Source organism: Paraburkholderia heleia NBRC 101817, from assembly GCF_000739775.1.
In the GTDB taxonomy this organism is placed as follows: domain Bacteria; phylum Pseudomonadota; class Gammaproteobacteria; order Burkholderiales; family Burkholderiaceae; genus Paraburkholderia; species Paraburkholderia heleia.
Genome location: NZ_BBJH01000015.1, coordinates 1 through 113,011, shown reverse-complemented (window position 1 = coordinate 113,011; position 113,011 = coordinate 1). Strand labels below are relative to the sequence as shown.

Below are 113,011 nucleotides of genomic sequence, written 5' to 3'. Positions count from 1 at the left end.
CGTCATGGACGGCGGCAGGCTCGTGGGGATGGTGTCGATCGGCGACCTGGTGAAGGAAATCATCGCCGAGCAGAAGTTCACGATCGAGCAACTCGAGCACTACATCACCGGCGGGCCCGGCGCCTGACGTAACGCTGCGGCCCCTCCAGAGCGCCAGACGTGAAAAAACGCCCAATCCCTACGGGTTGGGCGAAGCCACCTTTCGGCAGCGGAGGTTCCACGCATGAAAAATCGCGCGATAGTTTGCGCGGGCGGCGTGCGACAAAGGCGGCACGGTGTCCGCCTTCGCCAGTATCGGTTGGAAGCTTCGCTGGGCGGGGCGCTGTGGGGTGCGTATCAGGCGTGCTCGAAGCGCCCGGGCACCGGCTTGCTGCCCGCTTAGTTGCCGAAGTAGATCGACTGCGACGGGTGCACTGTGGCCGGCTGGCCCGACTGCGCCGAACCCGAAGTCGACGGGCCATAACCACTCGTGTCAGCAACCGGCGCTTGCTGCGCCAGGCCTTCCTGCTGGCTCACGCGGGCTTCGGCGGCCTGGATGTCGCTCGGGTACGTCGCATCGTTGGCGGTAGCCGGGTTGTAGCCGGCCTTCTCGAGCTGGACCAATTCGGCCTTCACTTCGGCGCGCGTGACCGGACCGTTGCCTTGCACCTGGGCAAACGAAAGGGCCGGAGCAGCCACGAGGGCGGCGACAAATGCAGCTTGAATCAGGGTACGGGACTTCATGTTCATTACCTCCATCACTTGTTTTATGCCGGCGGCGGTGCCTGCCTGCATCGCCGAACCAGTGATTTCAGTTTATTGAGACAAGAGACCAGGGGAAACCCTTATTTTGGGAAAATACACTTTCAACCGCGGCAACAATGCCGCGCGGGCGACGTCCCCGAGCGCCTTGCGGGGCGGGGCTTCCCTCGGACTCCGCCGGGGCTCCCGAGCCGGTTACAGCGGGGCGGCGCTGCCGTCCAGCAGCTTGCGCGGACCGCTCACGAACCGGCTGCCCAGTTCGTAGAAGCGCAGCGGCCGGTCCATCTCCCGCGAGAGCCCGATGCGCGTCGTCACGCCCACAGGCCGCTCGGGCTCGTCCACGCGGCCGATCCAGAGTCCATGCCCGCGGCACAGGTCGACGCCATCGAAGGCCGCCGCAATGCCGAACGCCTGTGAAAGCCGCCCTGGGCCGCGCGCGAGATCGCGCAGCGGGACGCCGGGGCGCAGCGCCTCCATCGCGGCGATGCCTTCGAGCGGCTCCAGCGCGCGAAACAGGATGCCCGCGCCCACGTCCACGGCTTCGCTCGACATGTTGAACATCCAGGCACTGCCGTAGGTCAGCCGCACGTGGGCATGGCCGCGCTCGAGGAACATCGCGGCGTTATAGGGCCGGCGGCCGATGTAGGCGTAGCTCGTGGAGTCGCCCACGGGATACGCTTCGACTTCTACGAGCCGTCCTGCCATGCGCCCGCGCGCGAGGTCGCGCACGAGATATTTGCCGACCATGAAGCGCGCCAGCTCGGCGGTGTCGAGCGGCAGGTCGTCGCGATGCAGTGGCAGGATCGTTGTCGTCATCGAAGCGTTCTCGGAGTAGTCGGCTCGGGCAGCGCGGTTTCGCGGACCGGCAGAGTGTAGCGCCGGCCGCACCCGGCGACTGCCGATCTGCTGCTTGACCACGTGCGGTCGGCCATTGCGCTACCATCGTCCGCATAGCCGCGCGAACGGTTCGCGCTACCTCATGATCCGCCGCCTGTCGTTCGACGATTCGTCGCGACCCGACGAGCGCCACCGAAGGAGCCGCACGATGAACGAACAAAGCGCGATCCAATTCCTCTCGACCGTGCGCAAGCCCCTGCTCACGCTGCACAAGGCGATTCTCGACCACGAGCGCAAGGAGTACGAACGCGAATTCGGACCGGTCACGCCGGCAGCCTTCCTGCAGGTGCTCATCAACGGTTCGGGCTTTCGCTGGCTCATGCCGCTCTCGACGGTGATCGCGAACGTCGACGAAACGCTCGACGCCAGGGACGCGAGCCCGGACGATCGCATCGGCGCGGCGCAAGGCGTGGCCGCGCTCTTCTCCGGCGAGGAATCGGCGGAGTTCTACGAGCGTTATCAGGCGTTGCTGCAGGCGAGCCCCGAGATCCTGCATTTGCACGGGACGGTGGCGCCGCTGCTGAACGCCCTGAAGAACTGAGTGCGTTTCAGGCGCGCGGCGCCTTGCGGGGCGCCGTGGCCACCGTTGCCTCGGCTGCGGCGCTGCCGCGCTTGCCCCTGGCGGCGGAAAGGCGCCGCCAAAGCGTCGTCTTGCTGATGCCGAGCATCTCGCACGCGCGGTCGCGATCGCCGTTGCAGGCGTCGAGCGCGGCGCGGATTTCATCGGCTTCGGTATGGAGGCTGCGCTCGCGCAAGGTGAGCGCGCCCTCTCCTGCTGTGCCCGCGGCGCCACTCGCCGCGGGGCGCGACTCGAACACTTCCGGCGCGATCGAACGCAGTACGTCGGGCGTCAGCACGTCCTCTTCCGAATCGGCCAGCTCCACCACCATCCGCTCGACCACGTTCTGCAGCTCGCGCACGTTGCCGGGCCATGCGTGCCGCGCGAGCGCGGCGCTCACCAGCCCAAGCGTGCGCGCGGCGTCTTCGGGCGTGCGCAGGCGCACGGCTACGCGCGGCTCGCGGCGCGAGGCCTGGAACAGCAGCTCCGCCGCCAGCAACGCGATATCGGCCACGCGCTCGCGCAACGGAGGAATGGCGAGATTGAGAATGTTCAGGCGGTAGAAGAGGTCCGCGCGAAACTCGCCCGCTTCGATCTGCTCGGTGAGCGCGCGGTGCGTGGCGGCGACCACGCGCACGTCCACGCGCGTGGGCTCCGTGGCGCCGAGGCGCACCACCTCGCGCTCCTGCAGCACGCGCAGCAGGCGGCTCTGCAAGGGCAACGGCATCTCGCCGATTTCATCGAGAAAGAGCGTGCCGCGGTGCGCCGCCTCGATGAGCCCCACCTTGCCGCCGCGCCGCGCGCCCGTGAACGCGCCCTCCTCGTAGCCGAACAGCTCGCTCTCCAGCAGCGCCTCGGGAAACGCGCCGCAATTCATCGCGACGAACGGAAAGTCGCGCCGCGGGCTCTCGCGATGAATGCCCTGCGCGATCATCTCCTTGCCGGTGCCGCTTTCACCGCGGATCAGCACCGTGGCGTCCGACTTCGCATAGCGCCGCGCGAGCTGGCGCACGCGCTCGATGCCAGGCGTCGCGCCGCTCAGATCGTCCAGCCGGTAGCGCGCGACGAACTGCGGCGTGCGCTGACGCGAGCGCAGCGTGCGGTCGAGCCGCTCCACCGCGCGCGACTCCTGGAACGTGAGCACGGCGCCCGTCGTCACGCCGTTGTCGACGAGCGGCCCGCGATGCACGACATAACTCACGCCGCGCACCGTCTCGAGCGATTCGCCATCGGCGTCGGGCAGCGCGAAGGCGATGTCGGGCGCGAGCGCAGCGAGCGGCTGGCCCGCGGCCGCCGCCGGATCGATGCCGAGCACGGCCGCGAGGCGCTGGTTGATCGCCTCCACGCGGCCGCGCGCGTCGAGCGCGACCACCCCATCGCGCAGATGCTGCAGCACGCTGTCGAGGCGCTGGCGGCGCTGCGTTTCGCGCCAGGTGGCTTGCACGAGATCGAGCGCGTTGTCGAACGCCGCGCGCACCGAGGGCCGCGAGTAGACGAAAAACGGCACGAGCCCGAGCCGGGCCGCAAGGTCGTTGACGAGGCCCGGCCCCACGACCGCCCCCACGCCGCGGTCGCGCAGGTCGAGCACGCAGGCCTCGGCGTCCTGGACCGTGCGGTACTGGCCGAACACCACGTCGATGCCATAGGCACTGACAAAGCGCCGCACCTCGACGGGCGTCTCGCCGTAGGTGACGAGCGCGACGAGATCGGCCTCGCGCCGCGCGCGGGCGAGCGCCTGCATCACGTCGAAGCCGGTGGGCTGCACGAGCACCACGGGCACGTCGATACGCGCCTTCAGGTAGGTGCCGTTCGAGCCCGCCGCCACTACCACATCGGGCCGCTGGTTCGGCCCCGCCGCGGCGATTTCGGCCACCGCTTCCTCGAAGCCGCGCGGCACCACGCGCAGGTCCGCGAGCTCGTCGTATTCGCGGGCGATGTCGCGAAACAGGTCGCGCAGGCGGCTGATGCCCATGGCCCACACGCGCGGGCGGATGGCGGAAGAAGCGGGAGCGGGAAAGCGGTTCATGATGTCCAACGATACGGTCCGGGCGTCTGGCGCCCGGCCGAAGCGGCCGAAACCCGGCCGTCGGCCAGTTTTCGCATTATCGCGCGCCGATTTCATTTTTGAAATGACGATTTCATCGTGGAAATCAGGGTCGGCTGCCGGCGCACGCGATTGCGGCGCAAAATCAACGAGTTAGCCTCGCTGCTCGGAGCTGGCACGCTACCTGCAGTATGGGATCGCGATTCAACTGGAGACATCCCGCATGAACAACCCATCCCCCGCAAGCGCCGGCGCGAAATTCCGCGCAGCCGTGGCCGCCGAACAACCGCTGCAAGTCGTCGGCGCCATCACCGCGTATGCGGCCAAGCTCGCGCAGGCGACCGGCTTCAAGGCCGTTTATCTCTCGGGCGGCGGCGTGGCCGCCAACTCGCTCGGCGTGCCGGACCTCGGCATCAGCACCATGGACGACGTGCTGATCGACGCCCGCCGCATCACCGACGCCGTGGACATTCCGCTGATGGTCGACATCGACACCGGCTGGGGCGGCGCCTTCAACATCGCGCGCACGATCAAGTCGTTCATCAAGGCGGGCGTGGCAGCCGTGCACCTGGAAGACCAGGTGGGTCAGAAGCGCTGCGGCCATCGCCCGAACAAGGAAGTCGTGGCGACCGGCGAGATGGTGGACCGCGTGAAGGCCGCCGTGGACGCGCGCACCGACGAGGGCTTCGTCATCATGGCCCGCACCGATGCGGCCGCCGTGGAAGGCATCGACGCCGCGATCGAGCGCGCCGTGGCCTACGTGGAAGCGGGCGCGGACATGATCTTCCCCGAAGCGATGAAGACGCTCGACGACTACCGCCGCTTCCGCGCCGCCGTGAAGGTGCCGATTCTCGCCAACCTCACGGAATTCGGTTCGACGCCGTTCTTCACGACCGAAGAACTCAAGAGCGCGAACGTGGATATCGCGCTCTACTGCTGCGGCGCGTATCGTGCGATGAACGCCGCCGCGCTGAACTTCTACGAGACCGTCAAGCGCGACGGCACGCAGAAGGCCGCCGTCCCGACGATGCAGTCGCGCGAAGACCTCTATCGCTACCTCGGCTATCACGCGTACGAAGACAAGCTCGACGCACTCTTTGCCGCGAAGAAGTAAATCCGGCCATACCGTTCACCGATATATATAGAGAGAGGAAGACACCATGAGCGAAGCAGAAAACACCACGCAAGCCGCAGGCGGTTTCAAGCCGAAGAAGTCCGTTGCGCTCTCGGGCGTGGCGGCGGGCAACACGGCGCTGTGCACCGTGGGCCGCACCGGCAACGACCTGCACTATCGCGGCTACGACATTCTCGACCTCGCCACCGCGTGCGAATTCGAAGAAGTCGCGTACCTGCTCGTGCACGGCAAGCTGCCGAACACGGCCGAACTGGCCGGTTACAAGGCCAGGCTCAAGGCGCTGCGCGGCCTGCCCGCCAACGTGAAGACGGCGCTCGAAGCCGTGCCCGCCTCGGCGCACCCGATGGACGTGATGCGCACCGGCGTCTCGATGCTCGGCACCGTGCTGCCCGAGAAAGACGACCACAACCTGCCGGGCGCACGCGATATCGCCGACCGCCTGATGGCCTCGCTCGGCTCGATGCTGCTGTACTGGTATCACTTTTCGCACAACGGCAAGCGCATCGAAGTCGAAACCGACGACGACTCGATCGGCGGCCACTTCCTGCATCTGCTGCACGGCCGCGCGCCGTCGAAGTCGTGGGTGGACGCGATGCACGTGTCGCTCAACCTGTATGCCGAGCACGAGTTCAATGCCTCGACGTTCACGGGCCGCGTGATCGCGGGCACGGGCTCGGACATCTACTCGGCCATCACGGGCGCGATCGGCGCGCTGCGCGGCCCGAAGCACGGCGGCGCGAACGAAGTCGCGTTCGAGATCCAGTCGCGCTACGAAAACGCCGACGACGCGGAAGCCGATATCCGTGCGCGCGTGGAAAAGAAGGAAGTGGTGATCGGCTTCGGCCACCCGGTGTACACGATCTCGGACCCGCGCAACAAGGTCATCAAGGAAATCGCGAAGAAGCTCTCGAAGGAGCAGTCGAACATGAAGCTGTTCGATATCGCCGAGCGCCTCGAATCGACGATGTGGGAAGTCAAGAAGATGTTCCCGAACCTCGACTGGTTCAGCGCGGTGTCGTATCACATGATGGGCGTGCCGACCGCCATGTTCACGCCGATCTTCGTGATCGCGCGCACGGCCGGCTGGAGCGCGCACATCATCGAGCAGCGCATCGACAACAAGATCATCCGCCCGAGCGCGAATTACACGGGTCCGGAGAATCTGAAGTTCACGCCGATCAGCAAGCGCTGACGCGCGCCGGATCAGGCACACCCGCCGCCCGGACGGACTATGACGTTCGGACGACTGGGAGACGGCGGCGCGCGCGTATAGAGTGAGGACATTCGCTCACGGCGCTCGCGGCCGCCGCCAACCCCGCCGCCAACCCACTACCTCTTTGGTCCCCAAGCCGTGAATACCGCCTACCGCAAGTCCCTCCCCGGCACCCGGCTCGATTACTTCGACGCGCGCGAAGCCGTCGAGGCCATCCAGCCCGGCGCCTACGACACGCTGCCGTACACCTCGCGCGTGCTCGCCGAAAACCTCGTGCGCCGCTGCGACCCGGCCGCGCTCACCGCATCGCTCGAGCAGCTCATCGAACGCAAGCGCGACCTCGACTTTCCGTGGTTCCCCGCGCGCGTGGTCTGCCACGACATCCTCGGGCAAACCGCGCTCGTCGACCTCGCGGGCCTGCGCGACGCCATTGCCGACCAGGGCGGCGACCCCGCCAAGGTGAATCCGGTCGTACCCGTGCAGCTGATCGTCGACCACTCGCTCGCCGTGGAATGCGGCGGCTTCGACCCGGACGCGTTCAGGAAGAACCGCGCGATCGAAGACCGGCGCAATGAAGACCGCTTCGACTTCATCAACTGGACGAAGAAGGCGTTCAAGAACGTCGACGTGATTCCGCCGGGCAACGGCATCATGCACCAGATCAATCTGGAGAAAATGTCGCCCGTGATCCAGGCGCGTGAAGGCGTGGCGTTCCCCGATACCTGCGTGGGCACCGACAGCCACACGCCGCACGTCGATGCGCTCGGCGTGATTGCCATTGGCGTGGGCGGCCTCGAAGCCGAAAACGTCATGCTCGGCCGCGCCTCGTGGATGCGCCTGCCCGATATCGTCGGCGTGGAGCTGACTGGCAAGCGCCAGCCCGGCATCACTGCCACCGACATCGTGCTCGCCCTCACCGAATTCCTGCGCAAGGAAAAGGTCGTGGGCGCGTATCTGGAGTTCCGCGGCGAGGGCGCGTCGAGCCTCACGCTCGGCGACCGCGCCACGATCTCCAACATGGCCCCGGAATATGGCGCCACGGCTGCGATGTTCTTCATCGACAACCAGACGCTCGACTATCTGCGCCTGACGGGACGCGAAGAAGAGCAGATCAGGCTCGTCGAAACCTATGCGAAGACCGCGGGCCTCTGGGCCGACACGCTCGCTCACGCGCAATACGAGCGCACGCTCACGTTCGATCTTTCGAGCGTGGTGCGCAACATGGCGGGCCCGTCGAACCCGCACAAGCGTCTGCCGACTTCGGCACTCGCCGAGCGCGGCATTGCGGGCAAGTGGGAAGAAACGCCGGGCCAGATGCCGGATGGCGCGGTCATCATCGCCGCCATCACGAGCTGCACGAACACGAGCAACCCGCGCAACGTGATCGCAGCCGCCCTGCTCGCGCGCAACGCGAACGCGCGCGGCCTCACGCGCAAGCCGTGGGTGAAGAGCTCGCTCGCACCGGGGTCGAAGGCCGTCGAGCTTTACCTGGAAGACGCGAAGCTGCTGCCCGAGCTGGAAAAGCTGGGCTTCGGCATTGTCGGGTTCGCCTGCACCACATGTAACGGCATGTCGGGCGCGCTCGACCCGAAGATCCAGCAGGAGATCATCGACCGCGACCTGTACGCAACCGCCGTGCTCTCGGGCAACCGCAACTTCGACGGCCGCATTCACCCGTATGCGAAGCAGGCGTTCCTCGCCTCGCCGCCGCTCGTCGTCGCGTATGCGATTGCGGGCACGATCCGGTTCGACATCGAGCGCGATTCGCTCGGCACGGACAAGGACGGCAAGCCTGTGTACCTCAAGGACCTCTGGCCGACCGACGAAGAGATCGACGCCATCGTCGCGAAGAGCGTGAAGCCCGAACAGTTCCGCAAGGTGTACGGCCCGATGTTCGCGGTTACTGCTGCGAGCGGCGAAACGACCGACCCGCTCTACGACTGGCGCGCCCAAAGCACGTATATTCGCCGTCCGCCGTACTGGGAAGGCGCGCTGGCCGGTGAGCGCACGCTCAAGGGCCTGCGCCCGCTCGCCGTGCTCGGCGACAACATCACGACGGACCACCTCTCGCCTTCCAATGCAATCCTGCCGAACAGCGCGGCGGGCGAGTACCTCGCGAAAATGGGCCTGCCCGAAGAGGACTTCAACTCGTACGCGACGCACCGCGGCGACCACCTCACGGCACAGCGCGCAACCTTCGCAAACCCGACGCTCATCAACGAGATGGCCGTGGTGGACGGCGCGGTGAAGAAGGGCTCGCTCGCGCGCATCGAGCCCGAAGGCAAGGTCACGCGCATGTGGGAAGCCATCGAAACCTACATGGAACGCAAGCAGCCGCTCATCATCATTGCGGGCGCGGACTACGGCCAGGGCTCGTCGCGCGACTGGGCGGCCAAGGGCGTGCGTCTCGCTGGCGTGGAAGTGATCGTGGCCGAAGGCTTCGAGCGCATTCACCGCACGAACCTGATCGGCATGGGCGTGCTGCCGCTGGAGTTCAAGCCGGGCACGAACCGCACGACGCTCGGCATCGACGGCACGGAAACCTATGACGTGATCGGCGAGCGCACGCCTCGCGCCGACCTCACGCTCGTGATTCGCCGCAGGAACGGCGAGCGCGTGGAAGTGCCGGTCACCTGCCGGCTCGATACGGCCGAAGAAGTCTCGATCTACGAAGCAGGCGGCGTGCTGCAGCGTTTCGCGCAGGACTTCCTGGAATCGTCACAGGCAGCGGCATAAACGGGAAACGGGCGGCGCAGCGGTCACGCGCGCGCCGCCCTTCGTTTCAGGACAACACATGGCACACGTACCCCAGATCAAGATTCCCGCCACCTACATCCGCGGCGGCACCAGCAAAGGCGTGTTCTTCCGCCTCCAGGATCTGCCCGCTTCGGCGCAGCAGCCTGGCGTTGCGCGCGACAGGCTGCTCATGCGCGTGATCGGCAGCCCCGACCCGTACGGCAAGCAGATCGACGGCATGGGCGGCGCGACGTCGAGCACGAGCAAGACCGTGATTCTGGCCAAAAGCAGCAAGCCGGACCACGACGTCGACTACCTGTTCGGCCAGGTCGCCATCGACAAGGCCTTTGTGGACTGGAGCGGCAACTGCGGCAATCTCTCCGCCGCGGTAGGCCCGTTCGCGATCAGCGGCAGCCTCGTCGACCCGAGCCGCGTGCCCGACAACGGCGTGGCGACCGTGCGCATCTGGCAGGCCAACATCGGCAAGACCATCATCGCGCACGTGCCGATGACGAACGGCCACGTGCAGGAGACGGGCGACTTCGAACTGGACGGCGTGACTTTCCCCGCCGCCGAAGTGCAGCTCGAATTCCTCGACCCGGCCGCCGAGGAGGAAGGCGCCGGGGGCGCGATGTTCCCCACCGGCAATCTCGTGGACGACCTCGAAGTGCCGGGCGTGGGCACGCTCAAGGCCACGATGATCAACGCGGGCATTCCGACGATCTTCGTGAACGCCGAGGCCATCGGCTACACGGGCACGGAATTGCAGGACGCGATCAACAGCGACGCGCAGGCACTCGAGAAGTTCGAGACGATCCGCGCGCACGGCGCGCTGCGCATGGGCCTCATCAAGCATCTCGACGAGATCGCCACGCGCCAGCACACGCCGAAAATCGCTTTCGTGGCGAAGCCCGCGGGCTATACGGCGTCGAGCGGCAAGCGAGTGGAGGCCGGCGATGTGGACCTGCTCGTGCGCGCCATGTCGATGGGCAAGCTCCACCACGCCATGATGGGCACGGCGGCCGTGGCGATCGGCACCGCGGCGGCCATTCCCGGCACGCTCGTGAATCTCGCGGCGGGCGGCGGCGAACGCAGTGCGGTGCGCTTCGGGCATCCGTCGGGCACGCTGCGCGTGGGCGCCGAGGCGCGTCAGGAAAACGGCGAATGGACGGTCACGAAGGCCATCATGAGCCGCAGCGCGCGCGTGCTGATGGAAGGATGGGTGCGGGTGCCGGGAGACGCGTTTTAAGGCGCGCTTTCAAGAAGTGCGCGGTTTGCGGTGGTGAAAGAAAACCGCCCTGACGTTGCGATACGTCAGGGCGGTTTTGCTGTTTTCGCCGCGTCGTCCGGACGCCGGAAAGGCGACTCCCGGCGCCGCCTTCAGCCCTGCGGCGACGACGGCAAATACGGCATCGGGTCCACCGGCTTGCCATCGCGGCGCACCTCGAACAGCACCGCCACGCGATCATTGTTCTCGCTGCCCATCTCGGCGATCTGCTGGCCCTGATGCACCATGTCGCCGGTCTTCACGAGCAGGCGGCGGTTGTGCGAGTAAGCCGTGAGGAAGTCTTTATTGTGCTGGACGATGATCAGGCTGCCGTATTCGTTCAGGCCCGTGCCCGCATACATGACCTTGCCGTCTGCTGCGGCGATCACGGGGTCGCCGGCCTTGCCCGCGATCTCAATGCCGCGCGTCGCGCCCGGCGCGAACGGTTCGACCACGCGGCCGTGCGCCGGCCATACGAGCGCCACGCTGTTGGCGTGGCGTGCCATTTCGGCGGCAACCTGGCGGTTTCCGGCTGCGCTCGCGGTGGAGTTCGCCGTTGCGCCGCCAGCTTGTGGCGCGGCCACCTGAACGGTAATCGTCTGCTTCGATACCAGCTTGATCGATTGGCCTGCGCGTAGATGACCGTTCGGCTTCAGGTGGTTCCAGGCGGCCAGATCCTTGACCGACACGCTGTGCTTTTGCGCGATGCGCTGCAGCGTGTCGCCGCGGCGCACGCGCACATACGTCGTTTTCGTGACGACGCGCGTGACGGGCGCACTCGCCGCCTGTTGTTGTGCGCTGCTGGCATCGGCGCTCGCTGCGTCGGGGGCCGGGGTCGCCGTTGCCGCCGTGTCGGGCTGCGGTTGTTGCTGCGGTTGCTGCGGGTTCATGTTGGCGCAGCCGCCCAGCAGGGCCGCCAGCCCCAACGCAGCCCACAACCCTTTGAGACCACGCTGGCCGATACGATCGTCTTCGAACATTGTTCTCTCCTGCGGTGCTTGCGGCCGTGCGATGCAGCGAGGTGGATGCCCGGGAAGGTCTGCTGCGGATGCCGCGCTCCCACCCCTCATGACACTCCGGCTCGCCTGCGCCGGCCGTTTCGATCTGTGTCTAAATCGACTACATCTCGAACCATAAACATTCAACGCACGCGATCGTCAACTTAACGAACGAGCGTGCGATCTCAAATTCGATCCGGCATTGTAAAGCGCAACGCCACGAAATCAGCCCAGGGAGAACACTTTGAAACAAATGTTAATTAGCCGAATTCTTGCTCCGTCAAGGCATCGGCAAAGGGCCAGAAGTAACTGCCCAAATCCGCGTCACGTTCGCCGCGGCGGCATGATCGTGCCCCTTCCCTGCCATATCGGCACATGTCCCAGAAACTTGAACGGCACACCGGGCGGCGCTCACTGAAAGGTATTTGAAATTACGCTAACATCGGCGGCGTCAACGTAAACCCGCATCTGGCTGGAACCCTTGCGTATTCTTCAGGTCTTTTCCTGCGTTTGTCGTGCGGCCGCCCTAGTAGCCACGTCACGGTTTCCGGCGCGAGGCGCTCCGCGAACCTTGCCCGAACTCCTGATTTCCTGACTTTTCAGGCAGGTACTTCCAGCATCTGCCCGCCCGGCCCGTTTTGCATCGTCGGCTGCTTCATGCGCCCCATGCCGGCCCGGCCTGCTGCCCCAACATGTCAAAGTCATCCAACCGTCTAGTCGAACTCGATTTCTTCCGTGGCCTCGTCCTGCTGATCATCGTCGTCGATCACATCGGCGGCAGCATCGTCTCGCGCGTCACGCTGCACGCCTACGCGCTGTGCGACGCGGCCGAGGTCTTCGTCTTCCTCGGCGGCTTCGCCACGGCCACCGCGTGGGCCGCGCTGTGCACGCGCCGCACCGAGGCCGCGGCGCGGCAGCGCTTCATCAGGCGCGCGTTCGAGATATACCGCGCGTTCGTCGTGACGGCGCTGTTGATGCTGCTCGTGACCGCGATTCTCGTGGCGTGCAACGTCGATGCGCCCAACCTCGCCACCACCGATCTCGACGATCTCACGCTCGCGCCCGCAGCCGCGTTGCGCGACATCGTGCTGTTGCGCCGCCAGCCGTATCTGGCCGGCGTGCTGCCGATGTACGCTTGCTTCGCCCTCGCCGCCCCGCTCGCGTTGCCGCTCGCGCGCACGCGGCCATGGCTGCTGCTGGCCATGAGCCTCGCACTCTGGGGCGTTGCGCCGGCCCTTGCGCCATGGCTGCCGCACGTCGAAGACGTGCAATGGGACTTCAATCCGTTCGGCTGGCAGTTGATGTTCGTGCTCGGCGTGATCGCGCAGGCGCAGCCCGTGTTCCAGCGGGTAAGCACGCACCGTTTCGGCACGCTCGTGACCCTCGCTGCACTCGCCGTCGTGGCGGGCGCCGCGATCTATCGCCTGCAGCTCGGCAACGTCGCGCTCGACGGCGAGTTCAAGCGCAACCTCGCATGGTTTCGCGTGCTCAACTTCCTTGGCATCGCATGGCTCACGGCGCATGTCATTCGCCTCGGCTGGGCGAAGCGCGTAGCGCATGCGCTGCCCTGGGTGGGCCTCGTCGGCCGCAAGGGGATGCTCTCGTTCGTGGCCGGCGCCGTGATTTCGCTCACGGTCGACTCGGTGCTCTACTGGTACACCGACGGCTATCTGAACGTGCCGCTCGGCCTCTGCGCCGACGCCGTCGCGATCACCGCGCTGCTGCTCGTCGCGCGCGCGTCCGACCCGCTCAAGCGGCTCCTGCCTTCGCGCGCCAAAGCTTCCACCTGAAGCGACGGCGCGGCTTCCCGGGCCATGCCGCGCGCCGGGACGCCGACCACGGCTTCCGGCGCGCACGAGCGGCTGCTAGCATGATGACCCCGCGCCGCCGGCGCGCCACCGCCCACGATGTCCCTGCCATGCGCAGACTCCTTCGCACCGCGCTGCTCCCGCTCGCTCTTTCTTGCGCGGCGTTCGTCACGCCGGCGGCGCCTGCCGCCGCGGCGAGCACGGTCGTCGTCCGCACGTTCCACGCCGCGGCGCTCAACCGCGACTGGCCCTACGTGGTGTACCTGCCGAACGGCTATCGCGCCGATCAGGGCCGCTACCCGGTGCTCTATCTCCTGCACGGCAACAACGGCGAGCCCATGGACTGGGTCACGCAAGGCCAGCTCCAGGCCGCCGCCGACACGCTGATCGCCCGTCACGAGATTGCGCCCGTGGTGATCGTGATGCCGCAGGGCGGCACCGACTGGTATGTCGACCGCAAGGAGAAAATGGAGACGGCGTTTTTCCAGGATCTGCTGCCCGAGATCGAGTCGCACTTCGCAGTGGACGACGCGCGCGACGGCCGCGCGATCGGCGGTGTCTCGATGGGCGGGTTCGGCGCGCTGCGCTACACGCTGGAGCACCCCGACATGTTCTGCGGCGCGCTGCTGCTCTCCCCCGCGGTCTATGCGGGCGACCCGCCGCCGAGTTCGGCGGCGCGTCACGTGGGGGTGTTCGGCGACCACCAGTTCGATGTGCAGATCTGGCGCACACTCAACTATCCGGCGCTATGGAAGCCGTATTTTGCGCGGCCCTGGCGCGTGCCGTTCTTCATCGCCGCCGGCGACGACGACCTCGTGATCCAGGCCGAGTCGTCGCTGCTCTACACGCGGCTGCGCGAGGCGGGCAACCCGGCGGCGCTGCGCATCGTGGACGGCGGCCACGTGTGGCCTGTGTGGCGCGAGCTGCTGCCCGCCGCGCTCAAGTACACGCTCGCCTGCTTCCGTTGAGCGAGGCGCGCAGCGCGCCTCGCCGCGACCCGGGCGTCACTCCGCCCAGTTCACCCAAAGCACCATCAGCACGGTCATGAGCGCCGGGCCGATGAAGATGCCGATCAGCCCAAAGGTCGTGGCCCCGCCCAGAATACCGAACAGCACGAGCAGAAACGGCAGGCGCGTGGAATTGCCGATCAGCACGGGCCGCACGAAATGCTCGGCGACGAATACCACCACGAATCCCCATACGGCAAGCGCAGCCGCCGCGATCAGCGAACCCTGAATGACGAGCCACAGCGCCGCGCCGCAGAACACGATGGGCGCGCAAAACGGCAGCATGGCCGCGATGGCGGTGACGGTGCCGAGCAGCGCCGCATGCGGTACGCCGGTCGCGATATAGGCGGCGGCCAGCAGCACGCCCTCGCCCAGCCCCACGACCACGAGCCCCGTGACCGTCGCGCGCACGGCGGCGGCCATGCGCTGCAGAAGCTGCCCGCCGTCGCCGCCGAAGGCGCGGCGCGCACCGCGCATCACCGTCGCCGAAAGACGCGGACCGGCCCGGAAGATCACGAACAGCGTGACGAGCATGAAGCCGAACGTCATCGTGGCGTGGGCGGCGCGCGCGCCGAAGTGGCGGCCGAACGAGGCGATGGTGTCGCCGTGCAGGCTCTTCATCGCCGGGGACGCCTTGAGCGGCTGGGCCAGATTGGCCTGCCACCAGTCGCTCACCTGGCGGCTGCCGACCGGCAGATGCGAAACGAAGTCGGGCACCGGCACGCCGTTCTCCTGGGCGTCGCGCAGCCAGAGGTAAAGCTCGTGAGCCTCGCCGCCGGCCTGAATGGCCGTGACGGCGATCGGCAGGAGCACGAGCAGGCCGATTGCGGCAGTGAGCAGCGTGGCGATCAGCGTCTTGCGGCCCTTGAACCATGCGCGGCGCTCGATCGCCTGATAGGTGGGCCACAGGACGATGGCAAAGACGCTCGCCCAGGCCACGGCGGGCAGGAACTCGCGCACGATCCACAGCGCCAGCAAGACGAGCGTGGCGTACAGCCCCGCAGAGGCGACGCGCTGGATTTTCTGCTCGTTTGCGGAGTTCGGAGCAGGCGGACGATGAATCATGTAACCTCGTGAAAATTCAAAAACAGGTGCTCGGGTTTTGTGGCTGCGCCGAACGCGGTAAAGCACGTCAACGCGGTGCAGCAAGTCGATCCAGCCGGGCCGGTCTTTCCTCAGATTCACATCGGTCCCAGCCGTTCCGTCCCCACCCTGGAATGCCCTCCAGACGCCCGTTCTCGGGCCGCTCGACGTCGCGCCAAGTACAACAGTGCGTTGCACAAATCGCAGATGTCGACCCAAATCCGCCGCAAACCCCCACTCCTTCGTTGATCGCAACGTGTCGCAGGGCGATTGTTGCTGATAATGGAATGGTGTTTCAACGGCGACAGAATGGCACTTGTCAGCGCGCAGGACTACATTCGCGGCACCACACTTACGGAGCCGACAATGAAGAAACAAGCGTGCCTCTCGCTTGACGGAGCCAACGGTGAGCGCATCGAAATACTCGAGCAGACGGATACGGCGCTGGTGATCCGCTGGGTCGAACCCGGTCGCTGCCATTATGGCGAACAGCGCTGGCGCCGCCGCTCGGCGCATTCTTCGGGCACCTGCGCCGTGTCGCGCCGCAAGATCCGCCGCGGCGACGCCGTGTTCAAGCCGGCCGAACGTCCCGCGCCGCTGAACGCCTCCGTCATGATCGCCGCCGAGGTGTTCGGCGCCCTCATCGGCGCCGAGCTGCCGAAATAAGCCCACCAACGCCGCCCAGGCGGCCTCAGCGAGGCGCGAGCGAGATCGCCCGCGCGGCATGACGCGGCGCGAAGCCCGCCGAGGCGGCGCACAACGCCGCCACGCGCGCGAGCACATCGGCGTCGAAGGCCGCCGCACGCGGGCCCGAGCGGTCCACATGCAGGAGCAACTGCTCGCTCGCCGAGACGGGCGAGGCGAGTGCATCGTCGAGATCGCCCGCGAACATCTCCAGATACAGGCGCACGCGTTTCGCGTCGTGCTCGATCACCCGGACGTCGACGCGCACCTGCACGCCCTCCTTGATCTCGTGGAGATAGTTCAGGTGCGCTTCCAGCGTGTACATCGACCGCCCGCGCGCCTCGCGCGCAGCCGCGTCCAGCCCGATGGCATCGAGCAGCGCGTCGGTCGCATAGCTGTAGATCAACATGTAGAACGCGTCGCGCAGATGGCCGTTGTAATCGACCCACTCTGCCCGCACCGTGTCGCGGTAGACCACGGGCGCCGTTTCGTTCGTCATCCAGTCTCCTCTCCCGTCTCCACATTCGGTGCCCGCATGCAGGCGGGAGCAGTGTAACCGCAGACCCGCCTCGTGCGCCTCGACGCCGGCAGGCTCCGGCGCCGCCGCATGCGTGCTCGCGCCGCCGTGCACGCGGCGCGCCGCTGGGGTATGGTTGAACGGTCGCGGCACGGCCGCGGCGCCGCAAACCCCGTTCCAACGCCCTTCAACCGCCGCCTCCCGCGCGGCGCTTCGCGAGGCCCGGCCATGGCAGAAAACACGCCCCCGCTCCCGTTTCCCCCGCAGCAGTTCTCGCTCGACGTGATGCTCGAGAAGTACGCCAAAGGCGACGAGCAGACCGCCGACGACATCTACCGCCGCGTCGCGCGCGGCGTTGCGCAGGTCGAGCCGCCCGCGCTGCGCGCCGAGGTCGAGGCGCGCTTCGTCGACAATTTGCGCCACGGCGCGCTGGGCGCCGGGCGGATCATGAGCGCGGCGGGCGCCGGCATCGAAGCCACGCTGATCAACTGCTTCGTGCAGCCGGTTGGCGACAGCATCCAGGGCGTGGACAGCGAAGGGCGCCCCGGCATCTACGTCGCGCTGCTGCAGGCAGCCGAAACCATGCGGCGCGGCGGCGGCGTGGGCTACAACTTCTCGGCGATCCGCCCGCGCGGCGCGCACGTGAAGTCAACAGGATCGAGCGCATCGGGGCCGTGCAGCTACATCGACGTGTTCGACGCCTCGTGCCGCACGGTGGAAAGCGCGGGCGCACGGCGCGGCGCGCAGATGGCCGTGCTCGACTGCGATCACCCCGACCTGCCCGAATTCATCGAGGCCAAGCATTCGAAGGGGCGCTGGAACAACTTCAACGTCTCGGTCGCGGTAACCGACGAATTCATGCGCGCCGTGGAAAACAATGCGCCCTGGCAGCTCGTGCACCGCGCCGAGCCCTCGCCCGCGCTGCGCGCCTCGGGCGACCTGCGGCGCCGCGACGACGGCCTGTGGGTCTACGCCGAAACGCGCGCCCGCGCGCTGTGGGATGCCATCATGCGCTCGACCTACGACGTGGCCGAGCCGGGCGTGGTGTTCATCTCGCGCATGAACGAGGACAACAACCTGCGCGCGCTCGAATCCATCCGCGCGACCAACCCATGCGGCGAGCAGCCGCTGCCCGCCTACGGTTGCTGCAACCTCGGACCGCTCGACCTCACCCGCTTCGTGATCGACCCGTTCGCGCAAATGCGCGGCGGCAAGGCAGATTTCGACTGGAATCAACTCGCCGAACGCACGGGCACCCAGGTACGCTTTCTCGACGACGTGCTCGACGCCACGCTCTGGCCGCTGCCCGAGCAGCAGGCGGAGGCGGCGGCCAAGCGGCGTATCGGCGTGGGCTTCACGGGACTCGGCGACACGCTCGTGATGCTCGGCATCCGCTACAACTCGCCCGAAGGCTGCGAATTCGGCGCGCGCGTGGGGCGCACGATGCGCGACGCCGCCTATCGCGCCTCCGTCGAACTCGCGCGCGAGCGCGGCGCGTTCGCGCTCTTCGACGCGAGGACATACCTCGAAGAAGGCACCTTCGCCTCGCGCCTGCCCGACGACCTCAAGGCCGAAATCCGCGCGCACGGCATCCGCAACAGCCATCTGCTTTCCATCGCGCCCACGGGCACGGTGAGCCTCGCGTTCGCCGACAACGTCTCGAACGGCATCGAGCCCGCGTTCTCGTGGACCTACCAGCGCACGCGCCGCATGGCCGACGGCAGCCGCGAAACGTTCAACGTCGAAGACCACGCGTGGCGTGTGTTCCGCGAACTGGGCGGCGACGTGAGCGCGCTGCCCGCCTATTTCGTGAGCGCGCTGGAAATGAGCGCGCAGGAACACGTGGCGATGATGGCGGCCGTGCAGCCGTACGTCGACACGTCGATCTCGAAGACCGTCAACGTGCCCGCCGACTATCCGTTCGAAGACTTCGAAAACCTCTATCTCGACGCATGGCGGCGCGGCCTCAAGGGACTCGCGACCTACCGCCCCAACGAGACGCTCGGCGCGGTGCTGCAAACGCTGCCTCCCGTTGCGGCGGCAACGGCCGACGACGCGCTCGGCGACGCCCTGCTCGACCCGCTGCGCGTGGCGATCGACCATCGGCCCAAGGGCGAGTTGCCCGCCGTGATCGAGAAGATCGAGTACATCACGCAGACGGGCAAGGTGTCGCTCTACGTGGCGGTGTCGTTTCTCGAAGTGACGGGCCAGGTGGGCGGCGAAGCCGTGACGATCGAGCGGCCCATCGAATTCTTCATTCCCGTGGGCCAGCGCGACGAGCAGCAGCAATGGATCACGGCAACCATGCGTTCGCTCTCGCTCGCGGCGCGAGGCGGTTTCGTCGCGCGCAACCTGCAGGATTTGCGCAAGGTGTCGTGGGATCGCGGCCAGGTGCGCTATGGCGAGACGCAGCGTCTGGACGGCCGGCGCATTCCGCTGTGGCACGACTCCGAGGTCGCGGCCATCGCCTATGCGATCCAGCAGATCCTGCATCGGCGCGGCTTTCTCGATGCCGAGGGACGGCAGGTGCCGTCACGGCTGCTCGCGCAGCGGCGTGACGGTGCGTTGGCCGCGCAATTCACCGGCAACGCGCGGGCCGGCGCGGAACAACCCGGCGACCCGGTGCTGGACGGCGACAACGCGTTGCCCGCCGATACCCAGCACGCGTTTGCCCACGCGATGCTCGGCCGCAAGTGCGGGTCGTGCGGGGCGAATGCGGTGATCCGCAAAGACGGGTGCGACTTCTGCACGGCGTGCGGAGAGATCGGGACTTGCGGTTGAGATCGGGCGCGCAAGCCCGGGGCGGCAGATTGACGCTTCAACGCGTCACTCAGAAGCGTCTCCGTCGCCCTGCTCGGCCAGCATGCGCAACGCGGCCTTTTCCGCGTTCAACACGTGCTGGCGGGCCAGTTCCTGCGCCTCGTCCGCGTCGCGGGCCTTCAGCGCCTTGTGAAGCTTGTCGATTTCGCGCAGGCTGCTCGGCAGCCGGTCGGGATGCATCAGCGACGTCGCGCGCAGCAGATTCACGCGCGAGTAGAGGCTGTTGAGAATTTCCTTCACGAGATGGTTGCCGCAGTTGTCGAGCAGCACGTCGTAAAGCGCCGCCTTGGCCTTGAGCACGCCGTCCTGGTCCTGCGCCGTCGCCTGGGCGCGCAGCCTCTTCGCAGCCTCGCCGAACTGTGCGATGGCGTCGTCGCTGGCAAGCCGCGCGAATTCGTGCGCGGCAAATCCCTCCAGCAAGGCGCGCAGCGCATAGAGTTCGACGGCCTCCGCACGCGACATCACCGCGACCACGGGCCCCTTGTGCGGCACGTTGCGCACGAGCTTTTCGGCCTCCAGCTTGCGCAACGCCTCGCGCACGGAAGTCCGGCTCACGCCCAGCGTCTCGCAAAGCTCGCGCTCGATCAGACGCGCGCCCGGCGCGAAGCGCCCGCTCATGATCGCCTGCCGCAGCACGTTTTCGACCTGGTGACGCAGCGTCTCAGGCCGGATCAACCCCATATCAGTCGACATTATTGTCTTCCCGTCCGACAAAAATCCAACCTATATGATACTTCACCGCCGCCGGTTTCAAGCGTTTGGCGCGCATCCGGCTCGTGCTGTTGCCTGGGCCCGGCAGGTCAGGACGTCGCCGCCGCGCGATGTTTCGCCAGCGCCGCCTCGAGCAGCGGTGCGCCGAGTTCCGCGCCATGGATGCCCGTGGCGCTGACGACCTCGAGCAGTTCCATCAATTCTTCCGCGCTCGCGCCGTAGCGCAGCGCGTTGCGCATATGCAGCTTGAGTCCCGGCACGTACAGATGCGTCGACGACGCGTCGAACGCGCAATACATGAATTCCTTGACCTTCGGACTCAACACGCCCGTACGCCACGGTACCGACGAAAACGCGACATACGCCTCGAAGAAGTCGGGATCGAATTCGAGCAGCCCTTCCCATGTCGGATGCCAGTAGCCGCGATTCTTTTCGAACGCTTCCTTGAGCGCGCGGCGGCGTTCGTCGAGCGGCGCGGGTCCCGCGCGCAGCCCTTCTTCTTCGAGCACTTCGAGCAGCACGGGCACGCCGACATTGCTCGTATGGATGCCGATCGTGCTGATCAGCTCCAGCACTTCCATCAGTTCTTCGCGCGTCGCGCCGAATGCGAGCGCGCGCTCCAGATGATGCGCGACACCGGGCCCGTATAGCTGCGTGGCGCACGCATCGGCGGCAAGCGCGATGAAGGCGCGTACTTTGTCGTCGAGATGATTGCGGCGCTGCGGCACCGCGCAGAGCTGAACATAGGCGTCGACGAAGCCCGCGTCGAGACGAAGCATGCTGTCCCATGCGGCGTTCCAGCCGCCGTGCACGCGCATGAAATCGTCCTTGATCTGCTGCGGCTTGCGTGGCTCGCGCGCCGGCTGGTCTCCCTGCTTCATTGCGTCGTCCCTCGTGATGGCGATGGTCAAACCTCTGCGCGCGGAACGCGGCCTGCGCCGCGTCCCGCAATTTGCATCAGCGTGCGTCGAGCCCCTTCGGGTAGTCGGCCTCCGACACTTCTTCCTGCCACATCGACTTGCCGATCGACGTGGCGATATGGACCATGTAGCTGCCGTCGCTCGCGCCGTGCCAGTGGCGCTCGTTGGGTCCGATGAACACGATATCGCCCTGGCGGATTTCCTGCGGCGCCTCGCCGTCCTTGCAGATCCAGCCCTTGCCCGCCGTCACCTGCAGCACCTGGCCGTGTTCGTGCGTGTGCCAGTAGGTGCGGCCGCGCGGCGCGAAGAACACCGTGTTGATCGTCACGCCGTCGGTCGCCGGCATCACGGGGTCGGCCCACACCGTCCCCGAGAACGTTTCGCCGCGCTGCTCCGACATCTTGCCTTCCGCCCTGCCGTGAAAAACCTTCATGATTGCCTCTCCTCTTCTCGTCAAACTTTGCGCTTTCCGTCGAACAGCCGCACGCCGCCCGAAACGTCGCCGATCGCATCGACGACGCGGTTGCTGATCACGTCGCCATAGCCGAGCGCCGTGCCAAGGCCGAAGCTCGCGAGCGGCCCCGACGCGTTGAGCGACACCACGCCCAGCTCGCGCACGCGATCGACATAGAGCACGACATCCTTCGTCATGAGCTTGCCCGTCAGGCCGCCTTCCAGATAATCGCCGTCGACGATCTTCGGAAAGCGATTGAGCGTCGCGAAGTTCACGCCGCTGCTGCTGTTGAGCACGTCCAGCAGCAGATGCAGGTCGAGCCCCGCCTTCTTGCCCGCCACCATCACCTCCGCGCTCGCCGCGAGGCTCACCGCATTGAGGAAGTTGTTCAGCAGCTTGGTCGTGTGGCCCGCCCCGCTTGCGCCCATGTGCGCGACCTTGGTGGCGATCGGCGCGAACGCCCATTGGAGCGCTTCGACGGCGCTCGCCTCGCCGCCCACCATCAGCGTGAGCGTGCCCTTCTCCGCCGCGGCCGCGCCGCCCGAAATGCCCGCGTCGACATACTGCACGCCGCTTTGCGCGAAGCGCTGCGCGAGCCGGATGGTCGAGCTCGCGGCCGCCGTGCTCAGGTCGACCACGATCTGCCCGGCGCGGCAGTGCGCCAGCACGCCGCCCCCGCCTTCGACCACGGCCTCGACCACCTTGCTGTCCGGCAGTGACAGCATTACGACGTCGGCGAACTTCATGACGTCCGCGATCGTGGCCGCGGCCTGCGCGCCCGCCGCCTCCACGCGTGCGGGCACGGTGTCGTAGCCGAGCACCGCGATGCCCGCATCGACGAGGCGCCGCGTCATGCGGCCGCCCATGTTGCCGAGACCGATGAATCCGATCCGTTCCTTGTTCATTTCCGCTCTTCCCTTACAGTCAGGTCATTCGTCAAAAATCGACATCCTTCGTTTCCGGTCCCATCAGCGCGCCGGCGGCGCCGATCAGGCCGCCGAGGCACAGCAGCACCACCGAGGTCAGCCGCAACGGCATGAACGCGCTGAGCCAGTCCATGTAGAACGCGTAGAACGACGGGATGATCACCGAGAGGCTGAAGCCCACGCCGAAGCCCGTTGCGCGCACATCGGTGACGAAGCGTTCGTTGATGTACGTGACGATCACGCCCCACGGCGACGTGACGAGCACGGCGAGCACGCAGACCAGCCCGATGATGGCCGCGAGCGACAGCCCGTCGACGTTCGCGAGCACATACAGCAAGGCCGCGCCGACCGTCGCGATCAGCGGACCGACGATCGCGAAAAAACGCCGCCGGCCGATCACCTGCGCGAGCATGCCCGAGCCGATATAGCTGAAGAACAGCACGAAATAGGTGATCATCAGCGTGAACGTCATCTGGAAGCCGCTCAGATGCAGCGTCTTCACGAGCAGGCCCGTGGGCAGGAAGATCGTGATGATGTTCTGCGTGAGCCAGAAACCCGTCATCATGACCAGCACCTGAAGCAGATTGCGTCCGCTCTTGCCGCGCAACAGATCCGTCAACGGCAGCTTTTCGGGCTGATCGGCCTTCTCGGCGGCTTCGCTTTTCCAGATCTCCGATTCGGCCACCTTGTGCACGTAGTACATCGCCAGCGCGCCCGCGAGCACGGCGCCCAGCACGAACGGAATGCGCCAGCCCCATTGCGCGTACGGCGAGTGCATGCCGCTGAGCGGAAAGAGCCAGAACATCAGCATCGCAACCAGATTGATCGACACATACGCGGCCGGAAAGCCCGCGATGATGAAGCCGCCCACGAAGCCGCGCTGCGCCTTCTTCGAATACTCGATGGCAAGCGGCATCGCCCCCGTATAGCCGCCGCCGAGAAAAATGCCGTCGACGAAGCGCAGCAGCACGAGCGCCCAGTACGACGCGATGCCGATGCTTTCGTAGCCCGGCAGCAGCGCGATCAGCAGCGTGACGACACCGAAGCCCGACACCGACCAGATCGACGCCTTGCGGCGGCCGATGCGGTCCGCCACCATGCCGAACAGCAGCGCGCCGATCGGACGCCCCAGCAGCGTCGTGATGAACACCAGCGACGCGAGAATCGTCTCCATCCCGCCCGACAGATGCGGCGGCTGGAAAAACGCCAGCACCGGTGACAGTACGACGACAGGCAGGTAAATATCGAACATGTCGATGTACTCGGAGAAGAACGCGCCTTTGATGGCGTTGCGTCTTTTCGTTTCGATCGTCTGCTCGCCCTCGGACGGTACGACGTCATTCGCGGTCAGTGTCTTCATCGTTGTCTCCTGTGGTCGACCGGAGTCGCTCCGGCCGCATGCAAGTTCGTTGCATTGATTGCCCGCATCGCGCGGTGCGTGGTCTGCGTATGTCGATGTTGCGCCTGTGCGTCTTCTGCCGGCGCACGCCGGCGCGGCGTACGCCGCTACGTCAAACCGTCTCAAACCGTCTCAAACCGTCGAAGTCTCCGCTTCGTACGCTTTGATCGCATCCGTCGCCACGCGGAACGCGGCCAGCGCCAGCGGCACGCCGCAGTAGATGGCCGCCTGCATCAGCACCGCGCGGATTTCTTCCTTCGTCACTCCGTTGCGCAGCGCGCCCTTCACGTGCACGGACAGTTCGTGATGCTGGCTCATCGCCGTGAGCATGCCGAGGTTCAGCAGGCTGCGCGTCTTGAAGGGCAGCGTCTTGTCGCCCCAGATGTCGCCCCAGCAGCACTCCGTGACGTACTTCTGCATCGGCCGGTTGAAGTCGTCGGCGTTGGCCCACGACTTCTCCACGTGCGCCGCGCCAAGCACTTCCTTGCGGTTTTCAAAGCCTTTGTCGAAACGTTCGTTGCTGTCCATCTTCAAGGTCCTCCCAGTTGCCCGACTCGTTCACTTGCTCCACGCATGCCGATTGCCAGACGCGATGATTGTCCGACAATCGAAACGCGCAAAATTTTTTTGGCGCGCTTGCGGCTCAGGTCCGCCCGCGCGCCGTTCAATCCGCGCCGTAACCGACCAATGCCTTCGTTTCCAGGTATTCGCGCAAGCCCGCTTCACCCCACTCGCGGCCGTTGCCCGAGCGCTTGTAGCCGCCGAACGGCGCGTTGAAATCGGCGGGCGGATAGTTCAGATGCACGCCGCCGGCACGCAGCGCACGGCCCACCTTGCGGGCGCGCGCGATGTCGCCCGATTGCACGTACGCGGCAAGACCGTACTCGGTGCCATTGGCAATCGCGATGGCTTCCTCTTCGCTGTCGTAAGGCATCATCGAGAGCACCGGTCCGAAGATTTCCTCGCGCGCGATCGTCATGTCGGGCGTGACGTCGGCGAAGATGGTCGGCTTCGCGTAGTAGCCTTTCTCGATGCCGGCGGGCAACCCCGTGCCGCCCGTCACGAGCCGCGCGCCTTCGTCGATGCCCTTCTGGATCAACGCCTGCACGCGCTCGAACTGGTTGCGGTTGACGAGCGGCCCGAGCTGCGTGGACGGCTCTTCGGTCGGCCCTGTCCGGTATGATTGTGCCGCGCGCTTCGCGATCTGCACGGCATCGCTCATCAGTTGGCGCGGCACCAGCATGCGCGTGGGGATCGAGCACGACTGGCCGGAGTTCGTGAAGCACGCGGCAACGCCGCGCTTCACGGCCTCTTCGAGGTCGACGTCATCGAGCAGGATGTTCGCGGACTTGCCGCCCAGCTCCTGCGCCACGCGCTTGACCGTCGGCGCCGCCGATTGCGCGACCAGCACGCCCGCGCGCGTCGAACCCGTGAACGACACCATATCGATATCCGGGTGCGCAGCAAGCGCCTCGCCAACACCGGGTCCATCCCCGTTCACGAGATTGAACACGCCTGCGGGCAGTTGCGCTTCGTCGAGTACTTCGGCGAACAGCAGCGCGCTAAGCGGCGAATATTCGCTGGGCTTGAGCACCATCGTGCAACCGGCCGCGAGCGCCGGCGCGATCTTCACGACGATCTGGTTCACGGGCCAATTCCACGGCGTGATCAGTCCGCACACGCCGATCGCTTCGAGCACGACACGCGTGTTGCCGCGCTGCTCTTCGAACTCGAAGCGCTCGAGCACGTCGATCAGCGCATTCAGGTGCGCCGGGCCGCGCGCCGCCTGGCCGCTGCGCGCGAACGCGATAGGCGCGCCCATCTCGCGGCGCATCGCCTGCGCGAATTCTTCGTAGTGGCGCTCGTAGATGCCGAGCACGCGCCGCAGCATCGCGACGCGCTCGGCCACGCTCGTCGCGGACCACGCGGGAAACGCGCGGCGCGCAGCGGCCACGGCGCGATCGACGTCTTGCGCATTGCCGAGTGCGAGGCGCTCGAACGGCGCTTCCGTGGACGGATCGACGACGTCGAACCATCGGGGGGACGCGGGCTCGACCCAGCGTCCGTCGATATAAAACTGCGCTGCATGTGACATGGCAGGCTCCAAGGCAGAAAGATCAGGACGCGTCGCCATCGAGCAGGCGGTACATTTCGGTGTGGTCGGTCGCGGGCGTCGAACGTTGCGCGGCTTCGTCCCACATTGCCGTGCAGGTCATGCCGAGCGTCATGGGATAGCCGACCGACTGCGCGAGCGCGCGGGCGATCTTCAGATCCTTGTTCATCAACTGCAACGCGAAGCCGGAGGCGAACGTGCCGCTCAGCATGAACGGCTTCACCTTGTTTTCCGAGGTGTTGCTGCGTCCCGACGATGCGTTCAGCACGTCCGTCATCACGTCCGGCTCGATGCCGAAGCGTTGCGCGACGTGCAGCGCCTCGACCGTGGCGGCCAGACCCGCCGCCGACACATAGTTGTTCAGCGCCTTGGCCGCATGTCCCGCGCCCGCGCCGCCGATATGCAGAATGCTCTTGCCCATCGCCTCGAGCACGGGCTTGCATCGGGCGAGCTCGTCCGCGTTGCCGCCGACCAGAATCGCCAGCGTGCCCTCCTTCGCTTTCTTCACCCCGCCCGACACGGGCGCATCGAGATACGCGAGACCGCGCTCTTCGAGCACCGAACCGAGCTTGCGCGAGCGTTCGGGCTCCGACGAGCTCATGTCGATCACGGCGGCACCCTTCGTGAGCAGGCTCGCCCAGCCATCCGCGCCGTCGCCGAGCAGCACGCTTTCGACGATGGCCGAATTCGGCAGCATCGTGATCAACGCGTCGAGCGACGCAGCATTGTCCTTGCCCAGACGCTGTGCGCCCGTTTGCGCAGCGAGCGCGTCGGCGCGCGCGGCGTCGGCGTCGTCGATGAAGAGGCCGAAGCCGGCGTTGACGAGGCACTGCACCATCGGCGCGCCCATCATGCCGAGCCCGATGAAACCGATTCGCTGAGGTTGCGTCATGACATTCCTCTCCTAGCGCAGCGCGGAAAACGCGGTCGGTGTCAGGAAGTGATTCTCGATGCGCTCGACGATCGGCCTCTCTGCTTCCGTCGCGGCGCGCTTCGCGATCCACTCGGCGTCGGCCTGAAACGCGTTCCACTTCTGCTCGCGCTCAGCGAGGCTTTCCCATTTCAGCATGTAAGTCAGCGCATGGTTGCTGGGCCCGATCAGCGTGGTCCAGAAGCCGATCTGCTCGATGCCGTACTTTTCGAAAAAGCCCAGCGTGGTGGACGTGAAACGGTCGAGCAAAGCCGGCAGGCGGGTCGGCGCGCAGTGATAAATGCGCATTTCAACGATCATGTGATTCTCCGTAGTTGTGTTTCTGGCTCGCAGTGTCGCAACAAAGGCGGCTCAGTCCGCAAGCCCTTCGACGGACGACCAGCGCTCGACGTACTTGACGAGTTCCGTCATGTCGCGCGCGCTGCCGTCCTGCATCGCGGCGTAATTCCAGACCTGGCGCGCGACGCTGCCCACCCACATCGGCACGCCGAGCGCCTGGCATTCGTCGACGGCAAGACCGATGTCCTTGCAGACGCTGCCGACGGGAAAGCCGAAATCGAACGTACGCGGCAGCACGTGCTTCGGAAACTTGTCGAGCGTCGCGCCGTTCTTGCCGCTGCCCGCATTGATCACCGACATCATGACGTCCGGATCCAGCCCGCCGCGCATGCCCGCGACGAACGCTTCGGACGTGATCGCGAACGCCGTAGACGACAGCATGTTGTTCAGCAGCTTGAGCAACTGCCCTTGCCCGGCCTTGTCGCCCACGACGAAGACTTTGCCCAGCACGTCGAACAGGCCGCGCACAGCGTCGAGCGCGGCGGGATTGCCCGCCGCCATGATCGCGAGCGTGCCCTTCGCTGCGCCCGCCGCGCCGCCGCTCACCGGAGCGTCGACGGTTTCGATGCCGTTTGCCAGCAGCCCTTCGGCAACTTCCTTTTCGATGCGCGAGCCGACCGTGGACAGATCCACAAGGATCTTGATCGCGCTGCCTTCGATGAGTCCGCCGTCGCCTAGCGCGACCTGCTTGAAGATCGCGGGCGTGGGCAAGCTCGTGAACACGGTGTGCGCGCTGTCGGCCACTTCCCGCACCGATGCCGCCGCCTGCGCGCCCATCGCCTTCAGTTCCGCGACGGCCGCCTGATCGCGGTCGTACACGATGAGGCTGTAGCCCGCTTCGATGAGCCGCCGCGCCATCGGCCGCCCCATCGTGCCGACGCCGATGAAACCGAGCCGGCGACCGCTCTGTTGACTGGATGCTTGACTACTCGACATGACAATCCTCGTAAATGAAAGCGTCTCTGCGTTATTCCGAGCCACGGGCGCGCGTGAGACGCACCACGGCGGCCGCATCGGGCTCGGCGTCGAATTTCCATAGCGCGTCGGCGAGCGGCTGCGCATCGATGCCCGAGCCACCATAAGCCGCGAGCCGATGCAGCTTGTCCGCCAGCTCGACGTTGGCGAGCGGCGCGGCGAGACTGCCGCGCGCCGCCTGCACGCGATGCGACAGGCGCTCGCCCGAGCGCAGCACGATCGTCACTTGCGCCGATTCCACGGGCCACGCAGCGTTATCGACGAAGCGCAGCCGTCTCGCCAATGCGCACAGCGACGCATCGGCGACGGCGGCATCGGTGAACTCTTCGAGTCCCGCCTTGGCGCGCGACAGCGCCACGGCCACGGCATGCTGCGCGCTGACCTGCGATTCGCGGCCCGTGCGTACGCCCGGCCGGTCGGTGCGCTCGCGCAGCAGCGGATGCCCCGTGAGCTCGATCTCTTCGATATCGTCGATGGACCAGCGCGCGCCGCGACGCAGTTCGAGGCACGCGTCGATCACCGGATTGAGCACCACGCCGCACGGATACGGCTTGTAGGTGTTCTTCAGCAGCGCCCACTCGCGTCCAAGGCCTTGCGTGAGCGCATGCCAGTGCGGCTTCGAGGCCGTCACGCGCAGAAAGCCGCGTTCGCCTTCTAGCGGCGCGACGGGGCCGGAAAAGCCGTCTTCGGCGAGCAGCGCCGACAGCAGCCCGTTGCGCGCCGCGTTGCCGACGCCGATGCTCTTCGACATCGTGCCGAGCGTTTCGACGAGACCGCCCGTCTGGGCGGACGCATTGCCGAGCGCCCACACGATGGCGTCTTCGTCGAGTCCGCGCGCCTTCGCGGCGGCGGCCGCGGCGCCGAACACGCCGCACGTCGAGGTGATGTGCCAGCCGCGCTGATAGTGCTCGGGCGACACCGCGTCAGCAATGCGGCATTCCACTTCCACGCCGGTCACGAATGCGAGCAGCAACGCCTCGCCGCTCATCGCATGCGACTCGGCGAGCGCGAACAGCGCGGCGGCAACGGGCGCCGTGGGATGGAGAATGGTCGGGATATGCGTGTCGTCGAAGTCGTAGACGTTCGCGCTCATCGCGTTGAGCGCGGCCGCGTTCAGCATATCGGTGCGTTCGCTGCGGCCGACGAGCGTCGCGTCGTTGCCGGCGCGAAAGCGGCCATAGACGGACACGGCCTTGTCGAGCGTCGGATCGTGCGAGCCTGCCAGCGCGACGGCGAAGTAATTGACGAGCGAGCGTTTCGCTTCGCGGCTCACGGCGGCGGGCACGTCGCGCCACTGCGTGCCGGCCACGAAGCGCGCGAGCGCGCGGGTCAGTGCGCCGTTTTGCAGCGCGCGTGCATCGATGGGATCAGCCTGCAAGCCAGCCTCCTTCGATCGGCATCATCGCGCCCGTGATCTGGCTGGCCGCCGGCCCGCACAGAAACACGACCATCTCGCCCACGTGCGCCGCCTCGACGAGTTCGCCGGTCGGCTGCTTGCCTTTGAGGAATTCGCGCAGCGCATCGCTGCGGTTCAGGCCGCGCTCGTCCATCAATGCGTGGATACGGCCGTCGATGTTCGGCGTGAGCACCGAGCCCGGACAGATCGCGTTGCACGTGATGCCCTGGCTCAGGGTTTCGATCGCCACCGAGCGCGTGAGTCCGAGCAGCGCCGTCTTGGTCGTCACGTAATCGACGCGATTGGCGACGGCGCGCGCGCCGTACACCGACGTCATGTTGAAGATGCGGCCCCAACCGCGTTCGCGCATGCCGGGCAGCACCCGCTGGATCGCGCGAAACGCGGCCGTGAGGTTGACGGCGAGCGCATGGTTCCAGTGATCGAGCGGAAATGCGTCTACGGCCGCGAAATGCCGGACGACGGCATTGTTGACCAGCACGTCGAGCGAGCGCACCCGTTCCTGCGCCGCGCCGATCAGCGCATCGACGCCGGCTGGCGTCGCGAGATCGGCTTGCACATAGGCGACGTTCACGTCGAACGCGTCTTCCAGCTCGTCGGTCGTGCGCATCATCTGCCCCGGCGTTTCCAGCCCATGCAATACGATGTCGCATCCCGCGCCCGCCAGCGCCCGCGCCATCGCGAGACCGAGGCCGTTCGACGAACCCGTGACGAGCGCGCTCTTGCCTTTCAGGATCATCTCGCCGCCCCGCTCAGCGCGCTTCTGCATCGAGCCGCACGATCCAGCCCTCCGTCGCGCGGTCATGCGACGGATAGCGCGTCAGCACGGCGGGATCGTGGCCGGGAATCACATGGTTCGGCGAGCTCGCCAGCCGGTGGGCGGCTTCGTAGCCTTCGATCATGTCGCCGACGTTGTAGACGATGGGGAACGGCCGATGCTCCTGCATGTTCGCATAGAAGTGCGAAGCGTCCGACGCCAGCACGACCCAGCCGCGCTGCGTATGCACGCGCACGATCTGCAGGCCGTTCGTATGTCCGCCGACCCAGTGCACGCTCAATCCCGGCGCGATCTCCGAGGCGCCGTCATGGAACTGCACGCGCCCTTCGAACAGGCGGCCGACCATCGACTTCACGTCCTCGGGTTCGAACGGGTGGCTCAGTGCGTGATGACACATGCAGCGGCCCGTGCAATAGGCCATCTCCCGGTCCTGGAGGTGATAACGCGCGCGCGGGAACAGCGCATGATTGCCCGCGTGGTCGTAGTGCATGTGCGTGATGATGACGTCTTCGACGTCGCCGGCGCGAATGCCGATCTGCTTGAGCCCGTGCTCGACCGTGTTCGTGATCGTGCGGCCGCGCTTGTCGGCCATCGCCTGGTCGAAGCCCGTATCGACGATGAACGTGCGCGTGGGGCCCACCACGGCCCAGACGAAGTAATCGAGCGGCATCGGCACGTCGTGGGAGTCGCCGCCGATAAAGTTGTCGCCTGAGCGGCGCTCGAAATGCGCATACTTGACTGCGTAGATCCGGTAGTTCTCAGCGGGCGATGACATGTCTCAAGTGTCCTTTTGTCTGGTAATCCGTTTGGAAATCCGTGCGGCGCCCTTCACTCCGCCGCGGTCCTTGCGCCGCCTTCCAGCGCTGGTGCGCCCGCGGCGTCGGCGGCAATCGCTTCGAGCGAGCGTTGTTTCGTTTCCACCCCGAGCACGCCTACGATCAGCGCCTGTATCAGCAGCGTGCCGACGATCAGCGTCAGCACGCCCGCTATGCCGAAGCGCATGAATGCGCCCGCCACCGCATACGGCACGACAATGCTGACCGCCCGGCCCGCCGTGTTGGCCAGCCCCGAGCCGCGCAGCCGCAGTTCCGTCGGGAACAACTCCGGCACATACGTGGCAACGCTGAACGACGACAGCACGTAAATGCCGGCCGTGATCGCAAAGCCCAGCGCCGTGATCGCCACCGCCGACTGCGCGAACGGATAGGCGGCGCCGAAGCCCGCACAGATGAGTGAAAACAGGACAATGCCCCACTTCCGGCCAACGCGCTCGGCGAGGACGAATGCGATCAGCGAACCCACGGGACCGCCCGCGAACATCAGCGCCGTGATGCCGAGCGAGTTCGATACGCTGTGTCCCTGCTTCACGAGGAACGTCGGTATCCAGCTGACGAAAGCGTAGTTGACGGTGAAGAGCGCGACGAGAACCGTGATGGCCGTGATCGTGCGCGTGAGCAGCCGGCGCGAGAACAGATCGCCGAGCCGGCCCGAATCGTCGGCATCGCGCGCATGGAACTCGCGCGCGAGGGACGCCGTGGCGCTCGCTGTGCGGTCCACGGGGCTGCCGCACGCGGCCTCGATGCGCTCGACGATTTGCCGCGCTTCGCCGGCGCGTCCGCGCGAGGCGAGCCAGCGCGGCGATTCCGGCATCGACTTGCGCAGGAACCAGACGAACAGCGCGCCGCATCCCGCGATCGCGAACATCCAGCGCCAGCCGTACTGCGGGACGATCAGCCAGCCGAGGAAGGTCGAGAGGAACAGCGACGTGTTGATGATGAGATTGAGGATCGTGCCAAAGCGGCCGCGCCAGCCAGCAGGAATGAATTCGCTGAGCGTGCCGTATCCGACGACGATTTCCGCGCCCATGCCGATCCCCATCACGAGACGGAAAAAGATCAGCCAGTCGATCGACGGCGCGAGCGCCGCGGCAATCGATGCGAAGCCGTAGATGCCGAGGTTGAACTGATAGCAGAAGCGGCGTCCGAAGCGGTCGCCGAGTACGCCGGAGAGCCACGCGCCCGTCATCATGCCGATGAAGGTGACGGAGACGAACGTCGCGTTCTGACCCAGCGTGGACTCGCCGCTGTGAACCATTGCTGCAAGCACCGCGCCGGCAATGTAGATGTCGAACGAATCGAAGTACATGCCGGCCGCGATCAGCCCCAGCAGGCGCCAATGGAAGCCCGACAAGGGAAGTTTGTCGAGGCGCCCTCCAATGCTGGCATCCGTCTGCATGGTGCTGTCTCCGTAAGGTTGGCTTTTCTGGCCGGCTCGCGGCCGCCTTCTCCAGACGGCAGACCGTCCGCTTGTTGACGGATTATATTCCTGTCATACAATCCGTCAAGCAGACTATTTACAGAGATGCCGGTGAGGGCGCCGTTCACTGGACCCGTTTTTGGTGCCACTCACGGGCGTGGCGTCCCCCCTGTTTTCCTTTCGCCCCCAAGATAGCCCGCAAACCCCTGCGCCAGTGCGTTCGCCTCGCCACTACGCAAGAGCCTTAGCACCTGCGATTCATAAGGATTGCTAGCCAACTGGCGAAAGACCACGCGCCCGCCGCCCGTAGCCCCGAGCGCGGCGGGCACGAGCGCGACGCCCATGCCGAACTCCACCATCGTCACGACGGTTTGCCAGAGCCGCGCTTCGTGGCGAATCTGCGGGCTGAATCCGGCCTCCACGCAGGTCGCGATGATCTGGTCGTGATAATGCGGCGACACCGAGCGTGGGAACAGGATGAACGGTTCGCGCGCGAGCGTGCCAAGTTCGATGCGGCGCCTGCGCGCAAGCCGATGCCCTTGCGGCAGACAACACAGAAACGGCTCGGAAAACAACCGTTCCGATTGCACCTCGGCCGGAAAGCGCCCCCAATGCGCGAAGCCGAGATCGATCTGCAGGCGCTGGAGCGCCTGCACCTGCTCGGCGGTGTTCATCTCGCGCAGCACCACTTCCACGGCGGGATGATCGGCCTCGAAACGCCGCACCGCTTCCGGCAGCCCGCGATAAAGCATCGAATTGACGAACCCGATGCGCAGCCGCCCCGCCAGCCCGTGCGCGGAGCGCGCCGCGATGCGCCGCACCTCGTCGGCCTGCGCCAGCAGCCGCCGCGCCTCTTCGAGCAGCACAGTGCCGGCGTTGGTCAGCGCGACCGCCTTGTTGGTGCGCTCGAGCAGTTGCACGCCTAGCTGCTCCTCGAACTTGCGGATGTCAAAGCTCAGCGCCGGTTGCGAAATGAAGAGCCGGCGCGCCGCGCGCCCGAAGTGCAGCTCTTCGGCCACCGCCACGAAATAGCGCAGTTGCTTGAGTTCCATCGCAGGCTCCTTGGTCGTTCCATCGATAGATGGCATTTATCGTACATGACATCGGTTGTATTGGACGGTTATCGAAGCCGTGCCTAAGCTACGCCGAATCGCAGAGTAAAACAGCATGGAGACAGCACACGATGAGCGATCGCCCCCCCTTCGCCACCCGGTCCGCACCGGCCGCGCAGGCCCCCGCGGCAAGCGGCTCGGCCAACATCCCCGACAGCCGCGGCATCAACTTCTATACGAGCGACCCCGGCTTCGCGCCCCTTTTGCGCAGCTATCTCGGCGATGCTGCTTTCGGCGCAATCGAACCGCGCCTCGTCGCGCTCGGCCAGCGCGCCTCCGAAGAGCTCGACGCGCTCGCGCTGGTCGCCGACAAGCACCCGCCCACGCTCGAACAGCGCACGCGCAGCGGCGCAGCGATCCAGCGCATCGACAAGCATCCCGACTACGTGGCGCTCGAACGCGTCGCCTACGCGGAGCTTGGCCTCGCGGCCATGAGCCATCGCGCGAACGCACCCGCGCCGCTCGTCAAATACGCGCTCACCTATTTGTTCGTGCAGGCCGAGTTCGGCCTGTGCTGCCCGGTGAGCATGACCGACTCGCTCACGCGCACGCTGCGCCGCTTCGGCTCGCCCGAACTCGTTGCGCGCTATTTGCCGATGCTCGCCTCGCAGGACTTCGACACGCTCTACCAGGGCGCGATGTTCATGACCGAGCAGGCAGCGGGCTCGGACGTCGCGCGCATCGCCACCCGCGCCACGCGCGAGCGCGACGCGAATGGCGAAGACGTGTGGCGTCTGTACGGCGACAAGTGGTTCTGCTCGAACGCCGACGCCGATCTCGCGATGGTGCTCGCGCGCCCCGACGACGCGCCGCCCGGCATCAAGGGCCTCGCGCTCTTCCTGCTGCCGAAGACGCTCCCCGACGGCACGCGCAACGCCTATCGCATCGTGCGCCTGAAGGACAAGCTCGGCAGCCGCTCGATGGCGAGCGGCGAGATCGCGCTGGAAGGCGCGCAGGCCTACCTGATCGGCGAGGTGGGCCGCGGCTTTCATCAGATGGCGGACATGATCAACATGTCGCGGCTGTCGAACGGCGTGCGCGCGGCGGGCCTCATGCGCCGCGCCGTGACCGAGGCGCTGCACGTGGCGCGCAACCGCGAGGCGTTCGGCTGCAAGCTCATCGAAATGCCGCTGATGCAGCGTCAACTGCTCAAGATGATGCTGCCCGCCGAGCAGGCGCGCTCGATGTTCATGCGCATTGCTACGCTGCTCGCACGAGCCGATACAGGCGACGAACTCGCGGCAAAGTGCGTGCGCATCCTCACGCCGCTCATCAAGTTCCGCGCCTGCCGCGACGCGCGCCGCGTCACCGGCGACGCCATGGAAGTGCGCGGCGGCGTGGGCTATATCGAGGAGTGGAGCGATCCGCGCCTCGTGCGCGACGCGCATCTCGGCTCGATCTGGGAAGGCACGAGCAATATCGTCGCGCTCGACGTCGCGCGCGCGGCGAAGCGCGAAGGCGCGCTCGATGCGTTGACGCAGCACGTGCATGCGGAACTGGCGCAAAGCGGGCTGCCTGAGACAAGTACGGCGCTTCTGCGCGACGTGTTCGACCGCGCGGGCGCGGCGCTCGCGAGCGTGGCCGAATGCGGCCGCGACGAATCGGTGCGCCAGGCCGCGAGCGCGCTCTATCACGCCACAACGGCGGCCCTTATGGCCTGCGAAGCCGCGCAGATTTCGCGCGGCGCCCGGGATTACCGGCGCCTCGCATTCGCGCACCTGCTCGTGCGCCACAAGCTGCTGCCGCGCGACCCGCTCGCGCTCGACGAACGCGACGAACACGCCGCGACGCTGCGCGCGCTCGTGGACGAACGAGCGCTGACGCTCGATCAAGCCATGCAACCGATTCCAGCACACCGGGGCGACGCACGATGAACCCAACAAAGGAGTCCCCAGCAACCACGGTGAACGGCGCGCTGCACGGACTGCGCGTGATCGATCTGAGCCGCGTGCTGGGCGGTCCGTACTGCACCCAGGCGCTCGCCGATCACGGCGCCGAAGTCATCAAGCTCGAGCCGCCCGACGGCGACGAAACGCGCGGCTGGGGCCCGCCCTTCGTCGGCGATACGGCGTCGTACTATGTTGGCGTGAACCGCAACAAGCAGGGCATCGCCGTCGATCTCGCGCGCGAGGAAGGCCGCGCGATTCTGTGGCAGCTGCTCGAAGGCGCGGACGTGCTGGTCGAAAACTTCAAGCCGGGCACGCTCGCGCGCTGGGGCATGGACTACGAGCGCGATCTGCGCCCGCGTTTTCCCCGCCTGATTCACTGTGCGATTTCTGGCTTCGGTCCCGACGGCCCGCTCGGCGGCCTGCCAGGCTACGACGCCGTGATTCAGGCGATGGCGGGCCTGATGAGCGTGAACGGCGAGCACGACGGGCCCGCGCTGCGCATCGGCCTGCCGATTGTGGACATGGTCACGGGTCTGAACGCGCTCGCCGGCATTCTGCTCGCACTGGCAGAACGCGAAAAGAGCGGCCTCGGGCAGTCGGTGGATATCGCACTTTACGATTGCGGCGTGTCGCTCCTGCATCCGCATTTGCCGAACTTTTTCGGCAATGGCCGCACGCCGCAGCGCAGCGGCAACGCGCACCCGAACATCGCGCCGTACGACAGCTACGCGACGCTCAGCGCGCCGATCTTCCTCGCGGTGGGCAACGACCGCCAGTTCGCGAAGCTCTGCGCGCACCTGGGCGTGCCCGGCCTCGCCGACGACCCGCGTTTCGCCGACAACCGCAGCCGCTGTGCGCATCGGCCGGAACTCAAGGCCGCGCTCGAAGCGCGGCTCACCGCGCACGAATGCGAGCCGCTCGCGCGCGACCTGATCCGCGCCGGCGTGCCGTGCGGCCCCGTGCAGACCGTCGACGCCGTGGCCGCGCATCCCCACACGCTGCACCGCCGGATGATCGTCGAGATGGAAGGCTATCGCGGCACGGGCGCGCCCGTGAAGCTCTCGCGCACGCCGCCCACCTACCGCACGCGAGCGCCAGCGCTCGGCGCCGACACGCGCGCCGTGATGGACGCACTCGGCATCGACGCCGATACCCAGCAACGGCTTTTCGAAGCCGGTATTGTCAAGGAAGCCGAAACGATTCCAAGCACCTAGCATTCCATCCGACCTCAACGGAATACAGACCGCGGAATACAGACCGGCCCAAGCCGGCTCACCCCGATCAAGGAGACACGCATGACCCGCCCCGGCACCCCCCCTGCGCGCCAGCCCGCCCGCGCTTCGCTCGCCGCCTTTGTCGGCACCACCATCGAGTGGTACGACTTTTATATCTATGCCACCGCTTCGGCGCTCATTTTCGGCAAACTGTTTTTCCCCTCCCACGAGCCGTTCTACAGCACGCTCGCGTCGTTCGGCACCTTCGCCGTGGGCTTCTTCGCGCGCCCCTTCGGCGGGCTCGTGTTCGGGCATCTGGGCGACCGCATCGGCCGCAAGAAGGCGCTCGTCGCGACACTGTCGATTATGGGCGCCGGCACCGTGGGCATCGGCTTTCTGCCGACCTATGCGAGCGCCGGCGCGCTCGCCCCGGCGCTCCTCGTGCTGCTGCGCGTGGCGCAAGGCATTGCGATCGGCGGCGAATGGGGCGGGGCGGTGCTCATGGCGGGCGAGCACGCGCCGAGGGAAAAGCGCACGTTTCTCGCCTCGTTTGCCCAACTCGGCAGCCCGGCCGGCCTGATTCTCGCGCTGCTGGCGTTTCGCAGCGTCGCGCATCTCGAGCGGGACGCGCTCTTTTCCTGGGGCTGGCGCTTGCCGTTCATCGCGAGCGCGGTGCTGCTCGTGGTGGGCCTGCTGATCCGCTCGGGCGTGGGCGAGTCGCCGGAATTCGAGGCGATCAGGACGCAGCGCCGTACCGCCGCGATACCGGTCGTCGAAGTGCTGCGCGATTCGTGGCGCGCCGTGCTGCTATGCCTCGGCGCGAATGTGATCGGCGTGGCGGGCGCGTGGTTCGTCAATACCTTCATGCTCAACTACACCACGCAAACGCTCGGGCTCGACCGCGAGCTGATTCTCGACTGCCTGTTCGTCGTCGCGTTCATCCAGCTTTTTACCCAGCTCTTTTCCGGCTGGTTTGCCCAGCGCGTGGGCGCCGGTCGGTTCCTCGTGCTGGCCGCCGCACTGGCCATGATTTCGCCTTATCCGATGTTCGTGCTCGTCTCCACCGGCCGGCCGGTCGCCATCGTAGCCGGCATTGCCATTGCCGTGATGTGCATGTGCAGTTCGTACGCGGTGATGGCGGGCTTCATGACGAACGCGTTCCCGGTACGCGTGCGCTACTCGGCTATTTCGATTTCCTACCAATGTTGCGCGGCGCTCGCGGGCGGCCTCACGCCGCTCGTCGGCACGCTGCTCGCGCACGGCTATCCCGGCCAGTGGTGGCCGCTGGCCCTGTTCTACAGCGCGTTGGCGGCCATTTCGCTCGTGTGTATCGCGGTGCTGCAGCGCAAGCAGCCGTCGGCCGCACAAAGCGATGCGGGGCTTGCGTTGCAGGATTGACGCCCTGCTACCCGGCCGTCGCAATGGCCTCGATCACCCCGTTCAGCGCCACGCGCCATGCTTCGCTGTTCGGGCCTTCGGTCAACAGCGCGCCCACCACCTGCCGGTGCAACGCATCGCGTTGCGAGCCGGCCGGCAAGATATCGCCAAGGCCCGCCAGCGACTGCGCGAGCGCTACGCTGCCGCTCTCGCCTGCTTCGCGCGTCAAGGCGCGCAAGAGGTCTTGTGCCGCTTCGGGCACCGCCGCGATCATGAGCATGCGCTCTTCCCAGATCACGAAGCGGGCGAGCCGCGCAAGCAGGCTCTCCGTTGCGGCGCCGCCTTCGACGTTCGCGGTCGCGGCGAAGGCCGGCGTCGTGTCGAGCCATTCGATGAGGCGCGCGCCTTCCATCGGCCTCGCGATGCCATAACCTTGCGCGCCGTCCACGCCGAGAATGGCGAGCGCGCGAAGGAGGTCGAGCGTATCGACGCCTTCGGCGAGCACGCGTCGTCCCAGCGAATGACCGAGGCGCGTCAACTGGTAGATCACGCGCAGCGTATTGAGCGCGTCGCCGCCGCTCACCTTCACCATCTCGCGGTCGAGCTTGATCCAGTCGAACGGCAATTCCCGCAGACGCGTGAGGCCGCTATGCCCGGCGCCGAGATCGTCCTGCGCGAGCAGCACGCCCAACTCCCGGAACTTCGCGAGAATGGCGCGCTGCCCCTGGCTCAGCGACAGGGCTTCGTTCTCCAGAACTTCCAGCGTGAGCCGCGCGGCCGGGCAACCGTGCGCGGCCAGCGCGGTGCGGGTGGCATCGTAATAGCGGATGTCGTTGAGCGCCGCCGGCGGCAAGTTGATCGAGACGTCGAGGTCGCGGCCCTGGGCGTACCAGCGTCCGCGGTCGGCGAGCGCCTGGTCGATGCCGCGTGCGAAGAGCGCGAGCAGATCGTCGGAGGAGAGCGCCGAAAGAAACTCGTCGGGCACGAGCAGGCGCTCGCCGTCGCGCAGACGCGCCAGCGCTTCGACCTTGGCCGCCCTGCCCGTTGCGAGGCTGAGCAGCGGCTGATAGTGCATTTCCAGCGCACCGGTGCGCACAAGCGCTGCCCAATGCTGGCGCACGCTCACCGGCACTGCGGCGCCCAGGCCGTCGTTGGCGGCGATGCGCATCGCGGCGCAACCGAGCAGCGTTTGCAGCAAATCGACGAAGGCCACCTGATCGGGCCCGACGAAGCCGCCCGGAAACGCGCTGTACAAACTCAGTACGGCGAGCGGCGGCTGCCCGGGCGCGGCCAGCGGTATCGCCACCGAAGAGCGCACGCCTTCGCGCGCGGCGAGATCGCGCCACGGCGCCACGAGCGGATCGGTCTGGTAGTTGACCACGCGCTCGGGCTTGCCGCTGCGCCAGGCGCGCCCAATGCCCCCCTGCCCTTGCGGGTGGTCGGCGCGCACACTGATTTCCTGATCGTGCGCGGCGAGCACGTTGAGCATGCCGCCTTCCGTCTTGCCGCCCGCGCCGGCCTCGAAGTGAAAAATGCCCGCTTCATCGGGGCGGCCGATGGTGCAGGCGCTCACTTCGTCGTGCGCCGCCAGCGCGGCGATCACCTGGTCGATGAAATTCGTGTAGCTGCCCGCTTCCCACACAAGGCGCGTGATGCGCAACAGCGCCTCCTGCTGCGAGTCCTGGACGGCCTGATACGCCTTGAGTTGCCACGCGAGGTCGGCAGTCAGCCGGCGCGCGTAGAGCGAGAGTTGTTGCGTGCTCACCATGCGGCCAATGTCCGCGTAGATCAGCTCCTGAAGAATGCCGCGGCTGCGCACGAGTTCTTCCTTGTCGAGCCCGACAATGGCATGAATGCGGCCAATGCGCTGCGCCATGTCCTCGTGCTCGCGCGCGCTCAGGCCGACACTGGCGAGAGCAAGAAGATTCTGGATCTGCCGCGCCTTGAGGTGCGCGAGTTCCGCCGCCGAAAGCATTTCGAGGATGCGGCGGGATTTGGGCAAGCGACCCAGCTCCTCGTAGAACCGGTTCACCACGTGGGCCGCGTGCTCGTGCAGCGCGCCAATCAGCGTTTTCATTTTTGAGCCTTCGATATCACCGCCCCGGCGTCACGGCCCAGATGTGCGAATCAGGCAGGGTGGCGCGCCAGGTTCATGGCCATTGTGGTCATTAGCGGCCGCTCGAACAGCGATTGTGGCTCGCACAGAAGGAATGATACGTCATGCGCCGCCGGCGCCCGCGCACGGCCCGCATACACGAGGCGGCGCACGCGGGCGCTAAAAGCCCCCGGCGCCCGCCTTCAAAGCGGTGTGAGCAGCGCTTCGCCCGCGAAGTGGCGCGCCGCGTTTTCGGCGAAGTGACGCACCGTGGCGAAGCGAACGTCGGGCGACGCGCCGGCCACGTGCGGCGTAAGCACGATGTTCTCTAACGCGATGAGCGCAGCGGGCGGCTGCGGCTCGCCCTCGTAGACGTCGAGCCCCGCGCCGCCCAGCGTTCCCGCCCTCAGGGCGAGGGCAAGCGCGGCCGTATCGACCACGCTGCCGCGCGACACGTTGACGAGAAAACCCTGCGGCCCCAATGCATCGATCACGGCGCGGTCGATCAGATGCTGCGTTTGCGCGCCGCCCGGCGTCGCGACCACGAGAAAGTCGCTCCATTGCGCGAGCGCCGTCACACTCTCGAAGTAGCGCGCCTCCACGCCTTCGCGCGGCCTGCGGTTGTGATAGCCGAGTTCCATGCCGAAGCCCGCGGCGCGCCGCGCGACCTTCTCGCCGATATGCCCGTAGCCGACAATGCCGAGCCGCCGCCCCGAAACCGTGGGACGCATGGGCAGCGCGTCGCGCCAGACACCCGAGCGGCAGGCGGCGTCGAACTGCGGCACGGCTCGCACGGCCGCGAGCAGCAGCGCGAGCGCATGGTCGGCCACACAGTCGGCGTTGACGCCCGCGCCATTGCACAGCGCAATGCCGCGCTCGCGTGCGTGGTCGAGCGCGATATTCTCATAGCCGGCGCCAAGCGCGCCCGCCAGTTCGAGCGCGGGCATGCAGTCGATTTCGTCTGCGGTGAGGCCCGTCGTGCCGTTGGTGAGCACCACGCGCACGTCCTTGCCGCGCTGCGCGACCGCTTCGGCGCGCGCAGCGTCATCGGGCGCGTAGATCACGTCGAATTGTTCGCCAAACCCGGCGAGGTCTTCATCGGCAAGCCGTATCAGGACCAGCAGACATGGCTTCATGGTCGTGTCACCCTTGCGTCGTTGTTTCGATCTGCGAATCGAATCCCGCAGCGCCCGCGCGCGGACTTCACACGGCCGTCACATAGCGCGGCGGCAACACCTCGACGCGCGGCGCGGCCGCCGCCGCGGTGTCGCGCGCCCGGCGCATCTGGTCGGCAGGGCTCATGCCAAAGAGGCGCTTGAACTCGCGGCTGAACTGCGACGCGCTTTCGTAGCCCACGCGCGTGGCCGCCGCGCTCACGGTCAGGCCGTCGTGCGTGATCAGGAGACGCGCATGATGCAGGCGCGTGGTCTTCACGTACTGCATGGGCGACGTCGAGGTGACGGCCTTGAAGTGCGCGTGAAAGACGGCGAGGCTCATGCCCGCCTCGGAGGCGAGCGTTTCGACGTCGAGGTCGCCGCGGTAGTCGGTGTGAATGCGCCGCAGCGCCTTCGCGATACGCCCGAAGTGATGCTGATGCGTGAGCGCCGCGCGAATCGCGTCGCCCTGCTCGCCCATGAGCACGCGGTAGCAGATCTCGCGCACGATCGAAGGGCCGAGAATGCGCGCCTCGTGCGGCTGCGCGAGCGCTTCGAGCAAGCGCAGCACGGCGTTCGAGAGCGTGGCGTCGAGTGGCGTGGCGTAGATTCCCGAGGGTTCGGATACCGCGCGGCGCGGGTCGTCGAGCGCCATGAGCAGTTCGGCGACGGTCGTGAGATCGACGCGGATCGAAATGGCGAGAATCGGCTTTTCGGGGCTCGCCTCGGTCTCGCATTCGAACGGCATCGGCACCGAGAGGACCAGGTATTGCTGGGCGTCGTAGATGAACACCTGGTCGCCGAGAAAGCCGCGCTTGCGCCCCTGGCAGACGATGAAAATGCTCGGCTCGTACATGACCGGCTGGCGCGGATGGCTTTCGCTGCCGCGGTAGAGCCGCACGCCTTCGACCGCTGTGGCGTGCACGCCGTCGCGCTGCGTGAGTTGCATGAGCAGGTCGACCGTGCGCGCCTGCGTGGCGGCCGCCGGCGCGATGGCCGCCGCGGCGAGGGTTTTGACGTAGCCCATATCGGTTGTGCCCTAAAAGATGGAGTCAGGCAGAGAAACAGGCTTGCCAATCTATCACCGAACTCGTGGATGTGCTGCGCGCCAGGAGAATCAGGCAAGCCTTCGATAGCTTCAGGTATTCCCTGGGTGGGTCCCGGTCCTTACGATGGGAACCCTGCCGCAACCGCCACGCACCAGAGGAGAGCCACCCCATGTACCCAACCTACGGATACGCCGCCCGCGACGCCGCCTCGCCGCTCGCCCCGTTCGAATTCCAGCGCCGCGACCTGCGCGAACTCGACGTCCGTATCGACGTGCTGTTCTGCGGCGTGTGCCACTCCGACCTCCACCAGGCGCGCGACGAATGGCGCAACACGATTTATCCGGTCGTGCCGGGCCACGAGATCGTTGGCCGCGTGACCGAAACCGGCAAGGGCGTCACGAAGTACAAGGTGGGCGAACTCGTTGGCGTGGGCTGTCTCGTCGACTCGTGCCGCACCTGCCCGAGCTGCGCCGAAGGCCTCGAACAGTATTGCGAGAACGGCTGGGTCGGCACCTATAACGGCGCCGACCGCGTGAGCGGCGACATCACGTACGGCGGCTACTCCACGCAGCTGGTGGTGGACGAAGCGTTCGTGCTGCGCGTGCCGGAAAACCTCGATGCCGCCGCGGCCGCGCCGCTGCTGTGCGCGGGCATCACCACGTACTCGCCGCTGCGCACGTGGGGCGCGGGCCCCGGCAAGAAAGTCGGCATCGTGGGTCTCGGCGGCCTCGGCCACATGGGCGTGAAGCTCGCGCATGCCATGGGCGCGCATGTGGTGCTGTTCACCACGTCGCCCTCGAAGATCGAAGACGGCAAGCGCCTCGGCGCGGACGAAGTGGTGATCTCGAAAGACCCGGAGCAGATGAAAGCGCACGCCAACAGCTTCGACCTGATCGTGAACACCGTGGCCGCGCAGCACGACCTCAACCCGTTCATCGAGCTGCTGCGCCGCGACGGCACGATGACGCTGGTGGGCGCGCCCGAGCACGATCACCCGTCGCCGCAAGTGTTCAACCTGATCATGAAGCGCCGCCGTCTGGCGGGCTCGCTGATCGGCGGCATTGCAGAAACCCAGGAAATGCTGGACTTCTGCGGCAAGCATGGCATTACGTCGGATATCGAAATGATCAAGATGCAGGACATCAACAACGCCTATGAGCGCATGCTCAAGAGCGATGTGAAGTACCGCTTCGTGATCGACCTCGATTCGCTGCGCAAGTAACGCGCACGCCGCGCGGGCAACCAGACCCGCGCATCCGGACGTAACGCCCTGCCCCGCCGGGCCATCCATTCCGGATGGCCCGCCAGCCCTTCCCCTTCGAGGTCTCCTTTTTGGCCTCCCGTAGTCGAGCCGGCGCCCGCGGGCGCCGCCATCCGATCGTCATCGCCGTTTAACCGCTGAGCGTCGCTTTCCGCGAGACGCCGGCACCGCGAAGCGCCTGCGTCGCTACGCGGCTCACCCTTTTTCTGCAGCTGCGCGGATTTCGTTCAAGCCACAAGCCCATTCTCAGGAGCTCGCCCGTGATCGACCGCATCCAGGCGATGCGCACGTTCGTGCGCATCGTCGACACCAATAGTTTCACCAAAGCCGCGCAGTCGCTCGATATGCCGCGCGCCAGCGCCACCACGCTGATGCAGAACCTCGAGTCGCTGCTCGGCACGCAATTGCTCGTGCGCACGACGCGGCGCCTTTCGCTTACGCCCGAAGGCGCCGCGTATTACGAACGCGCCTCGCAGATCCTCGCCGACATCGACGATGCCGAAGCGAGCGTGCGCCAGTCGCCCGGCGCGATCGGCGGCCGCTTGCGCGTGGAGATGCCGGGCCTCATCGCCAACGCGATCGTGCTGCCCGCGCTCGACGCCTTCCACGCGCGCTATCCGCAGATCGACCTCGCGATCGGCGTGAGCCTGCGCAACGTCGATCTCGTCGGGGAAGGCGTGGATTGCAGCATCCAGCTCGGCGAACTGCCCGACTCGGGCCTCGCGGCGCGGCGCCTCGGCGTGCTGGAGCACGTGACCTGCGCGAGCCCCGCGTACCTCGAGCGGCACGGCGCGCCGCAAACGCTCGACGATCTCGCGCGGCATCCGGTCGTCAACTTCCTCTCGCCGCTCACGGGCCGCCCGTTCGAGTTCGACTTCGAAGTGGACGGCAGCCCGACCAAGGTGAAGGTGGACGGGTTCGTCCATGTCTCCGACGAGTTCGCCTACCTCACCTGCGGTCTGCAGGGCTATGGTCTCATCCAGCCGCCGCTGCTCGCGGCGCAGCCGTACCTCGACAGCGGTGCGCTGCAAGAGGTGCTGCCGCGGTGGAAGCCGCTGCCCACGCCCGTATCGGTGGCGTTCGTGAAGTCGCGCCAGCTGTCGCCGCGCGTGCGCGTATTCGTCGACTGGCTCGCGGAGCTGTTCGAGGACGCGGGCGCGATCAACCGCGATCTCTCGCGGGTGAGACAGCTGCTGGAGGGACTGCAGCCAGTGACGGCCTGACGCCGGCGCGCCTTCAGCGCGGCCGGGCAAGCGCCATGCCCCGCCGCGCGTGAAACCGCGCGACCGTCTCATAAGGCAGCCAGGCATCCGCCTGATACGGCGCGATGCCGGAGGGATTGTGGAACCAGACGCCGCCGTCGCCGCGTCCGTGCAGCAGGATCAGGTGGCCGCCCTGGCCGGGGTGCATCCGCGAGGGATAGCGGATTTCGGGGCTCACGGAGACGATGGCGAGCGTGTCGGCATCGATGCGCGCGGCGCTCGCCTCGATGCCCTCGTCGGTCATCACCTCCACGCGCACGCCAAACGCGGCTTCCACCCATGCGGCGAACGGACGGTAGATCAACCCGTCCACCCCGCCATCTTCGCGCACGCGATACACGCCGTGCCGCAACGCCTCTTCCAGCATCTGCGCGCGCGGCGCATGCGCGACGCCCCAATAGTCGAGCGCCGATTCGAGGCAGGTCAGGCCGCACAGACGCCTGGCCCAGAAGCGATAGGCGTCGGCCTCGGTGAAGCCGCTCGCGCGCCAGTGCGGGTCCTCGCACGGGTCGGCGCCGCGCTCGACGATGGGTGCCACCCAGTCGGCGCTGCCCCACTGGCTGTAATACGGCACGCCCTCATGCCGCCATGTCCCGCCGTTGCGCACATCGTCCAAGCGATACCCCTCGCCGCAGTATGGTTGATCCTCCGCGCGCGAACGCACGGCGTTCAAAATCGTGCATCTTCGCAGCCGCGCGTCGTCCCCGCAACGCCGCGGATATCGAAAGCCGGGCGTAAACGCCGTCGAATATACGCTTACATTCCCGTTATCCGGCGCCGCATTACATTTCGCTAAAATAGCGCCGCCGTTTGGCAATTTATGCGTTTAGAATATCGTGCTCCCGCGTGCAGGCCGCGTGCAGGCCGTGTGCAGGCCGCGCGAGGTCCGGTCATACCGGCCCTGCAGCGCCACGGCATGATCAATCAGAAACCGAATCCACGAATCCCCTTTTGAGCAGTATGTCGAACGTTGCATACACAACCGACTCGGCCTCGGTGGCGGAGCGCGTACGCGAGCTGATGAGCCGTCACGGGATCGGCAAGCGTCAGCAAACGACCGAGCTGTGCCGGATTCTTGAGCTGAGCTTTTCACAGGGGCACCGCAAGCTGCGCGGCAACAGCCCGTGGACGCTCGCGCAGATCAAGAAAGTGGCCGAAGCGTTCGGCGAACCCGCGGGCCAGTTGTTCGGCGCGCAGTTGCTCGACCCCGGCATGGTCGGGGCGAGCGCTCAGGAGGCCATGCTCTGCGTGAGCGCCGCCGAGCTGCCATGCACCGCGTGGATCGGCGCACCGGTCGAGGCGGGCAGCCGCCCCGACTTCGTCGCCTACGAAAAGCAGGGCCAGTGGCGCGTGGTGCGCCCGGACGGCGCGCTTTACCAGAACGCGCGAGAAGTCCACAAGATCGAGATCTACCCGCGCCGCGCCGAGTCTGACAAACCGCTCATCGCCGTCGTGGACGACGACCGCTCCTCCGCCGACAACCTGCGCGACTACCTCGAGCACAGCGGCTACACGGCGCTCGCGCTGTACGGCCTCGCGGCGTTCAACGAAGCGCTCGAGAGCAACGTGTTCGACGGCGTGGTGATCGACTGGCTGTTCGGCAGCCAGACCGCCGCCGAGGCGATCCGCAGCGTGCGCGCCTCCGAAAACCCCGACGCGCCGATCTTCGTGCTCACCGGCGAACTGCTGACCGGCAAGGCCAGCGAGTCGGAGATCAGCCTGGTCGTGCGCCATTACAACGTCGCGTGCTATGAAAAACCGGCGCGCATGGCGATTCTTGTTGCCGATCTTTCGAAGCGGCTCAATCGAGGGTGAGGGGCGCCCGGCGCGCGGCGTTTTTTTGCTGGCTTTATGCGACGGGCCACACACAGTCAAACCGCCGCCCGCGGCACACTCAACGCCCGCTGCAACGCCGCGCGCAGCACCTCGTAATGCACCGGCTTCGTAAGCCGATCAAAAAACAGTGCGCCCTCACAGCCCAGCGCGTCCTCAGGCAGCGCCGCGAGCCCCGCCACGTCGGCGCTCACTGCAATCACGCGCGGCCGCGCAAGCACGTCCTGCGCGTTTTCGAGCCCCGCCACGAAGTCGTAGCCGTCGCGCCCCGGCATATGCAGGTCGAGCAGCACCACGTCGCACGCCTCGTGCGCGAGCAGCGCGAGCGCGCTGTCGGCGTCGCCGGCCGCGAGCGCGCGGTAGCCCATGTGCGCAACCATCTCGCACAGCGAATCGCGCACGAGCGGATTGTCGTCGACGACGAGCACCTGCGGCACCGTCCGCGCGGGCAGCGCCGCTTCGGCCACGGCCGCGGGCGCCGGCGGCTCGACCGGCGTGACAGGGATGCGCACGGTGAAGGTCGTGCCTTTGCCCACGCGGCTTTGCGTCTCGATCGTGCCGCCAAACAGCTCGACGAGGCCGCGCACGATCGCGAGCCCCATTCCCGCGCCCTCGTAGCGCCGCGAGCGCGACGTGTCGAGCTGCGTGAACTCCTTGAAGATGAGCGGAATCTGGTCCGGCGCCACGCCGGGCCCCGTATCGCCGACGACGATCACGAGCGTGTCGCTGCCACCTGGCTTCGGCGCGCCTTCCTCGTCCTGCGATGGCCGCGCGCCCCTCGCTGGCGCCTGCAGCCAGAATTCGAGCCGCACCTTGCCGCGCTCCGTGTAGCGGATCGCGTTCGTGACGAGGTTGCCGGCAATCTGGCGAATACGATGCGGGTCGGCCACCACGCGCCGCTGCGCTCCCACCCACGCATGCTCGAACACGAGCCCGCGCGAGCGCGCGGCCTGCTCGTTCTCGTCGACGATCGACTGCAGCAGTTCGCGCGGCTCGAACTCTTCCTGCCGCAATTCGAGCTTGCCCGCGCCGAGACGCGCGTAGTCGGTCAAGTCCTTCGTCTGCGCTTCGAGCTGGCGCGCGGCAGTCTCGAGGCGCTGTATCACCTTGCGGTCGGCTTCCGAGTGCGAGTTGAAGCCGAGCAGCTCGATCGACGAAACGATCGCGTGCAGCGGCGTGCGCAACTCGTGGCTGATCATGCCGAGGAAGGCGTCCTTCGCCATGCTCGCTTCGCGCGCGGCGCGGCTCGCCTGGTGCTCGGCTTCGAGCGCCGCGCGCTGCTGGTGCAGCAGGCGCGTGCGCCGGTAGCCGTTCATCACGAGCAGCACGCCCGCTGCCGCCGAAAGCACGAGCAGCACCAGCCCGGACGCGAATAGTTCGCGGCGTTTGGCGATGAAGTCGTGCCGGATCGCTTCGCGCTCGGTCACGTCCGCGAAACGCCGGTTCAGCGCCAGGTCGGTCACCTGGGTCCAGTGCAGGTCGAGCGCCATAAGCATCGGCACCGCGCGTTCCGGGTTGTCCGCGAGCGTCGCGATTTCCGCGTCGAATGGCGCGATCGTCGCGTAGAGAATGGCGAGATCGGCGTCCTGGCGCTGCTTCAGGCCCGGCGTCGAGTCGAGCGAGAGCGTCGAGCCCTTCATCACGTTGAGCTTCGACTGCAGCACCTCGTAGCGCAGCCGCACCTTGTCGAGATCGCGGTCGATGCCATCCGCGAACATCAGCAACTGGCTCTCGAAGCGCGCGTAGGCGATCTGAAGCTGCGCGGCGTCCCAGTACAGGCCGTCGTAATTGCTCGTGATGCGCTGCACGACCTGCGGATTGAGCAGGTTCGCATAGAGCAGGTAGCCGACCGCCACCACGGGCGGCGCGAGCGCCGCCATCCAGATGATCGCCTGCAGCAGGCGTCGCAAGGGACGTTGTATCACCCGCTACTCACCGCTTGATCGTCATCGACCTGATCTGCCACGCGAACTTCGAGTCGCCGGCCGGGCCGTCGAGCTCGAGAGGATGCTGGTCGCGTGGGTAGATCAGGAACAGCGGGCCGAAATCGCTCACCTTCAGCCGCTGGCCGTTCATCGCATAGGCGACCACCACGCCGTAGCGCGCGGCATCGGCAACGGGCACGACGCAGGTGTAGTCGTCGAGCGTGTGGATCTCGATCTGGCTGCCGTAGGCGCCCACGGTCTTGAGCACGTCCGAAAGCAGCGGGCCGGTGAAGGTCGAGCGTGGCGTCCACGTCGTGGCCGTCGTGATCGAATGGGCCGGCAGCGCGAGCAACTGCGCCTCGCTGAAGTGATATGCCGTGTGGGACGCGTTGTTGGTCACGCGCACCTCGCCATCGACGTCGAGCGAGAGCAAACTCGCAGAACCCGCCGCCTGCGCCGAAGGCGCAAAAGACGGCGCCGCGCCCGCGAGCGCGAACGCCGCCACGGCGGCCCAGCGCCGCCGCCAGCCTGGCCATCCCATCCAATGCCACATCTTGCCCGAGCCCTTTCGCGCGATGATTCGCGTCGTTGTCGTGTGTCTTCGTGCGGCGCCGCGCCGCCTTTCCTGCTGCTTTTCCCGCGATTTTCCGCAACCTCCACCCGCCACGCGCAGCAAGCGCGGGTGAGCATAGGCATAATATCGTCAAACATTGGACTGACAACAGCCGTCTTTTTCTCGTATTCGCCATCGGAAACGCGCGTTGCGCATGTGCCACGTGTGTGCCATGCATATGCCATTTACGCGTTTCGTCACCCATTTCAACCCATGGATAAACCTGTCGTTCCGCTCACCTACGAACAGCTCGATCACTGGGTCGAGACGCTGCAACCGGCGCTGATCGCGGAGGAATTCGATCTCGTGGTCGGCATCCTGCGCGGCGGAGCGCCGCTCGCGCTGATGGTTTCGCACGCAACGGGTGCGGGTGTCGCCTTCCTGCGCTATGACCGCGCCACGCGCGAAGTGCGCTGGGACTCCACGTTGCCGCTGCCCGAACCGGGCTCGAAAGTGCTGCTCTGCGAGGACATCGCGGGCCGCGGCCATACCCTTGTCGACTGCATCGCGTTCCTGAGCGAACACGGGCTCGTCGTGCGCACGCTCACCGGCGCCTACGACGACCTCAGCCGTTTGCGCCCCGATTACTCGATCGACGCGAGCGGCTATTTCGCGCTCTTCCCGTGGGAGCGCCAGGCCTACACCGACCGCTATCGCGCCGACTGGATCCGCGAGGGCGAAGGCGAGGGCACGCGCATGGCCGAGGACCACGAGTACGCCGTCTACGCGATCGATCTCGACGGTGTCCTGCTCCCCGATATTCCCGTCTCGCGCTACGACGAAGACCTCGTCGCCGCGCTCGCCGAGCGCGATGAGCTGGTGCCGTTCGAGCGCCTGCCCGGCATCGACATGAAACGCGCGCGCGCGATCATCACGGGCCGTCCGGAGATCGACCGCGAACGTACGCTCGCCTGGCTCGAACGCCACGGCTTCGGGCACCTCGAACTGATCATGCGCATGCCGGACGCACACGCCGACACAGCCGCGGCCGTGGCGGCGCACAAGGCCGCGGCGGCCATCCGCAGCGGCGTCACGCACTTCATCGAAAGCGATCCGGTGCAGGCCATCCTGATCGCCCAGACCGCGCCGCTCCTGCGCGTAATCTGGTGGAACGCCCAGGCGCGCACGGGCACGCTGATCGGCGCCTCGGCCTGGAGCTGAGCAAGCCAGCGCTCAGACGCCGCCGCGCCGGCCCTCGATGAACCGCGCGGCGCGCGGCGACGCCACCACGATCAGCTTCATGGCCGCGCGCGTCGCGCCGACAAAAAGCTTGCGCGCGGCGCGCTCGTCGAACGATTCGAAGTCCACCTCGGTCAGGATCACGCACGGCGCGGACTGTCCCTTGAAGCGGTAGATCGAATCGAGCAGCACGTCGCCCTCGCGGTACTGCGGGTTGCCGAACAGGTCGTATTGCCCCGTGAAGCTGCGCAGCCGGTGCGGGCCGAGCTGATCGAGCGTCGTGAACAGCGAATGCTCGCGGCCGCGATAGGAAAGCACGACGATGTCCTGCTTGCGAAAGCCGAGCGAGAGCGCCTGCGTGATCGCGCGTTTGGTCGCCAGAACGACGCCCGGCTCGGCGCCGGGTTCGTTTTCATGCTCATCCCAGCTCGCCACCGTCACGTCGGAGCCATCGAACGGGCTGCCCGCCGCGAGCTGCGCGATGGCGGGCACGGCCGGTCCGGCCACATCGCGAACAAACGCGAGGATGTCGCGCGGGCTGCGGTAGTTCGTGTTCTCGCGCAGCACGGTCCAGCCCGCCAGCGCGAGCGGCTCGCGCACGTACAGGTTCTGCAGCGGATCTTCCAGCCACCACCATGCAGCGTCCGGCCGCAGCAGACGCGCGAGCGCGCCGACCCACGGCTCATGGAAGTCCTGCCCTTCGTCGATGATCAGCACATCGAACTGCCAGCGCCCGGCAATCGGCATCTCGCCGAAGCGCCGCACGAGGTCCTCGAACGCGCCAGGGCTCCCGAAGTCGGGCACGTGGCCGCCGTCACGCGCGACCCAGTCGCACAGCTGGTGATAGGTCGCCACCTTCGCCCCCGGCGGCGCAAGCTGCGCGATGTGGTCCGCGAGCGGCCGGTTGAAACACACGTAGAGCGTGCGCGCGCCGCGCGCCACCGCGTCCTTCATGACCTGCACGGCCAGCTGCGTCTTGCCCGAGCCCGCCGTGCCGATCACGCGCAGCCGGAACGGGGCGAATTCGAGCCGCCGCGCCCACGTGGCGAGCCCGCCCGCGAGCCGCGTGACGAGCGTGCCGGCCGCGCCAAGCAACGCGCTGGTGTCGGGCGTGAGCGACAGTTCGTCGGCGAGGAAGTGGTGGATCTTCGCGGCGCACGGCAGGCGCGGCTCGTCGGCGGGCATGGCTTCGAGCACGATGGCGGCGAGCTGCGTCTTGCGCGTGGCGTCGACGATGCGCGCCGGATTCACGCCCGCGATGGCGGGCTCGCGCACCACGTGGTCCGGGCAGTAGAACAGCTCTTCGAGCACATAGGTCCCCGCGCCGAAGGTGGCGGTGAAGCGCCGGTGCAGCCCTTCGACCGTGCGCGCCAGTGCGATCGCCACGTTGCGCTCGGTTTGCATGTACGCCTTGACGAGCCCGCGCGGCGTTTCGCGCAAAAAGCCCGTTTTCTGTTCGACGATCATCACGCGCCCGGCCGGACTGACGATCACGAAATCGGCCTCGCCGAAGACCGAAAAGCCTTCGGAAAGCCGCGTCCAGTGCACGCCGTGATAGACGGTGTAGCCGTTCGGCAAACCGCGCGCGAGCGCGGCGAGCGTTTCTCGCTCGCGCGCGGCGGCGCCGGTGGCTTCGAGATGCTGCCAGTCGTCGGGGACAATACGGGCCATGGGCGGGTCTCGGGCGGAGGTTGAGGTGCGTGGCGGCCGCGCAGGCAATCGAGGAGCGGTGCCGCACGAAGCAGGCGCGGCAGCGGAACTCCCGGCGCCGCGCAGCGCCTATTCTACGAAATGCCTGGCTGCGCAAAAAACTGCGCGAGAATCGTGTATCGTGGCGACCTGCGCCAGGCTTGACCCTTTTTCCCCTTGCAAGGAGTACGCGCCAGATGATCACGATCTGGGGACGCGCCAATTCGGTGAATGTCCAGAAAGTCCTGTGGTGTTGCGATGAACTCGTGCTGCCGTTCCAGCGCATCGACGCGGGCGGTCCGTTCGGCCATCTCAACGAGCCTTCCTATCTCGCCATGAATCCGAACGGCAAGATCCCGACGATCACCGACGGCACGTTCGTGCTGTGGGAGTCGAACGCGATCCTGCGCTATCTGGCGATGGAGTATGGTCCCTCGAGCCTGCTCTACCCGACCGACCCGAAAGTACGCGCCTCGATCGAGCGCTGGCTGGACTGGTCGATCGGCACGCTCGCGCCCACCGAGCGCCCCGTGTTCCTCGCGCTCGTGCGCACGCCGCCCGAACAGCGCGACACAGCGAAGATCGCCGCCGATTTCGACCAGTTGACGCCGCTTTGGAGGCTGCTCGACCACCATCTGCAGGGCCGCTTCTTCCTGGAAAACGAGCGCTTTTCGCTCGCCGACATCGTGCTCGGCGCGTACGCGCGGCGTTGGTTCGGGCTCGAAGGCGTGGAGCGCGAGCCGCTGCCGAATCTCGAACGCTGGTATCAGCGCATCGCACAGCGCCAGGGTTTCCGCAAGTACATCGATCTGCCGCTCACCTGAGCCGTCACGCCACGGCGGCGCGGGCGGCCGGGCGGCGCGCCCCGTATAATCGCAGGCATGAAGACAGCAAAACCGTCCCCGGGCGCCCCGGCCTTGCACAGCGGCACGCACGGCGAGGCGCTCGGCCACGCCCACTCGCACGACGGCGTAGAGGGCGCTTCGGTCGAGTCCGCGCTCGCGATGGCCGAGGCCTATTGCCGCGAGCGCGGCGAAAAGCTCACGCCGATCCGCCGCAAGGTGCTGGAGTTGCTGCTCGCCTCGGGGCGCGCGACCAAGGCGTATTCCCTGCTCGACGAAATGCGCCAGATCCATCCGGGTTCGGCGCCGCCCACGGTCTACCGGGCGCTCGACTTCCTGCTGTCGGCGGGGCTCATTCATCGCATCGAGTCGATCAACGCGTTCGCCGTATGCCACGACCTCACGCAGTGTCAACACGGCATTCTCGTGGTGTGCCAGCAGTGCGGCAACGTCACCGAGCTGCACGAGCCCAAGCTGCGCCAGGCGCTGGTCGCGCAGATCGAGGCCGCGGGCTACCGGCTCGCCGGCGACGGCATCGAGCTCAAGGGGCTGTGCGCGCAATGCCAGGAGAGTCAGGCCAATTCGGCCGGCAAGGCTGCACAGCCGGGCGCCGCCGGCAGGCCCGAAGCCGCCGCGCAGTCCTCGTCCGTGAGCTGACGTTAGCTAACCGTTTTTGCCCGCCGTTCAGCCCAGGCTACAGTTCTGCCGCGCCGCATGCCGCGGCGCTTCAGTCCATCCGCACCCGCACTTTCCCGCCGCGCTACGCGCGCCGCGTCACAGCGACTGGCGCGCGTCGATCGCGTCGCTCAGCAGCGTGACCAGATCTTCCGGCCGGGCCGGCTTGGTCATGAAGTGCTGGAAGCCTTCGCCGATGCTGCGCAATCGCCAGCTTTCGTCGGTATGGCCCGTGAGCGCGACCGCGACGGTCGGGGCATGATCGCCGCGAATTTCGTAGTCGCGCAGACGCTGGATCAGGTAGAAGCCGTCCATGGCCGGCAGGTCGAGATCGCAGACCACGGCGTCGGGGTGCAGGCTCAGGGCCGCCTCGACGCCCGTTTCGGCGTCTTCGACCGCCACGACATGCGCCCCCTCCGCCTCGAGCAGCGAAGTCAGTGACGCCCGGCTGTGCGGGTCGTCTTCGACCAGGACGATGGTCGTCCGGTCGAGCTTGTGTACTGCGTTCATTGTGTTTGCTTACATGTCTTTCTGTCTGTCAGGCCGAGTGCCGCAAGGCGACGAGCCCGGAGTCGCGCCGGGCCCGCGGCAACGCGGGCCGTCCTGATAGAGCAATCTTGATGCCGTCCGGTTCCTGCGTGCCGCGCGAGCGTTCATCCGCGCCGCGCACGATAGCCGCATCACAAGACAGCCCGATGACGGCCGCGCTCACGCTTTGCCGTCCTGTTTTGCACGCTGTTTTGCGCTCTGCTTCGGGCCCTGTCGCGAAGCGCCGAGGCCCCTGGCGCTGCCGGTTTGTGCATAGGCTTCGAGTGCACGCCGGCGCGCCAGTTCATGCTCGACGACAGGTTCTGGATAAGTTTTGCCGAGGCGCACGCCCGCCGCTTCGAGTTGCTGCGCGCCGGACTTCCACGGCTGGTGCACGAGCGCATCGGGCAAGCCCGCCAGCTCCGGCACCCAGTGCCGCACGTAAGCGCCGCGCGGGTCGAACTTCTGGCCCTGCAGCACCGGATTGAAGATGCGGAAGTACGGCGCGGCATCCACGCCCGAGCCCGCCACCCACTGCCAGTTGGCCGGGTTGCTGGCCGGGTCGGCATCGACGAGCGTGTCCCAGAACCACGACTCGCCCGCGCGCCAGTCGACCAGCAGATGCTTGCTCAAAAACGACGCCACGACCATGCGCACGCGGTTGTGCATCCAGCCCGTGTGCCAGAGCTCGCGCATGCCGGCATCGACGAGCGGATAGCCGGTCAGGCCGCGCTGCCACGCCTTCAGGCCAGCGGCGTCCTTGCGCCACGGCATGGCGTCGAAAGCGGGACGCAGGTTGCGCGTTGCCAGATCTACGTAGTGAAAGCGCTGGTAATGACAGAACTCCCGCCAGCCGAGTTCGCTCGCGAACTTCTCGGCGCTCGCCGCGCGCCGCGCCGAACCGCGTCCGTGCGCATGCTGCGCCGCCTTGAGCGCTGCCCACACCTGGCGCGGCGAAATCGCGCCGACGGCGAGATACGGGGAGAGGCGGCTCGTGGCGGCGTCGCCTGGCTCGTCGCGCTCGCCGGCGTAGGCGTCGAGGCCGGTGGCGAGGAACGCGCGCAGGCGCTCCAGCGCGGCTTGCTCGCCTGCGGGCCAAACCGCGCGCAAGCCGCCCGACCAGTCGGGCGCGCGAGGAGCCAGGCCGAGCGCGTCGAGTTTCGATGCGCGTTGGGTAACACGTGCTGGCAGCGATTGAAAAATCATCCGTTCGGGCTCGCCTTTCGGCTGCGGCGGATCCCCCATGCGCAGACAGGCGCGCCAGTAGGCGCCAAAAACCTGGAACGGCGCGCCGGACTGATTGAGCACCGTCCACGGCTCCTTGAGGAGCTGACCGTTGAAGCTCTCGACACTGACGCCGCGCTCGCGCAGCGAGATTTTGAGGGCGCGATCGGCCTCGCGTTGCGCCAGGCCGTAGCGGCGGTTCCAGTACACGGCTTGCGCGCCGGTTTCCGTGACGAGGGCGTCCAGCGTTGCCGCTTCGCGGCCCTGTAACAGAAGCAGACGGCCGCCGCGCGCAGCCAGCGACGCTTCGAACGCACGCAGCGATTCATGGCGCCACCAGCGCGCCGCGCCGCCCGCCGGACGCTCGCCGCAGGCGTGCGGATCGTGGATCCAGACGCAGATCAGCGGCAGGCCGCTCGCTGCAGCCTGCGCGAGCGCGGGCTGGTCGGCAAGTCGAAGATCGTCGCGAAACCAGACGATGGCGGGCGCCTTGTTCGCACCAGCGCGGGAAGAAGCGGAAGCAGAAGGCAGACCGGACCTCGACCGGGAAACATTCGCGCGGCACTGCGCACGGACCGTGCCGCAAAGGTCACGGAGCGTACCACGGCGCAAGCCGGCCACTAATCGGTATCGATGCCGGTGTCGGTTCGTGCTTCGATGCGCCCTGGCCCCACGCCCTCGGTGATGAGCGCGACCGCATGGCGTGCGATCGCTTCGACCCCGACGTGGGGCTGCCGCGCATCGCCGCGCCACATCCGGCTGGTGGCGAGCGGGAGCAGCGTGAGGCCCATCAGCGACTGGAACAGCAGCGAAGGCTCCAGCGCCGCGTTAAGCCGCCCCTCGCGCTGCCAGCGCGCAATGGCCGTGTGAGCCTGCTCCTGGTGCTCGCGGCCGAGGCGCTCGAGCATGCGCTGGCGCAGCACGCCGCCCTCGCTGATGACGTCGCGCACCCACAGCGGCGGAAACCACGGATAGCGCTGCCCCAACGCCACGAAGCGCTGCACCAGCGCGGTGAGCGCCGCCACGGGATCGTCGGGATGCTCCGCGAAAATGTCGCCAAGCGCCTCGCGCAGCGGCACGAAACGCTCGTCGATCAGCACGTCGATGAGTTGATCGCGCGTCTTGAAGTAGTAATGGACCATCGCGGGCGTCACGCCTGCCTCGCGGGCGATGGCGGCAAGCGAGGTGTCCAGGATGCCCAGGCGCGCAAACAACGCAAGTGCGGCTTCGATCAGACGCTCGCGCTGCTCCGCCCCGCCCACGCCGCCGCTCGGCCGGCCGGGACGACGCCCGGCGATCCGGCCCGGCGTGCCGGCTGCGCTGTCGGGGGTGGGTTCTGGCACTTTCATAGGCGTTTTATCGGGTAACGAAATGAATTTTGACCAACTGGAATAATTGTCCTAATATTAACCTCCGAATTAATTAATTTCAAGACAGATGGACATGACGGAATCCAGCACGAAACACCCTGTGCCTGCTACGACGGGGGCTGGCGCTCACGCGAACGCGGCAGCGCCGGCGTCGGGCCCGGCGACTGCCGATGCCGGCGGCCATCCGCGGGGCGGCCATCCGCCGATCCGGCTACTGTTTCCGGCGCTTCTGCTCGTCATGCTGCTGGCCGCGCTCGACCAGACCATCGTCTCGACGGCGCTGCCCACCATCGTCGGCGAGCTGGGCGGGCTCGACCGGCTCTCATGGGTCGTCACGGCCTACCTGCTCACCTCGACGATCGTCGTGCCGCTATACGGAAAGTTCGGCGACCTGTTCGGGCGCAAGATCGTGCTGCAGGCCGCTATCGTCATCTTCCTGATCGGTTCGGCGCTTTGCGGCGTGGCGCAGAACATGGAGCAGCTCATCGTGCTGCGCGCCCTGCAGGGCATCGGCGGCGGGGGCCTGATGGTCGTGACGATGGCCGCCATCGGCGACGTGATCCCGCCCGCGCAGCGCGGCAAGTATCAGGGCATGTTCGGCGGCGTATTCGGCATCGCCACGGTGATCGGGCCGCTGCTCGGCGGCTTTCTCGTCGAGCATCTGTCGTGGCGCTGGATTTTCTATATCAACCTGCCTCTGGGCGCGATCGCGCTCGTGGTGATCGGCGCGGTGTTCAAGCCGCGCGCCGCGCACGTGAAGCACGTGATCGACTACATGGGCGCGGGCTGGCTCGCCGCCGCCCTCACCTGCCTGATCCTGTTCACGAGCGAGGGCGGCTCGCTGCTGCCGTGGACGTCGCCCACGCTGTGGCTCACGCTGCTGCTCGGCATTGTCGCCGTGGCGGGCTTCATCCACGAGGAAAAGCACGCCGCCGAACCCATCATGCCGCTCGCACTCTTTCGCGAGCGCACTTTCGTGCTCGCGAGCCTGATCGGCTTCATCGTGGGCGTGTCGCTGTTCGGTTCGGTCACCTTCCTGCCGCTCTATCTGCAGGTGGTGAAGGGCTCGACGCCTTCGCAGGCCGGCATGCAGATGCTGCCGATGATGGGCGGCGTGCTCGTCATGTCGATCATCACGGGCCGCATCATCAGCAAGATCGGCAAGTACCGCATGTTTCCGGTCGCGGGTACGGCGCTCGTGGCCGTGGCGATGATGCTGCTCGCGCGCCTGCAGATCGATACGCCCATTCACCTCATGTATCTTTACATGGGCCTGCTCGGCTGCGGCCTCGGCATGGTGATGCAGGTGCTGGTCCTCGCCGTGCAGAACGCCGTGGAGTTTCGCCACATGGGCGTGGCCACGTCGGGCGCAACGCTGTTCCGCTCGATTGGCGGCTCGGTCGGGGTGGCCGCGTTCGGCGCCGTGTTCTCGCATGGGCTGCACGCGCGGCTCGAAAAGGTGCTTGCCGCCGACGTGGAGTTGCCCCAGCCGCTCACGCCCGACGTGATCCGCCATCTGCCGCCCACGCTGCACGCGCAGTATCTCGATGCGTTCGCCGGCGCGCTCCACACGGTTTATCTCGCGGCTGCGATCGTGGTGGTGTTTTCGTTCGCGCTGTCGTGGCTGTTGCGCGACGTGCCGCTGCGCAAGCAGCATTGAGCGCGTTTCCCCTGCTGTCTCCTCTGCTGTTTCCCCCTCCGGCCGGCGGCTCCCCGCCGGCCTTTTTTGTGCCCCGCGATCCGCATCACATCGGCCTGATCGGGCCAGTTCGGAGCCCTTTCACGTCATCATTACATTTTCCACACATTTAATTACAGTTAGCTAAAATTGCGGGCTTCGCGCGCCGGGACCCGGCGGCGCGCGTTCCAACTCCCACGACGGCTGCGTGACGGCCGCTCGCCACAAAACACACAAACCAGGAGAACACCCGCCCATGGACGTCCAGATCGACCAAACCACGCTATCCGCGCAAGACACGAGGCGGCGCGTATTCGCCATCGTCGGCGCCTCGTCGGGCAATCTCGTCGAGTGGTTCGACTTCTATATCTACTCGTTCTGCGCGCTGTATTTCGCGCCCGCGTTCTTCCCGAGCGGCAACACCACCACGCAGTTGCTCAACACCGCCGGCGTGTTCGCCGCGGGCTTCCTCATGCGCCCCATCGGCGGCTGGCTGTTCGGCCGCATCGCCGACCGCCACGGCCGCCGCAGCGCGATGATGATCTCGGTGCTCATGATGTGCGGCGGCTCGCTCGTGATCGCCATGCTGCCCACCTACGCGCAGATCGGCGCGTTCGCCCCGTTCCTGCTGCTCGTCGCGCGGCTCTTCCAGGGCCTTTCGGTAGGCGGCGAGTACGGCACGAGCGCGACCTACATGAGCGAGGTCGCGCTCAAGGGCCGGCGCGGTTTCTTCGCGTCGTTCCAGTACGTCACGCTGATCGGCGGCCAACTCTGCGCGCTCCTCGTGCTCGTAATCCTGCAGCAAACGCTGTCCACCGAAGAACTGAAGGCCTGGGGCTGGCGCATTCCGTTCGTGGTCGGCGCATTCGCCGCGCTGATCTCGCTCTATCTGCGCAAATCGCTCGACGAAACCTCGACGAGCGAGTCGCGCCACAAACGCGATGCGGGCACGATACGCGGCGTGTGGCAGCACAAGGGCGCGTTCCTCACGGTGGTGGGCTTCACGGCAGGCGGCTCGCTGATCTTCTACACGTTCACGACCTACATGCAGAAGTACCTCGTGAACACGGCCGGCATGCACGCGAAAACCGCCAGCAACGTGATGACTTGCGCGCTCTTCGTCTACATGCTGATGCAGCCGGTGTTCGGCGCGCTGTCCGACAAGATCGGCCGCCGCACGTCGATGATCCTGTTCGGCGCATTCGCGGTGATCGGCACCGTGCCGCTCATGCATGCGCTCAAGGACGTATCGAGCCCGGTGGCCGCGTTCGCGCTGATCACGGTGGCGCTCGCGATCGTCAGCTTCTACACGTCGATCAGCGGCCTCATCAAGGCCGAGATGTTTCCGCCCGAAGTGCGTGCGATGGGCGTGGGCCTCTCGTACGCGGTGGCCAACGCGCTGTTCGGCGGCTCGGCCGAATACGTCGCGCTGTGGTTCAAGTCGGCCGGCAGCGAGTCCACGTTCTACTGGTATGTGACCGCGCTGTGCGCGATTTCGCTGATCGTGTCGTGGCGCATGCGCGATCCGTCGAAGGAAGGCTATCTGCGTCACGAACCGTGATGCACGGGCGTGGCCGCTTCATGCAGGCTGCGCCACCCGCTCCATCGCACGCTGCAATGTTTCGTAGACCTTCGGACGATTGCACTGCGAAACATTGAAGCGCAGAAAATCGCTCGCGCTGCGCGACACGCTGAACACGTTGCCCGGCGCGAGCACCACGCCTTCCACCAGCGCCTCGCGCGCGATCCGCGCGGCGTCCAGTCCGTCCGGCAATTGCGCCCATACGAAGAGTCCCGCCTGCGGGCGCGTCCACGCCGTCAGGCCCAGCGCCGCGAGCCGCTGCAGCGTTTCGCCCATGGCGTCGGCGAGCTTCGCGCGCAGGCCGTCCAGGTGCCGCCGGTACGTGCCGTCCACGAGCAGGCGGTGCACGAGTGCCGCCACCATCTCCCCATTGCCGAACGAGACCGCGAGCTTCAGATCCACGAGCGGTTCGATCCAGTCCGCGCGCGCCGCGATGAAACCGCAGCGCGCCGCCGCCGACATCGTCTTCGAGAAGCTGCCGATCGTCACCACGCGCGCGAGCCCGTCGAAGGCCGCGAGGCGCGGCGCGGGCTCGATCTCGAAGTCGGCGAAGATGTCGTCCTCGACGATCAGGAGGTCGTGTTCCTCCGCGAGCTTGAGCAGGCGATGCGCGACGGCGGGCGCGAGCGTCGCGCCAGTGGGGTTGTGGACCGCCGAGTTCGTCACGTAAAGGCGCGGGCGCGATTCGGCCAGGATGCGCGCGAACGCGGCGAGATCCGGCCCCGCCGGCGTGTACGGCACGCCGACCACGCGGACGCGATGCGCGCGCAGCAGCGCCTGGAAATTGAAGTAGCACGGATCGTCCACGAGCACGGTGTCGCCCGGCTCCAGCAGAAAGCGGCACAGCAGGTCGAGCGCCTGGGTGCCGCCGTCGGTCAGCACGATCTGCCCGGGCGCGGCCTCCACGCCGTGCTGGCCGAGCCGCCATGCCAGCTGCTGACGCAGCGCCGGCAAGCCGGGAGGCGACGCGTAATCGGTGAGCGGCGCGCGCGGGTCGCGTGCGAGGGCGCGCAGCGCGCGCCGCACGGCGTCCTGCGGCAGCCACGAGGCAGGCAGCCAGCCGCAGCCGGGCCGCAACGCATCGGCCTCGGTCTGCAGCGACTGGCGCGTGAGCCAGAGCGGATCGATCTCGCGGTCGAGCTGCGGCCCGAGCGCGGCGAGCGCGAGCGGCGGCGCGTGCCCGGCCACGAAAAATCCGGCGCCGCGCCGCGCGACGAGCACACCTTCGGCGACGAGGCGCTCGTAGGCTTCCACCACCGTCGAATTCGACACGCCAAGCTGCTCGCTCATCGCGCGGATGGACGGCACGCGCGCGCCCGCCGCCAGCGAGCGCGCGGCAATGCGCTCGCGCAGCGCCTGCATGACCCGCTCGACGCGCGTCATGGGCAGGACGTGTGTCCTCGTTCCGTCTTTCATCTGTACTGCTCCGTGTTCAATACAGTTTGAATAAATTGTACTGATCTGTAGCTTACCCTCGCGCGGCGCGGCGCGCATCATCGGCGGATCGATCCCCGATGTTTCCCCTTGACGAGATCCATGCGCAAAACGCTCGATTCCACCACCGACGGCTGGCTCTGCGGCCTCGCCGGCGTCCTTATCTTCAGCGGATCGCTGCCCGCCACGCGGATCGCCGTGCTCGGCCTCGACCCGGTGTTCCTCACCGTCGCGCGGGCGAGCATCGCGGGCGGCCTTGGCGCGCTGCTGCTTCTCGGGCTGCGCGCGGCGCGGCCGGCGCGTGCCGAGTTCTGGCCGCTCGTCATCGTTGCGCTCGGCGTGGTGGTCGGCTTTCCGCTCCTGACGGCGCTCGCGCTCCAGCATGTGAGTTCGGCGCACGCCATCGTGTTCGTCGGCCTGCTGCCGCTTGCCACGGCCATATTCGGCGTGCTGCGTGCGGGCGAGCGTCCGCAGCCGGCCTTCTGGATCTTTTCCGCGCTGGGAAGCGCCGCCGTGGTGGCGTTCGCGCTGCGCCGCGGCATCGACGCCTCGCCGCCTGGCGACACGCTCATGCTCGGCGCGATCGTCGTGTGCGGGCTCGGCTATGCGGAAGGCGCGCGGCTCTCGCGGCGCCTGGGCGGCTGGCAGGTGATCTGCTGGGCGCTCGTGATCTCGCTGCCCGTGATGGCGCCGCTCGCGTGGTGGCTGCGGCCCGCGTCGTTCGCCGCAGTGGGCGCGGCCTCGTGGTGGGGGTTCGCGTATGTGTCGCTCTTCAGCATGCTGATCGGCTTCGTCTTCTGGTATCGCGGGCTCGCGCTCGGCGGCATTGCGGGCGTCGGGCAGTTGCAGCTGCTGCAGCCGTTCTTCGGCTTCGTGCTCGCGGCGCTGCTGCTGCACGAGTCCGTGCCGCCCGCGATGATCGCCGTCACCGCCGTGGTGATCGCGTGCGTGGCAGGCGCGCGGCGCTTCGGGCGCGCGAGCGGCGCTTCCGCTCTCGCGAATCGCGCGGGCACGCAGCGCGTCTAGGCCGGGATTTTTGGCGCGCTTCAAAAGCGCGCCCGCGCGAGGCATAGTGAGGGATGCAAACCTCCTTCGTGCCTCGCTTTAATCGATGAACCCGCACTCCGACGCGCACGTGCGCGACGCCACCGCCAACGACTTTCCCGCCATCGCCGCGATCTACGCACACCACGTGCTGCACGGTACGGCGTCGTTCGAGGAGACGCCGCCCTCGCTCGACGAACTCCTGCGCCGCCACGCCGCTTTGCGCGAACACGGCCTGCCCTGGCTCGTCGCCGAAATCGACGGCCGCGTGGCGGGCTACTGCTACGCCACGCCCTACCGGCCGCGTCCGGCGTACCGCTTCACGATCGAAGACTCGATCTATATCGACGAGGCGTTTCGCGGCCGCGGACTCGGCCACACGCTGCTCAACGCGCTGATCGAGCGCTGCGAGGCCGGCCCGTGGCGGCAGATGATCGCCGTGGTCGCCGACCCGTGCGGCGGCTCGCTCAAACTGCACGAGCGGCTGGGCTTCGCGCTGACCGGCACGCTGCGCGGCGTGGGCTTCAAGCACGGCGAGTGGCGCGACACCGCGCTCATGCAGCGCACGCTCGGGCCAGGCGCGGATACGCCGCCCAAGGGCTGACACGCCACCCTCAAAAGCGTTTCGGCGCGGCACGCGCGCGCCGCGAGCGAAACGCCGCTCGTACAATACGTCCTTTCGCAACGGAGCCAGACCCAAGGCTCCGAAGACAAGGACTGATTCTCCATGCAAGCCCTCCTCGAACACCTGCACCCGTCCAACTGGAGCTTCCTGTGGGACGCGCTCTCCGCGCTTGCGCTGCGCCTGTGCGCGGCGTTTGCGATCCTCTGGTTCGGCTGGTGGCTCTCCCGGCGTGTGGGCAACTGGATCAAGCGGCGCGGCAGCGGCATCGACCCCACGCTGCGGCCCATCGTGCGCGACACCGCCGTGTGGGGCGTGCGCCTCGTCGCCGTGATCGGCGCGCTCTCGCAGATCGGCATCCAGACCGCCAGCATCGTCGCCGTGCTCGGCGCGGCCGGTCTCGCCATTGGTCTCGCGCTGCAGGGCACGCTGCAGAACATCGCGGCCGGCATCATGCTGTTGCTGCTGCGGCCGTTCAAGGTGGGCGACTATATCGACGGCAGCGCCGGCGCCAGCGTCGCGGGCACCGTCGAGGAAGTGAACCTCTTCACCACGCGCCTCACGAAACCGGACGGCATCTGCGAATACGTGCCGAACAGCGCGCTGTGGAGCAATTCGATCCGCAACTACAGCCGCAATCCCACGCGCCGGCTCGACCTCGAAGTGGAGGTGTCGGTGCGCGACGACGTGAACCGCGCCATCGACGCCCTGCGCACGCTCGCCGCCGCCGACCCGCGCGTGCTGGCCTCTCCCGCGCCTCAAGTGATGGTGGCGCGCTTCGACGACAGCACCGCCGTGCTCAACATTCGCGTGTGGTCGAACATCGACACATTCTGGGAGATGCGCTGGGAGCTGTCGCGCCAGGTACGCCAGGCGCTCAACGACGCGCACTGCTCGCTGCCCGTGCGCACGCGCGAGCTGCACATCGTGCAGACGCAACCGGCAGAATCTGAACAACCGGCGCAACCGACGCAATCGACGCAACACGCGCAGCAATGAACGCATACGCGCGCCGCCTGCGCGGCCTCGCCCGAGGGCTCGTGCCGCACGGCTACCTGGCCGTGCTGCTGGTGATCGACGGCCTGCTGCTGGTGCGCCCGGTCGCGCAGAAAGCGCTCGAACACGCGCGCGGCAGCTGGTTCGACGACTGGATCGCGCTCATCAACGCGTTCGGCGTGCTCGCGCTGCCCCAGGCGCTCGTTGCGACCGGCCTCACGATGATGTCGTTCGGCATCGCGCTGCGCGCCCGCGTGGCGTGGGTGCTTTCACTGGTGCTGCTCGCCGGCGCCGCCAGCATCTGCCTGTGGGGCGACTATCGCAGCCACGCGCTCGCCGGCTTCTCGGTCGCACTCGCCTGCGCGCTGATCTACTACTGGCGCCACTTCGATCGCGCGAGCGTCGCCGCGGGCTCGTTGTTCGCATTCCTGAGCATCGGCTCGTTGGTCGTCTATGCGGTGTTCGGCTCGCTGTATCTCGGCGGCGATTTCGACCCGCCTATCCGCAATCTCGTCACGGCGTTCTACTTCTCGATCGTGTCGATGTCCACGGTCGGCTACGGCGATATCGTGCCGCGTTCGGACACCGCGCGGCTTTTCACGGCTTCGATCATCGTGCTCGGCATCACCGTGTTCGCGACTTCGATCAGCGCCGTGATCGGGCCCGTGATCGGCGGCCATTTGAAACGCATCGTGAAGGGAGGCATTTCCAACGTGACCCGCAAGAACCACTATCTGATCGTCGGCGCGTCGCCGCTCGCGCATAGCGTGTACGCGGGGCTCCTCAAGCGCGGCTACGCGGCGACCGTGGTCGTCGCGCCGAACACCCCGCACAACTATCCGCCGCAGGCCGATCTCATCGTCGGCGATGCGAGCGACACCGCCACGCTGCACAACGCGGGCGCCGAAACCGCGCTCGCGGCGCTCGCGCTGCGCTCGGACGACGCCGAGAACGCCTTCGTGATTCTCGCGATCAAGGAGATTGCGCCGAAGGTGCGCACCGTGGCGCTCGTCAACGACAGCCGCAACCTGCAGCGGCTGCGTCTCTTGCAGCCGGATATGGTGTTTTCGCCGCAACTGCTCGCGGGCGAACTCCTCGCGCGCACGCTCAACAACGAAACCATCGACAACACGCTGATCGAGCAACTGCTGTTCGGCAAGAGCGCGGGCGGCGCGGCGTAAGCGTCTTGTCGTCGGTCCTATCGGTCCTATCGGTCCTGTCGGTCCTGTCGGTCCGGCGGCGGCAGGCGCCGGAACAGCGTGGGATAGTCGATCACGAGCCCGTCTTCGTCCACGCGCAAGTTCGCCGTGAAGTCGCGAAAGATGCCCTCGTAGCGATACTCGCGATCGCGCTCGATGCACACATAGGCCTGCTCGACGGGCTTGGGCTCCAGTTCGGGCGCGGCGACGTACGCCACGCGGATCGGCTGGCGCTCGCCGCGCGCGAGGCCCAGACGCCGGATCGGCAGCGTGTTCGTGTATGGCGTCGCGGCGATGTCGATATCGATGCAGCCGTTGAGCGCCTCCAGAGCGCGCCCCTCGCCGTCGGTCCAATGGCCCTTGCCGTCGCTGTGGAGCACCAGCGAACGGCCGCCCATCACGCGAAACGCAGCCCAGCGCACGCGCCAGTGCGCGTCGCACTCGATCGCGTAGCACAGGCCATAAGACTTGCCGTAGCGCTCGCCGATGACCACGCTTTCCGCGCGGATCGTGTCGCCTTTTTCGCCAAACTTCGGGCCGCAATGGGCATCGAACGCCAGATGCTCGATGCCCTCGCCCGTCTCGGATGCCCAACGCACTTCACGCATCGCTCGCCCCCTGTCTCTGGATGACCACCGGAACCGCCGTACGCATATCGTAACCCGGCGACAAATAGCAACTATCAACTCACGCGCATGGGCGAGGCGGGCTGCATCGCCTATGCTCGCAGTCTGGCCGGCCGTGCGCCTCGCACGGGGGGGCCGCACACGCACACGCCCGCACGCCACGCCTTCGCCATGTCCGCCCGATGTTCCGCCGCCTCCGGCGCTTCGTGCGCCACTGCCCGCTCCGCCGATACCGCCGCCGTTGGCGCGCTTTTGCGCAGCCTCGGCCAGATCGTGCTGCAAGCCCATGCGGGAACGGGCGCGTGCCTGCTCGCGGCGCTCGCGCTCACCGACTGGCGGCTCGCGTGCGCCGCCCTGCTCGGCGCCGCCGCGGCCAACGTTTGCGCGGTCGTCGCCGGCCACGCGGAAACGGCGATCCGCGACGGCCTCGCAGGCTACAACGGCGCACTCGCCGCGCTCGCGGCGTTCGCCTTCGTTGGCGATGCGGGCACGGCGGCCGCCCTCGCACTCATCGCGGGCGGCGCGAGCGCGTGGATCGCCGGGCCGCTGGAGCGCCGCCTCGCTCGCGCCCGGCTCGGCCTGTATTCGGTGCCCTGCCTCATTGCGACCTGGATCTGGCTGCCGCTGCACCCGGGCAGCGCCCCCATCGCCGGCGCCATCACCGCAACCGCTCCGGACCCGCACGCCACACCGCTCGCGGCCGCCGCACACACTGCCGCCGGCGTGCTGAGCGGCCTTGCGCAAACCGCTTTTGCCTCGGGCGCGGCGGCGGGCCTGTGCGTGCTCGCCGGCCTCGCCTGGTCGTCTCGGCGCGCAGCCGCCTATGCGCTCGGCGGCACGGCGCTCGCGAGCGCGCTCGAACTCGCATGCGGCGCGAGCCCGGATGCCTTCGGCGCAGGCTTCGCCGGCTTCAACGGCGCGCTTGCCGCGCTCGCCGTCTACGCACTCGGCACACGCGCCGTGATCTGTGCGACCATGCTCGCCGCGGCCCTGCATCTGGCCGCCGTGCGCTGCGCACTGCCCGCGCTGAGCGCGCCGTTCGTGCTGGCAAGCTGGAGCATGCACGCGGCGGCGCAACGCCTGCGCGCACAATCTGCGTCACCCACGCCGCCTGAGAAGTCCATCGTCCGCTGAAGGAATCGCCATGTCTTTCGCCCATCGCCCGACGAGCACCTGCGCCGAAGCCGCGCCGCGCTCCGCCGCCGAGCAGCAACTGCGCGTCGATCTCGCCGCCGCCTACCGCCTCATCGCGCTCAACGGCTGGGACGACCTCGTCTACACGCACGTGTCCGCCGCCGTACCGGGCGAGGCAGGCCGCTTCCTCATCAATCCGTTCGGGCTTACCTTCGACGAGGTGCGCGCCTCGAACCTCGTCAAGATCGACACCGAAGGCCGTATCGTCGGCGCAAGCGAGCATCCCGTGAACGCCACCGGCTTCGCGCTGCACGCGGCCGTCCATCTCGCGCGGCCCGACGCCGTGTGCGTGATGCATCTGCACAATACAGCGGGCATTGCCGTGTCGATCCAGCGCGACGGCCTCCTGCCCGCCTCGCAGCACGCGCTGCGTTTTTACGGCCAGCTCGCATGGCACGACTACGAAGGCCTCGCCTTCACGCCCGCCGAAGGCACGCGCCTCACGGCAAGTCTCGGCGCGCACCCGGCCATGCTGCTGCGCAATCACGGCACGCTCACCACCGGCCGCACGGTGGCCGAAGCCTATGTACTGATGGCGACGCTCATCAAGGCCTGCGAAATCCAGCTGCAGGCGCAGGCCGGGAGCGCGCCGCTCGTCGTGCCGCCGCCCGATGTGGCAGAACGCACGGCCGGACAGTTGCGCGACGGCGGCGCGATCGAAGGCGTGCTCGAATGGCCGGCGCTGCTGCGCAAGCTCGATCGCATCGATTCGTCATACCGCGACTGATCGCGCCCATTACATCGTTTCGCTCATTTTTCCAGGAGACCCGCATGCCGACATTCCACATCGAAATGTTCGAAGGCCGCAGCGTCGAACAAAAACGCGAGCTCGCCGCCGCCCTGACCGAGACCACGTGCAAGGTGCTCGGCGTCGAACCGCAATCCGTCGACATCGTCTTTCACGACGTGAAGCCGGAAAATTGGGCGACGGCCGGCAAGCTGTGGAGCGATCCGCGCTGACGTCATTTCTATCGCATTCCTCATCTTTTCCGCCTGGCGCCGCACGCATCGCTCGTGCCGCCAGGCGCGCCTGAATTTCCCCCGCACGATTCCTGACACGGCACGCTGAGGCACATTGCCACACCCCATGCGGCTACGCGGTGTATTGACGCAGCGCGACAGCCTGCGCATGCCCCCTCTGCACAGCGAAGGTTTAATCTAAATTGATCTATATCAATGCTTTAACGCATGTTTTTGCCTTGTTGATATTGACGACTGCGACACGCTAGCGCACGTCGCAGCGCAGCAAAACCTTCGCCGTTCCCCTACGCTTACGTCCATCGCACGAGCATCGCAGCGCCCCCACTGCCCCGCCGTGCGACGTTTCTTTCGCGCTTTTCCCGGCAAGCAAGCAACAGGCACGCATATGCACACGTCACTTTCCGCCTTCGACCTGGCCCGGCTGCAGTTCGCCTTCACCGTCTCGTTTCATATCGTCTTTCCGGCGCTCTCCATCGGCCTCGCGAGCTTCATCGCCGTGCTCGAAGCCTGCTGGCTCAAATCGCGCCAGCCGTTCTACAAGGACCTCTGCCTCTTCTGGTCGAAGGTCTTCGCCGTGGCCTTCGGCATGGGCGTCGTGTCCGGCGTCGTCATGAGCTACGAGTTCGGCACCAACTGGTCGGGCTTTTCGTCGTTCGCGGGCCCCATCACCGGGCCGCTGCTGATGTACGAAGTCATGACCGCGTTCTTTCTCGAAGCGGGCTTCCTCGGCATCATGCTGTTCGGCTGGAACCGCGTGAGCCCGCGCGCCCACTTCGGCGCGACGCTGATGGTCGCCGTCGGCACGCTCATTTCCACGTTCTGGATCCTCGCCTCGAATAGCTGGATGCAGACGCCGCAAGGCTTCAAGGTCGTCGATGGCCACGTCGTGCCGGTGGACTGGTTCAAGATCATCTTCAATCCGTCCTTCCCGTACCGTCTCGCGCACATGGCGATCGCCGCGTTCATCGTGGCCGCGCTCGTGGTGGCCGCGAGCGGCGCGTGGCATCTGCTCAAGGGACGGCGCGACCCCGCCATCAAGAAGATGTTTTCGATGGCGCTCGGCCTGCTGCTCGTGCTCGCGCCGGTGCAAGCCTTCGTGGGCGATGCGCACGGCCTGAATACGCGCGAATACCAGCCCGCCAAGATCGCCGCGATCGAAGGCATTTGGGACACGGAACAAGGCGGTACGGCGCTCAACCTGTTCGGCATTCCCGACATGCAGGCCGAGACGACGCGCTATGCCGTTTCCATTCCGCACCTGGGCAGCCTGATCCTCACGCATAGCTGGGACGGCGAGATCAAGGGACTCAAGTCATTCCCCGCCGACGAGCGGCCCAATTCGACGCTGCTGTTCTGGAGCTTCCGCGTCATGGTCGGCTTAGGCATCCTGATGATTCTGCTCGGCGTGACCGGCTGGGTGCTGCGCCGCCGCGGCACGCTCTACGAATCGCGCGGTTTCCAGCGCTTCGTGCTCGCCATGGGACCGACGGGCTTCATCACGCTGCTCGCGGGCTGGGTCACCACCGAGGCCGGCCGTCAGCCCTGGGTGGTCTACGGCGTGATGCGCACGGCGCAAGCGGTGTCGCCGCTCACGGCACAACAGGTCGGCGTGTCGCTGATGGCGTTCGTGGCGGTGTACTTCCTCGTGTTCGGCACGGGCATTTACTACCTGCTCAAGCTTCTGCGCAAAGGGCCTGCGCTGCCCGACATCAAGCCGGATTCGCCCCACGGGCCGCGTGAACCGCGCGTGGCCCACCCTGCGCTCGCTGCGAGCCAGACCGCACGCCGCCCCATGTCCGCCGCCGATCAGCTGATCGACGCCTGAGGCGCCCCGCATTCATCGTTACGAGGCTAGCAAGCAAATGGATGTCACCGTCATCTGGGCCGCGATCATCGCGCTCGGCGTTCTTCTCTACGTGGTGCTGGACGGCTTCGATCTCGGCATCGGCATCGTGTTCCCGCTCTTTCCCGACGAGGACGAGCGCGATCTCATGATGAACACGGTCGCCCCCGTGTGGGACGGCAACGAGACCTGGCTCGTGCTCGGCGGCGCGGGGCTCTTCGCCGTGTTCCCCGTGGTGTACTCGACCGTGCTTTCCGCGCTCTACCTGCCGCTCGTGTTCATGCTCGCATGCCTGATCTTCCGCGGCGTGTCGTTCGAGATTCGCGCCAAGGCCAATCGTACGAAGCATTTGTGGGACCTCGCGTTCATTGGCGGCTCGACGGGCGCGGCGTTTTTCCAGGGCATCGCGCTCGGCGCGTTCCTGCAGGGCATTCCGATGGACGGCGGCCGGTTCGCCGGCGACGCCTTCGGCTGGCTCACGCCCTTTAGCCTGCTCTCGGGTTTCGGGCTTGTCGCGACCTATGCTCTGCTCGGCTGCTGCTGGCTCGTCGCGAAGACCGAGGGCGACCTGCAGCGCCGCCTGCACAAGCTCGTCTGGCCGCTCACGGTCATGCTGCTCGGCTTCATCGCGCTCGTGAGCCTGTGGACGCCGCTGCAGGACCCGGCCATCGCCGAACGCTGGTTCCGCTCGGGTCTCTTCTGGCGTCTCGCGCCGGTGCCGCTGCTCGTGCTCGCCTGTGCCGCGTGGATGCGCTGGGCCGTGCATGCGCGCCATCACAGGACGCCCTTCATCGCGGCCATCGGGCTCGTGCTGCTCGGCTACGCGGGCCTGCTCGTGAGCCTGTGGCCCTACGCGATTCCACAGGGCCTCACGCTGTGGGAAGCCGCTGCGCCGCGCGAGAGCCAGGTGTTCACGCTCGCAGGCGCAGCGTTCATTCTGCCGATCATCCTCGCGTACACGATGCTCGGTTACTGGGTCTTCAGAGGCAAGGTGCGTCATGGCGACACCCATCACTACCACTAAGACAGCGCGCCGCGCGCTGCCCGGCTGGCTCTGGTTCGTAGTCCTCTGGTGTGCGGGCGTGGGCGCGGCCGTGTCGCTCGGGTTCGCGTTCAAGGTCTTCATGAATCTCACGCTGTTCGCCGTGAAGTGAGTGGCACGAGCGCGCTCGATTTCACGGCGCCGCGTTAGACTGTAGGCTCTCTGTTACCTGTGCGAAAACCTCATGCAACAAATGACCTTCATGGAATGCGTCAAGCGCGCATGGGCCAGCGCCTGGCAGGCCGCCGTGCAAATGCCGGTTCTCCTTGCGGGGACGTTTGTGATCTACGCGGCGCTCGGCTGGTTCGGCCTCGCCGGACGGCCCGTGCCGGCCGAAGGCGCGGCACCCTCCGCCGGGCTCGTTCTGCTCGGCAATCTCGCGTCGCTCCTGAATTCGCTTCTCTACCTCTGGTTCACGCTCAAGATTTCGCGCTTCGTGCTGCTCGGCGAGCGCAGCGCGCCGCTCATGCCGGCCGGAGCCAAACCGTTCCTGCGCATTTTCGCGGTCGGCCTCATTCTGGCGGTCGCGCTCGGCGCATTCGCGCTGTTGCTCTGGGTCGTGCTGCGGCCACAGTACCAGGGCGGCGCGGCGTTCCTCTTTCTGGTGGTCATCGCGATCTGGATGTTCGTGGCGGTGCGCCTCTCGCTGCTCTTTCCGGCGCTCGCCGTCGGCAGCCCGATCGCCTTCGGCGCCGCCTGGCGCGACAGCCGTGGGCACTTCTGGAGCCTCTTCGGTGTCACCTTCGTCGCCGCGCTGCCCATTGCGGTGTGCGGCCTGCTGGTGCTGATCGGCATGGGCCTCGCGGGCGTCACGCCTGAAATCGTGCGGCAGCCGGGGTGGCTCACCGCACTCGCCATTGGCCAGAGCATCGGCAATATCGTGTTCGCGCTGCTCACCACCACGGCGCTCGCGTGGCTTTATCGACGTTACGCGCAAGCCCTCGTCTCGCCCGCGGCGAGCTAGTCTCGCACGACCCTTCACTACCAGATGCCCGGCACGAAGCGATAACGCACGCGCGCCAGATACTCGCGGTAGCCGGGCAAATTCTCCGCGAGCGTCTGTTCTTCCCGCACCGCTCGATAGCCGATCCCCACGACCATGACAGGCACGCAGGCAAGCCCCCACCATGAACCGAGCATGAGCGGCGTGCCGACGAGAAAGAGCAGCGCGAAACCATACATCGGGTGACGCACGTAGGCATACGGGCCGGTATCGCTGACCGTATGCCCGCGTTCGCTCTGAATCTTCACCACGGGCGCCGCAAAGCGGTTCGCCGCGAAGACGGCACGCGTCGCATAGATATCGACGAAGATGAAGATGGCGCCTAGCACGCTGAGCCACAACGGCATGCGCGACCAGCCCATGCGCACGGCGTCGATTCCCATCAGGCACAGCCACGCGCAAAATCCCACCGGGACGCACAGCATGAACACGCGGTCCCACGGCTGCTGCGTGCGTTGCGCGAACGGCGCGAGCCGCTCGACGAGGAGGCCCGGATCTTCGCGCCCGAGCCACAGGCCAATCCACACGCCGCACAACGTCCACTCGATGAGCCACAACCACGCCGCCGTCCACGCCAGCGTGCCCGCCGAAACGAACAGCAGCACGCCCATCAATCCGAACCAGACCACGACTTGCACGAACAGCTTCGCCATCAGCGCTTTCGTCATTTTCAGCTCAGTCATGACGCCCTCCTTGCGCGCGGCGACGCTGACTCGCGTTGGCGCGCGACTACTGTGTGGCGCTGTGCGACGTCATGCGCGCATAGAGCGCGTCGGCGTCGATACGCTGCGCCGCGTCGCCGTGCCCGAGATCGATGCCGAAGCGTTCGCGCAGACACTGCGCGAGTTCCGCTCCATTGGCGAGCGTACGCTCCTCGCTCACCTGGCCTTGGGCGTCGCGCTCGGTAAAGCGTTCGTTGAACAGGATCGCACGGCCGCCTTCGCGCGCGATGCACGCGATCAGGCTGAACGTGAAGAATGACTCGGGCGACGCCGACGTGTACCAGTTCGCGACTTCGTAATCGACCCACTCTGCCGGGGTCAATTCGAAGCGATAGAGATCGGACCACTTCTCGCCATCGTGTAGTTGCAGCTTGCGCTCGTTGGCGGACAACGTCACGATGCGCGCTGGTTCGGCTGCTCCGCATCCGTCGAGAACGAGAGCGGCGCGCGCAGCGTCGCGGCACCGAAACCCCCGTCGACAAGCCACGCATCGCCCTCCACCTCCACGCGCAGCAGCATATGCGTGCGCGGCGTGCGCGCGTCGGGTTCACGCCCGTACAGCACCCGTGCGGCGAGCGGGGTCACCCCGAAGCCCAGTTGCATGAGCGCGTGCGCGAGCAAGGTGTTGTGCTCGAAGCAGTAGCCGCCGCGGCGCTGCGTCACGAGCTTCGCGACGACGTCCGGGAGCTTGATCGACACGCGCCGCCCCGTCAGCGGATCGAGATTCTCGAAGGGAATGGCAAGCGGGTGCAGACGGTGCAGTTCGCGCAGCACGGCGAGGGTCGCCGCGCGCGGACCGTGGTAGCCGATGCGGGCGAAGTACGCATCGAGATCGAGTTCGTAGCGTGTCGTGAGGTTTGTCATGCGGCCTGCTTCCCTGAAGAGTGGATGGTGAAACGTAGGCTCACACCTTTGATGATAAGCGACTCCACTCGTCCGACCGATTAGCCGGAAACTGACTATCTGTAATGTCGCATGACACCAAAGACAGCAAATCGCAAGCATTGTGCTGACGCAACGCATGTCAATTGCGAATCATTCTCGTTTTTGTTGACGCTTGCATTCTCTGTTAGTACGATGGCGCGGTCTGGAGATGTCGGGTATTCAGAGGCTTGCGAATAACAAACGCCAATGCGCTCAATCCAGCAAACCTTTCAATAAGTAAGGAATACGATGGAATCGACCCGAACCGTCCGCGTGCCTGCGCTGGCCTGCTCGCGCAGCGCAGGGCCGGGCCGCCCGGCGCATCGGCGCACACCGGCGTTGCGCGCCATTGCCGTGCTGGCCGCAAGTGCGACTTTCGCGTGCGGCGCCGCCCGCGCACAGAGCAGTGCGAACCCCGACGCCACCCCTGAAGCACCGGAAGCCGACCTCGCCATTCAGGCGCAGCCGTCGAACTTCTGGACCGGCTTCTGGACGCGCCAGACCCTGCTCGGCGACATGGGCGGACTACGGCCGTGGCTCGGCAAATACGGCGTGACCTTCCAGCTCACGGAAACGAGCGAGTACCTGGCGAACCTGCGCGGCGGTCTCAAGACCGGCGGCGCATACGACGGCCTCACGACGGCGACCGTGCAGGTCGACACGAGCAAGGCGCTCGGCATTCCGGGCGGTCTGTTCAACGTGAGCGGGCTGCAGATTCACGGCACCAACCTGAGCACGTCGAACCTCGGCACGCTGAATACCGCGAGCGGCATCGAAGCGACGCCGGCCACGCGCCTCTGGGAACTGTGGTATCAGCAATCGTTCCTCGACAAGCGCCTCGACGTGAAGATCGGTCAGCAGAGCCTCGACCAGGAATTCATCACGAGCCAGTATGCGGCGCTCTTCATCAACACGATGTTCGGCTGGCCTGCGCTGCCGTCGTACGACATGCCCTCGGGCGGCCCGGCCTATCCGCTCGCCGGTCTCGGCGTGCGCGTGCGCGGGCAGATCACGCCTTCGTTGACGGCGCTCGCAGGCGTGTTCGCGGGCGACCCGCTCGGCAACGATCCGAACAACCTTAGTGGTACGAACTTCAATCTGCACAACGGCACGTTGTGGATCGGCGAACTGCAGTACGCCATCAACCAGCCGTCCGAAGGCGAACTCGTGAGCGCGGACAATCGCAGCCTGCCTGGCACCTACAAGCTGGGCTTCTGGTACAACACCAACCCGTTCGCCGATCAGCGCTTCGACAACACGGGGCTTTCGCTCGCGAATCCGGCGTCGACCGGCATCCCGGCGCAGCACCAGGGCAACTACAGCTTCTATGCAGTGGCCGACCAGATGATCTGGCGTCCCGACCCGGACGAGCCGCGCAGCATCGGCGTATTTGCACGCGTGATGGGCGCGCCCGGCGACCGCAATCTCGTGAGCCTCGCGGCCAACCTCGGCATTGTGATGAAGGCGCCGTTCAAGGGCCGCGATAACGACAGCGTGGGCCTTGCCGCCACATACATCAAGGTCGGCAACAACGTGCACAACCTCGACCTGGACCAGCAGATGTTCACCGGCGGTCCTTACGGCGTGCGCACGCAGGAAACCACGCTCGAAGCCACCTATCAGTATCAGGTCACGCCGTGGTGGATTCTCCAGGCCGATGCGCAATACACGTTCAACGCGGGCGCCGGCCAGAATCCGCAGGACCCCACCGCACCGCTGCGCAACACCTTCGTGGTGGGCGTGCGAACCAACATCACGTTCTAGGCCCGGCCAGGCGCAACCGACCCATGTACAACCCCAAGTCCTCGCGCATTCCCTGCCGCACGCGCGGCGGCCGCGCGAGGCACGGAGATTCAGTATGAAACACGCTACGCGCACGCTCCTGCAATGCACGGCCCACGCGATCCGCTCCGCGCTTGCGCTTGCCGCCGCGGCGGCGCTCGCCGGCGCGCCGCTCGCCGCCCGCGCCGACCCGCAGGGCCTGCTCGAGACCGTCAAGCACCACACCACGCTCATCAACACCGTGCCCGACAACGGCGACCAGAACCCGTATGCGATCTTCGTCGCACCGGTCTCTTCCGGCACGGTGAAGGAAGGCGACGTGCTGGTCGACAACTTCAACAACGCGGCCAACCTGCAGGGCACCGGCAGCACGATCATCGACTATCACCCCGACACGAAGCAGATGTCGCTGTTCGCGACCATTCCGCGCGATCTCAAGGAATGCCCGGGCGGCGTCGGCCTTTCTACTGCGATGACGATGCTCAAGTCGGGCTGGGTCATCGTCGGGAGCACGCCGAGCAACGACGGCACCACCGGCACCAAGGGCGCCGGCTGCATGATCGTACTCGACAGCAGCGGCAAGATTGCCAAGGTCATCAGCAGTCCGAATATCAATGACCCCTGGGGCAACATGGCCGTGGCCGACAACGGCGACCGCGCCACGCTGTTCGTGAGCAACGCCGGCTTCGGGGTGGGCGGCGCGGACGGCAATCCGCCTGTGTTCAAGCAGGCCACGGTGCTGCGCCTCGATCTCGACATCCCGAACGGCCAGCCGCCGGTCGTGAAGCGCGAAACCGTGGTGGCGAGCGGCTTCGGCGCGCAGGCGGACAAGGGCGTGTTCCTCGTCGGCCCGACCGGCCTCGCGCTTTCGGCGGACAACAAGCTGCTCTACGTGTCCGATGCAATCGGCAACCGCATCAACGTGATCGAAGACCCGCTCACGCGCGACACGAGCGCGGGCGTGGGCCGCCAGCTCACCGCCGACGGCCTGCTGCATCGTCCGCTCGCCATGATCGCCACGCCGCAGGGCCACCTGCTCGTGACGAATGCCCTGAACGGTCAGGTCGTCGAGATCGACCCGGCCGCGGCAAAACAGCTGTACGCGCGCTGGATCGATACCGACAAGGCGCAAACTCCCCCGGGCAACGGCGACCTTTTCGGCATCGCGCTGACCCCGGCGGCCGACGGCTTCTACTACGTGGAAGACGACGTGAACACTCTCGTGCTGGCTAAATAATCATGTCCTCCGACGATACCTCCAACCCACCCTCGCGCCCCGCGCGGCGCGGCTTTCTGAAAGCCGGTGCCGTGCTCGGTGCGAGCCTCGGCGCAGGCGCGGCTACAAGCGGCCTCGCCCAGGCCGCCGAGGCGAAGCACCATGCGATGCCTGCCGACCCGATGCTCGCCGTCGAGCCGTTCTATGGCGAGCACCAGGGCGGCATCGTGACGCCGCAACAGGCACACACGTATGTCGCGGCCTTCGACCTCACGACGACTTCGCGCGACGACGTCATCGACCTGTTGCGCACGTGGACCGAGTCCGCGGCGCGCATGAGCCAGGCGCAGCCGGCCGCCTCGCTGGACGGCACGGGCGGCGACCATCCCGCGCCCGACTCCGGCGACGTGCTGGGCCTCGGCCCTGCGGGCCTCACGGTCACCTTCGGCTTCGGCCCCGGCCTCTTCACGTCGCAGGACAAGGACCGCTACGGTCTTGCGCACAGGCGCCCCGCCGCGCTTGTCGATCTGCCGCGCTTCAACGGCGATCAGCTGATCGCGCAAAAGACCGGCGGCGACCTCTTCGTGCAGGCGTGCGCCAACGACGCGCAAGTCGCCTTCCACGCCGTGCGCCAGCTCGCGCGCCAGGGCTACGGCATCCTGACGATGCGCTGGGGCCAGGCGGGCTTTCTTTCGGGCCCGCGCGCGCAGACGCCGCGCAATCTCATGGGCTTCAAGGACGGCACGAACAACCCGCCGACCACGGACCCGAAGGCGATGAACCAGTTCGTCTGGGCCACCGCCGCCGACGCGCCGTGGATGCAGGGCGGCACCTATACGGTGGTGCGCCGCATCCGTATCACGCTGGAACACTGGGACCAGATGGAACTGGGCTTCCAGGAACAGGTGTTCGGCCGCCACAAGTACAGCGGCGCGCCTCTGGGCCAGAAGAAGGAATTCGACAACGTCGATCTCGATGCGCAAGACAAGGACGGCAATCCGCTGATTCCCGAGAACTCGCACGTGCGGCTCTCGAACCGCGCGTCGAACAATGGCGCGCAGATTCTGCGCCGCTCGTACTCGTACAACGACAGCACGGACTTCTATATCGAACGCTGGCCGCCGTGGCGCCAGGAAACCGAATACGACGCGGGCCTCATCTTCATTGCCCACCAGGGCGACCCGCGTACGGGCTTCATCCCGATCAACGAAAAGCTCGCGAAATTCGACATGATGAACCAGTTCACAACGCACGTAGGCAGCGCGATTTTCGCGTGTCCGCCCGGTGCGAAAGCGGGCTCGTTCATCGGCGCGGAGCTGTTCAGCGCCTGAGACTCATCGATAACACGGATAACGAAGCAATATGAACATTTCCCTGATGCGCGCACCGCTGCGCGCCGCCGCCCTCTCGCTCGCGCTTGCGGGCATGCTGCCGCTCGCGGTGCACGCGACCTCGATCACGCTCTACAACGCACAGCACGAGCAGGTCACGAACCAGCTTGCGAAAGACTTCGCGCAGCAGACCGGCATCGATGTGAAGGTCCGTAGCGGAGAAGGTCCGGCGCTCGCGGCGCAACTCGTCGCCGAAGGCGGGAAGACGCCCGCCGACGTCTACTTTACGGAGAACTCGCCCGAATTGATGCTGCTGGAAGAAAAGGGCCTGCTCGCCCCCGTGCAGCAAGCGACGCTCGCCGCCGTGCCCGCGCGCTTCAACTCGCCGCAAGGACAATGGGTGGGTGTGACCGCGCGCGAAAACGTGCTCGCGTACAACACGGCCAAGGTACAGCCCGCGCAATTGCCGAAGTCGATTTTCGATCTCGCCAAACCCGATTGGAAGGGCAAGGTCGGCATCGCGCCGAGCGACGCCGACTTCCTGCCGCTCGTCGACGCCGTGCTCGCCGTGAAGGGCGAAGCCGCCACGCTCGACTGGCTCAAGGGTCTGAAGACTAACTCGCAGATCTTCGACGACGACGAAGGCGTGGTCGCCGCCGTGAATCGCGGCGCGGTCGCCACCGGCATCATCAACAATTATTACTGGGACCGCCTGCACGCCGAGATCGGCGACAAGAAAACACAGAGTGCCGTCGCGCATTTCGCCGATGGCGACGTGGGCGCGCTCGTCAATGTTTCGGGCGCCGCCGTGACGAAGTCCGCGCACAATGTCGACGGTGCGCAGAAGTTCCTCGCCTACCTCGTGAGCGAGCGCGCGCAGAAGCTGATGGCGCAGGACCATATCAGCTTCGAGTATCCGCTGCGTCCAGGCGTGGCGAGCGACCCTATCAACAAGCCGTTCGACCAGTTGAAGCCGCCCGCGCTGACCATCCAGCAGCTCGGCGACGACAGCCAGGCGGGCAGACTGCTTCGTCAGGCCGGCCTGCTGTAATCGATATGGAATACGAAGCAATATCGTGAGCGAAGCCGTTACTGCCGCGCAGGCCGTGCCTGAGTCTCATCAAGTGGATCTCGCGGGGGGCCCTCCCCCGCGCGCGCGTCAGCGTGTGCCGCACGCTCTCTTTGCGGCCGCCGCGCTCGGCCCGCTGCTGGTGCTGCTGCCGCTCGCGCTGACGTTCTGGCGCGCACTATCCTTTGGTCTCGCCGACGCCGCCGAGCTGATCTTCCGGCCGCTGGTAGGCGAGTTGCTCGTCAACACGCTTTCGATCACCGTTTCGGCCACGCTTGCCAGCGCCGTGCTCGGCACTGCGGTGGCGTGGCTCGTCGAGCGCACCGATGTGCCGGGGCGGCGCGCCTGGGCGCTCCTCGCCGCCGCACCGCTCGCCATGCCCGCTTTCGTCACGAGCTACGCGTGGGTCTCCCTGAGCCTCGATTTGCAGGACTTTTTCGGCGCGTTCATTGTCATCACGACGGCCTACTTCCCGCTCGTCTACCTGCCCGTGGCCGCGGCGCTGCGCGGCCTCGACCCCGCGCTCGAAGAATCGGCGCGCGCGCTCGGCTGCAACCGCTGGGCCGTTTTCGTGCGCGTCGTGCTGCCGCAATTGCGGCCCGCGCTGTTCGGCTCGATGCTGCTCGTCGCACTTGGCGTGCTCTCCGAATTCGGCGCATTTACGCTGCTGCGTTTTCGCACGTTCACCACCGAGATCTACGCGGAGTACCGCACGAGCTTCGATGGCGGCGGCGCCTCGCTGCTGGCCTGCGTGCTGATCCTGCTCTGCCTCGTGTGTCTCGTGCTCGAGTTTCGTGTGCGCGGGCGCGCGCGCTACGAACGCGTGGATCGCGGCACGCGCCGCGCGAGCGTGCGCCATGTGCTCGGCCGCTGGCGCTGGCCCGTCGCGGCGGGCTTCGTCGCGCTCAATGTGGCGACGCTCGGCGTGCCGCTCGCGATGATCGGCTACTGGCTCACGCAGCCCGGCGCGGCGGCGATCACGCCCGCCGACGTCTCGCTGGAGTTGCTGGTTTCGACCACCTTCGCCTCGCTGCGCCTCGGCCTCACGGCCGCGTTTTTCACCGTACTGCTCACACTGCCGCTCGCCTACCTGCTTGCGCGTCATCCCGGCCGCGCCGCCACCTTTCTCGAACGCACGGCCTTCATCGCGCAGGGCGTGCCCAGTCTCGTCATCGCACTGGCCATCGTCTCGCTCGCGGTGCGCGCGCTCGAACCGCTCTACCAGGGCACCACGCTGCTGATTACGGCATACGCGATCCTCTGTCTGCCCCTTGCGCTCGTCAGCGTGCGCGCGGCGCTCATGCAAGCGCAGCAGCGCCTCGAAGAGACGGCGCGCGCGCTCGGCCTCGGGTGGTTCGAAACGCTGTGCCGCGTCGTGCTGCCGCTCGCGGGTCCCGGCCTCGGGGCGGCCGCCTCGATGGTCTTCATCTCGGTGGTCACCGAACTGAACGCAACGCTGCTGCTCGCGCCCATCGGCACGCACACGCTCGCCACACAGGTCTGGACCGATACCTCGACCCTCGCATTCGCGGCCGCCGCGCCCTATGCCGCGCTGCTCACCGCGCTTTCGCTCGCCGCTTCCGGCCTGCTGTTCGCGTTTGCCGGCCGTTCCGCGCTCCCGGGCCATGCAACGGTCAACGTGCCGGTCGATACGATCAACGCGCCGCCCGACGACGCCTGAGCCTCACTGAGTCCCATGAGCACACTTCGCATTTCCGGCCTCCAGAAGGCCTTCGACGGCCATCCGGTCCTGCACGGCATCGATCTTTCCGTGCGCTCGGGCGCGCTCGTCGCGCTGCTCGGACCTTCGGGCAGCGGCAAGACCACGCTGCTGCGCGTGCTGTGCGGCTTCGAGCGCGCCGACGCCGGCACAATCGAGATCGACGGCCGCCGCGTCGCAGGCGACCGGCTGCATCTGCCGACCGAGCAGCGTCATATCGGCTACGTGCCGCAAGAGGGGGCGCTCTTTCCGCACCTCACTGTCGCCGAGAACATCGTGTTCGGCCTGCCGCGTGCGCAGCGGCGCGCGCGCCATCGTGTGGCCGAATTGCTCGAACTCGTCGGTCTTCCGGAATCCTGTGCGTCGCGCGCGCCACAGCAACTCTCGGGTGGCCAGCAGCAACGCGTGGCGCTTGCCCGCGCGCTCGCGCCCTCACCCGGCCTCGTGATGCTCGACGAGCCGTTCTCGTCACTCGACGCCGCGCTGCGCATCGAAACGCGCGAAGCCGTGGCGCGCGCGCTGGCCTCGGCAGGCGCAACCGCCGTGCTCGTCACGCACGACCAGGCCGAGGCGCTTTCGCTCGGCCACGAGGTCGCCGTTCTGTTGCGAGGCAAGCTGTTGCAGAGCGGGCCGCCGCAAACGCTCTATCGCCGCCCGGCCACACGCGAACTCGCGGCCTTCATCGGCGAGGCGGTGCTGCTGCCGGGTAACGTGGCCAACGGGCGAGCGCATTGTGTGCTCGGCGCGCTGCCGGTCCAGCAAGACCAGCATGCGCAAGAAGGCGCCGTGGACGTGATGCTGCGCCCTGAGCAGATCGACGTGCTGCCCGAATCCGCGCAACACGGCGGCGCGCTGGAAGCCGTGGTGCGCGCCGTCACCTTCCAGGGTCAGGACGCTGCGCTCACGCTGCAGCTGATCGATGCGCACGCAACGGTCCGCGCGCGCGTTCCCGGCTATCGCACGCCTCGCGAAGGCGAGCGCGTGCGGCTTGCGGTGGGCGGCGAAGTGAGCGTCTACCCGCGCTGACGCGGCACCGAGAGGTCCTGCACCATCTGCTGCGCGAGGTAATCGCAAGTCGGCCGGTTCGACTTGACGCTACGCGCCACCACGATTTCCAGCGGCTCGATCTTCGGCAGGCCCTGCGCCTCGCCGAGGATCGCAAAACGCGCGGGCACGCTGCAACGCGTGAGCGCGACGATCGCAATGCCCGCCTCCACCGTCGCCGTCAAACCCATCAAACTCGCGCTGCTATACGCGGCGCGGTAGCGGATGTGCGCGCCGTCGAGCGCGGCCACGGTATGCGCGCGCGCCACGCTGCCATGCTCGTAGAGCCCCACCGGCAGCGGCGACATGGCAAGCGGCGCGGGATCGGTGGCGGACCCCACCCAGACCATCTCCTCGGCGCGCACGAATTCGCCGCGCATCTTGCGGTCGCGCGTGACGAACGCGATATCGATCTTGTTGTCCGCCAGCATCGGCCCAAGCGCGACGCTCTGCGCGCAGACGATCTCGATCTCCACATGCGGGTAGAGGGTCGAAAAGCGCCGCAACACCGGCGAAAGCAGCGACGCCATATAGTCGTCGGGCGCGCCGAGCACCACGCGCCCCGTCACCTCGGGCCGCACGAGCGCCGCCCACGCCTCCTCCTGCAGGTCGAGCGCGCGCCGCGCATATTCGAGCAGCGTGTTGCCGGGGCGCGTGAGCGCGAGATTGCGCGTGTCGCGCGTGAATAGCGTGGTGCCGAGCATCTGCTCGAGCCGCTTGATCTGCATGCTCACGGCCGCCTGCGACCGATGCACGGCCACGGCGCCTTTCGTGAAGCTGCCCGCATCCGCCACGGCAGCGAAGGTGCGCAGCAAATCGATATCGAATTCGGGGTTCATACGCGGCTGGGGAAGCGATTTATAAGCTGTGTTGATGGAATTCTTCAATTTAATTCGTTTGCCCGCACCCCGCAACTCGCGAATACTTAAGTTCTCTCCAACCCGCTTTCAATTCCCCAGTTCCGGCCATGCAATCCGAACATCACGGCAACCGCCAGCAAGGCGTCCTCATGCTCGCGGGCGGTGGCCTCCTGATGGGCACGATCGGCGTGTTCGTCGAGGAGGCGCGCCTCGGCGCCCTCACGCTCGTGTTCTTCCGCTGCTTTTTCGGCATGCTCGCGCTCGCCGGGTACTGCGCATACAAGGGCTGGCTCTCGCCGCGGCAGTTCACGCGCCGCACGCTCGCGCTCGCGGTGATTTCAGGTGTGCTGATGGTCACGCAGTGGGTCGCTTTCTTCGACGCGATCCATCGCACGAGCATTGCCGTTTCGACGGTCGTGTTCCATGTGCAGCCGTTCTGGGTCGTGCTGATGGGCGCGGCGCTCTTTCACGAGCGGCTCGGCGCCGACCGGCTGGGCTGGATCGGCATTGCGTTCGTGGGGCTCGTGCTTGCTTCCGGCGTGCTTGCTCAGACGCACGTGGCCGATCGCACGAGCTACATGATCGGCATTGGCGAGTCGCTGGGCGGCTCGGTGCTCTATGCGAGCGTCACGCTGATCGCCAAGAGCCTGCGCAACTTTCGCCCGCATCTGCTCACGCTTACGCAGTGTGTGGTGGGTTCCGTGTGCCTGCCGCTCATCGCGCCGCTTTTTGCGCCGCTCGAACTCGCGCATATTTCCGCCACGCAGTGGGGATGGCTCGTCGGCATGGGGGTGCTGCACACCGGGCTTTCTTACGTGCTGATCTATGGCGCGCTGCCGATGTTGACGACACCCGTGATCGCCGTGCTGCTGTTCGTGTATCCGCTCACGGCGATCGCCGTCGATGCGATCGTCTACGGTCGCGCGCTGAGCGCGCCCCAGCTTGCGGGCATGGCGCTGATCGTGGCGGCGAGCCTCGGGGTCAATCTCGGCTGGCGCCTGCTGCCGCCGAGGCTCGTGAAGGCGCGGCGCTAACCGGCGCGCCGCATAGGGGGTCAGGAGGGCAGCGTTTGGCCCTTCGTTTCCGGCGCGAACGGAATGATCAGGAGCCCGAGCACGAAGGCCAGCGCCGTCAGCGCCACCGGCACGCCAAGCGTGTGCATACGCAGCACGGCCGCGCCCAGCAGGAAGTTCACGCCCGCGCCCACGAAGCGGCCAAACGACGTGCAGAACGCGAACGCCGTCGCGCGTACACGCGTTTCGAACTGTTCGGGCAGCCAGAGGCTGAACAGCGCGAAGTTGCCGCCAAAGAAGCCCAGCACGAAGAGCAGCGCGATGAACGGCACGAGTCCGTTCTCCAGGTAGAATGCCCAGCCGAAGCTCGCCGCGATCGTCACGGCCATGCCCGCGAAATAGACGGCGAGCGTCCACTTGCGCCCGATACGCTCGGCCATGGGCGGCAGTGCGAGGCAGCCAAGAATCGTGCCGATCGACAGGATGCCCGTGGCGATGGAAGCCGTGCGGATCGCCTCGGCCTTGTTCGCACCGGCCTTCGTCGCCAGCTGGATCACCGCGGACGGTTCATAAACCGCGCCTGCCCACAACCCGATGATCGCGATCGTCAGCAACGCGCACGCAACCACGGTACGCAAGCGATACACGTCGCCGAAGATTTCACGCAGCGGGCTGCCGCGATGCACGTGGCTCGCCTCCGACTTCTGCCACTTGGCCGGTTCCTCCACGCGCGTGAGCACGAGAATGGCCACCACCACCGGCAACGCACCCGTGAGGAACATGGCGCGCCAGCCGAAGTGCACGCCGACCGTGTAGTTGAGCGCGGCCGCAATGAAAAAGCCCGCGTAATACCCGGTCTGCAGATAGCCCGCGCCCATCTTGCGGCGGTCTTCGGGCCAGGATTCGGCCACGTAGGTGCCCGCGAGCGCCCACTCCCCGCCGATGCCCACGCCCGCCAGAAAGCGGTAGATGCCGAGCGACCACACGCTCTGCGCGGTGGCCGAAAGTCCCGTGAAGATCGCAAACATGAAGATGGTGCCGGCCAGCACGCGCGTGCGGCCAAAGCGGTCCGCGAGCGGCCCCCAGATGAACGACAGCCCCCAGCCCACGAGGAAGAGCGCGAACAGGATCGAGCCGGCAAGCCCGACGTTCGCCGCACTCGCCTCATAGCCCGAACGCGGCAGCAACTCCGTGAGCGCGGGCGTGAGCACGAGTGCGTAGATGAACGAGTCCATCCCGTCGAGCGTCCAGCCTGCCCAGGCGCCCCAGAAGCCGGCGATCTGCGACCGGTTGAGCGGTGTCTTGGTGCGAGTTCGCCGCGCGGACTCGGTGATCGAATTCATGATGCTCCTCTCTCCTTTGATGCCTCGCCAGCCCGCGCAGCAAGATGCGCACGCACGCCGCGAAACGCGGAAACGCAGGCCGCGGCAGTGCCGGCCCTCTTCAGGAACTCCCTGTCAGCCCCCGTTCTTCTTACCCGTCTATAGTGAATCTGGTGTTGCTGTGTTGCGGGTTTTCGAGGCTTTCGCCTTGGTCGTTTTATATATAATATTTGATCTCATGAGCGACGCAACGAATGGTTTTCCCCTGGAAGGCGCTGCCGCGCCCCGCACCAGCACCTCGCGCATGATCGCCGACGCCCTGCGCAGCGCGATCGTCGAGGGCAAGCTCGCGCCCGACGCGCCGTTGCGCCAGGACGCGATCGCGCGGCATTTTTCGGTTAGTGCGATCCCCGTGCGCGAGGCGCTGCGCCAGCTCGCGAGCGAAGGCTGGGCGAAGATCGAGGTCAACAAGGGCGCGAGCGTGGCCTCCCTTTCCGCGGACGAGGCACGCGAAATCTATGAAATCCGCTCCGCGCTCGAAAGCCTCGCGCTCGGCCTCGCCATTCCGAATCACACGGTCGCCACGCTGCGCGAAGTGAGCGCGCTGGCCGCCGCCGCGAAGCGCGAGCGCGATCCGTCGCTCTATGTCGCGCGCAACGAGGCCTTTCACATGAGCCTCTATGCGCCCGCCGGCCGCCCGCAGCTGCTGGAGATGCTCACCGCGCTGCATCGGCGCGGCGAGCGTTATCTGCGCCTGAAATTCGGCTTTCCCGAATACAAGGGCGAATCCGATAGCGAGCACACCGAAATTCTCGCTGCCGTCAAGCGCGGGGACGTGCCCATGGCGCAAAGGCTCGTGGCCGAGCACCTGCTCGGCACGGGCGACCTCATCTACCGTTTCCTGACCGAGCGCGCCGCGCTGCCCGCGGCGGCAACCTCCGTGCCGCCTTCGGCACACACTGCCGCCGCGAAGCCGCGCGCCGCCTCTTCCCGCTCACGGAGCCGAACTGCCGATGAAGCCTCAAGCTGATACGCCAACCTCGCCCGGCCTCGCGCCGCGTTCGTGGACCACGCGCCGCGACGAGAAGGCCCGCCGCCTCGCCGCCGTTTCGGGCTGGCTCGAAGACGGCGTGCTGCCCGCCTCGCGCATGACCGACGCGCTCGAACTGCTGATCCGCCCGGGCGACCGCGTCGCGCTCGAAGGCGACAACCAGAAGCAGGCCGACTTCCTCTCGCGCTCGCTCGCCAAAGCCGATCCGGCCAAGGTCAACAACGTTCACCTGCTGATTTCGAGCATCAGCCGCCCCGAGCACCTGACGCTGTTCGAGCGCGGCATTGCGCACCGCGTGGACTTCGCGTTCGCGGGGCCGCAAAGCCTGCGCGTCGCGCAACTGCTCGAAGACGGGCAGCTCGAAGTGGGCGCGATCCATACCTATGTCGAGCTGTACGCGCGGATGTTCGTCGACCTGATTCCCCAGGTCGCGCTGCTGTGCGCCGAAAAAGCCGACCGCCACGGCAATCTCTACACCGGCCCGAACACCGAAGACACTCCGACCATCGCTGAAGCCGCTGCGTTCAGCCAGGGCATCGTGATCGTTCAGGTCAACGAAATCGTCGATGAACTGCCGCGCGTGGACATTCCTGGCTCCTGGGTCGACATGGTCGTGCAGGCCGACCGGCCGTTCGCGGTCGAGCCGCTGTTTACGCGCGATCCGCGCCACATCGGCGACCTGCAGGTGCTCACCGCGATGATGGTCATCAAGGGCATTTACGCACCCTATGGCATCGCCGCGCTCAATCATGGCATTGGCTTCGACACCGCCGCGATCGAATTGCTGCTGCCCACGTACGGCGAATCGCTCGGCCTGAAGGGCAAGATCTGCCGCAACTGGACACTCAATCCGCACCCCACGCTCATTCCCGCCATCGAATCGGGCTGGGTGGAAAGCGTGCATTGCTTCGGCAGCGAAGTGGGTATGGAAGCCTATATCGCCGCGCGGCCCGATGTGTTCTTTACCGGCAGCGACGGCAGCCTGCGCTCGAACCGCGTGCTGTGCCAGCTCGCGGGGCAATATGCCGTGGATCTCTTCATCGGCTCGACGCTGCAGATCGACGCGGACGCGAATTCGTCCACCGTCACGCGCGGCCGGCTCGCGGGCTTCGGCGGCGCGCCGAACATGGGCCACGATCCGCGCGGCCGGCGCCATGCGAGCGAAGCGTGGCTCAAGCTGCTCAAGGACAATGGTCCCGTTTCGCGCGGCCACAAGCTCGTGGTGCAACTGGCGGAAACCTGGAAGAAAGGCGGCGAGCCGACTTTCGTCGACGAACTCGACGCCATCGCCGTGGGCCAGAAGAGCGGCATGCCCGTCGCGCCCGTGATGATCTACGGCGACGACGTGAGCCATGTCGTGACCGAAGAGGGCATTGCGCACCTGCATCGCGCAGAGGGCATCGACGAGCGCCGCGCCGCGCTCGCGGCCGTGGCGGGCGTGACGCCCATCGGCCTGCGCGCGCAGCCGCAGAAAACCGACGAACTGCGCCGGCGCGGCATCGTGCAGTTCCCGGAGGATCTCGGCATTTTGCGCGGCGAAGCCAAGCGCTCGCTGCTCGCGGCGCGCAGCATCGACGATCTGGTGACCTGGTCGGGCGGGCTTTACACGCCGCCCGCCCGCTTCCGCAGCTGGTAAGCGCGATGCGTACGCCTCCTTTTGCGGTGCTTGCCGAGGGCTCGGCGGGTCTCGCGCGCCGTATCGCGTACGCCGGCGACGCGCGGCTCGCCTCCTCCAGCGCGCTGCTCGCCCGCTTCGCCCGCGACGCGCTGATCGAAGAGGCGCGCCTCACGCCCAAGCCCGCGCTCGTGGACGCGCGCGGTAGTGGCGCGCACAACGATCTCGATCTGGCGACGATGCTGCGTTCGGCGCACGCGCTCGAACCCACGTTCGAAGCGCTCGCGCGCGCTTCGCGCGGGGCCTCGCCCGGCACGGCGCTGCGCACCGATCTCGCGCGCATCGGCCGCGCCGGCGAAGCCGCCATGATGCGCGCGACGCAAGGCAGCAACGCGCATCGCGGCGCGATCTGGATTGTCGGGCTGCTGGTGGCGGGCGCAGCGATCGCGCATACACCGCAAGGCAGCGACGGCGAGTGTGCCCACGCGGCGCACATCTGCGAAACGGCCGCACAGATCGCGCGCTTCGACGACCTGCTCTCGCAGCCCGCGCAGAGCAACGGAGAGCGCGTGCGGCAGCGCTACCACGTAGGCGGCGCGCGCAGCGAAGCGCAAGAAAGCTTTCCGCATGTCGTGCGCGTGGGTCTGCCCGCCCTGCACGCCGCACGCGCGCAAGGCCACGAAGAAGCCCACGCGCGCGTGGACGCCCTGCTCGCGATCATGGCCTCGCTCGACGACACCTGCGTGCTGCATCGCGCGGGGCTCGCCGGGCGCGAGGCCGCGCAAGCGGGCGCGCAGCGCGTGCGCGACGCCGGCGGCCTCGCCACGCAAGCCGGCCGCGCCGCGTTCGACGCGCTCGAACGCGGCCTGCTCGCACTCAACGCATCGCCGGGTGGCGCGGCCGATCTGCTCGCCGCGACGCTCTTCATCGACAGACTGGTTCAGCACCGCATGGGCGGGAGGACGGTTTCATGGAACAACTGACATTCGACTATCCGGCGCAACGCGCCGTGACGACGCGCGCCCACGTGGGCGTGGTGGGCTCGGGCGATCTCGAAGTGCTGCTGCAGCCCGCGAGCGACATGCAGGCGCGCGTGGTCGTGCATACGAGCGTGGACGGCTATAGCCACATCTGGAAGAGCGTGCTCGACCGCTTCTTCACGCGCTACGACGGCGCGGCGCTCATCGAGATCAACGACTTCGGCGCCACGCCCGGCGTGGTGGCGCTGCGGCTCGCGGAAGCCGTGGAAGCCGCGCAGGAGGCGCAGTCATGAGCGGCACGAATCCACTGACGCCGGCCACGCTGCTGCGCGAGAGCTTCATCGAATTGAGCGCGCGTGAGCGCGCAGCCGCCGTGCTGGACGCGGGCACGTTCCGCGAACTGCTTGGGCCGTTCGACCGTATCGAATCGCCGTGGCTGCCGTTGCAGGGCATCGTCTGCCAGGCCGACGACGGCGCGGTGATCGCGCGCGGCACCATCGACGGCGAGCCCGCCGTCGTCGCCGCGATCGAATCGGCATTCCAGGGCGGCAGCATCGGCGAAGTGTCGGGCAGCAAGATCGCCGCCGCACTCGAACTGGCACTCGCCGACTGCGGGCGCGGCAAGATCGTTCGGCCCGTCATCCTGTTCGAAACCGGTGGGGTGCGCTTGCAGGAGGCCAATCTCGGCCTCGCCGTGATTGCAGAGATCCAGTCGGCCATCGTCGCGTTGCGCGCACACGTGAACGTGGTCGGCGTGATCGCGGGCATGGTGGGCTGTTTTGGCGGCATGTCGCTCGCGGCCGCCCTGTGTTCGACGCTCGTGATGACGAAGCAGGGCCGCCTCGGCATGAACGGTCCGGAGGTGATCGAGCAGGAAGCCGGCATCGAGGAACTCGATTCGAGCGACCGCCGCCAGGTGTGGCGATTGATCGGCGGCGAGCAGCGCGTGCAGACGGGCTTCGCCGATGCGCTCGTCGAAGACGCCGTGGACGACGTGCGCGCCGCCGTGCGCGCGGCGTTTGCGCAAGGCGCGCCGCGCACGCCGCGCTCGGCGGATGTGGATGCCACGCTCGCGAAACTCGCGCAGATCGATCCCGCGAGCGTCACCCCTGAAACGATGCGTGCGGTATTCACCGCTTCGCCCCTGAACCCGAGCGGAGAAAACGCATGAACGACACGACGACGAGCCGAGGCTCACGCTGGCTGCGCGCCCTCGCGGGCGCGCACACGCAGGGCGCGTGCGTGCAATATGCCGATGCGCCGCTCGGCAGCGAAACCGCGCGCTTCATCACGGTCGCACCCGATCCCGCGAACCGCTTTCCACGCGCGCGAGAGAACGTGGTGGGCCTCGAACAAGGCTGGCAGCTCGCGAAGGCCGTGCGCGAAGCGATGACCGAAGACGCCGCGAGCGGCCAGCGCCGCCCCATCATCGCGATCGTGGATGTGAAGAGCCAGGCTTACGGCTATCGGGAGGAGATGCTCGGCATTCACCTCGCCTGCGCCTCGGCCGTGGACGCCTACGCAAGCGCGCGCCTCGCGGGGCATCCCATCGTGGCGCTGATCGTCGGGCCCGCCATGTCGGGCGCGTTTCTCGCGCACGGCTACCAGGCCAATCGCATCGTCGCGCTCGACGCGCCCGGCACGATGGTCCACGCCATGGGCAAGGAAGCGGCTGCGCGCGTCACGCGGCGCAGCGTCGAAGACCTCGACGAGCTGGGCGAAAAGATCGTGCCGATGTCGTATTCGATGGCTTCGTTCGCGAAGCTTGGTTTGCTCGACGAGTTGATCGAAGGCGTCGATGCGGACGCGCCGGGCGAAGCGCAGATCGCACACGTGCGCGATGTGCTCGCACAGAAGGTGCGGGAAGCACGCGGCGACAGGAGCGGGCTCGCGCATCGACTGCAGGGTGAGTCGGCGCAGCGTACGCGCGCGGCGTCGATCGAGGTGCGCAAGCGCCTCGCGCAACAGTGGGACGCCAGCTGATGCACATGCGCGCCGCCCCGCCGTTCGCTGTCGACGCGCCGCGCGTGGACGATGCGCGCTGGCGCGCGCACGACCTGCTTCGCGTCGCGCGCCATACACCATCGGGCGACGAACCGGACTGGGTACGCGCAGCGCTTGCCCGCGCGCCTTGGGTGGTCGTGCGGCGCACGCGCGCGGCGGCGGGTTTCGTGGCGGTAGGCGTGCGCGGCAGCGTACGTTCGGAGCGTTTCGGCACGTGGCTCAATACTGAGGATATCGAAGCATCCCTCGCTCCGGAGCATCTGCCCGCAGTGGAGCCGCTTCGCGCGCGGCGCGCGCTGCCCGCGTTCATCGCGCTCGCCGCCCTGCGCACGAGAGCCGCGCCGCTGCGCAATTACGTTTGGGGCCCGACAGGCAGCGCCGGTTTCGAACTCGCAACGGGCGTTCCCACCCTCACGGCATCGAGCGACCTCGACATCCTGATTCGCCTGCCGCAGCGCGTCTCACGCGCGACCATCGACTCGCTGGCGCAAACGCTCGCGCAAGCCGCCAGCCGCTGCGGCACACGCATCGACGCGCAGCTCGAAACACCCGCAGGCGGCGTCGCGCTCGCCGAACTCGCGGCGCACAAGCCGCGCGTGCTGGCGCGCGCCTCCAGCGGCGCGCAACTCGTCGCCGACCCGTGGCAAGCGGCATGACACTCGCGCTGCTCTTTCCGGGCCAGGGCGCGCAAAACGCCGGCTTCCTCCACACACTGCCGCAGCACGACGCCGTGCGGGCGACGCTCGACGAGGCGTCGGCGGCACTCGGCTTCGACGTCCTCACGCTCGACAGCGACGACGCCTTGCGCTCCACGGTTGCCGTGCAGATCGGCCTCACGGTCGCGGGCGTGGCCGTGGCGCGCGCGCTCGCGCACGAAGGACTCGCGCCGCAATTCAGCGCAGGGCTTTCCGTGGGCGCTTATGCGGCCGCCGTAAGCTGCGAGGCTCTCGCGTTTGGCGACGCGCTGCACATGGTGCGCAAACGCGCCGAGCTGATGGAAAGCGCGTGGCCCTCGGGCTATGGCCTCACGGCCGTCGCGGGGCTGACCGAGACGCAGGTGGAAACGATCGCCGACGCGCATGCTCGCGAAGGCGGCGAGCGCGTGTACGTGGCGAACGTCAACGCGCCGCGCCAGATCGTCGTGGCCGGCGCCGACGGCGCGCTCGAAGCCTTCGCGGCCCGCGCGCTCGGCGCCGGTGCGCGCAAGGCGCAACGGCTTGCCGTGGCCGTTCCTTCGCATTGCGAACTATTGTCCGGCGCCGCCGAGGCGCTCACCGGGTGGGCACGCGACATACCATTTCGTGCGCCGCGCGGCGTCTATATCGACAATCGCGGCGGCAGGCCGCTCTACAGCGCCGACGCCATCCGCGCCGATCTCGCCACCAACATGCGCTACACGGTGCGCTGGTACGACGCGCTCACGGTCATGATCGAGTCGGGCGCGAGCGTGCTGGTCGAAGCGCCGCCTGGCCAGGTGCTCACAGACATCGCGCGCGAGCACTATCCCGAGGTGACCGCGCTCGCGGGCTCGGGTTTGCCGCTGGAACGGCTCGTCGCGATCGTGCAGCGCCGGCTCGGCGCGGACGACTGATCGCAGCACTAACGGCGATTTCGGTGTTTATGCGCATAAATTCTTATTTGATTTTTAGCGCAAAGTTACTCCTGCACGCTCGGCAAGTGGATCGAAGATCGGCGATTTTCCATCGATCCACAGCGATCTTGCCGCTTATTCCCGAAAATTCGGCGCTATCACACGAAACGTGAGATTCACGCGCTCGCCGTTCACAGCAGGCTCCTTCGGCACGCGATGCCGCCACTGCGCCTGGGTTTTTCCCTGCATCACGAGCAGGCTGCCGCTCGTCAGCCGGAAAGAACGCACCACGCCCGTCGCGTTGTGGCGCAAGTCGAAGCGCCGCGTCGCGCCGAGGCTCAGCGAGGCAATCACCGGCTCGGAGCCGAGTTCGGGTTCGTGATCCGCGTGCCAGCCCATGCTGTCCGCGCCCGTGCGATAGCGGTTGAGCAGCACGCTGTTGAAGCGCACGCCGCAAAGCGCCGAAATGGCGTCACGCAGTGCGGCGACCTGGCTGGTCCACGGCTGCGGAATGTTTCGGATGCCTGAATAGACGTATACCGCGCCTTCGTCGCCCTGCCAGGCTGTGAGGCGCGGCTGGTCCACCCAGCCGCCGGGCGTGCGAATGCGTTCCTGACGCCAGTCGGCCTCGGCGATGATGCGCGCAAGCGCCTCTGCCGCCGCCTCCGGCGCGAGCCATGACGGATGCCAGGCCACGTCGGGGGCAGGCGTATCGTCGAAAAGATCGAACATCGGGAGTGCTTCTATCGAGCGGGAAACAGGCAGTTTCGCACGGCGCGGGCCCGGCCGCCTCGCGTCCTCGCAGGATAGCGAATCAATCGAAACTGCAAACAAACGAATCAGGTGAGCAGCGCGATGTAGAACACTGCCGCGCCGATGAGCGCGCCGACGAAGCAGAAGCCTTCGGCGGGTTCGTCGGTGGTGCGGGATCGCAGCCAGGCGCCCAGCACGCCGAACATGCCCGCAATACCGAGCGCGACGAACACCATCACGACGTCGAATAACGCGCTTCGGCCAATTTCGAGAATATCGATGTGCTTGACCGCGATATACAGCGCGATGGCCATGATCGAGAGAACGACCATCGGCAGCATGACATGACTGCCCTCATACCCCACGTGACGACCATGCAAACCCTCATGCAGTCCATGTGCGACCGGCCGGATTCCTTTCATGATCCGTCTCCCCCAGAGCGCCCGAAACCGCGCGGGCCTCGTTTCGAGCATAGTCCATCGCAGGGGCCGATTCAATGGACGTTTAATAGAGTGCGCCCGGCCCCCACGGAAACATGGTGCAACCAGGGGGATCGCGCTGGCAATCCAGGGAAATGCCGCACTGCCACACGTATAGACTGTGAAGCGTCGAAGCCTATGCATACACGCATGCATGTATGTTCATGCGCAATCACCAGACTCCTTCATGGCGCATCACAGCACGCGCATCCGGAAACCGCCGCCACCGAACGGCACGAAGTCTGCTGCGCCGGTAAAATGCAACGCAGCCTACCTGTACCGACCCGTCCACCGGGTTTTCGATCGGACTTCGACGATTGGGCTTTGCTGCAGCGCGCCGTACGCGGCGCGCCAGTCCACGCCGGTCCGCTCTCATCCATTTGCGCCGCCATGCCCCGACTCTCGTTTCTGGTCCGCTTCATTGCCATCGGCGTGCTGCTGCATGCTTATGTCGGCTTTCGCCTGATTCCCGACCTGCCGGTGCCCGCCGCGGGCAAATGGCTCGCCGTGCTGTGGCTCGTGCTCTCGGTGCTGTTCATTCCGCCCGGCATGCTCGCGCGGCGCTTCAAGCGCCAGCCGCTCGGCGACCGCCTCGCCTGGATCGGCATGCTCGCCATGGGCTTCTTCTCGTCGCTGCTCATGCTGACCGTCGCGCGCGACATCGTGCTCGCCTCGGCCATGACCGTGGAGGCACTGTGGCCCAAGGCAATCGATCTCGCCGGCTGGCGCACCGTGAGCGCCGCCGCCGTGATCGTGCTTGCGTTCCTCTCCTCCGGGTTCGGCTTCTTCAACGCCCGGCGGCGCGCGCGCGTGCGCAACGTCGAGGTGCCGATTCGCGGTCTGCCCGCGGCGCTCGACGGTTTCACCATCGTGCAACTGAGCGACATTCACGTCGGGCCGACGATCAAGCACGGTTACGTCGATGCCATTGTGCGCGCCGTGAACCAGCTCGATGCCGACGTGGTCGCCATCACGGGCGACGTGGTGGACGGCAGCGTGGCATATCTCGCCGACCATACCGCGCCGCTCGGGAAGCTCACTGCGCATCACGGCGTGTATCTCGTGACCGGCAACCACGAGTACTACTCGGGCGCGGATGCCTGGATTGCCGAGTTCCGCCGCATCGGCCTCACGGTGCTGATGAACCAGCATGTGGTGATCGAGCGTGGCGGCGCGCGGCTCGTACTGGCCGGCGTGACCGACTACACGGGCGGCCAGTTCGATCCCGCGCACCGCAGCGATCCGGCGCAAGCGCTGCGCGGCGCGCCAGCCGACGTCGACACGCGCGTCCTGCTCGCGCACCAGCCGCGCACGGCCCACGCCGCCCTCGACGCGGGCTTCACGCTGCAACTCTCCGGCCACACGCACGGCGGCCAGATCTTCCCGTGGAATTTTCTCGTGCGGCTGCAGCAGCCGTTCACGGCGGGCCTCGAAAAGCTCGGCAGCCTGTGGGTCTACACGAGCCGCGGCACGGGCTACTGGGGGCCACCCAAGCGCCTTGGCGCGCCTTCGGAAATTACGCGCGTGCGGCTGGTAGGCGCACGGTAACCCACCGGGGCGCGCTGCGCGCGACGGCTCGCGACGCCTTGCCGGTATCATCGGACGATGCTGCCGGTAGTCCGTCCGCCGCTTTAACTGGAATTCATCGCACATGGAAGGCAACAAACACCTTCACCAGACGTCGTTCTATTTGCTGCTGGCCGCGGTGTCCATCGCGCTTTGCTTCATCCTCGCGCCGTTCTTCAGCACGGTGCTCTGGGGCGCCATACTCGCATTGATCTTCCAGCCCGTGCAGCGCCGGCTCGTCGCGCGCCTCGGGCGGCGGCACAACGTTGCCGCGCTCATTACGCTCACCATCTGCCTCGTCATCGTGATCTTTCCGCTCACGCTGGTGACGGCCACGCTGGTGCAGCAGGTCGCCTCCGCGTATCAGCAGGTGCGCAGCGGCAGCCTCGACTTCGGCGCGTACTTCACGCAGATCGTCCATGCCATGCCCGAGTCGATTCAGAACCTGCTCGCGCGCTACGACCTCATGGATCTGCCGGGTCTGCAGCAGCGCCTTTCGGCGGGCGCCGCTCAGATCAGCCAGTTCGTCGCCACGCGTGCCCTCTCCGTCGGGCAGAACACGCTGCAATTTCTCGTGAGCTTCGGCGTGATGCTCTATCTGTTCTTCTTCCTCGTGCGCGACGGCCGCGAAATATCGCGGCTCGTGCGCGACGCCATTCCGCTCGACGAACAGCACAAGCTGCATCTCATGCGCAAGTTCACGACGGTGATCCGGGCGACGGTGAAGGGCAACGTGGCGGTGGCGGTCGTGCAGGGCGGCCTGGGCGGCATCGCGCTCTGGGTGCTCGGCATTCAGGGGGCGCTGCTGTGGGGCTTCGTGATGATGCTGCTCTCGCTGTTGCCCGCCGTGGGCGCGGCGCTGGTGTGGGGGCCCATTGCGATCTACTTCCTCTCCACGGGCGCGGTGGCGAAGGGCGTCGGGCTGATCGTCTTCGGCTCCGTCGTGATCGGCACCGTGGACAACGTGCTGCGCCCCGTGCTCGTGGGCAAGGACACGCGGCTGCCCGACTGGGTCGTGCTGATCTCGACGCTCGGCGGCATTTCGCTCATCGGCATCAACGGCTTCGTGATCGGGCCGCTCGTCGCCGCGCTGTTCATCAGTTGCTGGGACTTGCTGCGCAAGGACCAGCACAACATCGAAAACGAAAGCGCGCCCGTGGAAGACGAGCCCGTGTAAGCGCGGCTTCAGGGCTGCATGACGGCTGCATCAGGGCGATACGTGCAGCGGCAAGCCGGCGCGGCCCTGGCGTGCGATACCGGCAATGGGCGCTTCGGGCGCGTCGGCGCCGTCCACGGCCACCGAAAACCCGAACGTGTTGACGCCGTCCGCACTGCGCACGAACACCGTACCGCCGTGCATTTCCGCCACGGCCTTGACGATCGAAAGCCCGAGCCCGTGGTTTTCGTGGCTGTTCGAGCGTGCCTCCTGGATGCGGTAGAAGCGGTCGAAAATGTGCTCGCGCGTCACCGGATCGAGCGGCTCGCCAGGATTCGAAACGGCGATCTCGACGTGGCCGTTCTGCGGCGCGACCGTGGCGCGCAGCGTCGTGCCGGGCTGCGAATGCTGGATCGCGTTGACGAACAGGTTGCTCATAGCGCGGCCGATCAGCGACGTATTCACCCATGCGCGCGCGTCGCCTTGCACTTGCACGCGCAGCTGCGCCTCTTCCAGCGGCATTTCCAGAAAATCGAGCATGCGTTCGATCTCCGAGCGCAACGACACTTCCGTCAGGTCTGTCGCGCGTTCGCCGCGATCGCTGCGCGAGAGGAACAACATGTCGTTCACGATCACGCGCAATCGTTCGAATTCCTCAAGATTCGATTGCAGCGTCTGTTGCAGCTGTTCGACCGAACGGTCACGCGTAAGCGCCACCTGGGTCTGGCCGATCAGGATGCTCACCGGCGTGCGCAGCTCGTGCGCCACGTCGGCGTTGAACGATTCGAGGCGCTCGTAGGCCTTGTCGAGACGCTCCAGCGCGCCGTTGAACGAGGTGGCGAGTTCGTGCAATTCCTCGGGCAGTTCGTCCGCGTGCAGACGCTGGCGCCGGTTCGACGGGCTCAACTGCGAGGCCTCGCGCGAGAGGCGCGTGAGCGGCGCCAGTCCGAAGCGCGTTACCGCGCGGCTCAGCAGGGCGACCGCGATGGTGGAGAGCGCGATCAGCACGCCGAGCGCAATGCCAAAGCGCCGCAGCATGCTTTCGGTGCGCACGCAGTCGCTGCCGACCACGAGTTTCACCTGGGGACGGTCACCGCTCGCGGGCACGATAAAGGTCGTCGTGATGATGTCGTAGCTGCAGCCGGGCGGGCGCACAAGCACATGATTCGGGCCCACGTCGCCGGTAACCTTGCCGACGATGGGCGTGCCGAAACGAAAGCGCGGATCCGGGCCTTCGACGTAGTAATGCATGCGGCTGTCCGCTGGCGAGAGATCGCGCAGCTTTTCCTGCACGAAGGCCCACTTCTGCACGTCCGGTGCGTGCGAAACGATCAGGCTCGCAATGCGCGCGCGCGTGTCGAGCGTTTCGCGCAACTCGTTGAAGAGCTGACGCTGCATCAGGAAAAAGAGACCCGCACCCGTGAGCGTGAACACGACGAGCGACACCGCTGCGAACATCGCCGAAAGCCGCAGCGAGATCGAGCGTTTCATGACGTCTGGCCTCCTTCCTCGCGCACTTCGAGCACGTAGCCCATGCCGCGTATGGTGTGCAGCAGTTTCGCCGCGTGCGGGCCGTCGAGCTTGGCGCGCAGCCGCTTGATCGCCGTTTCCACTACATTCGCATTGCTTTCGAAATTCACGTCCCAGACCAGCTCGGTGATGAGCGTCTTGGAGAGAATCTCGCCGCGCCGCCGCGCGAGCACCGAAAGCAGCTGGAATTCCTTCGCCGTGAGATCGAGACGCACGCCGTCGCGCGTCGCGCGGCGGCTGATGAGGTCCACCTGCAGGTCGCCCACCGAAATCAGCGTGGATTCCTGCGTGCGTGCGCGCCGCGTGAGCGCGCGCAGCCGCTCGACGAGTTCGAGGAACGAGAACGGCTTCGTGAGATAGTCGTCGGCGCCGTCGCGCAGGCCGTGCACGCGGTCGTCCACGCGGTCGCGCGCCGTCAGCATGATGACCGGTGTGTCCTTCTTCGTGCGCACGGCGCGCAGCACGCCGAAGCCGTCGAGCTTCGGCAGCATGACGTCGAGCACGATCACGTCGAAGTCGTATTCCGTGGCCATCCAGGCGCCTTCCTCGCCGTCCATGGCGACGTCCACGACCCAGCCCTGCTCCGTGAGTCCGCTGCGCAAGTAGTCCACGACCTTGCGCTCGTCTTCGATTACCAGTACTTTCATGCCCGCCCTCCTCTTCGCGCGCTGCCCTGGCGGTGCCGGCCGACGGGCTCGCGACCGCCGTTGCGCGCTTTTATATACCCTGGTGTGGGCTCGCTCAAGCCCTCTTGTATGCCCTGCTTTCAGCCCTTGCCTGCGGCCTGGCTTCCGCCCTCGGCCTTCGGCACTTCGCGGCACGTACCCGCGCCACATGCCATCTCGCGATCGTCGGCGCTCCAGCCGCCGCCCAGCGCCTTTGCGAGAAAGACCACCGTGGCGACCTGCTGGCCGTGAATCTGCACTTCCTGGCGCTCGCTGGCGAGCAATTGCTGCTCCGCATTGAGCACGTCGATGAACGCCACGAGCCCGCCCTCGTAGCGGTCGCTGGCGAGATCGAAGGACTTGCGTGCGTCATCCACGGCGGCCTGGCCGGCGGTCGAAGCGCGTTCGAGCACCGAAAGGCCCGTTACCGCATTTTGCACCTCCTGGAACGCAGTGAGCACGGTCTGGCGATAAGACGCCTGCGCCGACTCGTAGCCGGCCTGCGCGAAATCCACGCCCGCCGCACGTTTGCCGCCGTCGAACAGCACCTCGCTGGCCGTCGCGCCCACCGACCACATCAGGCTCGGCACGGAGAAAAGACCGCCAAAACGCGTCGATTCCCAGCCGAAAGTGGGTGAAAGCGTGATATCCGGGAAGTACGCGGAGCGCGCCACGCCGATCTGCGCATTCGCCGCGGCCATCGCACGCTCGGCCGAAGCCACGTCGGGCCGCCGCTGCAGCAGCTCGCTCGGCAGCCCGGTGGGAAGCGCCGGCACCGGCAGCGGCGTGACCTTCTGCGCGAGCGTGAATTCGGGCGCGGGCTTGCCGACCAGCACGGCAATGGCGTTCTGCTCCTGCTGCCGCTGGTTTTCGAGCAGATGCACCTGGGTTTGCGTTGCCGCGAGCTGGGCTTTTTGCTGCAGCAGTTCCAGACCCGAAACCGCGCCGAGATCGTGCTGCGCGGTCACGAAATCGAGCGCCTTTTGCTGCAGTTGCGCCGAGCGGTTCACCACGTCGATCTCGTTGTCGAGTTCGCGCATGGCGAAATAGTCGGTGGCAAGTTCAGCGGTGAGCACGAGGCGTGCGTTGGCGAGATCGTCGCCGGCCTGCTGCGTCGATGCCTGAGCCGACTCCACCATGCGCCGGATGCGCCCGAACAGATCCAGCTCGTAGCTCACGGTCGCGCCGATGTCGACCTGGTTCTGCACGGTCGACGTATTGGGCATCGCGTAGTTCGTGAGCGGCCGGTTCGCTGAAATGCGCTCGCGCGCGAGTCCCGCGTCGAGCCCGACCTGCGGGCTTTGCTGCGACGACACCGAAGCGAGCGTCGCGCGTGCCTGCGCGTAGTGCGCGGCGGCCACGCGCAGCGTCTGGTTCCCGGCGAGCGCCGCGGTTTCCAGACCGTCGAGTTCGGGGTTGTCGAACGACTTCCACCATTGCGGATCGAGCGGCGCATGCGAAGGCTGCGCCGCGTGCCAGTACGAATCGGCGGAATCGACGCGCCACGCCGCCGGACTTTGCGTTTGCGGCGCGCGGTAGTCGGGGCCCACCGTGCAGGCCGCGAGACCGATCGCGCCGAGCGCCGTGAACCAGGCCAGCGGCCGAGGCCGCGTGTTTCGCTGCATCGTCACGTCGCGCTCCGCCTGGCGGCCTCGCGCGCCGCTTCCGTCTTGTTCGGCGCGATCACGACGACGCTGTCGCCTTCCGCGATCGAATCGCTCGGGTTGAGCACGACGCGATCAGTCGGCGCGAGCCCGCGGCTGATTTCGAGCGTCTGCCCGAGGTCCTGCGCGATTTCCACCGGCTTGAGCCTGATCTTGCCATCCGCATCGACAATCGCGAGACGCGGGCCTTCCGAGCGGAACAACAGCGTGTTGCCCGGCACGGTGAGCAAGCCCTTCGAATCGGTCTGCAAGGCGGCCTGCACATAGGCGCCCGGCAGCAGCTTGCCGTCGTGATTGGGCAGCGAGATTTCGGCCTCCAGCGTGCGCGTGGCCACGTTGATGGCCTGCGCCGTGCGCGTGACGGTGCCGTCGAACGTCACACCCGGCAGTTCCTGCTCGGTCACGCTCACGTGCTGGCCGACCGCCACCTGCTGCGCGTAGGTCTGCGGCACGTCGAGATAGAGGCGCAGCGGGTCGGACTGCGCAATCGAAAAGAGCGCGTGCCCCGCACCGCCGTTGCCCGCATTCACGAGGTCGCCGATATCGACATTGCGCTGCGTGATGACGCCCGTGATCGGCGCGACGATGCGCTGGAACGATTTCATTTCCGTGAGGCGGCGCACGTTCGCATCGGCGGCGGCAAGATTCGCCCCGTCCGTGTTGAATGCGCCCTGGCGGTCGTCGAGTTCCTGCTGCGAGACTGCATCGCGCTGGCGCAGTTGCTGCGCGCGATCGAACGAGGTCTTCGCGAGCGCGAGCGTCGAGGCGGCCTGATCGCGCTGTGCCTGCGCCTGGGCGAGTTCCTGGTCGATCTCGGGCGTATCGATCTCCGCGAGCAACTGCCCTTGTTGCACGTGCGCGCCGATATCGGCGTACCAGCGCCGTACATAGCCGTTCGCGCGCGAGTAGATCGGCGCTTCGACATAGCCGCGCAGCGTGCCAGGCAGCACGATGCGGCCGTCCGCACCCGCCGGCACCGGTTGCACGACGCTCACGTACTGCTGCGCGTTCTGCTTCGTGACATCGGCGAGATGGTGCGCGTTCATGAGGTTCGAGACGATCGTGCGCGTCGCGCCCGCAGCGAGCAGCAGCGCGACCACGATCACCGCGAAGCGTGCACGCTTGCCAGCCTGGCCGCGCGCCGGCAGGTCCATGCCCTGCTCGCCGCCCACGGCGATGTCGAGAGATGAATGGTGGTGAGGTTCGTTCATGTCTTCGGCCAATTTTGACTTAACGGATATTGCCTCGTGCACCGCGGCGCTGCGCCTCGCGCTCGCGCTTCGCGGCGGCGCGGTGGGCAAGCCGCGTATGCACGGTCGCAAACATCAGGGGTACGAACAATAGCGTGGAGACCGTAGCGAACAGCAGGCCGCCGATCACCGCGCGTCCGAGCGGCGCGTTCTGTTCCGCGCCTTCGCCGAGGCCGAGCGCCATCGGCACCATGCCGATCATCATGGCGAACGCCGTCATGAGCACGGGGCGGATGCGGGTGGCGCCCGCTTCGAGCGCGGCGGCGAGCGGCGTAGCGCCGGCAGACAGACGCTGGCGCGCGAACGAGACCACGAGAATGCTGTTCGCGGTCGCGACGCCCACGGTCATGATCGCGCCCGTGAGCGCGGGCACGCTCAGGTGCGTGCCGGTGATGAACAGCATCCACGCAATGCCGGCAAGCGCGGCAGGCAGCGCGCTGATGATGATGAGCGGATCGGCCCACGACTGGAAGTTCACGACGATCAGCAGATACACGAGCACGACCGCCATCGCAATGCCGACGCCCAGACCCACGTACGACGAACGCATCGTCCCGATCTGGCCGCGCATGGTGATGGTCGTGCCGCGCGGCGCGTGCGCCTGCGCGTGCCGAATGATGTCGTTGATGTTCACGCCGACGGAACCCAGGTCGCTACCCTCCACGCTCACGAGCAGGTCGATCACGGGGCGGATGTTGTAGTGCGTGATGATCGCGGGCCCGTTATGCGGCCGGAGCTGGACGAGATTGCTCACCAGTTGCAACGGCGCGTTGGCGTTCGTGCCGTGCGCCGAAACGGGCGTGCCCATCAGGTCGCTCATCGACGTTTCGCGATACTGCGGCGTTTGCACCGAGAGCGGATATTCCACACCGTTTTGCGGGCTCACCCAGAACGCGGGCGAAGTCTGCGTGCTGCCCGAGAGCGCGATCAGCACGTCCTGCGCGACGTTTTGCGGATTCAGATTCAACTGCTGCATGCGCGAGCGGTCCATCGCAAGCGTGAGCGCGGGCTCGTCGTTGCGCTGCTCGATGTGCGCATCCACGGCACCCGGCAGTTGCCGCACCTGCTTGAGCAGCGTGCTCGCCAGCGCCATGTCCTGGTTCAGGTTCGCGCCCACCACCTGCACGTCGATCGCCGCGGGCTGACCGAAGTTCAGAATCTGCGTGATGATGTCCGCGGGCTGGAAGAAGAACTCGACGCCCGGAAACCGTTGCGGGAGCAACGCACGCAGCTTGTCGATATAAATGCGCGAGGGATCGTGATCGGGCTTCAGGGCGATCTGGATTTCGCCATCGAGCGTGCCCATCGTCCCCGCATTGCTGTACGAGAGATTGATCCCGCTATAGGGCAGCCCGAGATTATCGACGATCGTCTCGAGTTGATCGGGCGGCACCACGTCGCGAACCACTTGCTCCACCTGGTCGGCAAGGCGCGCGGTTTCCTCGATGCGAAAGCCCGTTGGCGCGCGCATGTGCAGGCGAATGTTGCCGGCATCGACAGAGGGAAAAAAGTCGCGGCCAAGGAAGAACACGAGGAAGAGCGAAAGCAGACAAAACGCGAGGAAACTGCCGCCAAAGAGCTTGCGGCGCGAGAGCAGCAGGCTCAACAGCGCGATGTAATTGGCGCGCACGCGCTCGAATGCATGATTGAAACGCCAATGGATGCGCGAGAAGAACGAATCTTGCGCGCGCTGCGCATGCGCGGCGGGATCGTGGCCCTCGAAGAGCAGCATGGCGAGCGTCGGTACCAGCGTGCGCGAGAGGATGTACGACGCGATCATCGCGAACACCACGGCTTGCGCAAGCGGCACGAACAGAAAACGCGCCACGCCGGTAAGGAAGAACATCGGCACGAACACGATACAGATACACAGCGTCGAAACGAGCGCGGGCACGGCGATTTCGCCCGCACCTTCGAGAATGCCGTCGTGCAGTTTCGCGCCCAGATGCAAGTGCCGTTCGATGTTCTCGATCGTGACCGTGGCGTCGTCAACCAGAATGCCGACCGCGAGCGCGAGGCCGCCGAGCGTCATGATGTTGATGGTCTCGCCAAGCGCATAGAGGGCGATGATCGACGAAAGGATCGACAGCGGAATCGACACCGCGATGATGAGCGTGCTGCGCCAGTTGCCGAGAAAGAGCAGGATCATCGCCGCCGTGAGCGCGGCCGCGATGAGCGCTTCGCGCACCACGCCCTGCACGGCAGCGGAAACGAATACGGACTGGTCGAAGAGCGGCTTGACGACGAGGTCGGCGGGCAGCGTGTCGCGCACCTTGGGCAACAAGTCCTTGAGCGCGCCCACCACCTGCAGCGTCGACGCGTCGCCGCTCTTGAGGATCGACATCAGCACGCCGCGCTGGCCGTCCTGACGCACGACGTTAGTCTGCGGCGTGAAGCCGTCGCGCACGTGCGCCACGTCGCCGAGATAGGTGGTCGCACCGTTGACCGTTTGCACGGGAATGCGGTTCAGGCCCGCGATCGTATCGGGCGATGCATTGGTGTCGACACGATATTCGGTCTGCCCGAGCTTGGCCGTCCCCGTCGGCAAAATGAGGTTCTGCGCGTTGACCGCATTGACGATATCGGCAGGCGTGAGGCCCTTCGAAATGAGCGCGCGCGTGTCGAGATCCACGGAAATCACGCGCGTCTTGCCGCCATACGGGTAAGGCACCTGCGCGCCGGGAATCGTAATGAGCTGCGGGCGCAGGAAGTTCATCGCGATGTCGGCAAGCGCCTGCTCGCTCATCGACTTGCTGGAAAGGCCGAGCTGGATCACCGGAATGCTCGAGGCCGAATAGCTGATGACGAGCGGAGGCGTAGCGCCGGGCGGCATCTGCTTCACCTGCGCCTGTTCCGATGCTACGGCCTGGGCGATCGCGGTTTGCAGGCTCGCGCCCGGCTGCAGGAACAGCTTGATGATGGCGATGCCCGGCAGCGATTGCGACTCGATGTGCTCGATGTTGCTCACCGTGGTCGTGAGACTGCGCTCGTTGACCGAGGTGATGCGGTCGGCCATATCCTGCGCGGAAAAGCCGGTGTACGACCAGATGATGCTGATAACAGGGATGTTGATGTTCGGCAGCACGTCGGTGGCCATCGACATGAGCACGAAGGGCGTGGCCAGCACGATCAGGATGGCCATCACGATGAACGTGTACGGTCGCTTCAGCGCGAGATTGACAATCCACATGTCGGTGTTTCGGACAACTCAGGCGAGGGGTTGAGACAGGGACGCATTCATCCAGCGGGTGCCGCATCATAGGCAATGGCGGTGGCAGGTCGCTGTCGCCAATATGGCGAAATTGACAGGCAACGCGAGAGACGCGCGAAAGCGCACGGGAACGCAGACAGATCGCCGCTGCAGCGTCGCGAGGCGCCTGGAATCCGTAGCCGCGAAACGCGCCGTAACGCGCCCGCGCTTCGCGACGCGTTCTTGACTGCTTCAGTTCACAAGACGCAGCCGCTCCAGCTCGTGCGTGTTGTGATCGCGGCCGCGGCCGCTGCGCGCACGCGCCCCTCGCGGGCCCGCGTGTGCATCCACCTCGCGAAGCGGCGCGTCGCACGTGGCAAGCGCGGTCTCCTGCTCGGCAAGCACGAGCGGCACCTTCTCGCGTAAAAACTCGACGAAGGTGCGGATCTTCGCGTCCAGATAGCGGCGCGAAGCGTACAGCGCGTAGATGTTGAGCTTTTGCAGGGTGTGCGTGGGCAGCACGCGCACCAGCGTACCGTCGGCGAGACCGGGCAGCGCCACCGGCACCGGCAGCGGGCCGATGCCCATGCCTTCGCGTATGGCGAGCGCAAGCGCTTCGGGATTGTTCACCTGGAACGGCGTCACGCCCGTATGCCGGAAGGTCTCGCCAAGCGGCCCCTCGGAAACCCATTGGCCGGCCGGCAGGCTCGCATCGGTGAGGTGCAGACAGGTGTGCGCCTCGAGGTCGTCGAACGATCGCGGCTCGCCGCGCGTGCGCAAGTACGCAGGCGATGCGCAGAGAATGGCAGCGGTGCTGCCCAGATGCTGGGAGATCAGCGCGGAGTCCTCGAGTTCGGCGGCCACCACGACCGCCACGTCGAAGCCCTCCTCGATGATGTCGGGCATCTGCTGAGCGATGGTGAGATCGACCGAGACTTCCGGCAAATGCTGTTGATAACGCGCGATGAGCGGCATGACATAGTGCTGCCCGAAACTCGTGCCACCGTACACGCGCAGTTTGCCCGCGGGATTCGCGTGCGCAGCGGCGGCTTCGGCCTCGGCCTGCTCGATGTCGGCAAGAATGCGCTTGCAGCTCTGGAAGTAGCGCTCGCCCGCTTCGGTCAGCGACATGCGCCGCGTGGTCCGGTTAAGAAGCCGCGTGCGCAGCCGCGACTCCAGGTCGGTGACCGCGCGCGAGACCTGCGCGGTCGTCATCGTTTCGCTCGCCGCAGCGCGCGTGAAGCTGCCGGACTCCACCACCCGCACGAAGACCCGCATATTGCGCAGCGTATCCATCAGAAACTCCCGTTCATTCGGCCTGCCATTCCCATCTCCATACGAATGGGAGTAGTGTCGCCCACGAGCCGTGGCCTGATCCTGACTCGAACATGACAGCACGGACAGCTTGGCGCAACGCCCCGTCCCGCGTATGATCCACGAGCCTCCGAGGTACCTCGATACACCCGCCACGCCTTGCGCGAGAGCCGCATGGCGTGCGGCCGCGCTGCGCCTTCATGACAAAACGATGACTCTCGAATTCGCCCTGCGCCTTCTCGCGGCGTTCGCCTGCGGCGTCGCCATCGGCCTGGAACGCCAGATTCGCCAACGCACGGCCGGTCTGCGCACGATCACGCTCGTGGCAAGCGGCGCATGCTTGTTCGTCACGCTCGGCGTGCTGACCGGCAATGGCTCGACCGGCGTGACGCAAATCGCCGCCTATGTCGTCTCAGGCGTAGGTTTTCTGGGCGGCGGCGTGATCATGCGCGAGAAGGGCTCGATTCAGGGCATCAATACCGCGGCGACGCTTTGGTGTTCGGCGGCCGTGGGCGTGCTGTGCGGAGCAGGCCATTACGGCCCGGCGGTGGCCGGCACCGCCGTCGTGCTGCTCACGAATACCGTGCTGCGCGAGGTGAGCCGCATCATCAACGCGTCGCCCGTTTCGAATGCGGATCTCGTGCGCGCTTATGTGCTTACGGTGGTTTGCCGCGAAGAGGACGAAGTCCATATCCGCACGCTGCTTTCGAATTCTTTGTATTCCACACCGCTTTCGTTCCAGAGCCTCACGAGCGAGGACTTGGCCGGCGAGCCGCCGCGTTTGCGCGTGACGGCAACGATGCGCCTGCATCCGAAGTACCAGTCGAAGCTGGAGCTCATGGCGAGCCGCCTGAGCATGGAAAAAGGCGTTTCCAGCGTGAGCTGGACCGCTGCGGAACCCGAAATCGCGCCCGAGTGAAGCTCGCGCGTTGCACTGGCCGGCATTCCTTACGAATGCATTTCTGATTCGTTGCGTTTTTTTAAACTATCGGCGGCAGTTTTCAAAAACTGTTAATTCTGGCCGCGTTTCGTGGACGCATATTCGCCCTTGGACTAAGCTCCACTCACCGTGATTCTTTCACGCCAACAAGGGGGGTCTATTCATATGCAACACGGCATCATTGCCTGGCTCATCATCGGCGCAATCGCAGGCTGGCTCGCTGGCGTTCTCGTCAAAGGCGGGGGTTTTGGATTGTTCGTCGATATCATCGTCGGCATTGTCGGCGCGTTCATCGGCGGTTGGCTTGCCGGTGTGCTCGGCATTCATATCGGCGCTGGCATCATCAGCTCGATCATTACCGCCATTGTCGGCGCGGTCATTCTGCTCTTCATCATCCGCCTCGTGCGACGAGCGTAGCGAATTCGCGGCATCAATGAAAAACGGGAGCACCGTTGCCGGTGCTCCCGTTTTGTTTGGTGTGCTCCGAAACAGCGGGCGCCTTGAGCCTTATACGTTCGCGGCGAGTCCGCCCGTCGCTTCGGGCAGCATCGATCCCGTTTGATTGAAGCGCAGATGCATTTCATACGCGCGCGCGAGATCGTGCGGCGTCTGGCCGCCAATCTTGAGTGCGTCGCGATAGTAGTCGCGCAGCAGGTCGCGATAGAGCGGATGCGCGCAACGCTCGATCACGAGGTTCGCACGTTCGCGCGGCGCGAGTCCGCGCAGATCCGCCAGGCCCTGTTCGGTGACGATCACGTCCACGTCGTGCTCGTTGTGATCGACGTGCGGCACCATCGGCACGATGCTGGAAATGCGGCCGTCCTTCGCAATCGCCTTGGTCGCGAAGATCGCGCACGACGCATTGCGCGCGAAATCGCCCGAACCGCCAATGCCGTTCATCATGTGCGTGCCGCCCACGTGCGTGGAATTTACGTTGCCGTAGATGTCGCATTCGAGCGCGGTGTTCAGCGCAATCAAGCCGAGGCGGCGAATCACTTCGGGATGGTTGCTGACTTCCTGCGGACGCAGCACGAGCTTGTCGCGATAGCGGTCGAGTTCGGCGAGCACCTGAGCCTGGCGCTGCGCGGAGAGCGTCATCGAGGCGCCCGAGGCGAACACCATCTTGCCGGAATCGATCAGGTCGAAAGTCGAGTCCTGCAATACTTCGGAGTACATGGTAAGCGCTTCGAACGGCGAATCCACGAAACCCGAGAGCACCGCGTTCGCGATCGTGCCGATGCCGGCCTGCAGCGGCGGCAGTTGCGCGCTCATGCGGCCGTGCTTCACTTCATGCTGGAGGAATTCGATGAGATGGCCGGCAATGCGCGCGGTTTCTTCGTCGGCGGGCAGCACGGTCGAGGGGCTGTCCGCCTCGTTCGTGATGACGATGGCGGCGATCTTCTCCGGCGGAATTTCGATAGCGGTCGTACCCACGCGGTCCTGCGGACGGACGATCGGCAGCGGATCGCGATGCGGGCGGCGACCAGGAATCCACACGTCGTGCAGGCCTTCGAGCGCGAGCGGCTGTGCGAGATTGATCTCGACGATGACCTTCTCGGCGAGAATCGCGAAGCTTGCCGAATTGCCGACCGACGTGGTGGGCACGATCGCGCCGGTTTCCGTGATCGCGGCGGCTTCGATGATCGCGAGATCGAGTTTGCCGAGCAGGTTCGCGCGCAGCATCTCCACGGTTTCCGAAAGATGCTGGTCGACGAACATGACTTCGCCGCGGTTGATCGCCTTGCGCAGCGTTGCGTCCACCTGGAACGGCAGACGGCGCTCGAGCACACCCGCTTCGGTCAGCATGCGATCGACGTCGTGGCCGAGCGAGGCGCCCGTCATCAGCGTAATACGCAGCGGCTCTTTCTCTTCGCGCGCACGGCGCGCCAGCTCGAGCGGCACGGCCTTCGTGTCGCCCGCGCGCGTAAAGCCGCTCGCGCCAACGCGCATGCCGTTGCGCACGAGTTGAGCCGCCTCGGCAGCCGAAGTGATTTTCCCGCGCAAGGCGGCACAACGAATACGGTCTTCGTACATCAAAGTCTCCACAAATTCTCCGATCGCCTGGCGCCTGGTTTCAGGTCTTGCATCGGCGGTCATGCACTACGAGTTTCACAAAGCACTGTTGCAATGTTTTGCGCAGCCACAATGCGCAAAGCCGCGGCGCCCGGATGAAGGCGTCGCGGCACGGGATCTCGGCGTGCGCCTGCACATGGCTGGCGTGCTCTCGATCTCAGCTGCCGAAATAAATATTGCAGAAGCTGACCGGGCCGACGCATTCATCCTTCTTTGCCGGCTTGACGATTTTGCGGTGGGCGGGCGCTTGCGCTGCCTGCGGGGCAGCGGACTGCGCGACCTGCTGAGGGACGCTCGCTACCGGTGCTTCGTTCTGTGCATAAGCAGCGGCGGCGGCAAACAGCGAGCAGGCAACAACAGCGATCTTCAGGGACTTCATTTTACTCTCCAGTGCTAATGGGTACTGCGAAGCAGTGATGTGACTATATGACCCAGGGTGGAATTGATTAAGCGGGCGGGGTGGAAGGCATATTTCCAGACTGCAGCACGATCGAGCGAACCCGCTTTTTCATTGTGTTTTCAACGATCTATGCGGCCCATACATGCGGCGTGCGCGGCGCGCCAGCGGCCCGAGCGGCGCATCGCGGTCGAGCAGTGCGCTGCGGATGAAGTGCAGATGACTCAGCAGCCGTTGCACGTCGTGCCGCTTTTCCCGCTCGTGATGCACCGTCGCGAGTGCCTCCTGTGCAATCCACGTTGCGGCGCGCACGGCACCGAGCGCGCGATCGAGAGCAATGCCGTCCGGGCTCCTGAAGAGATGCGCGATGTCCTCCTGTATGCGCGCGAGGGCCGCGCGCCAGCGCGCGTCATGGCGGCCGAGCCAGTCTGCCGCGTGCGCCTCGTTGCGCAGATCGACCACGGCATGCCCGACTTCGAGCGTCACGAGCATCCAGCGCAGCGCGCGCCGGTGCGCCTGGCGGCGCCCGTTCAGCAAGAGCCTCAATTGGTGCATCAGGTCGTGCGTACCGGACTGGAAGCGCTGACCGAGACCATCCAGTTCCTCATGACAGGCCAGCACGACCTGGCCGCGCAACGACACGCACATGCGCTCGACGAGCCAGTTCATGTGCGGCGGAAACACCACCGCGAAAGCGAGCGAAGCGACCAGCATCGCGGCAACGACGGCGATGCCATTGTTGACCAGCAAGTCCGGTGTGTAGACGATCACGTTGTCCGGACCGGCCAGCAGACAGAAGAACACCAAGAAGCCGACGCCATAGCCCGCTATGCGCGAGCGCGTGGCGAGAAAAGCGCCTGTCGCGAGCACTGGAACGAGTGTCGCGCAGAGCAACGGAAAGCCGTCGACATTGGGATAGACGTAGCAGGTGAAGAGATAGCCCGTCACGGCGGCAAAGCCCGCACCGACCGCCATCTGCACCGCCATGCGCGATGCGTTCGGCGACGACGAGGTGAGTGCGCATGTGAGCGCGGCCGCGATCATCGCGAGGCCGCCGCTCGGCCAGTCGGTCTCGACCCAGAACCAGCCCAGCACCGCCACCACCACGGCCGTGCGCACGAAGGTGAATGCCACCACGTACCAGCTCGTGCGGGGCACGTAGCGCGCTGCGCGCGGCTCCTGCGCGGGACGCGCTTCCATGAGCGATGCCCACGTGCGGCTGTAGCGCACGATCTCGGTCGTGAAGCGATAGATGAGTTCGGCCGAGGTGTCGAAGTCGGGCAGCGCATCGGGCAGCGCGTGTTCGAGCGGCCGCCGCGTCTCGCGCACATGACGAGGGAGCGTGCGCTGGAAAGCTTCGAGCCCATCGGCGAGCCGCCGCGCATAGGCGCGATCGCCTTCGTTGCGGCTCGGCCGCTGAGCGAGCAGCGCGGCAAGCTCGCCGAAGTATGGCGCGAGCGGTGCGATCGCCGCATCGTACCAATGCAGCCTTTTGAGCAACTGACGCAATGCGTGCAGCCGCGCGCAGGCATCCATGAATTCGGAATTCAGGCGCGAAAGCGGACCGCTGCGCGAGCGCATCGTCGGATCTTCGAAAAATGAGAAAGCGCGTGTGGCCTCAAAGCCGACGACATCGTCGACGAGACTCGCAAATCGCCCTTCGAATGCGTCCCTTTCGAGCCGCCCAGCCAACACCGCCGCAGCGAACGCAGTAAAATTCAGATAGCGTGAGCGCAGGGTGCGATCGAGTAACGAGCCTGACTGTCGGGGCACGATCACCGCGCTGACCATGCCCGAGCAGAGAATGCCAACGGCCACTTCGGCGCCGCGGCCAAGCGCGGCGAGGAAGAGACCGTTGGGCTGCATCACGAGCGGAATGCCGATCAGCGCCGCGGTATAGCCGGCGAGCACGAAACCGTACCAGCGAAAATGGCGATTCCTCATGGCGGCGGCCGTACATGCGGCAACCCACCCCGTCATCCCGAGTATGTACAGTTCGGGCTGCTGGATGAACACGGCCCCCAGCATCACCGCCGCGACCATTCCCACCGCAGTGCCGACGATGCGATAAAAGCTCTTGGCGAACACCATGCCCGAGAGCGGCTGCATCAGGACGAACACCGTCGTCATCGCGATGCGAGGCTGCGGCAGGTCCAGCAGCATGGAGATGCCCATGGCAAGCAAGCCGGCTGCGACCGTTTTCAGCAGATGAATCCAGACCGCGCCGTCGCTGGCCTGCCAGTCGCGCAACGCCCATCTGGCCGCGCGCCATATGATTCCCGCGCGCCGACGCGAGTCGAACGCTCGACGTATCGCAGGCTGGCGGCTCATGACAAACGCTCGGGCTATTTCGAAGACAGGGCCGATTGTAGGAGCGTCATTGCGCCGCATTAATGGGACGCGCGGGGAACCTCCGTTCCAGATCACTCAACAATGGCGCGCCCCGAGAGGCGGACAATATCGTTTCTGCACCGAACAAGAAGGTCCGATGGATACGTTACAAAACATGCGGGTGTTCGTGCGCGTCGTGGAAGCGGGCAGCTTCACGGCCGCGGCCCAGTCGCTGGATTCGACCACCGGCGCAATGTCGCGCGCGGTGTCGGAACTCGAAGCGCATTTGCGCACCCGCCTGCTCAACCGCTCGACACGCCGGCTTGCGCTCACGCCCGCTGGCGAGCGTTATCTCAAACGCTGCTCGCAGATTCTCGCGGACGTCGACAGCGCGGAAGAGGAAGCGAGCTGCGCGCACGAACGCCCGGCCGGGGCGCTGCGCATGCACAGCTTCGCGAGTATTGGTCAGCAGTACGTGCTGCCGGCGATTTCGCGCTATCGCGCGCTTCATCCCGAAGTCACCGTAGAGCTGACGCTCTCGCAACGGATGCCGGATCTTTTCGAGGGCAGCAGTGACGTCTCGGTGGTCACAGCGTCATCGTTGCCGAATTCCGATCTCGTTTCCCACCAGCTAGGGTCGACGTATAGCATTCTGTGCGCGTCGCCTGGGTATGTGCATACGCACGGTGCGCCGCGCACACCCGCCGATCTCTCGCATCACGACTGTCTGATTCTCAAATCGCCTGCGTTCCCGGCGCATGAGTGGACGCTCGAGGGGCCCGAGGGCAGCGTCGAGATGCATGTGGATGGACCGGTGCAGGTGAATATCGCGGAATCGCTCGCGGTGGCGATACGCGAGGGGATGGGGATCGGGATGTTGCCGGTCTACGCGGCAATAGAAGGACTGCGTAACGGTACGCTCGTGCGCGTGCTGCCGCAGCACAAGCTGCAAAAGACGAACGTGTACGCGCTCTATCCGTCGCGCAAGTTCGTCGACGCGAAAACCAGGACGTGGGTGGAATTCCTGCGTGCGCATCTCCCCCAGGTCATCGAGCGCGACCTGGCGCTGCTTGAAGAACTGACTCAAGAGCAGCTTGCGGACGTCGCAGAAGAGGTTGCCTTGGCGAAGGACGCTGCGGTCGCCGCTGCTGTGCAGAAAGCGCCGCAATAAGCCTGTGCTTGCGGAAGCGGGTTAATGC

Annotated in this window: 100 protein-coding genes and 1 pseudogene (1 of these 101 cut by a window edge); 52 read left to right on the top strand and 49 right to left on the bottom strand. The window is 66.7% G+C overall.

The annotated features are described in order from the left end of the window. Positions 1–127: the final stretch of a CBS domain-containing protein gene (locus tag BHE01S_RS14670; RefSeq protein WP_042265210.1), read on the top strand. Its footprint begins 317 nt before the window's first position; the window shows 127 of its 444 coding nt (coding positions 318–444); the start codon falls outside the window, past its left edge; its stop codon occupies positions 125–127. Between the two features lie 251 nt (positions 128–378). Here BHE01S_RS14670 and BHE01S_RS14665 read toward each other — a convergent pair whose 3' ends face one another. Together BHE01S_RS14665 and BHE01S_RS14660 are read right to left on the bottom strand one after the other, a co-directional pair. Then, complete coding sequence (locus BHE01S_RS14665) at positions 379–723, bottom strand: DUF4148 domain-containing protein (protein WP_042265332.1); 345 nt, start codon at positions 721–723, stop codon at positions 379–381. 213 nt (positions 724–936) lie between these two features. Further along, positions 937–1,557 (bottom strand): DNA-3-methyladenine glycosylase, encoded by a 621-nt coding sequence (locus BHE01S_RS14660; RefSeq protein WP_042265209.1) that lies wholly within the window; start codon positions 1,555–1,557, stop codon positions 937–939. 229 nt (positions 1,558–1,786) lie between these two features. Here BHE01S_RS14660 and BHE01S_RS14655 point away from each other — a divergent pair, with 229 nt between their 5' ends. Continuing rightward, positions 1,787–2,179, top strand: a complete 393-nt coding sequence (locus BHE01S_RS14655) for a thioredoxin domain-containing protein (protein WP_042265330.1) — start codon at positions 1,787–1,789, stop codon at positions 2,177–2,179. 7 nt (positions 2,180–2,186) lie between these two features. Here the strand turns inward: BHE01S_RS14655 and prpR are convergent, their stop codons facing one another. Then, positions 2,187–4,223 carry a propionate catabolism operon regulatory protein PrpR gene (gene prpR, locus BHE01S_RS14650; RefSeq protein ID WP_042265208.1) on the bottom strand — a complete coding sequence of 679 codons (2,037 nt, stop codon included), beginning with the start codon at positions 4,221–4,223 and terminating at the stop codon, positions 2,187–2,189. 241 nt (positions 4,224–4,464) lie between these two features. On the opposite strand from prpR, the gene prpB reads away from it, so the two are divergent. The 4 genes from prpB (at position 4,465) to prpF (ending at position 10,574) form a co-directional block, all read left to right on the top strand. Continuing rightward, positions 4,465–5,355: a methylisocitrate lyase gene (prpB, locus tag BHE01S_RS14645; RefSeq protein WP_042265207.1), complete on the top strand. Its 891-nt coding sequence runs from the start codon at positions 4,465–4,467 to the stop codon at positions 5,353–5,355. A 46-nt stretch (positions 5,356–5,401) separates the two neighbouring features. After that, complete coding sequence (gene prpC / locus BHE01S_RS14640; protein ID WP_042265205.1) at positions 5,402–6,568, top strand: bifunctional 2-methylcitrate synthase/citrate synthase; 1,167 nt, start codon at positions 5,402–5,404, stop codon at positions 6,566–6,568. Between the two features lie 159 nt (positions 6,569–6,727). Further along, positions 6,728–9,325, top strand: a complete 2,598-nt coding sequence (gene acnD / locus BHE01S_RS14635) for a Fe/S-dependent 2-methylisocitrate dehydratase AcnD (RefSeq protein ID WP_042265204.1) — start codon at positions 6,728–6,730, stop codon at positions 9,323–9,325. Between the two features lie 58 nt (positions 9,326–9,383). Beyond that, positions 9,384–10,574, top strand: a complete 1,191-nt coding sequence (prpF, locus tag BHE01S_RS14630; RefSeq protein ID WP_042265203.1) for a 2-methylaconitate cis-trans isomerase PrpF — start codon at positions 9,384–9,386, stop codon at positions 10,572–10,574. A 131-nt stretch (positions 10,575–10,705) separates the two neighbouring features. Here the strand turns inward: prpF and BHE01S_RS14625 are convergent, their stop codons facing one another. Then, the gene (locus BHE01S_RS14625) at positions 10,706–11,572 is read right to left on the bottom strand and encodes a peptidoglycan DD-metalloendopeptidase family protein (protein ID WP_042265201.1); all 867 of its coding nucleotides are present in this window, start codon (positions 11,570–11,572) and stop codon (positions 10,706–10,708) included. Between the two features lie 710 nt (positions 11,573–12,282). Here BHE01S_RS14625 and BHE01S_RS14620 point away from each other — a divergent pair. Together BHE01S_RS14620 and BHE01S_RS14615 are read left to right on the top strand one after the other, a co-directional pair. Continuing rightward, positions 12,283–13,380 carry an OpgC domain-containing protein gene (locus BHE01S_RS14620; protein WP_042265200.1) on the top strand — a complete coding sequence of 366 codons (1,098 nt, stop codon included), beginning with the start codon at positions 12,283–12,285 and terminating at the stop codon, positions 13,378–13,380. Between the two features lie 128 nt (positions 13,381–13,508). Continuing rightward, positions 13,509–14,366, top strand: coding sequence for an alpha/beta hydrolase (locus tag BHE01S_RS14615; RefSeq protein WP_042265327.1), 858 nt, complete (start codon positions 13,509–13,511; stop codon positions 14,364–14,366). A gap of 36 nt (positions 14,367–14,402) precedes the next feature. Here the strand turns inward: BHE01S_RS14615 and BHE01S_RS14610 are convergent, their stop codons facing one another. Then, positions 14,403–15,470, bottom strand: a complete 1,068-nt coding sequence (locus BHE01S_RS14610) for an AI-2E family transporter (protein ID WP_042265199.1) — start codon at positions 15,468–15,470, stop codon at positions 14,403–14,405. A gap of 384 nt (positions 15,471–15,854) precedes the next feature. Here BHE01S_RS14610 and BHE01S_RS14605 point away from each other — a divergent pair, with 384 nt between their 5' ends. Further along, on the top strand, positions 15,855–16,154 hold the full coding sequence (locus BHE01S_RS14605) for a DUF3331 domain-containing protein (protein WP_042265325.1): 300 nt from the start codon (positions 15,855–15,857) through the stop codon (positions 16,152–16,154). Positions 16,155–16,179: 25 nt separating this feature from the next. On the opposite strand, the gene BHE01S_RS14600 is transcribed toward BHE01S_RS14605, so the two are convergent. Next, positions 16,180–16,671 (bottom strand): thioesterase family protein, encoded by a 492-nt coding sequence (locus BHE01S_RS14600; protein WP_042265198.1) that lies wholly within the window; start codon positions 16,669–16,671, stop codon positions 16,180–16,182. Positions 16,672–16,917: 246 nt separating this feature from the next. Between BHE01S_RS14600 and BHE01S_RS14595 the strand changes: the two genes are divergently transcribed. Further along, positions 16,918–19,470, top strand: a complete 2,553-nt coding sequence (locus BHE01S_RS14595) for an adenosylcobalamin-dependent ribonucleoside-diphosphate reductase (protein ID WP_042265196.1) — start codon at positions 16,918–16,920, stop codon at positions 19,468–19,470. Positions 19,471–19,515: 45 nt separating this feature from the next. Here the strand turns inward: BHE01S_RS14595 and BHE01S_RS14590 are convergent, their stop codons facing one another. The 15 genes from BHE01S_RS14590 to BHE01S_RS14520 form a co-directional block, all read right to left on the bottom strand. Continuing rightward, the gene (locus BHE01S_RS14590) at positions 19,516–20,202 is read right to left on the bottom strand and encodes a GntR family transcriptional regulator (RefSeq protein WP_042265195.1); all 687 of its coding nucleotides are present in this window, start codon (positions 20,200–20,202) and stop codon (positions 19,516–19,518) included. A gap of 107 nt (positions 20,203–20,309) precedes the next feature. Next, the gene (locus tag BHE01S_RS14585) at positions 20,310–21,101 is read right to left on the bottom strand and encodes a carboxymuconolactone decarboxylase family protein (RefSeq protein WP_042265194.1); all 792 of its coding nucleotides are present in this window, start codon (positions 21,099–21,101) and stop codon (positions 20,310–20,312) included. A 76-nt stretch (positions 21,102–21,177) separates the two neighbouring features. Continuing rightward, positions 21,178–21,573, bottom strand: a complete 396-nt coding sequence (locus BHE01S_RS14580) for a cupin domain-containing protein (RefSeq protein ID WP_042265192.1) — start codon at positions 21,571–21,573, stop codon at positions 21,178–21,180. A gap of 20 nt (positions 21,574–21,593) precedes the next feature. After that, positions 21,594–22,499, bottom strand: a complete 906-nt coding sequence (locus BHE01S_RS14575) for an NAD(P)-dependent oxidoreductase (protein WP_042265188.1) — start codon at positions 22,497–22,499, stop codon at positions 21,594–21,596. A 31-nt stretch (positions 22,500–22,530) separates the two neighbouring features. After that, on the bottom strand, positions 22,531–23,880 hold the full coding sequence (locus tag BHE01S_RS14570) for an MFS transporter (RefSeq protein ID WP_042265186.1): 1,350 nt from the start codon (positions 23,878–23,880) through the stop codon (positions 22,531–22,533). Positions 23,881–24,051: 171 nt separating this feature from the next. Beyond that, positions 24,052–24,447, bottom strand: coding sequence for a carboxymuconolactone decarboxylase family protein (locus BHE01S_RS14565; protein ID WP_042265184.1), 396 nt, complete (start codon positions 24,445–24,447; stop codon positions 24,052–24,054). 136 nt (positions 24,448–24,583) lie between these two features. Beyond that, entirely contained in the window at positions 24,584–26,014 is a 1,431-nt protein-coding gene (locus BHE01S_RS14560) for an aldehyde dehydrogenase family protein (RefSeq protein WP_042265182.1), read from the bottom strand. Positions 26,015–26,036: 22 nt separating this feature from the next. Then, positions 26,037–26,924, bottom strand: coding sequence for an NAD(P)-dependent oxidoreductase (locus BHE01S_RS14555; protein WP_042265180.1), 888 nt, complete (start codon positions 26,922–26,924; stop codon positions 26,037–26,039). A 12-nt stretch (positions 26,925–26,936) separates the two neighbouring features. Next, positions 26,937–27,263, bottom strand: coding sequence for an NIPSNAP family protein (locus tag BHE01S_RS14550; RefSeq protein WP_042265178.1), 327 nt, complete (start codon positions 27,261–27,263; stop codon positions 26,937–26,939). A gap of 51 nt (positions 27,264–27,314) precedes the next feature. After that, entirely contained in the window at positions 27,315–28,238 is a 924-nt protein-coding gene (locus BHE01S_RS14545) for an NAD(P)-dependent oxidoreductase (RefSeq protein ID WP_042265177.1), read from the bottom strand. A gap of 31 nt (positions 28,239–28,269) precedes the next feature. Further along, entirely contained in the window at positions 28,270–29,655 is a 1,386-nt protein-coding gene (locus tag BHE01S_RS14540) for an MmgE/PrpD family protein (protein WP_042265175.1), read from the bottom strand. Next, positions 29,645–30,430: an SDR family oxidoreductase gene (locus BHE01S_RS14535; RefSeq protein WP_042265322.1), complete on the bottom strand. Its 786-nt coding sequence runs from the start codon at positions 30,428–30,430 to the stop codon at positions 29,645–29,647. The genes BHE01S_RS14540 and BHE01S_RS14535 overlap by 11 nt, the downstream gene beginning before the upstream one ends. Before the next feature lie 13 nt (positions 30,431–30,443). Then, on the bottom strand, positions 30,444–31,244 hold the full coding sequence (locus tag BHE01S_RS14530; RefSeq protein WP_042265173.1) for an N-acyl homoserine lactonase family protein: 801 nt from the start codon (positions 31,242–31,244) through the stop codon (positions 30,444–30,446). A gap of 53 nt (positions 31,245–31,297) precedes the next feature. Continuing rightward, positions 31,298–32,704, bottom strand: a complete 1,407-nt coding sequence (locus BHE01S_RS14525; RefSeq protein WP_042265172.1) for an MFS transporter — start codon at positions 32,702–32,704, stop codon at positions 31,298–31,300. Between the two features lie 170 nt (positions 32,705–32,874). Then, positions 32,875–33,777: a LysR family transcriptional regulator gene (locus BHE01S_RS14520; protein ID WP_042265170.1), complete on the bottom strand. Its 903-nt coding sequence runs from the start codon at positions 33,775–33,777 to the stop codon at positions 32,875–32,877. Between the two features lie 131 nt (positions 33,778–33,908). On the opposite strand from BHE01S_RS14520, the gene BHE01S_RS14515 reads away from it, so the two are divergent. The 3 genes from BHE01S_RS14515 to BHE01S_RS14505 all read left to right on the top strand — a co-directional run bounded on the left by BHE01S_RS14515 (position 33,909) and on the right by BHE01S_RS14505 (position 38,338). Then, positions 33,909–35,711: an acyl-CoA dehydrogenase family protein gene (locus BHE01S_RS14515; protein ID WP_042265167.1), complete on the top strand. Its 1,803-nt coding sequence runs from the start codon at positions 33,909–33,911 to the stop codon at positions 35,709–35,711. Continuing rightward, positions 35,708–36,940: a CaiB/BaiF CoA transferase family protein gene (locus BHE01S_RS14510; RefSeq protein WP_042265166.1), complete on the top strand. Its 1,233-nt coding sequence runs from the start codon at positions 35,708–35,710 to the stop codon at positions 36,938–36,940. The genes BHE01S_RS14515 and BHE01S_RS14510 overlap by 4 nt, the downstream gene beginning before the upstream one ends. An 81-nt stretch (positions 36,941–37,021) precedes the next feature. Further along, a complete protein-coding gene (locus BHE01S_RS14505; protein ID WP_042265164.1) occupies positions 37,022–38,338 on the top strand; it encodes an MFS transporter in 1,317 nt (438 codons plus the stop codon). A 7-nt stretch (positions 38,339–38,345) separates the two neighbouring features. Here BHE01S_RS14505 and BHE01S_RS14500 read toward each other — a convergent pair whose 3' ends face one another. The 3 genes from BHE01S_RS14500 to BHE01S_RS14490 form a co-directional block, all read right to left on the bottom strand. Then, positions 38,346–40,394, bottom strand: coding sequence for an EAL domain-containing protein (locus BHE01S_RS14500; protein ID WP_052405925.1), 2,049 nt, complete (start codon positions 40,392–40,394; stop codon positions 38,346–38,348). 221 nt (positions 40,395–40,615) lie between these two features. Further along, positions 40,616–41,548 (bottom strand): 2-hydroxyacid dehydrogenase, encoded by a 933-nt coding sequence (locus tag BHE01S_RS14495; RefSeq protein WP_042265162.1) that lies wholly within the window; start codon positions 41,546–41,548, stop codon positions 40,616–40,618. Positions 41,549–41,615: 67 nt separating this feature from the next. Beyond that, positions 41,616–42,593 (bottom strand): AraC family transcriptional regulator, encoded by a 978-nt coding sequence (locus tag BHE01S_RS14490; RefSeq protein ID WP_042265160.1) that lies wholly within the window; start codon positions 42,591–42,593, stop codon positions 41,616–41,618. A gap of 191 nt (positions 42,594–42,784) precedes the next feature. Here BHE01S_RS14490 and BHE01S_RS14485 point away from each other — a divergent pair, with 191 nt between their 5' ends. Together BHE01S_RS14485 and BHE01S_RS14480 are read left to right on the top strand one after the other, a co-directional pair. Continuing rightward, positions 42,785–43,837: an NAD(P)-dependent alcohol dehydrogenase gene (locus tag BHE01S_RS14485; RefSeq protein ID WP_042265159.1), complete on the top strand. Its 1,053-nt coding sequence runs from the start codon at positions 42,785–42,787 to the stop codon at positions 43,835–43,837. Between the two features lie 299 nt (positions 43,838–44,136). Beyond that, a complete protein-coding gene (locus BHE01S_RS14480; protein ID WP_042265157.1) occupies positions 44,137–45,099 on the top strand; it encodes a LysR family transcriptional regulator in 963 nt (320 codons plus the stop codon). Between the two features lie 13 nt (positions 45,100–45,112). On the opposite strand, the gene BHE01S_RS14475 is transcribed toward BHE01S_RS14480, so the two are convergent. Continuing rightward, positions 45,113–45,754 carry a C39 family peptidase gene (locus BHE01S_RS14475; protein ID WP_245639744.1) on the bottom strand — a complete coding sequence of 214 codons (642 nt, stop codon included), beginning with the start codon at positions 45,752–45,754 and terminating at the stop codon, positions 45,113–45,115. A 344-nt stretch (positions 45,755–46,098) separates the two neighbouring features. Here BHE01S_RS14475 and BHE01S_RS14470 point away from each other — a divergent pair, with 344 nt between their 5' ends. After that, entirely contained in the window at positions 46,099–46,953 is an 855-nt protein-coding gene (locus BHE01S_RS14470) for a helix-turn-helix domain-containing protein (protein ID WP_042265155.1), read from the top strand. A 56-nt stretch (positions 46,954–47,009) separates the two neighbouring features. Here BHE01S_RS14470 and BHE01S_RS14465 read toward each other — a convergent pair whose 3' ends face one another. Beyond that, the gene (locus BHE01S_RS14465) at positions 47,010–48,851 is read right to left on the bottom strand and encodes an ATP-binding response regulator (protein ID WP_174479505.1); all 1,842 of its coding nucleotides are present in this window, start codon (positions 48,849–48,851) and stop codon (positions 47,010–47,012) included. Between the two features lie 52 nt (positions 48,852–48,903). Further along, positions 48,904–49,449 carry a molybdopterin-dependent oxidoreductase gene (locus BHE01S_RS14460; RefSeq protein WP_245639743.1) on the bottom strand — a complete coding sequence of 182 codons (546 nt, stop codon included), beginning with the start codon at positions 49,447–49,449 and terminating at the stop codon, positions 48,904–48,906. Between the two features lie 273 nt (positions 49,450–49,722). Between BHE01S_RS14460 and BHE01S_RS14455 the strand changes: the two genes are divergently transcribed. Further along, positions 49,723–50,670: a phosphoribosyltransferase gene (locus tag BHE01S_RS14455; protein WP_042265151.1), complete on the top strand. Its 948-nt coding sequence runs from the start codon at positions 49,723–49,725 to the stop codon at positions 50,668–50,670. A gap of 12 nt (positions 50,671–50,682) precedes the next feature. On the opposite strand, the gene BHE01S_RS14450 is transcribed toward BHE01S_RS14455, so the two are convergent. Beyond that, a complete protein-coding gene (locus BHE01S_RS14450) occupies positions 50,683–52,359 on the bottom strand; it encodes an ATP-binding domain-containing protein (RefSeq protein ID WP_042265149.1) in 1,677 nt (558 codons plus the stop codon). A gap of 215 nt (positions 52,360–52,574) precedes the next feature. Here BHE01S_RS14450 and BHE01S_RS14445 point away from each other — a divergent pair, with 215 nt between their 5' ends. Continuing rightward, on the top strand, positions 52,575–53,201 hold the full coding sequence (locus BHE01S_RS14445) for a glutathione S-transferase family protein (RefSeq protein ID WP_042265147.1): 627 nt from the start codon (positions 52,575–52,577) through the stop codon (positions 53,199–53,201). Positions 53,202–53,258: 57 nt separating this feature from the next. Continuing rightward, complete coding sequence (locus BHE01S_RS14440) at positions 53,259–53,876, top strand: Fur family transcriptional regulator (protein ID WP_042265145.1); 618 nt, start codon at positions 53,259–53,261, stop codon at positions 53,874–53,876. 117 nt (positions 53,877–53,993) lie between these two features. Here the strand turns inward: BHE01S_RS14440 and BHE01S_RS14435 are convergent, their stop codons facing one another. The 4 genes from BHE01S_RS14435 to BHE01S_RS14425 form a co-directional block, all read right to left on the bottom strand. Further along, positions 53,994–54,404, bottom strand: coding sequence for a response regulator (locus tag BHE01S_RS14435; RefSeq protein ID WP_042265144.1), 411 nt, complete (start codon positions 54,402–54,404; stop codon positions 53,994–53,996). A gap of 28 nt (positions 54,405–54,432) precedes the next feature. Next, on the bottom strand, positions 54,433–54,606 hold the full coding sequence (locus BHE01S_RS37800; protein WP_157025390.1) for a hypothetical protein: 174 nt from the start codon (positions 54,604–54,606) through the stop codon (positions 54,433–54,435). Then, a complete protein-coding gene (locus BHE01S_RS14430; RefSeq protein WP_084068877.1) occupies positions 54,603–56,177 on the bottom strand; it encodes a cryptochrome/photolyase family protein in 1,575 nt (524 codons plus the stop codon). Before BHE01S_RS14430 ends, BHE01S_RS37800 begins: the two co-directional genes overlap by 4 nt. Before the next feature lie 89 nt (positions 56,178–56,266). After that, positions 56,267–56,995: a TetR/AcrR family transcriptional regulator gene (locus BHE01S_RS14425; RefSeq protein ID WP_042265142.1), complete on the bottom strand. Its 729-nt coding sequence runs from the start codon at positions 56,993–56,995 to the stop codon at positions 56,267–56,269. Positions 56,996–57,089: 94 nt separating this feature from the next. Here BHE01S_RS14425 and BHE01S_RS14420 point away from each other — a divergent pair, with 94 nt between their 5' ends. Continuing rightward, positions 57,090–58,676: an MDR family MFS transporter gene (locus BHE01S_RS14420; RefSeq protein WP_042265312.1), complete on the top strand. Its 1,587-nt coding sequence runs from the start codon at positions 57,090–57,092 to the stop codon at positions 58,674–58,676. A 274-nt stretch (positions 58,677–58,950) separates the two neighbouring features. Next, entirely contained in the window at positions 58,951–60,255 is a 1,305-nt protein-coding gene (locus BHE01S_RS14415; RefSeq protein WP_042265140.1) for an MFS family transporter, read from the top strand. A gap of 18 nt (positions 60,256–60,273) precedes the next feature. On the opposite strand, the gene BHE01S_RS14410 is transcribed toward BHE01S_RS14415, so the two are convergent. Beyond that, a complete protein-coding gene (locus tag BHE01S_RS14410; RefSeq protein ID WP_157025402.1) occupies positions 60,274–61,638 on the bottom strand; it encodes an aminotransferase-like domain-containing protein in 1,365 nt (454 codons plus the stop codon). Positions 61,639–61,812: 174 nt separating this feature from the next. Between BHE01S_RS14410 and BHE01S_RS14405 the strand changes: the two genes are divergently transcribed. From BHE01S_RS14405 to kch, 4 genes are all read left to right on the top strand, one after another. Continuing rightward, positions 61,813–62,736: a DMT family transporter gene (locus BHE01S_RS14405; RefSeq protein ID WP_042265137.1), complete on the top strand. Its 924-nt coding sequence runs from the start codon at positions 61,813–61,815 to the stop codon at positions 62,734–62,736. Positions 62,737–62,821: 85 nt separating this feature from the next. Beyond that, entirely contained in the window at positions 62,822–63,358 is a 537-nt protein-coding gene (locus tag BHE01S_RS14400) for a GNAT family N-acetyltransferase (RefSeq protein WP_042265135.1), read from the top strand. Between the two features lie 123 nt (positions 63,359–63,481). Beyond that, positions 63,482–64,375: a mechanosensitive ion channel family protein gene (locus tag BHE01S_RS14395; protein WP_042265132.1), complete on the top strand. Its 894-nt coding sequence runs from the start codon at positions 63,482–63,484 to the stop codon at positions 64,373–64,375. After that, positions 64,372–65,553 carry a voltage-gated potassium channel protein gene (gene kch / locus BHE01S_RS14390; RefSeq protein ID WP_042265129.1) on the top strand — a complete coding sequence of 394 codons (1,182 nt, stop codon included), beginning with the start codon at positions 64,372–64,374 and terminating at the stop codon, positions 65,551–65,553. The genes BHE01S_RS14395 and kch overlap by 4 nt, the downstream gene beginning before the upstream one ends. 26 nt (positions 65,554–65,579) lie before the next feature. On the opposite strand, the gene BHE01S_RS14385 is transcribed toward kch, so the two are convergent. Further along, the gene (locus BHE01S_RS14385; protein WP_042265127.1) at positions 65,580–66,179 is read right to left on the bottom strand and encodes a putative glycolipid-binding domain-containing protein; all 600 of its coding nucleotides are present in this window, start codon (positions 66,177–66,179) and stop codon (positions 65,580–65,582) included. Between the two features lie 189 nt (positions 66,180–66,368). Here BHE01S_RS14385 and BHE01S_RS14380 point away from each other — a divergent pair, with 189 nt between their 5' ends. The 7 genes from BHE01S_RS14380 (at position 66,369) to BHE01S_RS14355 (ending at position 72,221) form a co-directional block, all read left to right on the top strand. Then, positions 66,369–67,331: an urea transporter gene (locus BHE01S_RS14380; RefSeq protein ID WP_063769088.1), complete on the top strand. Its 963-nt coding sequence runs from the start codon at positions 66,369–66,371 to the stop codon at positions 67,329–67,331. A gap of 10 nt (positions 67,332–67,341) precedes the next feature. Further along, positions 67,342–68,118: a class II aldolase/adducin family protein gene (locus BHE01S_RS14375; RefSeq protein ID WP_042265126.1), complete on the top strand. Its 777-nt coding sequence runs from the start codon at positions 67,342–67,344 to the stop codon at positions 68,116–68,118. 44 nt (positions 68,119–68,162) lie between these two features. Further along, a complete protein-coding gene (locus BHE01S_RS14370) occupies positions 68,163–68,351 on the top strand; it encodes a 4-oxalocrotonate tautomerase (protein ID WP_042265124.1) in 189 nt (62 codons plus the stop codon). Positions 68,352–68,757: 406 nt separating this feature from the next. After that, positions 68,758–70,197 carry a cytochrome ubiquinol oxidase subunit I gene (locus BHE01S_RS14365; protein ID WP_042265122.1) on the top strand — a complete coding sequence of 480 codons (1,440 nt, stop codon included), beginning with the start codon at positions 68,758–68,760 and terminating at the stop codon, positions 70,195–70,197. Positions 70,198–70,234: 37 nt separating this feature from the next. Beyond that, a complete protein-coding gene (cydB, locus tag BHE01S_RS14360) occupies positions 70,235–71,239 on the top strand; it encodes a cytochrome d ubiquinol oxidase subunit II (protein ID WP_042265120.1) in 1,005 nt (334 codons plus the stop codon). Next, positions 71,214–71,369: a hypothetical protein gene (locus BHE01S_RS38410; protein WP_167337685.1), complete on the top strand. Its 156-nt coding sequence runs from the start codon at positions 71,214–71,216 to the stop codon at positions 71,367–71,369. The genes cydB and BHE01S_RS38410 overlap by 26 nt, the downstream gene beginning before the upstream one ends. A gap of 72 nt (positions 71,370–71,441) precedes the next feature. Beyond that, positions 71,442–72,221: a hypothetical protein gene (locus BHE01S_RS14355; protein ID WP_157025387.1), complete on the top strand. Its 780-nt coding sequence runs from the start codon at positions 71,442–71,444 to the stop codon at positions 72,219–72,221. A gap of 17 nt (positions 72,222–72,238) precedes the next feature. On the opposite strand, the gene BHE01S_RS14350 is transcribed toward BHE01S_RS14355, so the two are convergent. Beyond that, entirely contained in the window at positions 72,239–72,916 is a 678-nt protein-coding gene (locus tag BHE01S_RS14350; RefSeq protein WP_042265309.1) for a methyltransferase family protein, read from the bottom strand. 73 nt (positions 72,917–72,989) lie between these two features. After that, positions 72,990–73,846 (bottom strand): annotated as a pseudogene (locus BHE01S_RS14345) (arylamine N-acetyltransferase family protein). Positions 73,847–74,155: 309 nt separating this feature from the next. Between BHE01S_RS14345 and BHE01S_RS14340 the strand changes: the two are divergent. The 6 genes from BHE01S_RS14340 (at position 74,156) to BHE01S_RS14315 (ending at position 82,050) form a co-directional block, all read left to right on the top strand. Beyond that, positions 74,156–75,670, top strand: a complete 1,515-nt coding sequence (locus BHE01S_RS14340; RefSeq protein WP_084068869.1) for a carbohydrate porin — start codon at positions 74,156–74,158, stop codon at positions 75,668–75,670. A gap of 94 nt (positions 75,671–75,764) precedes the next feature. Then, positions 75,765–76,925 (top strand): NHL repeat-containing protein, encoded by a 1,161-nt coding sequence (locus BHE01S_RS14335; protein ID WP_042265117.1) that lies wholly within the window; start codon positions 75,765–75,767, stop codon positions 76,923–76,925. Between the two features lie 2 nt (positions 76,926–76,927). Next, the gene (gene efeB, locus BHE01S_RS14330; RefSeq protein WP_042265115.1) at positions 76,928–78,235 is read left to right on the top strand and encodes an iron uptake transporter deferrochelatase/peroxidase subunit; all 1,308 of its coding nucleotides are present in this window, start codon (positions 76,928–76,930) and stop codon (positions 78,233–78,235) included. Positions 78,236–78,266: 31 nt separating this feature from the next. Then, positions 78,267–79,286: an iron ABC transporter substrate-binding protein gene (locus BHE01S_RS14325; protein WP_042265113.1), complete on the top strand. Its 1,020-nt coding sequence runs from the start codon at positions 78,267–78,269 to the stop codon at positions 79,284–79,286. 73 nt (positions 79,287–79,359) lie between these two features. Continuing rightward, entirely contained in the window at positions 79,360–80,985 is a 1,626-nt protein-coding gene (locus tag BHE01S_RS14320; protein ID WP_407669520.1) for an ABC transporter permease, read from the top strand. A 15-nt stretch (positions 80,986–81,000) separates the two neighbouring features. Then, positions 81,001–82,050 (top strand): ABC transporter ATP-binding protein, encoded by a 1,050-nt coding sequence (locus tag BHE01S_RS14315; protein ID WP_042265111.1) that lies wholly within the window; start codon positions 81,001–81,003, stop codon positions 82,048–82,050. Here BHE01S_RS14315 and BHE01S_RS14310 read toward each other — a convergent pair. Next, positions 82,038–82,907, bottom strand: a complete 870-nt coding sequence (locus tag BHE01S_RS14310; RefSeq protein ID WP_042265108.1) for a LysR family transcriptional regulator — start codon at positions 82,905–82,907, stop codon at positions 82,038–82,040. The genes BHE01S_RS14315 and BHE01S_RS14310 overlap by 13 nt on opposite strands. 128 nt (positions 82,908–83,035) lie before the next feature. Between BHE01S_RS14310 and BHE01S_RS14305 the strand changes: the two genes are divergently transcribed. Next, on the top strand, positions 83,036–83,962 hold the full coding sequence (locus BHE01S_RS14305) for a DMT family transporter (RefSeq protein ID WP_042265105.1): 927 nt from the start codon (positions 83,036–83,038) through the stop codon (positions 83,960–83,962). A gap of 20 nt (positions 83,963–83,982) precedes the next feature. Here the strand turns inward: BHE01S_RS14305 and BHE01S_RS14300 are convergent, their stop codons facing one another. Continuing rightward, positions 83,983–85,284 carry an MFS transporter gene (locus BHE01S_RS14300; RefSeq protein WP_042265102.1) on the bottom strand — a complete coding sequence of 434 codons (1,302 nt, stop codon included), beginning with the start codon at positions 85,282–85,284 and terminating at the stop codon, positions 83,983–83,985. 217 nt (positions 85,285–85,501) lie between these two features. Between BHE01S_RS14300 and BHE01S_RS14295 the strand changes: the two genes are divergently transcribed. The 8 genes from BHE01S_RS14295 to mdcH are packed head-to-tail and all read left to right on the top strand — an operon-like array spanning position 85,502 to position 92,504. Further along, positions 85,502–86,293 (top strand): GntR family transcriptional regulator, encoded by a 792-nt coding sequence (locus BHE01S_RS14295; RefSeq protein ID WP_084068867.1) that lies wholly within the window; start codon positions 85,502–85,504, stop codon positions 86,291–86,293. Next, entirely contained in the window at positions 86,277–87,950 is a 1,674-nt protein-coding gene (gene mdcA / locus BHE01S_RS14290; RefSeq protein ID WP_042265100.1) for a malonate decarboxylase subunit alpha, read from the top strand. The genes BHE01S_RS14295 and mdcA overlap by 17 nt, the downstream gene beginning before the upstream one ends. 5 nt (positions 87,951–87,955) lie before the next feature. Then, the gene (locus BHE01S_RS14285; RefSeq protein ID WP_084068866.1) at positions 87,956–88,912 is read left to right on the top strand and encodes a triphosphoribosyl-dephospho-CoA synthase; all 957 of its coding nucleotides are present in this window, start codon (positions 87,956–87,958) and stop codon (positions 88,910–88,912) included. Next, the gene (locus BHE01S_RS14280; protein ID WP_042265098.1) at positions 88,900–89,202 is read left to right on the top strand and encodes a malonate decarboxylase subunit delta; all 303 of its coding nucleotides are present in this window, start codon (positions 88,900–88,902) and stop codon (positions 89,200–89,202) included. Before BHE01S_RS14285 ends, BHE01S_RS14280 begins: the two co-directional genes overlap by 13 nt. Next, positions 89,199–90,080, top strand: coding sequence for a biotin-independent malonate decarboxylase subunit beta (locus tag BHE01S_RS14275; RefSeq protein WP_042265096.1), 882 nt, complete (start codon positions 89,199–89,201; stop codon positions 90,078–90,080). Before BHE01S_RS14280 ends, BHE01S_RS14275 begins: the two co-directional genes overlap by 4 nt. After that, positions 90,077–90,892 carry a biotin-independent malonate decarboxylase subunit gamma gene (gene mdcE, locus BHE01S_RS14270; RefSeq protein WP_042265093.1) on the top strand — a complete coding sequence of 272 codons (816 nt, stop codon included), beginning with the start codon at positions 90,077–90,079 and terminating at the stop codon, positions 90,890–90,892. Before BHE01S_RS14275 ends, mdcE begins: the two co-directional genes overlap by 4 nt. Before the next feature lie 5 nt (positions 90,893–90,897). Beyond that, positions 90,898–91,569 (top strand): malonate decarboxylase holo-ACP synthase, encoded by a 672-nt coding sequence (locus tag BHE01S_RS14265; protein WP_322787306.1) that lies wholly within the window; start codon positions 90,898–90,900, stop codon positions 91,567–91,569. Next, on the top strand, positions 91,566–92,504 hold the full coding sequence (gene mdcH, locus BHE01S_RS14260) for a malonate decarboxylase subunit epsilon (RefSeq protein ID WP_042265091.1): 939 nt from the start codon (positions 91,566–91,568) through the stop codon (positions 92,502–92,504). The genes BHE01S_RS14265 and mdcH overlap by 4 nt, the downstream gene beginning before the upstream one ends. A gap of 135 nt (positions 92,505–92,639) precedes the next feature. Here the strand turns inward: mdcH and BHE01S_RS14255 are convergent, their stop codons facing one another. Both BHE01S_RS14255 and BHE01S_RS14250 read right to left on the bottom strand, forming a co-directional pair. Further along, positions 92,640–93,236: an alpha-ketoglutarate-dependent dioxygenase AlkB family protein gene (locus BHE01S_RS14255; protein WP_042265090.1), complete on the bottom strand. Its 597-nt coding sequence runs from the start codon at positions 93,234–93,236 to the stop codon at positions 92,640–92,642. Between the two features lie 107 nt (positions 93,237–93,343). Beyond that, positions 93,344–93,679: a hypothetical protein gene (locus BHE01S_RS14250; RefSeq protein ID WP_042265088.1), complete on the bottom strand. Its 336-nt coding sequence runs from the start codon at positions 93,677–93,679 to the stop codon at positions 93,344–93,346. A gap of 447 nt (positions 93,680–94,126) precedes the next feature. Between BHE01S_RS14250 and BHE01S_RS14245 the strand changes: the two genes are divergently transcribed. Further along, positions 94,127–95,284: a metallophosphoesterase gene (locus BHE01S_RS14245; RefSeq protein ID WP_042265302.1), complete on the top strand. Its 1,158-nt coding sequence runs from the start codon at positions 94,127–94,129 to the stop codon at positions 95,282–95,284. 103 nt (positions 95,285–95,387) lie between these two features. Beyond that, positions 95,388–96,479 carry an AI-2E family transporter gene (locus BHE01S_RS14240; RefSeq protein ID WP_042265086.1) on the top strand — a complete coding sequence of 364 codons (1,092 nt, stop codon included), beginning with the start codon at positions 95,388–95,390 and terminating at the stop codon, positions 96,477–96,479. A 30-nt stretch (positions 96,480–96,509) separates the two neighbouring features. Here the strand turns inward: BHE01S_RS14240 and BHE01S_RS14235 are convergent, their stop codons facing one another. The 6 genes from BHE01S_RS14235 to BHE01S_RS14210 all read right to left on the bottom strand — a co-directional run bounded on the left by BHE01S_RS14235 (position 96,510) and on the right by BHE01S_RS14210 (position 106,053). After that, positions 96,510–97,949: a heavy metal sensor histidine kinase gene (locus BHE01S_RS14235; protein WP_042265083.1), complete on the bottom strand. Its 1,440-nt coding sequence runs from the start codon at positions 97,947–97,949 to the stop codon at positions 96,510–96,512. After that, a complete protein-coding gene (locus tag BHE01S_RS14230) occupies positions 97,946–98,635 on the bottom strand; it encodes a heavy metal response regulator transcription factor (RefSeq protein ID WP_042265081.1) in 690 nt (229 codons plus the stop codon). Before BHE01S_RS14230 ends, BHE01S_RS14235 begins: the two co-directional genes overlap by 4 nt. Positions 98,636–98,754: 119 nt before the next feature. Further along, positions 98,755–100,278 carry an efflux transporter outer membrane subunit gene (locus BHE01S_RS14225; RefSeq protein ID WP_042265079.1) on the bottom strand — a complete coding sequence of 508 codons (1,524 nt, stop codon included), beginning with the start codon at positions 100,276–100,278 and terminating at the stop codon, positions 98,755–98,757. Between the two features lie 2 nt (positions 100,279–100,280). Beyond that, positions 100,281–101,528 (bottom strand): efflux RND transporter periplasmic adaptor subunit, encoded by a 1,248-nt coding sequence (locus BHE01S_RS14220; RefSeq protein WP_042265078.1) that lies wholly within the window; start codon positions 101,526–101,528, stop codon positions 100,281–100,283. Between the two features lie 19 nt (positions 101,529–101,547). After that, on the bottom strand, positions 101,548–104,757 hold the full coding sequence (locus BHE01S_RS14215) for an efflux RND transporter permease subunit (RefSeq protein ID WP_042265076.1): 3,210 nt from the start codon (positions 104,755–104,757) through the stop codon (positions 101,548–101,550). Between the two features lie 252 nt (positions 104,758–105,009). Then, positions 105,010–106,053, bottom strand: a complete 1,044-nt coding sequence (locus tag BHE01S_RS14210; protein WP_042265074.1) for a LysR family transcriptional regulator — start codon at positions 106,051–106,053, stop codon at positions 105,010–105,012. A gap of 229 nt (positions 106,054–106,282) precedes the next feature. Here BHE01S_RS14210 and BHE01S_RS14205 point away from each other — a divergent pair, with 229 nt between their 5' ends. Together BHE01S_RS14205 and BHE01S_RS14200 are read left to right on the top strand one after the other, a co-directional pair. Next, positions 106,283–106,990, top strand: coding sequence for an MgtC/SapB family protein (locus BHE01S_RS14205; protein WP_042265072.1), 708 nt, complete (start codon positions 106,283–106,285; stop codon positions 106,988–106,990). Positions 106,991–107,176: 186 nt separating this feature from the next. Continuing rightward, positions 107,177–107,428, top strand: a complete 252-nt coding sequence (locus BHE01S_RS14200; protein ID WP_042265070.1) for a GlsB/YeaQ/YmgE family stress response membrane protein — start codon at positions 107,177–107,179, stop codon at positions 107,426–107,428. Between the two features lie 90 nt (positions 107,429–107,518). On the opposite strand, the gene BHE01S_RS14195 is transcribed toward BHE01S_RS14200, so the two are convergent. The 3 genes from BHE01S_RS14195 to BHE01S_RS14185 all read right to left on the bottom strand — a co-directional run bounded on the left by BHE01S_RS14195 (position 107,519) and on the right by BHE01S_RS14185 (position 111,812). Beyond that, positions 107,519–109,045, bottom strand: coding sequence for an acetyl-CoA hydrolase/transferase family protein (locus BHE01S_RS14195; protein ID WP_042265069.1), 1,527 nt, complete (start codon positions 109,043–109,045; stop codon positions 107,519–107,521). 196 nt (positions 109,046–109,241) lie between these two features. Further along, entirely contained in the window at positions 109,242–109,463 is a 222-nt protein-coding gene (locus tag BHE01S_RS14190; protein ID WP_042265067.1) for a hypothetical protein, read from the bottom strand. A 129-nt stretch (positions 109,464–109,592) separates the two neighbouring features. Then, a complete protein-coding gene (locus BHE01S_RS14185; protein ID WP_042265065.1) occupies positions 109,593–111,812 on the bottom strand; it encodes an FUSC family protein in 2,220 nt (739 codons plus the stop codon). 157 nt (positions 111,813–111,969) lie between these two features. On the opposite strand from BHE01S_RS14185, the gene BHE01S_RS14180 reads away from it, so the two are divergent. Beyond that, positions 111,970–112,983 (top strand): LysR family transcriptional regulator, encoded by a 1,014-nt coding sequence (locus BHE01S_RS14180; protein ID WP_042265063.1) that lies wholly within the window; start codon positions 111,970–111,972, stop codon positions 112,981–112,983. The last annotated feature ends 28 nt before the right edge of the window (positions 112,984–113,011 follow it).

What these genes read in the sequence shown, in the direction of transcription:
- BHE01S_RS14665 (WP_042265332.1), bottom strand. Translation starts at nt 723, where the DNA reads ATGAAGTCCCGTACCCTGATTCAAGCTGCATTTGTCGCCGCCCTCGTG.
- BHE01S_RS14660 (WP_042265209.1), bottom strand. Translation starts at nt 1,557, where the DNA reads ATGACGACAACGATCCTGCCACTGCATCGCGACGACCTGCCGCTCGAC.
- BHE01S_RS14655 (WP_042265330.1), top strand. Translation starts at nt 1,787, where the DNA reads ATGAACGAACAAAGCGCGATCCAATTCCTCTCGACCGTGCGCAAGCCC.
- prpR (WP_042265208.1), bottom strand. Translation starts at nt 4,223, where the DNA reads ATGAACCGCTTTCCCGCTCCCGCTTCTTCCGCCATCCGCCCGCGCGTG.
- prpB (WP_042265207.1), top strand. Translation starts at nt 4,465, where the DNA reads ATGAACAACCCATCCCCCGCAAGCGCCGGCGCGAAATTCCGCGCAGCC.
- prpC (WP_042265205.1), top strand. Translation starts at nt 5,402, where the DNA reads ATGAGCGAAGCAGAAAACACCACGCAAGCCGCAGGCGGTTTCAAGCCG.
- prpF (WP_042265203.1), top strand. Translation starts at nt 9,384, where the DNA reads ATGGCACACGTACCCCAGATCAAGATTCCCGCCACCTACATCCGCGGC.
- BHE01S_RS14625 (WP_042265201.1), bottom strand. Translation starts at nt 11,572, where the DNA reads ATGTTCGAAGACGATCGTATCGGCCAGCGTGGTCTCAAAGGGTTGTGG.
- BHE01S_RS14620 (WP_042265200.1), top strand. Translation starts at nt 12,283, where the DNA reads ATGTCAAAGTCATCCAACCGTCTAGTCGAACTCGATTTCTTCCGTGGC.
- BHE01S_RS14615 (WP_042265327.1), top strand. Translation starts at nt 13,509, where the DNA reads ATGCGCAGACTCCTTCGCACCGCGCTGCTCCCGCTCGCTCTTTCTTGC.
- BHE01S_RS14610 (WP_042265199.1), bottom strand. Translation starts at nt 15,470, where the DNA reads ATGATTCATCGTCCGCCTGCTCCGAACTCCGCAAACGAGCAGAAAATC.
- BHE01S_RS14605 (WP_042265325.1), top strand. Translation starts at nt 15,855, where the DNA reads ATGAAGAAACAAGCGTGCCTCTCGCTTGACGGAGCCAACGGTGAGCGC.
- BHE01S_RS14600 (WP_042265198.1), bottom strand. Translation starts at nt 16,671, where the DNA reads ATGACGAACGAAACGGCGCCCGTGGTCTACCGCGACACGGTGCGGGCA.
- BHE01S_RS14595 (WP_042265196.1), top strand. Translation starts at nt 16,918, where the DNA reads ATGGCAGAAAACACGCCCCCGCTCCCGTTTCCCCCGCAGCAGTTCTCG.
- BHE01S_RS14590 (WP_042265195.1), bottom strand. Translation starts at nt 20,202, where the DNA reads ATGTCGACTGATATGGGGTTGATCCGGCCTGAGACGCTGCGTCACCAG.
- BHE01S_RS14585 (WP_042265194.1), bottom strand. Translation starts at nt 21,101, where the DNA reads ATGAAGCAGGGAGACCAGCCGGCGCGCGAGCCACGCAAGCCGCAGCAG.
- BHE01S_RS14580 (WP_042265192.1), bottom strand. Translation starts at nt 21,573, where the DNA reads ATGAAGGTTTTTCACGGCAGGGCGGAAGGCAAGATGTCGGAGCAGCGC.
- BHE01S_RS14575 (WP_042265188.1), bottom strand. Translation starts at nt 22,499, where the DNA reads ATGAACAAGGAACGGATCGGATTCATCGGTCTCGGCAACATGGGCGGC.
- BHE01S_RS14570 (WP_042265186.1), bottom strand. Translation starts at nt 23,880, where the DNA reads ATGAAGACACTGACCGCGAATGACGTCGTACCGTCCGAGGGCGAGCAG.
- BHE01S_RS14565 (WP_042265184.1), bottom strand. Translation starts at nt 24,447, where the DNA reads ATGGACAGCAACGAACGTTTCGACAAAGGCTTTGAAAACCGCAAGGAA.
- BHE01S_RS14560 (WP_042265182.1), bottom strand. Translation starts at nt 26,014, where the DNA reads ATGTCACATGCAGCGCAGTTTTATATCGACGGACGCTGGGTCGAGCCC.
- BHE01S_RS14555 (WP_042265180.1), bottom strand. Translation starts at nt 26,924, where the DNA reads ATGACGCAACCTCAGCGAATCGGTTTCATCGGGCTCGGCATGATGGGC.
- BHE01S_RS14550 (WP_042265178.1), bottom strand. Translation starts at nt 27,263, where the DNA reads ATGATCGTTGAAATGCGCATTTATCACTGCGCGCCGACCCGCCTGCCG.
- BHE01S_RS14545 (WP_042265177.1), bottom strand. Translation starts at nt 28,238, where the DNA reads ATGTCGAGTAGTCAAGCATCCAGTCAACAGAGCGGTCGCCGGCTCGGT.
- BHE01S_RS14535 (WP_042265322.1), bottom strand. Translation starts at nt 30,430, where the DNA reads ATGATCCTGAAAGGCAAGAGCGCGCTCGTCACGGGTTCGTCGAACGGC.
- BHE01S_RS14530 (WP_042265173.1), bottom strand. Translation starts at nt 31,244, where the DNA reads ATGTCATCGCCCGCTGAGAACTACCGGATCTACGCAGTCAAGTATGCG.
- BHE01S_RS14525 (WP_042265172.1), bottom strand. Translation starts at nt 32,704, where the DNA reads ATGCAGACGGATGCCAGCATTGGAGGGCGCCTCGACAAACTTCCCTTG.
- BHE01S_RS14520 (WP_042265170.1), bottom strand. Translation starts at nt 33,777, where the DNA reads ATGGAACTCAAGCAACTGCGCTATTTCGTGGCGGTGGCCGAAGAGCTG.
- BHE01S_RS14515 (WP_042265167.1), top strand. Translation starts at nt 33,909, where the DNA reads ATGAGCGATCGCCCCCCCTTCGCCACCCGGTCCGCACCGGCCGCGCAG.
- BHE01S_RS14510 (WP_042265166.1), top strand. Translation starts at nt 35,708, where the DNA reads ATGAACCCAACAAAGGAGTCCCCAGCAACCACGGTGAACGGCGCGCTG.
- BHE01S_RS14505 (WP_042265164.1), top strand. Translation starts at nt 37,022, where the DNA reads ATGACCCGCCCCGGCACCCCCCCTGCGCGCCAGCCCGCCCGCGCTTCG.
- BHE01S_RS14500 (WP_052405925.1), bottom strand. Translation starts at nt 40,394, where the DNA reads ATGAAAACGCTGATTGGCGCGCTGCACGAGCACGCGGCCCACGTGGTG.
- BHE01S_RS14495 (WP_042265162.1), bottom strand. Translation starts at nt 41,548, where the DNA reads ATGAAGCCATGTCTGCTGGTCCTGATACGGCTTGCCGATGAAGACCTC.
- BHE01S_RS14490 (WP_042265160.1), bottom strand. Translation starts at nt 42,593, where the DNA reads ATGGGCTACGTCAAAACCCTCGCCGCGGCGGCCATCGCGCCGGCGGCC.
- BHE01S_RS14485 (WP_042265159.1), top strand. Translation starts at nt 42,785, where the DNA reads ATGTACCCAACCTACGGATACGCCGCCCGCGACGCCGCCTCGCCGCTC.
- BHE01S_RS14470 (WP_042265155.1), top strand. Translation starts at nt 46,099, where the DNA reads ATGTCGAACGTTGCATACACAACCGACTCGGCCTCGGTGGCGGAGCGC.
- BHE01S_RS14465 (WP_174479505.1), bottom strand. Translation starts at nt 48,851, where the DNA reads ATGGCGGCGCTCGCGCCGCCCGTGGTGGCGGTCGGCTACCTGCTCTAT.
- BHE01S_RS14460 (WP_245639743.1), bottom strand. Translation starts at nt 49,449, where the DNA reads ATGTGGCATTGGATGGGATGGCCAGGCTGGCGGCGGCGCTGGGCCGCC.
- BHE01S_RS14455 (WP_042265151.1), top strand. Translation starts at nt 49,723, where the DNA reads ATGGATAAACCTGTCGTTCCGCTCACCTACGAACAGCTCGATCACTGG.
- BHE01S_RS14450 (WP_042265149.1), bottom strand. Translation starts at nt 52,359, where the DNA reads ATGGCCCGTATTGTCCCCGACGACTGGCAGCATCTCGAAGCCACCGGC.
- BHE01S_RS14445 (WP_042265147.1), top strand. Translation starts at nt 52,575, where the DNA reads ATGATCACGATCTGGGGACGCGCCAATTCGGTGAATGTCCAGAAAGTC.
- BHE01S_RS14440 (WP_042265145.1), top strand. Translation starts at nt 53,259, where the DNA reads ATGAAGACAGCAAAACCGTCCCCGGGCGCCCCGGCCTTGCACAGCGGC.
- BHE01S_RS14435 (WP_042265144.1), bottom strand. Translation starts at nt 54,404, where the DNA reads ATGAACGCAGTACACAAGCTCGACCGGACGACCATCGTCCTGGTCGAA.
- BHE01S_RS14425 (WP_042265142.1), bottom strand. Translation starts at nt 56,995, where the DNA reads ATGAAAGTGCCAGAACCCACCCCCGACAGCGCAGCCGGCACGCCGGGC.
- BHE01S_RS14420 (WP_042265312.1), top strand. Translation starts at nt 57,090, where the DNA reads ATGACGGAATCCAGCACGAAACACCCTGTGCCTGCTACGACGGGGGCT.
- BHE01S_RS14415 (WP_042265140.1), top strand. Translation starts at nt 58,951, where the DNA reads ATGGACGTCCAGATCGACCAAACCACGCTATCCGCGCAAGACACGAGG.
- BHE01S_RS14410 (WP_157025402.1), bottom strand. Translation starts at nt 61,638, where the DNA reads ATGCAGGCGCTGCGCGAGCGCATTGCCGCGCGCTCGCTGGCGGCGGGC.
- BHE01S_RS14405 (WP_042265137.1), top strand. Translation starts at nt 61,813, where the DNA reads ATGCGCAAAACGCTCGATTCCACCACCGACGGCTGGCTCTGCGGCCTC.
- BHE01S_RS14400 (WP_042265135.1), top strand. Translation starts at nt 62,822, where the DNA reads ATGAACCCGCACTCCGACGCGCACGTGCGCGACGCCACCGCCAACGAC.
- BHE01S_RS14395 (WP_042265132.1), top strand. Translation starts at nt 63,482, where the DNA reads ATGCAAGCCCTCCTCGAACACCTGCACCCGTCCAACTGGAGCTTCCTG.
- kch (WP_042265129.1), top strand. Translation starts at nt 64,372, where the DNA reads ATGAACGCATACGCGCGCCGCCTGCGCGGCCTCGCCCGAGGGCTCGTG.
- BHE01S_RS14385 (WP_042265127.1), bottom strand. Translation starts at nt 66,179, where the DNA reads ATGCGTGAAGTGCGTTGGGCATCCGAGACGGGCGAGGGCATCGAGCAT.
- BHE01S_RS14380 (WP_063769088.1), top strand. Translation starts at nt 66,369, where the DNA reads ATGTCCGCCCGATGTTCCGCCGCCTCCGGCGCTTCGTGCGCCACTGCC.
- BHE01S_RS14375 (WP_042265126.1), top strand. Translation starts at nt 67,342, where the DNA reads ATGTCTTTCGCCCATCGCCCGACGAGCACCTGCGCCGAAGCCGCGCCG.
- BHE01S_RS14370 (WP_042265124.1), top strand. Translation starts at nt 68,163, where the DNA reads ATGCCGACATTCCACATCGAAATGTTCGAAGGCCGCAGCGTCGAACAA.
- BHE01S_RS14365 (WP_042265122.1), top strand. Translation starts at nt 68,758, where the DNA reads ATGCACACGTCACTTTCCGCCTTCGACCTGGCCCGGCTGCAGTTCGCC.
- cydB (WP_042265120.1), top strand. Translation starts at nt 70,235, where the DNA reads ATGGATGTCACCGTCATCTGGGCCGCGATCATCGCGCTCGGCGTTCTT.
- BHE01S_RS38410 (WP_167337685.1), top strand. Translation starts at nt 71,214, where the DNA reads ATGGCGACACCCATCACTACCACTAAGACAGCGCGCCGCGCGCTGCCC.
- BHE01S_RS14355 (WP_157025387.1), top strand. Translation starts at nt 71,442, where the DNA reads ATGCAACAAATGACCTTCATGGAATGCGTCAAGCGCGCATGGGCCAGC.
- BHE01S_RS14340 (WP_084068869.1), top strand. Translation starts at nt 74,156, where the DNA reads ATGGAATCGACCCGAACCGTCCGCGTGCCTGCGCTGGCCTGCTCGCGC.
- BHE01S_RS14335 (WP_042265117.1), top strand. Translation starts at nt 75,765, where the DNA reads ATGAAACACGCTACGCGCACGCTCCTGCAATGCACGGCCCACGCGATC.
- efeB (WP_042265115.1), top strand. Translation starts at nt 76,928, where the DNA reads ATGTCCTCCGACGATACCTCCAACCCACCCTCGCGCCCCGCGCGGCGC.
- BHE01S_RS14325 (WP_042265113.1), top strand. Translation starts at nt 78,267, where the DNA reads ATGAACATTTCCCTGATGCGCGCACCGCTGCGCGCCGCCGCCCTCTCG.
- BHE01S_RS14315 (WP_042265111.1), top strand. Translation starts at nt 81,001, where the DNA reads ATGAGCACACTTCGCATTTCCGGCCTCCAGAAGGCCTTCGACGGCCAT.
- BHE01S_RS14310 (WP_042265108.1), bottom strand. Translation starts at nt 82,907, where the DNA reads ATGAACCCCGAATTCGATATCGATTTGCTGCGCACCTTCGCTGCCGTG.
- BHE01S_RS14305 (WP_042265105.1), top strand. Translation starts at nt 83,036, where the DNA reads ATGCAATCCGAACATCACGGCAACCGCCAGCAAGGCGTCCTCATGCTC.
- BHE01S_RS14300 (WP_042265102.1), bottom strand. Translation starts at nt 85,284, where the DNA reads ATGAATTCGATCACCGAGTCCGCGCGGCGAACTCGCACCAAGACACCG.
- BHE01S_RS14295 (WP_084068867.1), top strand. Translation starts at nt 85,502, where the DNA reads ATGAGCGACGCAACGAATGGTTTTCCCCTGGAAGGCGCTGCCGCGCCC.
- mdcA (WP_042265100.1), top strand. Translation starts at nt 86,277, where the DNA reads ATGAAGCCTCAAGCTGATACGCCAACCTCGCCCGGCCTCGCGCCGCGT.
- BHE01S_RS14285 (WP_084068866.1), top strand. Translation starts at nt 87,956, where the DNA reads ATGCGTACGCCTCCTTTTGCGGTGCTTGCCGAGGGCTCGGCGGGTCTC.
- BHE01S_RS14280 (WP_042265098.1), top strand. Translation starts at nt 88,900, where the DNA reads ATGGAACAACTGACATTCGACTATCCGGCGCAACGCGCCGTGACGACG.
- BHE01S_RS14275 (WP_042265096.1), top strand. Translation starts at nt 89,199, where the DNA reads ATGAGCGGCACGAATCCACTGACGCCGGCCACGCTGCTGCGCGAGAGC.
- mdcE (WP_042265093.1), top strand. Translation starts at nt 90,077, where the DNA reads ATGAACGACACGACGACGAGCCGAGGCTCACGCTGGCTGCGCGCCCTC.
- BHE01S_RS14265 (WP_322787306.1), top strand. Translation starts at nt 90,898, where the DNA reads ATGCGCGCCGCCCCGCCGTTCGCTGTCGACGCGCCGCGCGTGGACGAT.
- mdcH (WP_042265091.1), top strand. Translation starts at nt 91,566, where the DNA reads ATGACACTCGCGCTGCTCTTTCCGGGCCAGGGCGCGCAAAACGCCGGC.
- BHE01S_RS14255 (WP_042265090.1), bottom strand. Translation starts at nt 93,236, where the DNA reads ATGTTCGATCTTTTCGACGATACGCCTGCCCCCGACGTGGCCTGGCAT.
- BHE01S_RS14250 (WP_042265088.1), bottom strand. Translation starts at nt 93,679, where the DNA reads ATGAAAGGAATCCGGCCGGTCGCACATGGACTGCATGAGGGTTTGCAT.
- BHE01S_RS14245 (WP_042265302.1), top strand. Translation starts at nt 94,127, where the DNA reads ATGCCCCGACTCTCGTTTCTGGTCCGCTTCATTGCCATCGGCGTGCTG.
- BHE01S_RS14240 (WP_042265086.1), top strand. Translation starts at nt 95,388, where the DNA reads ATGGAAGGCAACAAACACCTTCACCAGACGTCGTTCTATTTGCTGCTG.
- BHE01S_RS14235 (WP_042265083.1), bottom strand. Translation starts at nt 97,949, where the DNA reads ATGAAACGCTCGATCTCGCTGCGGCTTTCGGCGATGTTCGCAGCGGTG.
- BHE01S_RS14230 (WP_042265081.1), bottom strand. Translation starts at nt 98,635, where the DNA reads ATGAAAGTACTGGTAATCGAAGACGAGCGCAAGGTCGTGGACTACTTG.
- BHE01S_RS14225 (WP_042265079.1), bottom strand. Translation starts at nt 100,278, where the DNA reads ATGCAGCGAAACACGCGGCCTCGGCCGCTGGCCTGGTTCACGGCGCTC.
- BHE01S_RS14220 (WP_042265078.1), bottom strand. Translation starts at nt 101,528, where the DNA reads ATGAACGAACCTCACCACCATTCATCTCTCGACATCGCCGTGGGCGGC.
- BHE01S_RS14215 (WP_042265076.1), bottom strand. Translation starts at nt 104,757, where the DNA reads ATGTGGATTGTCAATCTCGCGCTGAAGCGACCGTACACGTTCATCGTG.
- BHE01S_RS14210 (WP_042265074.1), bottom strand. Translation starts at nt 106,053, where the DNA reads ATGGATACGCTGCGCAATATGCGGGTCTTCGTGCGGGTGGTGGAGTCC.
- BHE01S_RS14205 (WP_042265072.1), top strand. Translation starts at nt 106,283, where the DNA reads ATGACTCTCGAATTCGCCCTGCGCCTTCTCGCGGCGTTCGCCTGCGGC.
- BHE01S_RS14200 (WP_042265070.1), top strand. Translation starts at nt 107,177, where the DNA reads ATGCAACACGGCATCATTGCCTGGCTCATCATCGGCGCAATCGCAGGC.
- BHE01S_RS14195 (WP_042265069.1), bottom strand. Translation starts at nt 109,045, where the DNA reads ATGTACGAAGACCGTATTCGTTGTGCCGCCTTGCGCGGGAAAATCACT.
- BHE01S_RS14190 (WP_042265067.1), bottom strand. Translation starts at nt 109,463, where the DNA reads ATGAAGTCCCTGAAGATCGCTGTTGTTGCCTGCTCGCTGTTTGCCGCC.
- BHE01S_RS14185 (WP_042265065.1), bottom strand. Translation starts at nt 111,812, where the DNA reads ATGAGCCGCCAGCCTGCGATACGTCGAGCGTTCGACTCGCGTCGGCGC.
- BHE01S_RS14180 (WP_042265063.1), top strand. Translation starts at nt 111,970, where the DNA reads ATGGATACGTTACAAAACATGCGGGTGTTCGTGCGCGTCGTGGAAGCG.